This window comes from Sutcliffiella halmapala, from assembly GCF_002019665.1.
GTDB classification, from domain to species: Bacteria; Bacillota; Bacilli; order Bacillales; family Bacillaceae_I; genus Sutcliffiella_A; species Sutcliffiella_A halmapala.
Map to the genome: position 1 here is coordinate 4,512,501 of NZ_KV917375.1, position 115,343 is coordinate 4,627,843.

Here is a 115,343-nt window from a genome sequence, read left to right on the forward strand (position 1 = left end):
GAAGGCTTTTTATTTTTTCTAAAAGGTCCCTCCTCTCTGGGTACTAGTCACATAAAAATAGAGGAGGCTTTTTATATGTACAAAACAGAAACAAAGCTTGCGCAAATTGGAAATCGAAGTGAAACCACTACAGGAACGGTAAATCCACCCGTTTATTTCTCTACCGCATACAGACACGAAGGTATTGGTCAATCCACTGGCTATGATTACACGCGAACAGGGAACCCAACTCGCCATATTTTAGAGCGTGCGATTGCCGATTTAGAAAATGGCGAGCAAGGATTTGCCTGCAGTTCTGGCATGGCCGCAATTTTAACCGTTCTCTCCCTCTTTCAATCCGGTGACGAGTTAATCGTTTGCAAGGATCTATATGGTGGCACTTACCGTTTGTTTGAGGAAGGGTATAAAAAATGGGGTCTGTGTTGTAAATACGTGGATACAAGTGACCTTGCAAGCATTGAACGTGCCATCACTCCACAAACAAAAGCTATTTTTGTAGAAACCCCTACAAATCCTCTTATGGTAGAAACAGATCTATCGTCCGTATCAACCTTAGCAAAGAAACATGGGCTTTTACTGATCTGCGACAATACATTCTATACTCCTATACTCTTAAAACCTATCAAGCTAGGCGCTGATATTGTAGTGCATAGTGCCACCAAATACTTAGGTGGGCATAACGATGTTTTAGCTGGCCTTATTGTAGCAAATGGGAAAGAACTTTGTGAGTCTCTTGCCCTCTATCATAATGCAGCTGGGGCAGTTCTTAGTCCTTTTGATTCTTGGCTACTTATTCGCGGAATGAAAACTCTAGCACTTCGTATGGAAAGACACGAAAAAAACGCAAAAATCCTAGCAGACTATTTATCCAATCATAAGGCTGTCACTGATGTCCTATACCCTGGTAAAGGTGGTATGCTTTCCTTTCGCATTCAGGACGAGGCTTGGGTTAATCCCTTTCTCCAAAACCTTTCCCTTGTTACCTTTGCGGAAAGCTTAGGCGGCCTAGAAAGCTTTATTACGTATCCTGCAACGCAAACACATGCAGATATTCCGGAAGAAATTCGTTTACGTACTGGAGTTTGTAATCGACTATTGCGTTTTTCGGTCGGAATTGAAGATACTAATGACCTTATTCAAGATCTGGAGGCTGCATTTACCGCTGCCGCTACTTCCCACAATAAGGAGGTGCTAGCGTGAGTTATTCCTTTCAAACAAAGCTATTACACAACCGCCACAAAGTAGATTCACAAACAGGAGCGGTAAGTGTGCCTATCCAGCATGCTTCTACCTTCCATCAATTTGATGTTGATCAGTTCGGCAAATATGATTATGGACGTTCTGCCAATCCGACTCGTGAGGCTTTAGAGGACACAATTGCTCATCTAGAGGAAGGAACTAGAGGATTTGCATTCTCCTCTGGAATGGCTGCTATTTCAACTGCTTTTCTTCTTCTTTCTCAAGGTGATCATGTCTTAATTTCAGAGGATGTATATGGTGGTACTTATCGCATGGTTTCTGAGGTACTTTCCCGCTACGGCATTCAATATACATTTGTCGACATGACGAACCTAGACCTAGTAGAAAGTGAGATTCAACCAAATACGAAGGTTCTCTACGTAGAAACACCTTCTAACCCTTTGCTAAAGGTAACAGATATAGAAGCAGTAGCAAAACTAGCAAAAAGCATTGGTGCCTGGACCTTTGTTGACAATACATTCCTAACCCCTGCACTTCAAAAGCCTTTACTGTTAGGAGCAGACCTCGTGCTACATAGCGCGACTAAATTTCTTTCTGGGCATAGTGATGTGGTCGCAGGTCTTGCGGTAGCTAAAGATGAGGAAATCGCTAACAAGCTTGGCTTTTTACAAAATTCATTTGGAGCAGTACTCGGAGTTCAAGATGCTTGGCTTGTGCTCAGAGGACTCAAAACACTGCATGTTCGATTAGAACAGTCTGTAAAAACGGCAACAAAAATTGCCTCATTTTTAGAAAAGCACCCTCAAGTGAAAAAAGTATATTATCCAGGGTTAGTGTCACATGAAGGTTGCAATCTTCAACATCGTCAGGCGAAAAGTGCTGGTGCGGTGCTTTCTTTTGAGTTAGAAAATGAAGAAGCGCTACGATCCTTTGTTTCCAAGGTTCAAATCCCAGTTTTCGCCGTCAGCTTAGGTGCCGTAGAATCCATTCTTTCCTTCCCTGCGAAAATGTCACATGCAGCAATGCCTGAAAATGAACGGGCAAAACGCGGGATTTCGAATGCACTACTCCGTCTCTCTGTTGGTCTCGAGAATGAACAGGACTTAATCGATGATTTTGAAAGAGCATTAGATGATACAACTGTTATTTCCGCTAATGTAAACGGGAGGGTATACCATGGGAATCTTAGATGAATTACAACAGGATAAAATACTAATTGCAGATGGAGCTATGGGGACCCTTCTCTATTCTTATGGTTCTGATTGTTGCTTTGAGGAACTAAATCTTTCACAACCGCAACAAATCTTCAACATTCACCAAGCCTACTTAAATGCTGGTGCAAATGTCATTCAAACTAATACGTATGCAGCGAATTATCATAAGTTAGAACGCTATGGGTTACAGGATCAAGTAAAAGAAATCAATAGTGCTGCTGTCCGCTTAGCGAAAAAGGCTACTCGCAACCACGCTGCCTATGTAGTAGGGACTATTGGTGGAATTCGTGGTATTAAACCAAATGCTACTCCCATAGAAGAGATAAAACGGACATTCCGTGAGCAGCTTTACTGTCTTCTACTAGAACAAGTGGACGGTATTTTACTGGAAACCTTTTATGACTTGGAAGAACTTGAAACCGTCCTTGCTATCGCAAGAAAAGAAACGACTCTCCCTATCATTGCACAGGTCTCTTTGCAAGAGGTCGGATTTATGCAGAATCAAGTACCCATAACGGAAGCATTATCTAGACTTGAAGTTTTGGGTGCAGACATTGTTGGATTAAACTGTCGTCTCGGTCCCTTTCATATGCTATCCACGCTAGAAGAGGTATCGATTCCAAAGCAGGCTTTTCTTTCCGCCTATCCTAATGCAAGTTTGCCTTCTTATGTCGATGGAAAATTAAAGTACGAAAGTGATGCGGATTATTTTATCGAAGCCGCTCGATCCTTCCGTGATCAAGGAGTTCGATTACTCGGAGGCTGTTGCGGAACAACACCTTCCCACATCGAAGCTTTCTCCAAAGCATTAAAAAATGTTGCTCCTGTAAAAGAAAAATTAGTTAAAACTCGGGACAGAAAAGTCATTATCCCCTCGGTAGCTAAAAAGACTGCACCACCGCTCTATGAAAAGGCAAAAAAAGAACAGTCTATCATCGTAGAATTGGATCCACCAAGAAAGCTAAATACTGACCGTTTTATGAGTGGAGCCCAAGCCTTGAAGGATGCCGGAATCGATGCGATTACCTTAGCAGATAACTCTCTAGCATCTCCTCGGGTTTGTAACACCGCTTTAGGATCGATTGTTAAATCCGAAATCGGCTTGCGACCACTGATTCATATTACATGTCGGGACAGAAATCTTATCGGACTTCAATCTCATATAATGGGACTACACAAGTTAGGTATTCATGATGTCTTGGCAATAACCGGAGATCCAACAAAGGTCGGCGATTTCCCTGGGGCCTCTTCGGTATATGATGTTACCTCATTCGGTCTAATTAACATGATTAAACAATTTAATGAAGGCATTTCTCTCTCTGGGAAGGATCTTGGAGAACGCACAAGTTTCTCTGTCGGGGCTGCCTTTAATCCCAACGTACGGATCATAGATAAAGCGGTCCAACGCTTGGAGAAAAAAATTGAAAGTGGAGCAGATTATTTTATTAGTCAGCCAGTGTTTTCCGAAGAAAAGCTGCTTGAAATTTATCACGCAACCAAGCATTTAGATACACCTATTTATATTGGCATCATGCCATTAACAAGTAGTCAAAATGCCAATTTCCTCCACCATGAAGTGCCTGGAATTAAGCTAACAAAAGGCATTCTGGATACGATGGCAACATATAAAGACGATCCAAAACAGGCCAGCCAAGAAGGGTTAACCATAGCCAAGGGGTTGTTAGATGCTGCGCTTGAACTTTTCAATGGCATCTACCTTATTACCCCGTTTATGCGGTACGAGTTAACCGTCGAGCTTGCTAATCATGCCAAAAAATACGGTCCATTCCATTCATCTAGGAGGATACAAAATGTCTAAGCCAGTAACACTATTAGAGCAGCAAATGAAAAAGAAAATTCTCATCATGGACGGAGCCATGGGAACGATGCTTCAGCAAGAAAATCTTACGGCAGATGATTTTGGTGGTGAGGAATACGACGGATGTAATGAGTACTTAAATATTACAGCACCTCAAGTTATCGAATATATTCATCTAGAGTATTTAAAGGCCGGTGCCGACATTATCGAAACTAATACTTTTGGTGGTACGAATCTAGTTTTAGATGAATATGATCTTGGCGCAAAAGCCTATGAGATTAATAGATTGGGAGCAGAAATTGCCAAGAAAGCCACTGCACAGATTTCTACAGCAGATTGGCCTAGGTTTGTCGCCGGTTCCATTGGTCCGACTACTAAAACGTTAAGCGTAACAGGCGGTACTACTTTTGATGCACTCACAGAATCCTATGCAGAACAAGCGAGGGGCTTAATTGATGGTGGAGCTGACTGCCTATTAATCGAAACCAGTCAAGATATGCTGAATGTGAAATGTGGTTTTCTAGGAATACAACAAGCCTTTAAAGCAACTGGAAAAACACTGCCTATCATCATTTCAGGAACGATTGAACCAATGGGGACAACCCTTGCTGGGCAGGCCATTGATGCCTTTTACATCTCTGTTGAGCATATGAAGCCACTTGCTGTCGGCTTAAACTGCGCAACCGGTCCAGAGTTTATGCAAGATCATATTCGAACATTATCCAGTCTTGCCACTAGCGCCGTAAGTTGTTATCCAAATGCTGGCCTCCCTGATGAAGAAGGCCATTACCACGAAACTCCGCAGTCACTTGCTACGAAACTAGCTGGATTTGCTGAACAAGGCTGGCTTAATATCGTGGGCGGTTGTTGTGGAACGACACCTGATCATATTCGCGCCATCTCAGAAGCGATGAAGGAGTGGGAGCCACGTCATGTTTCTGTACCCGAGAATCATCGCGTAGCTGGGATTGAATCGTTTATCTATGATGATCCTTCCTTGCGTCCCATCATGGTTGGCGAAAGAACAAATGTTATCGGTTCACGAAAATTTAAACGTTTAATAGCCGAGAAGAAATTTGAAGAAGCGGCAGAAGTAGCAAGAGCACAAGTAAAAGGTGGAGCTCATGTCATCGATATTTGTCTTGCCGACCCAGACCGAGATGAGCTCGAGGACATGACGGCATTCGTGCAGGAGGTCGTCAAGAAAGTAAAAGTACCACTTGTCATCGATTCTACCGATGATGAAGTAATAGAAGCCGCACTGAAACATTCACAAGGAAAGGCCATTATTAACTCTATCAATCTAGAAGATGGTGAGGAGCGCTTTGAAAAAGTAATCCCGCTTGTTCATAAGTACGGAGCAGCGTTGGTGGTTGGTACTATTGATGAGATTGGCATGGGCGTAACCGCAGAAAGGAAGCTTGAGATTGCGAGACGTTCGTATGACCTTTTAATAAATAAATACAAGGTCTCCCCCACTGACCTTATTTTTGACCCACTCGTTTTCCCCGTAGGAACGGGAGATGAACAATATATTGGCTCGGCTAATGCAACAGTCGAAGGGATTCGCTTAATCAAAAAGCATTTCCCTCAATGCTTAACCGTTCTTGGAATCAGCAATGTTTCTTTTGGACTTCCACCAGTGGGTCGTGAAGTATTAAATGCGGTATTTCTTTATCACTGTACACAAGCAGGTTTGGACTATGCGCTTGTGAATACCGAGAAGCTCGAACGATTTGCTTCTATCCCAAAAGAAGAAGTCACCATGGCCGAAAAGCTTTTGTTCGAAACAACAGATGAGACATTAGCAGAGTTTACGGCCTTTTACAGAGGAAAAAAGAAAGAAATCAAATCAAATATACCAAATATGCCGCTTGAGGAACGTCTTGCTTATTATGTTGTGGAAGGAACAAAGGAGGGGCTACTCCCTGATCTTGAACTAGCTTTAGCAGCCTACCCTGCCCCACTTGATATTATTAATGGGCCGCTTATGGATGGCATGAAGGAAGTGGGACGTCTGTTCAATGACAACCAGCTTATTGTCGCCGAAGTACTTCAAAGCGCAGAAGTCATGAAAGCCTCCGTCGCTTTTTTAGAGCCGCATATGGAGATAAATGATTCATCCTCTTCCAAAGGTAAAATTCTGTTGGCCACCGTTAAAGGAGATGTCCATGATATAGGGAAAAACTTAGTCGATATTATATTAAGCAACAACGGCTTTGATGTCGTGGATTTAGGGATTAAGGTGACCCCTAGTAGTTTAATTCAGGCAATTCAAAAAGAAAAACCTGATATTATTGGTCTTTCTGGATTGCTCGTTAAATCGGCACAACAAATGGTGATAACAGCGAACGATATGAAGCAAGCAGGCATTTCTACTCCTATTATGGTTGGGGGCGCTGCCCTTTCACGAAAATTTACAGATCATAAAATAGCAAAGGAATATGAAGGACTAGTTTTGTATGCCAAGGATGCGATGAACGGTCTTTCCCTCGCCAATCAGTTGCGCTCTCCTGAGGAGCTAGAGCTTTTAGTAGCTCAGCAACAGGAAAAGAAAAGTAAACTAGTAGAAAGGGGCTCCTCAGTAGGAGAGGTCAGCACTACAGCGGTAGCCGTAAAGGTTCGCTCCGCAGTCTCTCGAGATACGAAGGTGTTTGTCCCAAATGATACGAAGAGGCATTTATTACGAAATTACTCTGTCTCTCACGTTGAGCCTTATATTAATATGCAAATGCTAATTGGACATCATCTCGGAGTAAAAGGCAAGATCGCCAACCTCATTGCGGAGAAGGATGAACGTACCCTTCAAGTAAAAGGCGTTGTCGACCAATTGCTATCAGAAGCGAAGCAAAAAAAACTCATTACACCAGCTGCTGTGTATCAATTTTTCCCTGCTCAGTCTGAAGATAATACACTATTGATCTATCATCCTGAGGACCATTCCACTGTGATTGAACAATTTGAGTTTCCAAGACAAACAAAGGAGCCTTACTTATGCTTGTCTGATTATGTAAGGGCAAAGGATAGTGGCGAAATGGACTATGTCGGGCTATTTGCCGTCACAGCTGGCAGAGGAATCCGTGAACTTGCTGCCGCATATAAAAAGGAAGGTCGCTTTCTAGAAAGCCATGCCTTACAAGCCCTCGCACTGGAAACTGCGGAAGGACTTGCAGAGCTTGTTCACCAGCAAATGCGCGATCGCTTTGGTTTTCCTGATCCCGTCAGTTTTACGATGAAAGAACGGTTCGCAGCTAAATACCAAGGACAACGCTTTTCCTTTGGCTATCCAGCCTGTCCGAATTTAGAGGATCAAGAAAAGCTATTTAAACTGTTACAACCTGAGGATATTGGAATTGAATTAACAGATGGCTGTATGATGGAACCCGAAGCCTCCGTATCTGCTATCGTATTCGCCCATCCCGAGGCACGGTATTTTAATGTATTGTAAAGCAAAAAGAAGCATATTGAGGTTAATCTAACAGTTTTACTTGCGAGGTGCAAAACTGTATATCTTAAGACCAAATTAAAATGGCAAATCACATAAACTTTACAGCATGATTCACATTATATTTCACAGTCAAAAAGGCTTAAAGATGCATATATCTCTAAGCCTTTTTTATTTTCCTTTTTCGTGAAACCAACTGTAAGTTGTACCAGTTCATTAGATGCTAAAGCGAGTTTGATAAATAAGCGGAGAAATTTCTCTTATTTAGGAAATAGCACTAAAAATTGCTTAAATAAACGGAAGGATTCCGACTATTGACTCGAAAAACGTGAAAATGGGTAATTTTGCTTGGCTTAGACGGAAAATCTCCCCTTATTTACCCCGAATCCAGCTCTATTCTGCAGTTTAGTCGGAAAATCTCCGCTAATTTTAAAATCACTAAAGAGTTGATCAATCATAAAAAACGCACTGTGAATTATATGACGAATTCAAGTGCGTTTTGCTATGTGTTTTATAATGTTTGCACCTTTAAACTTTAAAGTAAACCCATTAGAGGTTAATCAGTATGCTTCTTTTCTAATGTGAAGGATACATTATCCAACCCGTTATTTTAGAGTTCTACCTCAACAGCTAACTCTTCAAAAAAGTGTGTAACCTTCGAATAGTGAATCTTTAAGTCTTCTGTAATTGAAACATTCGGAAAATGAACTTCTAAAACTGCTCCCCTTTGAACATAGGAGCTTGGGCGATACCAATTATCATCTTTATCGAAGACCCTTAGCTCATTGATTGGCCAGTTGACAGTTTGACTTGGTGTCTCCATTCTCACTACTAAGTCCCCTCTTTGATTTTTAACTTCTGTTACCTTCAATATCGTCGAATTATTAGGGTGAAGAGTGGTTCCTGGCTTTAATGACTGAACTTTACTATTTCCTATACTGTATAGATATGGAATTATCGTATAGGTTTCTATAGTGTCATTAGGTACGAGTATTGTCTCCATCGTGTAAGGGATAAATCGCATAATTGTATCTGTTAAATGGTGAGGAGACATGGACGATATAGGATCCTGTATTTGATGTACACCATTTTTATTTTTTGTCGTGATTAAAAACTCTTGAAATGTATCCTTAGAAAGCTTCATTCTTTCTTCTTCTGGTATCTTAAGTTGTGTCTCAACTGAAAGCTTGGATGGTGATTTTTTAATTCTTTTCACTCCGAATGAATGATCAGAAAGTGCTTTTGCATAAATATTGACATTTTTTTCATCGTAAGCCTCTTCTTTCTTTAAATCAAAGGCAAAGCTCCAGCTGGCTTCTTCGGGATCTTTTAATTTTAATTCTAAATCTTTTAATTTTAATTCTAAATCTATTTTTGCATCAGCGGGAAAATACTTAGATCCAGTAAACTCTATTGTTCCATCCTCAATTGGTCCATCAAAGCCCATTACCCCGTGGCTTTGAGTAGTAGGATCATCGTTTATCATTAATTTGTATTCCAAGTTACTATTTATTGTTCTATCTGCTAAGACTTCATATCCAATTACTAACTGTGAATGATCAAAGTATGCCTCTTTCAAGTTAAGGGTAATCCCATTATCTTCTGCTGAAAGGGATAACTTCTCCACTCTCCCTTCCTCTACTACCTTCTTTATACCTGCGTCTCCATACTTATAGAGAGGGCTATCCTCGTAGGCTTGTCCTTGCGTATTTTCTGAGTTTAGTAAGGTTGCCTGGAGTAATACTGTGAGGATCCCAAGCACTAAAATAGAGGCAATATTCACCTTCCATTTCTGCATCCTGCTGCTTCTTTTTCGCTCCTGCTGCTGCCCTACCTCCAGCGCCTTTCTCACCGTTGCATCTAGTCTCTCTTTCGGAATAGGTATTTGGTCGATTTCTGATTTGATTTCTTGACTAAACCTCTCCATACAGCTCTCCTCCTTTATCTAAATTGCTCTTTACTTGGGATAGGGTGCGGTGCAATTGCGACTTAATAGTTCCTTCAGGCTTATCAAGTAATTGCGCAATTTCTTTCAGTGAGTAACCGTAATAAAATCGCATGATTAAGAGCGTCTTTTGTTCGGGCTTTAGCATGTCCAATACTTCTTCCAGGTCCATTCTATGTATCGATTGGTCACTGTTCTTCATACTTGGTTCATGCTTATCCAACTCTAACAAGGTTACTTTGTTCTTTTTTCTAATCGCATTAATAGCTGTATTGATAAGGATTCGCGTCATCCAGGTTGAGAAATATTCTGGCTGCTCTAGCTTGTGAAACGCTTTATAACCATTAATAATGGCATCCTGAACGACATCTAAAGCATCCTGTTCATTTCTCATATAGGTGTAGGCCACTCGATATAGCTTGTCTTGCTCACTTTTTATTAGCTCTTCAAAGGTTGGAAGATTGGTTCGTTTAAACAACGCCTTTAATTTTTTCACTTTGTGACCTCCTTTCATACATTAGACACGTCACTTCGGTAATCCGTTCCAAAAACATTTTAATTTTCCATATAAAAATACCCTAACCATGTCTGAATGGCTAGGGTATTCTTCTTTTATAACTTAAATCTCTTAATCAATTCATTTAAATCTTCACTTAATGTTAGGAGTTCTTCTGATGAGTAGGCGATGCTATTAATCGCTTTTACTTGTTCATCGGTGGAAGCAGCAATTTCTTCTGTACCAGCTGCAGATTGTTCTGCAATAGCGGAGATGCTTTGGACAGATGCTAATACTTCTTCTTTTGAATCATTCATAACATTCATATTTTGCATGATTTGATCGATGAACTGAGTGATTGAACGAATATTCGTTGCGATGTATTCAAAAGATTCTCCAGTGTCTTTTACCGCATCACTTTGTTCAACCGAAATTTTATTTGTTTTTTCCATTTCAGCTAATATTACCTTGGACTCCTCTTGGATGCTGGAAATAGTATGCTTAATATGGTTCGTGGATTCAGCTGATTGTTCTGCAAGCTTCCTAACTTCTGTTGCCACTACAGCAAATCCTCTGCCATGCTCTCCCGCTCTTGCAGCTTCGATACTTGCATTTAAAGCTAAAAGGTTCGTCTGGTTGGAAATTTCATTAATCGTATGGGTTATTTCTTCAATATTATTTATTTTGTCCGTAAATTGGGACATGAGCGTATTTAAACTACGAACAATTTCTGTTGATTCATTCGTATGACTTGTTAACACTTCTAATTTCTTCATGCCATGATCATTAGCTTGAACAATTTGGCTTGATAGCTCTCTTAAGTCATCTTGTTTCGATAGCACATCTTCAATATTGTCCGCAAGATTTTGCGTAATATTATTCGTACTTTCCAGATCTGTCGCTTGTTGGACAGCACCCTTTGAAAGCTCCTCAATGGCACGATTCATTTCCTCACTTGTAGCAGCAACCTCTTCTGCAACTGCACTCATATCCTCCACAGAGGCTTTTACTTTCTGAGAAGATGTGCCTACTGTCCCAATCATTTGCCTCATATTCACAAGCATTGTTTGGAAGGATGCCGACAATACGCCAATCTCATCCTTAGACGTAGTACGTATATCTCCTGATAAATCACCCTGTGCTACTTTAGAAACAGCAGCATTTAGTTCAAGGATTGGCTTAGTCATATATTTAGCTAATAGGAAGGTAACGATACTAGCCATAGCTAACGAAATCAAGCCAATAATCATAATGTTGCGTAATAAATCATGGGCTAGAGAAAGCATATCCTTTTCAAGATATACGCCTCCTATTTTCCAGCCTGTCTCGCCTATCGTTTCATAAACTAATACTCGGTTTTCCCCATTATACGTGTAATATTGAGTTCCAGTATTCCCTGTATAAATCTCTTCGATAAAAGGAAGCTCCATTAAGTTCTCCCCTAACATTGTAGGGTGAACAAGTGCCGTTCCTTTATTATCTAGTAAAATACTGTATCCTTCATACCCTATTTGTCGTTCTTGTACTATTTCACCAAGTGAATGTAGGTTTAAATCAGCGCCCATTACTCCTGCTATCTGTCCATTTACTATGATTGCTTTAGCTAAAGTAATCACTGGTTCACCTGTATCTCCATCAATATAAACATCAGTATGAATGATGTCATCTGGACTTTGAATAGCCATTTGATACCATTCTCTATCCGTTGGGTCAAATCCAGCTGGTAGATTAATTGTTGGTGTTGTATGGAGCTCTTTCGTTGGTGTAGCAAAATAGATTAACTGAATATCAGGGAATTCAGTTACTATTTTTGTAAAATCTTCATTAATGGTAGAAAGGACTTGATTATTCTTGGTTGATAAATATTCACCGATATAGTTACTCTCAGATTGATAACTCACTATACTAGTAAAATTATTTAAATATATATTGATAAAATTACTAAGATCCTTCATAGATCCTTCTGCATCAGAAACAGCATTGCTCTCTATTTTTGATTTCGCTTGTAAATATGTACCCGCTCCCACAGCCGCAATAATAAGGAAGATAACGACAGTAAAAGCTAAGATCAGTTTGCTTTTTAATGACTGAAACATAACTAAACCCCTTTAAAATAAACATTTAGTTATTATATCGGTTTAATAAGAAAAATGTTTATAATATAGGATTATTAACGCTTCATAATATAATCTAGATGTTACAAACTCAGGTAGTTTTAAATCACTTATCCCAAAACCTTGCTTATCTTTTTCAGCGCTGGTTCACTGCTAATCTCGGAAAAGTGTCTAATTAATTCCTTTCTCGCTTCTTCTTTATCTATATCAAGCTCTTCTATTTTATTTTTTGTCATCCACGTTTTCATCGTTTCATAGGAGGTGCTGCTCCAGCCGTTTTTCTCGCCATTTACGTCTTGCTTCTCCTTCGTTCCTGATACGACAATATCCATGCTCCCTTGTAGTTCAAGTAGCGCTTGATCAAACGACTTTTTCTGCTCTTTGTCCCGCATATCAGCCTTTGCTCGAAGAACTCTCGTATCAATGCCTTCCTCTTCGCTAATAATCGTAAAGAGCTTGAGCGCTTCTCGTGACATATATCCTTTATTGTAGCGATTTTGAACCGAATCCTGGCTACCTAGAACAATTTTCACGTAAGGCAACAATCCCCGAGAAATGAACACCGCTTTTTTCTTCATAAATTTCCCGTAAGCTGCTACTCCCTCTGCTGCAAATTGAGTACGCCACTTCCATGGATCCAACTCTGAGTTTGTATGCCAGTTCTCCTCAAGCGTGATTCGATTCAATGCAGGGTATTCGTCAAAAAGTGGTGCAAGTGGCAATAATCCAAGCTCATTAATCACTTGAACCGCTTCTTCATATGTATGGATGATCGGTTGATTCATATAAACCCTCTCCTTCAAACAGCTTTTTATAAAGCTATTTCTACAAACTCTGCTGATTGTCCTTTTTTAATACTGATTTGATTTTTTCAAACCGAATACTTTATAAAAGAATTTTATTTCTTATCTTGCATTGCAAGGTACCGACACATATAATTAATAGTATCATGTATTACAAGTTACCGATGCGCATAGCTATATTGTATAACAAAGTACCAGTGGGGTGAGAACATGGCGGCTAGAAGTCAACTTTTAAAGGGAATACTCGACGCCTGCGTGATGGCGATTGTAGAAGAACAGGCCGTTTATGGCTATGAATTATCACAAAAGCTGCAAAAGGTTGGGCTTCCTGACATTAGTGAAGGGACGATTTATCCCGTCTTACTAAGACTGCAAAAAAACGGCTTTATTCGTGGAGAAATGAGACCCTCTACAACAGGTCCTAATCGGAAGTATTATTTCTTAACTGATGACGGAAAAACAGAGCTAGATCGAATTGCGAACGAGTGGCTCCTGATCGCAGGTCCAGTTAGCAAGTTACTACAAAGGGGGAAGTAAAAGATGGGGAACGTAACATTATCAAAAGAAAGTCAGAAGTTCATTGAAAATTTACGAGTTTATTTATTTTCTAGCGGCAAAAAAACGAGTGAGATTGACGAAATCACACAAGAGCTAGAAGTTCATTTATTTGAGGCAGAAAAACAAAATAAAGGAGTAGAGCACATAATTGGTAACTCTCCAAAAGAGTACATGGAGCAGCTTTCGCAAGAGATGTCCTTTGATATAAAAGGCTGGTTCAAATATGTTCCTTTAATTATTTTTGGTGCCTTCTCTGGTCTTGCTTTAAGAGATGCAGTGTTCGGCACAATTGATTATTCTATGTTAGAGCTCATTGGTTATCCACTCATCTGTATCATTTTGTTACTAGTTTATATGTTTAGCTTCAAATATTTAGCAAGCCATAAACTATCTAAAACGAAAGAATTCCTTATTTTAGGGGGAGTAGGAGGGCTTTCCATCGGGATGTTTCTGGGTTTAATTTTATTAAATGGGCAAGTGTCCACTCCAGCTATTATCCTTGGCACCTTCGGAAACTTAGTCGTAGCAACGATAACCATCATTTTTTTAGTCGGAATCTCCATTTGGAGCAAAACACTCATTTCGATTATTTTTCCTTTTCTTTACATCGCTCCTGAATATTTCATCGGGTTAACTTCATTTTCAGAAGCAACGAAGCTGATCTTAAGCAGCTTGCTGATGTTTGGTGGAATTGGCATTTATCTTTTCATAGCAACTAGAAACTTGAAAAAGACTTCCTCGGTACATTAAAAAAGCTACAGTCTAACCTGTAGCTTTTTTGCGAATAAGGCACTCACATTTTCAATGCTTCCTTCTCCACTAAATCCAAGTATTCCTGTACCACCTTATTATTGCTCTTTTCACTGCCAAGCTTTAGCATTGCTCGTCCGACAAAATTAACGCCCTTATTTTGCCCCTCATAAGTAAATTTCGTATGTGTCTCATCTATCTTTTCTAATAGGAAAGTAAGGTTTATTTCAAAGGCTTTGCCAAGTACAAAGCGTATTTGCTTTCGTTTTTTTGCTTCTGTATTTTCATAAGCTAATGTTTCCACAATATACGTTTCCACGCGTTTACCCTCTCGATACTTCTGCTGATGCTTTGCTCCGACTTCGCCTTCCAGCTTTTCTATTAACGTATGTTCTTCTACTTTCGGCATCGTTTTCGTGATGTTTTTATCTAAAAACAGCTCCCATACCTTTTCTATAGGAACGGGAATTATCCTTTCTTCCTTCCATTGAATCATTCGCCTTCCTCCTTCCCAGATGCAAGAAACGCATTAATCTCTTCCTCTTTATGTTGCCAATCTTTTATTTGCAACTGGATGTTCTTTCTTTTTTGAATTAATAACTCTTCTAAATGTGCAAAGGATTCGTCCTCCATCACAGAAATCATTTCTTGTATCGTAAAGCCGAAACTTCGCAACTTCACTAAAAGGATAGCGAGAAAATAACTGCCGTCATCGTAGTATCTGTAATGATTCTTCGGATCAATATAAGCAGGCTCGATTAATTTCACCTCGGCATAATACCGTAACGTTTCCTTGCTAAGCCCAGTCATCTGTGAAAATTCACTTATCTTGTACATAAACCCTCCTCCCCTTCCATCATAAACTGTGGGGTGCACCACAGAGTCAATGCCCTATATTATAAAAGCTCCAAATCCCATCGTTCTTCGGTTAAAGCTTCACCAGTCCATTCATCATTTTGCTTTTCTTCTGTCAGTGTAAAACCGTACTTTTGATAAAGATGACGGGCTGCCCCTAAGATGCTCACCGTCCATAAAAATACATGCTGATAGTTTTGATTGCGACAAAACTCAATTGCCGTCTCCATCAGTCGCTTGCCAATTCCAAGCCCTTGATAATGCTCATCCAAAACAAACCATCTAAGCTGGGCTGTGTTATCGTTAAATTTTGTAATGGCAATAGAACCGACAATTTCACCGTTCACTTCTGCCACCCAAAGCTCCCCACCAGCTGTATCTAGCATAAATTCAGTTAAACCCTTCATCACGTAATACTCAAACATCTTTCCGAAATGATAGGTTTTATCGTAGAGTTTCCCGTGAAGATGGGCAACATACCCGAGATCTCCAGACTGAAACGGTCGAATCGCTACCTCGGATTGAGGAGAAATTTTCTGTGAAAGAATAGTTTCAATCGTTTCCATAGCAGTGAGCAACTTAGGGAGATCTTGCTCAGGTAATGTTCGAATCATTTTGCCTACTTCTCGGTTCGCATCTTCAACAAGATTGTTATAAATCTTTCGGCCATTATCTGTTAGATAAAGTTGATATTGACGTTTATCATCTGTTGAACGTTCTTTATAAATAATGCTGTCCTCTTCAAACTTTTGAACAATCCTACTCATATACCCACGGTCAATTCCGAGAGTTTCTCTTATTTCCGTAGCAGTGCAGCCATTTCTATGATTAATTTCCGTTATTACCCGCGCTTCTGTTAGAGGAAATGGCTGGTTATAAATTTCTTGGTCAATTTTCCCGAGAACATTTGCATAATACCTATTAAATTGGCGGACTTTTTCTACAGAGTGAATAGTTTTCATTCAAACTCCTCCTAATATTCAGATAATTATATTATATTTAAATTTAGTTGACTAAGTCAATTAAAATCTCCTCAAAAAAATATCACAGCTTTAACAACTGTGATATACTCCGAATATTTGATTAGAAACCTGATTAGCATAAGGTTAAAATTAAAAAAGTGCGCCATCTAGTGGTCTTCAGTAGATGGGAGTTCATCTTTAACGATTTGCAATACCTTAACCTGGTAGCCATCCATTTCGATAATTTCAAAGCTTAAGTTTTCGTAGCGAATTATATCCCCTTCTGCAGCGTCTATCTTCTCCGTTAGAACCCAGCCACCAATTGTATCGATATCTCTGTCGTCGATATCTAAGCCGAATAAGTCATTTATTTCATCAATAAGCACTTTCCCATCCACTATCACCTTATTATCACTAATTTTATTAATTTCTAGAACTTCATCTGCATCGAATTCGTCACGGATTTCCCCAACAATCTCTTCTAGAATATCCTCCACTGTCACTAACCCAGCTGTCCCCCCATATTCATCCACTAAGATTGCCATGTGAATTTGATCTTTTTGCATTTGTACTAATAGATCGTGAATCGCAATCGTTTCAATTACTTGGATGACGGGTCGAAAAAATTTCTCCATTCTTATTTCGTCATCTTCCCCATAAATAAAGTCCGTAAAGACTTCTTTCATATTGACAATACCTACAATATTATCCTTATCCCCATCCATGATAGGGTATCTTGTGAAATTCTCTTTCCTAAAAATTTCAAGGCATTCATGTAAGGTGTTTTCTTTATCGAAAGCCACTATTTCTGTACGAGGAACCATAATTTCTTTTGCAAGTCGATTATCAAATTGGAAAATATTGTTGACATAATCATATTCAGATTGATTGATTTCTCCACTCTCGTAGCTTTCCGAAAGAATATACCGCAATTCTTCTTCTGAATGAGCAATTTCATGTTCAGAAGCCTGCTTTATTCCAAACATACCAACAAGTAACCGAGCTGAACCATTTAGTAACCAGATAAATGGATACATTATTTTATAAAACACGATGATTGGTTTGGCAAATAGCAGCGACACCGCTTCCGCCTTTTGGATTGCTACGGTTTTTGGGGCTAATTCTCCAACCACTACATGTAAAAAAGTTACGATTGCAAAGGCAACAGCAAAAGATATAATTCCTGCAACACGGTCATTGATTTGGAAACTTTCAAAAAGTGGGTGAAGAATGCGTTCAAATGTTGGTTCTCCTAACCAACCTAGTCCTAACGCAGTAACTGTGATCCCTAACTGACAGGCAGACAAATACTCATCAAGATGGCTAACCACCCTTTTAGCAGCTGTTGATCCATTCCTTCCCTCTGTAATTAATTGATCAATTCTCGAACTTCGCACTTTAACAATTGCAAATTCTGTTGCAACAAAAAATCCAGTTAGTCCAATCAGAACAACAATCAAAAACAAATTCACTATTTGCAACGGCTCTACACCTCCTCGAACTAATAATGGCCAGTTATATAAATTAAATGGATTCTCATTTTCTTGTTCAGTATTTGCATGGAAGGTGCGGTTTATAAATAAAAATCATTCCTAAATAAAGGAAAGAGAAGATGACTAGTACTGTAATGTTTAAAATCCACTCTAGGCCGCCTGATTTCAAAAATACAGCTAAATGATCTTGATGTGATTGTTTGGAGGAAATAGTATTTTTTAAACAAACGTTTGATTAACAAGCAAGTACTTTCTAGGTCTCCCAAGGGTTAAAGAGGTCAGACCTTTAATTAACTTTTTGAAATATTATATTGGTAATTGCAACTTTACTTAAATAAAAAAAGCAGATGATATTGACGCATCATCTGCTTCTAACAAAATTAGTCTTTCTTCATCCCAGTATAAATAAAAACTGCATCCCTCAAAAATGCTGCTGTTCCTGGAGTCTTTTTATCATAGTATGCAGTAAATCTCTCATCATCGACATACATTTGCGCGAGTCCAGCATGTGCTTCCTTCGAGTAGCTGTCCCAGTAAAAGCCAAGCCATTGTCGGTGCAGATCGGCTGTCTTCTGTGCTAATTCACCAGCTGGATCTCCCGTTAAGAATGCTTCATGTAAAGTATCTAGAACTTCCTGAGCCAATCTTTCTCCTTCTGCGAACTTCTCTTGACTCATTCCTTTTACCTTTGCATTCGACTTATTGATTTTGTCGTCACCGTATTTTTCTCGAACTTCTTCTCCATATTTCTTTTCATTTTCATCTATTATATTTTGCTTAAATGCCTCGAATTTCTCTTTGTCACTCATCGTTGTTCTCCCTTCTTTCACCGCTAAGGTTTTGTCTACATTAGCGATTAGTGAATTCAATTGCTCACGCTTTGTCAGAAGCTTTTCACGATGTTCCTTTAATGCGTGCACTTCATCAAAGGATGGGGAGTTAACGATCTTTTTAATGTTTTCCAAATCTACATCAAGCTCTCGGTAAAAGAGAATTTGTTGTAGGCGATCTACTTCTGCTTGCCCGTAGATTCGATATCCTGATGAATTGATTCTTGCCGGCTTAAGAATCCCAATTTCATCATAATATCGTAGCGTTCTACTCGTTATCCCCGCCATTTTCGCTAACCTTTGCACCGTATATTCCATGTGCTCACCTCCTGACAACTTCACTATACACCTTGACGTAGCGTAAAGGTAAATAGATAAATTAAAAAAGTTCCGTTCATTTTTTCATTCGAATATTTGCTTTCGTTAAGCGTTTCAATTTTTAACCTCATGCAACTTTATTTTCCATCTCCTACATATATAAAAGCATACAAAAAGATTGCTCTAGACCCACCCATATTCTAATTGGTATTATAGTCAAGTACTTTATGGGAGGGCAGGATCTATGGAAAATGAAAAGTATCAAAACCTAAAGCTAGGTGAACGTGGGGCAATTATCAGTATCATTGCTTACCTCTGTCTTTCTGCCATTAAATTAGTCGTTGGATATACGAGTGATTCCGCTGCTTTGAAAGCAGATGGCCTAAATAATGCAACTGATATCATCGCCTCTATTGCTGTTCTTATTGGACTGAAACTTTCACAAAAACCACCTGATAAGGATCATCGTTATGGCCATTGGAAAAGTGAAACCATTGCCTCCATGATTGCGTCCTTTATTATGTTAGCAGTTGGTATTCAAGTCTTAATTAGTGCGCTAACTTCCATGTTTCAAGGGAGAAATGAATCCCCTGATATAATGGCTGGTTATGTTGGGATCTTTTCAGCAATTGCGATGTACTTTGTCTATCGTTACAATAAGAAATTAGCGACAAAAATAAATAGTAAAGCAGTGATGGCTGCATCCAAGGATAATTTATCCGATGCCTGGGTGAGTATCGGTGCTGCAATAGGAATATTCGGCTCTCAATTAAACATGCCTTGGCTTGATACGGTAACAGCGATTATCGTCGGAGTTTTAATATGTAAAACAGCATGGGATATCTTCATACTGGCCTCACATGAATTATCTGATGGCTTCGATGAAAATAAAATTGACAAGTATCAGAACGTTATAATGAATGTCGATGGTGTAAAAGGAATTAAAGAAATAAGGGGTCGAAACTACGGAAACAACGAAGTACTAGATGTTGTGATTCTCGTTAACTGCACGCTTGATATAAAAGAAGCGCATGACATCGCAACACATGTAGAAAAGATTTTGATGCAGGATTATGGGGTTTATAGTGTACATGTACATGTGGAGCCTCAATAATCATTCCTTCTAATGGGGGATACTATATTACATCATGACATACATATTCCCCCTATTATCAAAAACACACCTACTCTCAACAAGAGTAAGGTGTGTTTTTATTTATATATTAGGATCTGCGTCGCCATTTTCTTTATCCTTTTTTGTTAAACCTAATTCAAACAGTCCCGCTTCTTTTATCGCGAGGATTCCAATATAAACAAATGGACCAAAGATCAATCCCATTACGCCGAAGAAAACGAATCCAAAATACATCGATAAAACAGTTGGAAGCGCTGCAAGCCCAATAGAATCTCCAAGTACCTTTGGTTCGATTATTCTTCTAAGTACAGTGATCCCTACTGCCAAGATAAATAACTGAATACCCATGTTTACATCCCCTAAAATCATGGCGATGATTCCCCATGGTACAAGAATCAGTGCTGGACCAACGTATAACGGAATAATATCAACTAGCCAAATAATAAAAGACATGATAAAGGCTTCATCTGGTGAAATAAAGAAAAGAGAAATGTAGGTAATAAGGAATACCCCAATACTAAGAATAAACTGAGCTTTCCAGTACCCAACGAAAACATTACTCATCCGATGTAACACGAATCGCAGCTTGTTAGATGTTTCTGGATTGAAAAAGTTTAAAAATAGATTATACAGTCGTGGTAAATCTAAGCTAAATAAGAACAATGTTATTAAATAGATAAGTGTAACAAATAATAGGTTAGGGATAACTTGTAACCATGAGCCAAGCATCGCAACAAATTGCGAGGTAATCTGAATAGCTTTATCACTTAAACCTTCCGACTGCCTATGTAACTCTCTCACAATCAGATAGCCCTGAGGAATCTCTTCCACTAACTGATTAAATTTGATAATAAAAGCATCTATTGACCTTTGGATTTCAAGCGCATGCTGAGGAACATTTAGCACCCATTCGTAAATAGACTTGATAATTTTAGTGAAGGTAAAATAAACGGTAATCACACTAATGACTAAAAATAACGAAAAGACAATACTAACAGGGATAATTCTTTTCTCCATCTTTAAATGCCTTTGAATCATTTTAACGAATGGCTCAAACACCATTGCTGTCAACAGCGCTAATAGGATTGGTAAGAATACCGAAAAATATATGTAGACAAAAATACTAACAGCCGTAACGATACAAATGGTTAGTATTTTTTTTGTTAATGCGTGATTCAACAAATACATATCCTCCTCTAAATTGATTCTAATATTTATCTAAGTTCCCCACTTGATAGCATCCGCATCATTGTTCATGGTCATTGAAACTCGTAATTAAGTCCTATTTTCAAACGATATAAAATAATAGACATTTATACAAGCTGGAATTATTATACTACCTTTGCATATAAATATATCATCTTATTTTATAGAAAAGAAACATTTAATAAGTTAGGGGGGCAATAATGTTTATAGGAATTGTCGTAATACTTCTTCTTGTCTTAATACTACCATTATCCATTAAGATAATAGAGAGAAATCTAGAATTATTTTTGCTTGTGATGGGACTATTAGCTGTCTGGTTTAGCGATGTATTTAATGGCTCTTTGTTTCTAAAAGCAGCAACCGATCCTATTAAAATTACAATAGCGGTATTTATTGCCGGACTATTATTCAAATGGTTACAGAATCCTTTAGAAAAAACTATTATACAGATCAGTAACCGGATGCATTTTCATTTATTTATCGCTCTTACCGTTATATTTTTAGGATTAATTTCAAGTATTATTACAGCCATTATCGCAGCACTTGTCTTAGTGTTGATTGTTACGGCACTGAGGCTTGACCGCAAATCAGAAGTGCGACTTGTTGTATTGGCGTGTTTTTCGATTGGATTAGGTGCAGCATTAACCCCTGTAGGCGAACCACTTTCTACCATTGCTATTAGCAAATTAAATGCGGACTTTTTCTTTCTTCTAAATTTAATTGGTTCCAAGGTAATGATCGCTTTACTCGTATTTGGAGTTTTGGCAGCAATGCTTGTAAATAGCCCTCCACCTAGAGAAGCTTCTTCCTCTATGCCCTCTCCTAATAATGAAGGCTACGAAGAAATTCTCCTCCGCTCCTTAAAGATTTATTTCTTCGTAATGGGTCTCACCTTTTTAGGTGCAGGATTTGAACCTTGGATAAACAAGTATTTACTTGGTCTTGAGCCATGGCTCCTCTATTGGATTAATATGATATCCGCCATATTGGACAATGCGACTCTTGCAGCGGCGGAAATTAGTCCAAGCATGGATCACTTCACCATCAGCCAGGTCTTATTAGGTTTACTTATTAGTGGTGGTATGCTAATTCCGGGGAATATCCCAAATATTATTGCTGCTGGAAAGCTGAAAATCACTAGTAAGGAGTGGGCAAAATTCGGTGTCCCTCTTGGTTTATTCTTAATGTTTCTTTACTTTATATATGGGATTTTATTTTTTTAGAAGGTCTGTTAAATGCTGCTGTTGATATCACTGTGTTTGAAAAATAAACGGAAAATTTCCGGTTAAATTGGGAAATACCCTTATTCCACTTAAAATAAAGGAAGTTTTTCCGTTTATATTACCAAAATCATTGAATTTCACCTTAATTAGAGCAGTTAATCGGAATATCTCCGCTTATATCTGCTTCTTAAGCCCCAACTATATACATTAGCCGGAAAATCTCCGCCTAAGAATTCTCTTATACTCGAAAATTAACTATGATTACTAACAGTCTTGATTTTAAGGACATTATTTATATAGCTTAAACACTAAAAATGATTGGTTTTAAGAAAGATAAAAATCTTGGCGAATTCCATTATGAATTACCATGATTTTTCGTAAATTATTTCACCTGTTTTTTCACTTTTTGCCCTTCAAAAGAGAACCCGTTAATTATTTTCAAGGTAGTCTTTTTTTTATCTATTGGTAAATGTTACAATATGTAGGTAAGCCATTTATGACTTATAACTTACTACATAGGAGTGAACCAAATGTCCGTAGATGTTTATCTTAATTTTAATGGGAACTGTCGCCAAGCTGTAGAATTTTATGCTGAGGTTTTTGGAACAGAAGCACCACAAATTATGACCTTTGGAGAAGCACCACCCAACCCAGAATATCCACTACCTGAAGAAGCTAAAAATTTAGTCATGCATGCTAGACTTCAAATTAGCGGAAGCAATGTAATGTTTTCCGATGTTTTTCCTGGTATGCCTTTTGTGGAAGGAAACAATATTAGCCTTGCCGTAGTAAGTAAGAACGAAGAAGAGGTGAGGTCGGTCTTTCACAAGCTGCAAGAAGGTGGCAAAGTCGGCATGGAGCTTCAAGAAACATTCTGGAGCAAGCTATATGGTCATGTAACTGATAAATTCGGCATCCAATGGCAAGTAAATTATGACAACGGTGAATCCGTAATGTAAATCAAATAGATAGATTCTAGGGTATGGCATTTTCTTAAATAGAAAAGATTCCATATCCTTTTTTATTTATATAAAAGTCACGCTGTCTCCCCTTTTTACTAGTAAGATTTAAGTAAATCCCTCATGGTATGATAGAATCAAGCTAAATAAATATCGAGGAGACCTTTTTTTATGTGCCCACTAAACGAAGATCAATTAGAACAAATACGCATAGAACGCAAAAACCAAATCATGGCTGCTGCCCTTAAAGTTTTTGCGGAAAATGGCATAAAACTTACTAAAATAAGCATGATTGCGAAAGAAGCTGGTATTAGCCATGGCTTACTTTATCATTACTTTAAATCAAAAGAAGAGGTTTTACATTCTAGCCTTGAATGGGCAATGACTAATGGCACCGCTGAGCTTTTTCAAAATATGAATTCCATGAACGCATCCCCTTTAGAAAAGATAAAATATTTATCTAAAGTAGCGGTAACAGAAGGCGATAGTAATATATTTCGTGTCGTCCAACATTTGACACATTCCGGTCTCGATATTCCAGAAGAGACACAAAAACTAGTAGAAAGTTCAGGGAACGAATATGTCCAAAATCTGCTTCCTTTAATTATTCAAGGGCAAGAAAATGGAGAGATAATTCCTTCTCCCCCACAGGAATTACTAGAGCTGTACTTGACTGTTATATCTGGCATCATGATGGAAGGTGATTTAAAATGGTGGCAGGAAAACATGGATAAAAAAATTGATCTGTTGCTAAGGATGATTACAGTACGGTAAAAACATCTAACCAAGCTCCCACTAAAACCTTTAAGAAACCCACCTTATATTCTCAATTATTTTGTTGACAAAAGGTGGGTATCGTTTTATTCTTAGATTGACTGAACTGTTCAATCAAAAATAATCCAATATTATTTATAGTAATAAATATGCATGAATTGTTCTTTTATACAAACAGAAAGGGATGGTCAAATGAAAGATGTTCTTATCTCTGTGAACGACTTAAAAAAATCATATGGAAATAATGCGGTGTTAAGTGGGCTGACCTTTGAAGTAGAGAGAGGATCTATTTTTGCTTTATTAGGAGAGAATGGCGCCGGAAAAACAACAACTGTCCGCATTTTATCCACGCTTATAAAAGCGGATGCTGGAAAGGCCACAATTGCTGGCTTTGATAGTACAAAGGATGCTGGTGCAATTCGAAAGCTTATCAGTCTGACAGGGCAATACGCTGCTGTCGATGAGCTCCTAACCGGAGAAGAGAACTTACAAATGATGGCACGTTTACATCATTTTGATCGCAAAACGGTTAAGCAACGAACAGAGGAATTACTGACCCAATTCGATTTAGTAGATGCGGCAAAAAGACAGGCAAAAACGTACTCAGGCGGAATGCGACGTCGACTTGATATCGCCATTAGCCTTATCGGTTCTCCTAAAATCATCTTCTTAGATGAGCCAACTACTGGACTAGATCCTCGAAGTCGGATGAATATGTGGGAGCTCATTAAAGAGCTTGCAAGAAGTGGCGTTACTATCTTTCTAACCACACAATATTTAGATGAAGCAGATCAGCTCGCTGATAAAATTGCCGTTATAAATGCTGGAAAAATCGTCGCGGAAGGTACCGCCGAGGAGTTAAAGGGGCTTGTTGGAGAAGAAAAGATCGAACTTAGCTTTCAAAATCAAGCGGACCTTGAACTAGCACAAGTCTACTTAGATGGGCACGTTGATGAGAAGCAACTTAAAATTGCCATTACGGCAGATGGATCTACGGCAAGCTTACGTCACCTTCTCAATGACTTATATACACATGGAATTGAACCTACCGCTATCCATTACCGGAAGCCAACGTTGGACGATGTCTTCTTGGAAATGACGAGTAAACAAAAGAAAGGGGTTGTTCTCCTATGAAGGAATTATCTATCACTTGGGCGCTTCATGACGGGTGGGTCATGTTCCGCCGCAATTTAAAGCATATTTTTCGAAATCCAGAATCACTAATGGTCAGTATTTTTTTACCCGTTATGATGATGTTGCTCTTTGTCTTTGTATTCGGTGGAGCCATTCAAACAGGAACAGAATACGTTAACTACATTGTACCTGGCATTATCATTACTTGTGTGGGTTATGGAAGCTCGATGACAGCAATGAGCGTCACCCAGGATATGGTCGGAGGATTGTTTGATCGTTTCCGAAGTATGCCGATCCACCCCTCCTCCCTTCTAGTTGGGCATGTTGCTGGAAGCTTTGTCCGAAATATGATTAGTACGACACTTGTTATTCTAGTTGCAGTGTTAGTTGGGTTTCGACCAAATGCGAGCTTCATAGAATGGCTAGGTGCTTTGGGCTTGCTGAGTCTCTTTTTATTATCCATTAGCTGGTTATCCGTTATCTTTGGATTACTCGCCAAAAATATCGAAACGGCTAGCGCATTCTCCTTTATTATTATGTTTGCTCCATATATTAGCAGCGCTTTTGTTCCGACTGAAACGATGCCCTCTTGGCTTCACGCTTTTGCTGAAAATCAACCAATGACCCCATTAATTGACACATTGCGTGGCCTCTTAATTGGGACACCAATTGGCAATCATGCATGGTTGGCCATCGTTTGGTTTGGCGGAATATTACTCGTGTCTTTTGTAGTTGCAATGGTTATATTTAAGCGACGCAATCGGGAATAACACTTCGTATAGAAACATACAATGTTGACAGCCACTCTGTTTAAGGTGGCTGATTTTTTTATGTAGAAACACTTTTCAATGCTAACGTGAGGGGATTTTTTCTTTTTCTTATAAAAGAGGGAATCTGCCTATTGTGAAGAAAACTAAATGTAGCCTGAATTATCTCGATTTTAGGATTGGGGCATAATCGGAGCTTGATTGTTCCCTAATTTCTCATTATAAATAGATTTAGAGTATGAGCGGCACTCACCACAATCTCACACTATACTTTCGTTATTAAAACTAAAAGGAGGTCCATTTCTTTGCCTATAACTTTCCTATCCATACTCATCTTCCTTTCTGCCATTTCCTATTTATTAGCTATTAAAACGAAAAATCAAACGTTGCTATACATACTTAAACCAGGTACGATGCTATTGATCATCATCTTCGCACTCACTAGCCTGCCATCCTCAACGCCTGGATTTGCTACATGGATCCTAGTAGGATTAGTACTATCGCTATTCGGAGACATTTTTTTAATGTTGCCTAAAGATAGGTTTCTACCCGGATTGATCGCCTTCCTTCTGGCACATATTTGCTATATAATTGCCTTTTTACAATTACCAGTTCAACAAGAGGTAAATGTGTTTTTTACTATTGGATTAATGGTTGTGGCACTCTTTTTCTTCGCTATTTTGCAGAAACAAATTCAAAAGAATTCAGGCCTCCAATTAGTAATTGCCGTCTTCTTTTATATCGTGTTAATTACGGCTATGGTATGGTGTGCTGTCGCTACAGCTAACTTATTAATAATAGTAGGAGCTGTACTGTTTTATTTTTCTGATGCTACACTAGCTTGGGATCGTTTTGTGAAACCGCTGAAGCTTCGAAGCTATCTTGTTATGAGTACTTATTTTTCTGCTCAATATTTATTTGCGTTAGCACTTTTCATATGAATGAACGAACAATTAGAGCCGTTGGAGCATCAATTCCCCCAACGACTCGCTTAGCTAACTTACTATTCCTTGTTCACCAGCTGGCTCTCCCTGACTTTTGCAGCTGCTTCCACCATTACCTTTAAGGCACCGACCGTTTCCTCTAATCCTCGAGTTTTCAAGCCGCAATCCGGGTTAATCCAGAAAAGCTTTAAGTCAAGTACTTGAAGAGCGCGCTCAATGTTTTTCGTTAGCTCTTCTAGTTTTGGGATACGAGGGCTATGGATATCATACACCCCTAGTCCGATTCCTTTGTCATACGTATTTTCTTCAAAGGCATAGATCAATTCCCCATGGCTTCTCGATGTTTCAATCGAAATGACATCCGCATCAAGTGCTTTGATTGCATCAATAATATCTTCAAAATCGGAATAACACATATGCGTATGAATTTGCGTTTCGTTTTGCACAGGTGTTGTCGCAAGCTTAAATGCATAAACCGCAGCGTTAAGATAGCTATCCCAATAATCACGTTTCAAAGGCAAGCCTTCGCGAAGTGCTGGTTCATCTACTTGAATCATTCGAATCCCATTTTTCTCTAATCCCACTACCTCTTGTCGAAGTGCGAGCGCAATTTGATTAGCCACATCATAGCGCGAAATGTCATCACGTACAAACGACCAATTTAAAATAGTGATAGGCCCAGTAAGCATTCCCTTAACAGGCTTATCTGTTAACGATTGAGCATAGACTGTTTCTTTTACAGTCAATGGTTCATCATAGGACACATCCCCATAAATAAGTGGTGGTTTTACACATCTAGACCCGTATGACTGGACCCAACCGAATTTTGTGAATTGAAAGCCTGCTAATTTCTCTCCGAAGAACTCCACCATATCAGTCCGTTCAAATTCCCCGTGGACAAACACGTCAAGACCAATTTCCTCTTGAAGCCCAATCCATTTTTTTATCTCCGCATTAATGAATGTTTCATACTCCGCACCCGTTATCTCTCCTTTCCGCCATTTTAAACGCTGACTTCTCACCTCAGTCGTTTGCGGGAAGCTCCCAATAGTCGTCGTTGGAAGAAGTGGCAATTGGAAGGTATCCGCTTGAATAGCCTGACGAACGCCAAACTCCGCTTCCCGTTCCGTCTGATAAGTATCCAAACTTTGAATCGCATCTTGAACATCTATGTTATTTCGAACCGACGATTCATTTAACGCCTGAATCGCTTTGGTCGCAACTTTAATCTCATTTTGAATGGATTCTACTCCCTCATGTAACCCTTTTGCAAGCACAACTGCTTCATATAACTTCTCATCAGCAAACGAAAGAGCCCCTTTTAAAACCTCATCCAGCTTCTCTTCGTTTTTCACCGTTACCGGTACATGTAATAAACTGGATGAAGGCTGGACAATTATACGGTCTTTGGAAACAATCTTTGAGATTTCATGGAGAGCGGATAAAGTATCTGCAAGATTTGTTCTCCATATATTACGTCCATCAATGATTCCAGCGGCAAGCACCTTGTCTTGAGGAAACCCATGTTTTTTTAGTGCTGCAAGATTTTGACCATGATCATATACCAAGTCTAGTCCAATTCCTTGAACAGGTAAGGTTAGGACGTCTTCGAAATGCTCCACACTTTCAAAATAAGTTTGCAAAAGTATGTTTACCTTGGTTGCTCCTTCGTTCAGCTTTTGATAGACTTCCTTCACTAATTCAATCTCTTCTTTTGAAATGCTAGTAGAAAGAATAGGCTCATCTATTTGTACCCACTCTACTCCTTCTTCTTGCAATTCACGTAAAATAGTCGTATAAAGTGGGACAAATTGTTCCACGACTGCTTTGAAATCCTTTTTTGAATAACCCTTTGATAGCTTTACGAATGTTACCGGTCCTAAAATAACTGGCTTACCTTTAATATTAAGCTTTTCCTTTGCTTCTTTATAAAATTGTAATGGACGATTTTCAACAAGAGTTGGAACGGCATTGTCCAATTCTGGAACAATATAATGATAGTTAGTATTAAACCATTTGGTCATTTCTGCAGCAACGGCACCTTTCGTCCCTCTTGCTATATCAAAATACGTTTCTACTGGAACTTTCCCTCCACTATATTCGAAGCGCTTTGGCACAAGGCCAAACATAACAGCTGTATCTAAGACATGATCATACAAGCTAAAGTCCCCAACTGGAATCAAATCAATACCTATGTCCACTTGCTTTTGTAGGTGGTTTAGCCTAAATTCTTCTACTTGCTTTAAGAATTCATCCTTTGTTATCTTCCCTGCCCAAAACTGTTCCAGCGCTTTTTTCCATTCGCGTTTTTCACCAATTCTCGGATATCCTAAGTTCGAACTTATCACTTTACTCATTGTGTTTTCCGCACCCCATTCATGTTTTGTCTTCAACTAAAATAAAAAATCCCTCTTTTCATTTAGAAAGAGAGATTTATACGCATAGTTAACTAGAGTTGAGACTTTCTATTTTCTCTGGCAACACGTATTCCTCACTCCTCTCTATATCCCGTAGAGCATAAGCGAATAGATCAGGCAGGTCTCCTGACTTAGGTTCAACGCAACTTATCCCTTCCCATTCCAAAATGAAACAGTGGTTTCTTGACAAATTGCTCCCCATTACAGTGGCGGGACCGTCCCGGAATTTCACCGGCTTCCCTTTTAACTGAGCAAAGTTACTCAGCACCTGATGTATTTTTTATGAAATTGTAATTTGCTCTTGATGATTCTTTTGCTTCAAATAGACAAAAAACCTCCCTATATAGTAATAGAGAGGTTAGTGGCAATTTTTATGGAAATCCCTCTCTTATTTTCCAAAGCATAAAGCTTTGCTGGAATTAGCACCTTTCCAACGATAATCGTTGAATGGTTGCCGGGCTTCATAGGGCCAGTCCCTCCGCCTCTCTCAATAAGAGTGTAACTTTTATAATATTTAGAATTTAATAGATATGGTAACACGTTAAGTTTCGACTGTCAAAGATATTTTAATAAAATATTCGTTTAATTTTAAAAATCAGTCTTTTACAAGGAAAAAATTATCGACCATTTCTTCTGTAACATCTGATAAATATCGATACACATACTGAGGCTGTTTATCCTTATCTATCAGAACAGAGCGTACCCCCTCAAAAAAGTCTGGATGCCTCATGAAATTTTTTGCTAGTACAAGATCCGTAGCAAAGCAATCCCCTATGGATTTTTCTGCTCCCTCCACCATTTGCTTTAATGTTACTTTTAAGGATACCGGTGAATGAGATAAAAGAACTTCCTTTGTTTTTGTTGTAAAATCACTTGGGTCCTTTTCTAATGAGTCGATGATTGCTTCTACTGTTTCGAATGAAAAATGCTCATCGATTTCCTTTTGCAAGAAAGCTAACTTGCCATTACTAGTAGGCGATTCAGCGTACTCATTTATTAGCTGATTTAAAGTCGTATGTACGTTTCCTTCCTGCCAATCTACTTTTTCTACATCATGAAGAAACGCTTGTAGTTTTTCACTAGACATATATCTATCGGCAGCATTTATATACAAAACATCCTGTGCCCCAATCACTGAAGCCGTTAACGCAAGATAGCGTCCTACATGTCCAGGCGCCTTATTTAGAAAATAAGCTGCTCCCACATCTGGAAAAAGCCCTATATTCATTTCTGGCATCGACCATTTTGTCTTATCTGTTACTATTCGGTGACTTGCCCCATAGGATAATCCAACTCCACCGCCCATCACAATCCCGTCTAGACAAGCAATGATTGGTTTTGGAAAACGATAGATGGATTGATCCACCTCATACTCTAATTCAAAAAAGTGCTCTGCTTTTTGCATCGCCTCTTCATTCGACCGAGCTGCATAGAGAGTTTTAACATCCCCACCAGCGCATAATCCCTTCGTACCTGAACCTTTCAATACGATGAGAAGTACCTCTGCATCCTCTTCCCATTCCTTCAATTTTTCGCCTATCGGCTTCAACATGTCATAAGATAGAGAATTTATTGCTTTTGGACGGTTTAATGTGATGGAGGCTACCCCGTTTTCCTCCACTGAAAATAGAACTTCATCAGTCATCGTAAAATCCCCCTTATCTGTGAGTAAAATTAGGTTTACGTTTCTCTATAAATGCTTGAATTCCTTCTTTCGCGTCCTCCGTTAAAAATAATTCAGCAAACTTTCTCCGCTCTCTTTCCAAGCCCTCATTCATATTTTCATTAAATCCTTGCATAATACATTCCACTGCACTGGTTACACTTGTCATGCTTTTCCCTTCAACAAGTGCTAGTGCAATCGCCCTTGCGTTTTGTAATAGTTCTTCTTGAGGAACTACTAATTGAATGAGACCAATTTGAACTGCTTCCTGTGCATTTAATTGCTTGCTTGAAAGAATTAAGTGCAGGGCTGTTGCGGTATTTGTGATTTTACTAAGCCTTTGGGTACCACCGAACGTAGGAATGAGTCCAAGCTGTAATTCTGGCAAGCCAAGAATTGCTCCTTCCGATGCGATTCTAAAATGACAGCCCATTGCTAATTCTAATCCTCCACCAAGAGCAGGTCCATTGATAGCAGCAATAACTGGTTTATTTAATGCTTCTATCTCATTACAAAGTGCCTGACCCGCTTCTGCCATAGCCAATCCTTTCTCTTCATCACCTAATGCAGAGACAAATTCCTTTATATCCGCACCAGCCACAAAGAACCTTCCCGCACCTGTAAGGATAATGACCCTTGTTTCTTCATCACTGGCTAGCTCTTTAAATAAGGTACGCAATTCAGCAATACAAGCAGAAGATAAGGCATTTGCTGGCGCATTATTCACCTCAATAGTAGTGATGAAGCTTTCTTTATTAACCTTTGCAAACTTATAATCCATCTATAATCCTCCTACATGTCCATTTATTTTAGTAGAAAAATGACTTATGACCTCGAGGGGGCTAGGCGCTGGAGCTGGACGTCACCACCCTTGCTTAAACGCCTCCCCCTGGAGCGTTTTTTCTTACTAAATGAAATAACGACCACGATCTGTTATTACTTTTGCAATTTCTCGTTTTTTTATAAATAGATTTCCATAAAGCGGTATAGGTAACTGACGGATTTCTTCTAACAATACTCTTCTGGCATTCTCATTTGTTTCAGCTCCAGAAATAATAGAGATTGTAGCTTCTTCTACCTGTCGATAGATCTCTTCACATAGAATATCTGTAACTAAAGACTTTATTTGCTCTTTTCCATCACCATTCTTGCCTACAGCCTTTTCTGTACGTAAAACGGCTGATTCCATTACATAGATATCTTTAATGATATTGGCTAATAAGCGTAAATACTCCTGCTCTTGTTCCATTTTTAGCCCAGATAGTGAAATCGCTTTCAAAGATTTGTTAAGTAACTGTTTCGATAGTTGGACATATTGATAGTTTCTTCCTGATGACCCTTCTCGCGCTTCGGAAAATAGCACTTCTCCTTGATTAGCTTTCTTTAATAAGATTTTTGCAATGGTCAGTCGGTTTATTTCATTCGTTCCTTCAAAAATCCGGCTAATTCTAGCATCTCGATATAAACGTTCCACTTCGTATTCTTGCATATAACCATATCCACCATGAATTTGTACCGCTTCATCTACAATTCCATCCAGCACTTCTGAACCATTGACTTTATTAATAGCGCATTCCATCGCGTATTTTGATAGTATTTTCATCATGTTTTCATCTTTTTCTGCTGAATAGATTGCATCATCTAGCATGCCCGCTGTTCGATAAGCCGCACTTTCTGCTCCAAATATTGATACTGCCATATTTGCTAACTTTTCTTGGATCATCGTAAAATCAACCAACGATTTTTTAAACTGCTTACGTACCTTCCCGTAGTTAACAGCTAATTGGAGGGCTTGTTTCGCTGTTCCAACATTCGAAAAAGCAAGTTTTAAACGCGCCATATTAAGTATATTTAAAGCTACAAGATGGCCCTTTCCAACTTCACCGAGAACATTTTCATTTGGAATAGTAACATCTTCTAATATTAGGGTAGCGGTAGAGGATCCTTTAATGCCCATCTTATGTTCTTCTGGTCCAACAGAAACTCCCTTATACGTTCTTTCTACAATAAAGGCCGTCATTCCTTCCTGAGTTTTCGCAAAAACGACAAAAACATCGGCAAGTTTCGCATTCGTAATCCATTGCTTTTCTCCATTAAGCAACCACGACGTTCCATCTTCACTCAGCATTGCATTTGTTTTTGATTGCAGCGCATCAGACCCTGCATCAGGCTCTGTTAATGCATAAGCACCAATCCACTCTCCAGTAGAAAGAAGCGGTAAATATTTTTGCTTTTGCTCTTCATTTCCAAAATAGACATACGGCAATGTTCCTACCCCTGCATGTATATTAAAGGAAATACTAAAAGAACCACCAAACCCCATCTTCTCTGCAACAAGACCAGATACTTTCTTATTTAAAGAAAGGCCATCATATTCTTCTGGGACCTCAATACTAAGTAAGCCAAGCTCTCCTGCTTTTTGGAACAACTGGCGTACTGCATCAAAATTATGTTGTTCAATAGAGGATAATTGTGGGGCTACAGCCTGCTTGACAAACTGTTCCGTTGTTTTCGCTATCATAACCTCTTCGTCTGTAAAATCCTCTGGAGTAAAGATATCGACCACCGATTTATCATGTGCTACTAAACAATCCTTCCGTTTTACCTCTATATTATCCATTTTCATCCCCCTCGTTTTCTCAATCACCTTACTAACTCAACCAATAAAAAGGCGTTAAAAGGACAAAAAAGGCGATGAAACATCCAACCTTAAGCATGAAATTGTGCTAAAGATGCGTATCATCGCCTTCCTCTTTATAAGGAAATATCCTATTGAACTATGATTCTATTGTTTTTCCGTTAAAACTGTTTTTGCAATCTCATTATCTAGCTCTTCAAACTTATAATAAGAAATGGTGTCATACAGTTCACTTCTTGATTGCATATCTGACAGTCCGTCTTTTTGAGAGTCCTGTTCTTGTATCAGCTGAAAAATCCGCTCATACGCTTTAGCCGCTACCCGAAGAGATGTCACTGGATAAATCACCATACGATAACCCATATTCGCAAACTCCTCAGCCGTATAATATGGGGTTTTTCCGAATTCCGTCATGTTGGCTAGCAAAGGTATTTCTACTTTTTTGGAGAATAATTGAAATTCTTCTTCCGACTGTAACGCTTCTGGGAAAATAGCGTCTGCACCAGCTGCTATATAAGCGTTTGATCGCTCAATTGCTGATTCTAATCCTTCCACCCCACGAGCATCTGTCCGTGCTACGATATATAGAGAAGGCGCTACTTCTTTAATAGTTTTTATTTTTTGTACCATTTCTTCCGTTGATACCAGCTTTTTTCCGTTCAAATGTCCACATTTTTTCGGAAGCTGTTGATCTTCTATTTGAATAGCCGCGACGTTCGCCTCTACCATTTCTCTAGCAGTTCGAGCTACATTTAGAACACCACCAAAACCTGTATCAATGTCTACTAATAGAGGCAAATTGGTTGCGCGAACTAAATCTCTTGCCCGCTCAGCCACTTCTGTCGATGTTACAATTCCCAAATCAGGCAATCCACGACTCGCCGTATAGGCTGCACCCGATAAATAGAGTGCCGAAAACCCTGTATTCTTGGCAATCAAAGCTGCCATTGCATCATGAGCACCGGGAATTTTTAAAATGCTGGATTCAGTAATAAGGGATCGAAACTGATTTGCAAGCTCTTGTTGACTAATCTGTGGTCCTACAATCCAAGCCATATCGTTGCCTCCTTATTAAATAAAAAATAAGTCCATAAATTCATTTACATTCATCGTTTCTAACGCTTCTTGGTCATAACACACTTCTTCAATTTTCTGCAGTTGCTTTTTAGGGAAGTGCGTCTTAATATTGTTTGAAAACTTCTCTTTGATTTTTGGAATTGCCTCATCCCTACGGAAGCGATGCCCCAACGGATATTCACATTCTTCTAAAGTTGTGGACGTACCGTCAGTAAAATGCACTTGAACGGAATTGGCGATTGAGCGCTTGCTCGGATTGAGGTAATCGTAAGTGTATTGTTTGTTCTCAATCACTTCCATTTTTTCTCGTAAACTATCTATTGTTGGATCCATTGCGGTTTCATTTTCATAATGATCTGCTACAATATCCCCTTTGATTAATCCAATAGCGGTAATATATTGTAAACAATGATCACGATCTGCTGGATTATGAAGTGGTCCTACCTTATCAATAATACGAATGGCGGATTCATGAGTGGTAATCGTAATTTTGGCAACTTCATCAAGGCGGTCCTTCACTTGGTTATGCAGCTTAATTGCACATTCTGCAGCTGTTTGAGCATGGAATTCTGCTGGGAATGAAACTTTAAATAATATATTTTCCATTACATACGATTCAAGAGGACGAGCAAGCTTTAATTCCTTTTTATTGAACAAGACATCTTGGAATCCCCAACCTGGTGCCGAAAGTGCTGTTGGATATCCCATTTCTCCTTTGAGGGCCATTAATGATAAGTGTACCCCACGACTTGTCGCATCCCCTGCCGCCCATGATTTACGAGATCCTGTATTAGGAGCATGCCTGTATGTACGCAGGCTTGAATTATCGAGCCAAGCATTTGATAAAGCATTAATGATTTCCTCGCGAGTTCCACCAAGCATCTTCGTAACAACTGCCGTTGTCGCGATTTTCACAAATAAAACGTGATCTAGACCTACGCGATTTAAACTATTTTCTAACGCTAATACTCCTTGAATTTCATGTGCCTTCACGATCATTTCTAGTAATTCTTTACCTGTTAGTGGCTCTTTTCCTTCCGAAATGCGCATTCGGCTTAAGTAATCTGCTACTGCTAAAATACCGCCGATATTATCAGATGGGTGTCCCCATTCAGCTGCTAACCATGTGTCATTGTAATCAAGCCAGCGAATCATACAACCAATATTGAACGCGCCTCTAACTGGATCAAGCACAAACGAAGTTCCTGGTACTCTACTACCATTTGGTACCGTTGTACCCGGCACAATTGGTCCAAGTAACTTCGTACATTCTGGATATTTTAATGCTAGAATTCCGCATCCAAGTGTATCAAGTAACACATAACGTGCCGTACGATAAGCTTCTGTACTTTCAATGTCTTTATTTAAAACATAATCTGCAATTTCCTCTAGTAAATGGTCGGTTTTTGTACGTTCATTCATTTTTAGCAAGCAAATCTTCCTTTCCAGATGAAATTTGTTTATGATAATAAAGGGTGTCGGCCAAAACACCCATGGCGAGCGGACAGTGACAATTTCCCAAATTGTTTATTTACTTAAAATGTGTCGCTCGCCTATATAATTTACACGAGGACGATAAAGTCTATTGTGGTTATGCTGTTCGATGACATGCGCACATAATCCAATTGTTCGAGAGCTAAAAAAGATCGGAGTATATAATGGGATAGGAATACCTAACATCCAATAAACTGGCGCTGCATAGTAATCTAAATTCGGATAAAGCCCCTTTTCTCTCTCCATGACTCTTTCTCCAGCCTCACACATTTGATAAAGGAGATCATCACCTTTCATGTCACACAATTGCTTCAAGGCTTCCTTCATCATAAGGGCTCTTGGATCCATCTTCTTCATGTACACACGATGACCAAATCCCATTATTTTCTCTTTGTTATATAATTTCTTTTGAAGTAATTCTTCAAAGTTAACTACTGTTTTTGCTTCCAATAACATGTACATAACCGCTTCATTTGCGCCACCGTGTAAATGTCCTTTTAAAGAAGCAACTGCTCCAGTTAAAGCACCATACAAATCAGATAAAGTAGAAGCTATTACTCTCGCAGTAAAAGTCGAGTTAGGAAGCTCGTGCTCACTATACAAGACTAATGATTTATCAAAAATCTGTTCTTCTAATGGAGAAGGCTTTCTACCGGTAATCATATAAAAGAAGTTGGCACTATAAGATAATTCCTGAAGTGGCTGAATAGGCTCTTCTTTATTAATCAGTCGATAACTGTTAGCGACGATATTAGGTACCTTACTTAATAGTTTGTACGCTCTGCCTTTATTCAAGGATTCGGAATTATCCTCTAGTTGATCATCATAACCAGCAAGAGCGGATATCCCTGTTCGTAACCCATCCATTGGATGTGTTTGCTTAGGCAATTGATTTAAGATGTTTATTACTTCTTGTGGTACTTCATATTCAACCTTTAATCGTTCTTCTACTGCCGCTTTTTCCACTGCACTTGGTAGAGAGTTTTCTAGTAAAAGATGGACGATATCCAGATACTCTTTAGTTTTGGATAACTCGATAAGATCATAGCCTTTAATGACTATCTCGCCTAACTTTGTATCAAGAAAGGAAATACTTGTTTCTGCTGCAATAACACCATCAAGCCCAGGATAATACTTCTCTTCAGTCCCCATTTATTTCTTCCTCCCATTCCAATATATCTTTAGTCACATGAATGTAAGCACTTTCAAGATTCTGCAAAAATCGATCTTTTTCTCGTTCATTCTCTTGTCTATTCATAATTTCTGCCTTTAACAGTGAATAGTTAGTTCTCAAGCTACTCGGGCTCTCTAAGAAAAGATTGTTCATAATGCATGTTTTGAAATAATTAGTAAAGTAATCGACAGATCCAAACAAAGAAGCCCTCCTTACTCACGACTAAAACTCTTTTTGGGCAATAAAAAAACAACTTCCAAAAGAAGTTGTTAAGTTGCGAATGAATACTTAAATAAGCATGTTAAATAGATAATACCTAAACACGCTTTTTCAAACTCGCACTTAACACCCCCTATCCTCGTAGGTATTGATGTCTGCTAAAACAGGCAGGTCTCCTGACTTATGATCATCGCTATTCGAACCTTCCCATTTTCGTTTTACCGAAAACAGTGGTTTATTCGAATCGCTCCCAATTACAGTTGCGGGACAGCGTCGGAATTTAACCGAACTTCCCTTTTAAGCAGATAAAGATGGCTTTATCTACACCCGTTTCTACACCTATTCAATTTTTCATAATAAACATACCAAATATTTTCAAGAAATACAATTATATTTATTTTCTAAATATTGATCTTGTTCCATTAATCTCCAACTTTAGCCTTACAATAATAGTAAAATTCCGACATCTATTGTGAAATTAATCACACCATTGATGGTTAAACTAAATCTTCAAATTAAAAATATTTTAAAATAGTTATTTGCCGATTTCTTGTATCATCAACCGAATAAAAGCCAATAATACCCCTACAATCTTTATAGGAGGTTTTTATGGGATTTGTAGTTTACTTTGCTCTTACTTGGCTGTTTGTTTCCATTTTCGTAGCAATAGAAAAAAAAGGATCGCTTGTTGAAAATACATTCGTTTTTCTAATCATACTTATTGTAAATATTAACTTCACCTGGGTTATTGCAGAAGAAATGAACTTCATCGTTTTAACAAAGGAAGGCATAAATTATACAGGTTACATTTTGAATAGAAGCATGTTGATCCCGATTCTATTGGTAATACAGTTGAATCTTATTCAAGGTACTAAGTCAATGATTCAAAAAATATCGATTATCCTCATTTCTGTTTGTTTTCTTCTAGTGTTAAGTATCCTTTCTATTCAATTAGACATGACAGAATACACTAACTGGAATCACTTAAATGATGCCATATACTATTTCACACTTCATCTAGTGGCTATTTTTACCTATAGATTATTTAAGAAAATCTCTCCAAGTGAAGTGAATGTTTTATGATATTATGGGAAAATTTCGACAAAAATGAAATCTATTTATTAGTCATGCTAGTTGTAGCATATTCTGCTTTTTTCCTATTCCCCAAAAGATTATCAACTGACATTACGCTTCTCTTTTTAGTGTGGGGATTCGCTACATCTACACTTTTTGATTTTACTATTGGGGGAGGCTTGCTAGATTTTTATAAGGTGAATGATTCAAATCAATACGAATTATTTGATTTCCTAGGATACTTTTTATTTGCTCCATTCAGCTATTTTTACATTTATTTTTATCAAAAATTCAATATAACTAGAAAAAGATTTATCTTCTATGTACTTGTATGGTGTGTAATCGCCCTTGGAATGGAATGGCTTTCTACCTGGATGGATGTCATTCATTATCAAAATGGATACAAGCTTCACTATTCATTAGTAGTTTTTTTAACCACTCAAACCGTCACTACGCTATATTACGAATTGGTAAAAAAATCTCAGCCATCCCTAACACGTTAGGAGGAAGTCTCGAAAACAGCACCAATGCAACCTTTAGGCTATAGTGGTCTCCTGCTAAAGGTTGCATTTTTAAGAAAACTTTTAACAATTTCTATTTCCCAAAGAAATTTCTCGCATTCCTCCACTCCCCCTCCTTCAACAAAAGAGGAAGCCCATCACAAATATGCGAGGAGCTTCCTAATTTAAGCAAGTATTTCCACGGTAAATCCGCCTGGTGCCTCTACATAAAACGTCCAGCCGTGGGATCTTTGGGGGGCATCAACCGAAAAGCCATCAGCCTTTAATCGTTCATAAATTTCATTTACCTTTTCTTCATTCTCCTGAATAAATCCAATATGAAAGGTGGAAGGATAGCTGACTTTGGCTCCTTTCATCAACGTGAGGACCAATCCATCGTCATCAAACAGCGCCGCGAAGGCATTGCCGCGAGTCGCCTCACTTTTCAAGCCGAAATATTTCTCCAAAAATTCTTTAGCTGCACTTACATCCGTCACCGTTAAATTCAAATGATTGAGTTTCACAAGCTACACGCTCCTCTTTATTTTGCCTATAGTTCTATTTTAGCAAATTAATGCAAGTGAGAAGCTTTGTCTATTTATCAGCTTATGTCCAAACAAGTTTTGTTAAACACAACTATTGATTATATAAGCAGTATTCTACAAATTTTGTACCAATCAAAAGCTTCGGATAGTTAAATAAACCCGTCACATTACTTTAAATAATAACTTTAAACTAGATCACTATAATGCACCAATCAAACAAGCTCGTTCGTATATAAAACACCAACATCCGCACCCAGATCTACTTATATTTCTTAAAATAACACACTTCTAAAATATAGCAATCTAGGAATAGTTATCGACCTTTTCTTTCCAGTATACTCTGTTCAGAAAGGCGGTTTTAGTATGATTAAACGAAAAGAACCTACACATATTTATTATTCACAATCGTTTCTATCCCAACTTTTAATGATGATGGCTTTCACGGTAAGCATCCTTTATCAGGTGCAGGTGGTTGGTATGAGTGCTTTGGAGCTTGTCATTGTTGGGACGGTGTTGGAATTGACGATATTTTTATTTGAAATTCCAACTGGTTTAATTGCTGATTATAAAGGGCGGAAATACTCCATTATACTTGGATACATGCTGATTGGGGTTGGATTTTTAATAGCTGGCCTGTTTCCATATTTCGCTTTTATTTTATTGTCACAAGTGTGTTGGGGAATTGGTTACACCTGTATTAGTGGCGCACATCAAGCATGGATAACAGATGAAATTGGAGTCGAGCGAGTAGATAAAGCGTTTTTAAGAAGTGCAAAATTCGGCAATTTCGGTAGTTTACTTGGTATTCCGATTGCCATTGTGATTGGATTCCAAGCGCTTCATTATTCTATTATTCTAAGTGGCATTGGCTTTCTCCTATTAGCTATCCTGTCGTATCGATATATGCCTGAGAAGCCTTTCAAAATACAGAGAAAAGAAGCGTCGATTTCGGTAACTAATGAAATGAAATCCATGCTATCTAGTGTCTGGGCAGCCTTTAAAAAGAATAAAGTACTGCGCTATATTTTAATCATCGCCTGTATCATTGGCGTTTACAGCGAAGGCTTTGATCGCCTTTGGATTCCCCACTTAACGTTCTCTATTGATGAGAAGTTTTTAACAAATGAATACTTGATTCTTATTGTTGGGGGACTACAATTTATTACAGCGCTATTAACGGTCGTACTTTTGCAGACATTAGATACATTCGTCGATCAATTACATTTAAAACGTTTGTATCAACATCTATTAGTTTATACTTCTATCTTAATGGTGACGCTACTTAGTTTTGGGGTGGCCACGAATATTTATTTACTAGCTATCCTGTTTGTCTTGATTCAAGTCATTCGTCAAGTTATCGCTACCTTTGAAAATATTTGGTTTAATAAACTTATTACCGATTCCTCTAGGCGAGCGACTTTCTTCTCTTTCAAAGGGCAAATTGATGCCATCGGTCAAATTGGCGGAGGTCCAATAATTGGCGTAATTGGTCAACAATTTTCTATCAAATTAGCTTTAGTTGTAAGTGCTGTCTTACTATCTCCCGTTTTTTTCATCTATCGTAAACTATTAAAAACGAAAGACTAGTGAGGAAAACAACAGCGACGTTTAACAAAAAAAAATTAGAGTGTAACTTTTAAAACCTTCATCCGTTGTTAAGATGCAGAAAACAGATAAATAGGTAGAGCGGAGTGAGGTATTGGACCACCATTCAATGAAAGCACAAATTAATGATTGGTATTACGAATACAGTAATGATGTATATAGATACGTCTTCTTCATGATTGGTGACCATGATCAAGCAAAAGACATAGTACAAGATACATTTTTACGAGCATACAACAATTACGACTCTTTTCTAGGTGGAAATGAAAAGAGCTGGTTATTTCGTATCGCGCGCAACTTAACGATTGATTATATTAGGAAGAAAAAACCGATAGCTTATTATTTCGATTCGGTCCCTTCGATCAAAGCAGTGGACAAAACTCCCGAACAGCTTATGTTATTAAATGAAACGGAGCAGCAGCTTTATATTGCTTTGAGCCGGATGAAACGTTCCTATCGCGATGTCATCGTTTTAAGAAAAATCAAGGAATTTTCTATCGGTGAAACAGCTCATATTCTTGGATGGACGGAAAACAAAGTGAAGGTAAATTTATTCCGAGCGCTGAAAACGTTGCGAAAAGAATTGATAAAGGAGGGGTATTGTCATGAAACCATTTAATGAGAAGAGTGTATACGATCATGATTTTAAATCAATGAAGAATAAAATTAAGATGACAGAAACAGAACATGAAACGATTTTATTTCAAATAAATTCGAAAATGGATCGCAAGCAAGCTTCTCCAAAACGACCATTTACTCAATGGAAATACTATCTCGCATTGACAGCTGCCTCCTTTATCCTCATCATGCTAGCCTTGCCTCTCATTCATCCTAGTCAAGGAGAGGTAGATAAGCATACAGAACAGGGAGTCACTACTGAATTCACATTAACCGAAGCAGAAAACTTCGCCTACAATAAATTAAAGGAAGACTTAACTAAGCTTCATATTAAAGAGTTATCGCCAATTAGCATCGCAAAAATCTATGTGCAGGCTAAATTAGACCTTGAGCTGGAAGTTGTATATACGTTATACACAGAAAGAAATGATGTACTCACTATTCCGAAAGAAGAAATACTCGATGAAAAAGCCCATCCAACAAAAGAACAAACACTCGAAATCTTCGATGGGATACAAAACGGTACATTTATGGATCAAGGTGATACGGGCTATATCATGTATGAACGCCGATCAGGAGAAATGGGCTATTTCTCGATGATTAAAGATGAGGATGGAGGTTGGAGCGTTTCCTTTTTGCCAATTCAGTAAAGTAGAAAAGTCCAATTCACCTTCGAATTGGACTTTTCATGTGAATTTCCCATCGATTCTATGGTTCCAATAAACACTCTTATTTCACCGTTTTATCCATTCTACCTAGATACCTTCACTTTCCCTTTTTATCGGAATGAAAATTTCCATCATAACCAGTTCATGATCCCAATGGTGACAGCGTTCATCATAGAACTCAAAATCGTAACTTTTTTCGTCTATGACGTAAGAGGAATGGGGAAACCAATGCTGCAATATATATTGCCACGTTCCCTTTACGGAATCGGCGAAATGCTCGACCTTTACTAACGGCGTACTAAAAACGGCATAAGTCGTAGCGGGAATCGTGATACATTGAAAGGTTTCAGGTATTGGTCTCTCTAGCTGTTCATTCAAAACTCCAAAAAAATAGGTAAACTTCTCCCAATTATTTTCAGAAGGGATATTGAGACAGAATTCTCCATGAAAGGTAGGGGTAAAGGTTTTGTACAAGGTTGTCTCAATCTCTCCATCTGTTAAGCCTTGATGCTGCCAATAGGCTGGCGCATCCTTCGTCGAGCTTATATTCAGCATTTGCCCTTCATATGAGCGTCCTACTATCGTAAAAGACTCTTTATGAACAATTTTCGGTTGCACAATGATGCCACCAGTTTTCAACGATTGTAACTCCTGCAATTGAATTCGAGGCGGATTCGCATTAGGACAATGCATGCGATATAAAGCTGGTGACACGCCAAATATTTTCTTAAATGCCTTCGAAAAGCCTACATAGGAGCCATAGCCATACCGAAATGCGATCTCATCCATCTTTAGTTCGGTACTCATATCCTTGAGGGCAAACTGTAGCTTTCTTTTTGCCACGAATTCCATTGGTGTTTCTCCAACTACCTCTTTAAAAATTCGTGAAAAATGATACGGGGAATAACCGATACATTTCGCAAGATCACCGACAGACCATTCATCATGAATATTTTCATCTATTAAATCAATAACCTTCTGTAACGAATCTGCGTATTTCATATTTCCTCCTTACTTTAATAGCCGCTCGGCTTCTTTTCCCTTAGTCGATTACGTGCAGATTTAGTAGCAGGAGTAACAGGAATATTGCCGAATACCTTACCTAAACCGAACTTCGGCATGTTACCATAAATTGATTCGTACTTCCCTTCCGAAATTAAGTATGTCTCATGAAAAATTCCAACCGCCTCGTTATTTCCGACTTTCTTATTAAAATCATTCCAAGCCTTCAAGTGTTTTTGACCTCTTGCATAGGCCATTAAATCCTCCTCTGAACGCCAATACTGAACAAGCATAATCGTTCGCAGATTAACAAAGCTTTCCATCGATAAAAATCCTAGCTCTTTATTCGTATAAAGCTCCTTGATCATGGACGGCATTGCTAAAAAAACTGGTAACCATTTATGGATCGCCCACCATTTGTTCACGCGCATCCCAATCATAAATACCACTAAGTCTTCGTTATTTTCTACCGTATACCGACCTGAAAATATTTGTCGACTCATCCCACTTCCTCCTATTCGTTTGCTATTTTTTCTTTCGTATCGTTACACCAGTCCATCGCAGCTTTTGTGGTATAAAGACCGTAATCTAATGTCATGATCCAAAATCGCGCATCCGCATGCTTAATCTTATGTGAATGAATGTGTTCTTTAATTACTGTATACGTTTCAAAGCGCTCTGTTAGTTTTTCTAAATAAGTATCCAGCAGTTCGACTGTTTGAGTGTGGTCTTGATGACGACAAAAAAATAACTTAAGGAGCAATTCATTCTTTTCTATCGGCAGCTCTTCAATCGTATTTTGTAGCCAACCTTTTAACGCCTGCTCTCCTTCAAGTGTTATCATGTATTCTTTCTTTGCTGGCTTCCCCTCTTGTACCGTTTCCTTAACTGTCGCATAGCCTTTGTCTACAAGGTGCTTAAGTGTCGGATAAATTTGCCCATAGCTGATCTTCCAAAAATGATTTAAACTCCCGTCGATCATTTGTTTAATCGAATATCCAGTCACACATCCCGTCGTAAGCAAACCTAAAATTGCATAAACCGTATTATTTTCTTTAGACATTGTAAGCACCAACTTATATCTTTTTGATATATATCATTATGATATATATTATCAGAATTTATTACTTATGTAAATTTTTATAGCGAATTTTCAAAATATAGATAATCCTTAGGCTATAAGTCCATTGATATCTCAGCAAAAAATGATAACTTTCACTAAAAAATAGAAAGAGCATGTTTTAGTCAAAACATGCTCCATCCTTATGATACGTAATCACTCTTTGAAGAGACCGGAAACAATATGGTCACAATTGTCCCCTTCTCCTTTCTACTCTTCACCCACATTTGTCCGCCATTTTCTTTAACTAGCTTAAAACAAATCGTTAACCCGATACCTGTTCCCTTCTCCTTGCTGGAATAATACGGTTCTCCTATTCGCGTTAGTCTTTTTGGTGAAATACCTACCCCATTGTCCAGCACTCGAATTCGGACAAAACTATTTTGTTTATCTAAAATAACTTTTACATGGCCATCCTTATTAATGACTTCAAAGCTGTTTTTTAAAATATTAATTAAAACTTGCTTTAAATGATCCTTATCCAGCGCAACAAAAATGGCTTCTTGGAGACGATTAACTAGCTCCAAATTTTTTTCTTGTTCCTTAGCTAAGGCATGGAACAAGAGATTAATATTATTCACTTCCGAAAAGATATCGATAGGAACATCTGATTTCTCTTTTTTCTCCTTTGCCTCTGGCTTCGCTAGTATTAGCAATTCCTTTAACACATCATCTATTCGGTCGATCTCTTCAATAACTATATTTTCATATTGAGGATTAGTGCTTCTCTCTTTATATAATTGGATAAACCCTCTAATCGAGGTTAATGGATTGCGTATTTCATGTGCAACACTGGCTGCCATGTCTCCAATTACCTTTAGTTTTTCTGAAGAGAGTAAAAGCTGTTCGTTCTTTTTCTGCTCTGTCACATCGATCCCAAAGCATAAAGTATGGGTGCCGATTACATTTTGGTGTAAGTCCTTAGAGCCCCACTTAATATAATGGACCTTTCCTTTATCATCTACAAATCGATGTAACTCATTGCTACCAACTTTCATCATTTGAGGGTAAATTGCTAGCTCTGAAAAATCTCTACCTATCACATTTTCTCTTCTCATATCAAAAAGCTGGCAAAATGAATCATTTACTTCACTAATCCGATTATGCCGATTCTTTACTAGCAAATAGTTCGGATTAATATTCATAATAGATTCCAACCATTCACTTTGCCTTTCAAGCTTGCGGTTTACTCCATTTAACCTAAGAGACTGCATTTGAAAGAATCCGATAAACAAGATTACTGCTGCGAATATAGAATTGAAGCTAGAGAAGTAAAGAGGAATTTTAATAAACCCACTCATTACCCCATTAACAAATATTAACATCGCGGCACATACGAGCTTAATATAAAAGCTTTTGTAATAATAGTCGCTTAATTTTAACGTTAATAGCAATAGAAGTAGTGAAATCACAAAGACCATTAAAATATTAATGATAAAAAAGAAATTAAACGTTCCATATATCGGAACTAAATGTGATGGGGACAACGGTGTTTCAACGTTTAAGCGATAAGACTCTACTCCAAGTGGTGTAAAATTTATCAAATAAACAAAGACGCTTAGTCCGATCACTAAATAAAATCCTGTCTTATTAAAAAGAAGACGCCATCTCTGTAAAGCCTCATTTTGCTTCACTATATTATAAGAAAAATAATACATAATCGGCATAATGAAAATGGAACCCATTCTAAATACACGAAATAAAGGATCAATTAGCTCCATCTTGAGCAGATTATTCGCATAAAGAAGAGCAATGTCTATTTGCCAAAACGATAGCATCAAAAGAAATAAGGATAGCGCTTTCGTAAGAGACGTATTTGAAAAGAAAAGGATAGAAAATGAAATTAGCATCGGGATAGTCGAAATTGCGAGTATTAAAATAAATTCCATTTATTCATCTTGCTCCTAAATAGTAGTTTTTCATTCTATTTTACTACTAAAATTATGATTTATGGGAAATATTTGTTCGTAATTACCTACTTCCCAAAAACCTCAAAGAACAACCATCAATACCCCATACAACCCCACCGAACCACAAAACATTCAATGTAACAAATTGGTCACTTTTTCCTTTTATAAGTGTGACATTTCTCACATTTTTCCTAATCTAACCTTCTTACAATTAAGGTGAATTAATAATAAAACTAAAAATTATGGGAAAAAGGAGTGGAAGAAAGATGTTTTCTTCAAAAAAGGTTGTCACATGGAGTTTTGTATTCGTTTTACTTTTAGCAGTTGTAACTGGTTGTAGTTCGAATAAAAGTACAGTGGAGGATGCAGAGGCAGAAGTAACCATTAAAAGCTCTAACTGGGAGTTTGACCAACAAACCTACAAAGTTCCTGCAGGCAAGGATGTAGCGATTCACCATGTTAATGATGAAGGACATCACGGCATTACCATTAAAGGAACGAATGTAAAAATCCAAGGGGATGGAAGCGTTGTCGCGAACTTAAAGCCTGGAGAATATGAAATTATTTGTGACATTATGTGCGGTACAGGTCATGACGAAATGATCGCTACTCTCGTTGTGGAATAAAGATTGTCATTATTAGAAAGGAGTGAACAGAATGTCCAATATCCAATATGAACGTTCCGTAGACCATCCAAAAAAACCGCTCCCCATTAAAGAAAAGGAAGCTTCCTTAAAAGGCACGTTAATCTCTGTATTTTCAATCGGGGCATTTATCGTAATCTGTTGGGTGAGTGTGTTCGCCCTATTTCTATTACGAAATTAATTTATCCAAGAGAAAGGGGGATGTAACATGCATTTACACCGCTACGAAAAATATTGGCTTATCTTTGGAGTAGGTACATTAGTTGTCTTTCTATCGGTTATAGGCTTTAGCGCATTTGCAATGGGGCATCATCCACCGAGTCATATGGCTACCGTGAACCCTGAAAATCTGAGTGAATCTCCTCCTTTTGATGAACCAGGGTTGAAGCAAATTGATGAAAATACCTATGAAGCGACCATTATCGCCATGACATTCGGCTATGAGCCAAATACAATCACCGTGCCTGCTGGCTCCACTGTCAAATTTCAGGTCACGAGTCAGGATGTTGTACACAGTTTCACGATTCCCACTACAAACGTCAACATGATGATTACACCTGGTCATATCAACCAATCGGAATACACGTTTGACAAGACGGGTTCCTATTTGGTGCTCTGTAATGAATATTGCGGAATTGGGCATCAAAACATGCAAATGACAATTGAGGTGATCGAATGAAACAGCTAGCGGAAGTTTATAACCAGCAATCCATCCGTCCTGAAGTAGATCCACGTGATGCCAAGCTAAGTATGGCCTACATCTATATTGCGTTTGGGGCATTATTTTTAGGGACAATGGCAGGTGTGGTACAAGGGCTCGTGCGTGGAGGTTTAATCGAGCTCCCTTACAGCATCAGCTATTATCAACTATTAACTGCTCATGGAGTATTACTTGCCTTAGTCTTAACGACCTTCTTCATTTTCGGCTTCTTACACGCAGGAATGAGTCGAACCATGGGGGCAATGAGTTCGCTAGAGCGTAGATTAGGCTGGGGCGGCTATGCTGTATTAACAGTTGGTACTTTACTAAGCTTTACAATGATTTTATTAAATGATGCATCGGTCTTATATACATTTTATGCACCATTACAAGCATCTCCCTTCTATTATATAGGACTTACACTATTCGTAGTCGGTACTTGGTTAGGAGGAGCAAGTCTCTTAACTCATTATTTTCGCTGGAAAAAACAAAACCGTGGTAAACTAACGCCTTTATTCGGTTTTATGACAGTTGGCACGATTTTACTGTGGTTTGTAGCATCCATTGGAGTCGCTGCCACAGTATTGCTTCAGTTCCTACCTTGGTCTCTGGGGCTTGTCGACAATATTAATATACTATTAAGCCGGACATTATTTTGGTATTTTGGCCATCCATTAGTATACTTCTGGTTACTTCCAGCTTATATTGCATGGTATGTCTGTATTCCTCAAATTATTGGAGGAAAGCTTTTCAGTGATTCTTTAGCTCGCTTAGCTTTTATCTTGTTCTTACTGTTCTCTATTCCTGTAGGCTTCCACCATCAATTAATGGAAGCTGGCATCTCGGAATTTTGGAAGTACTTACAAGTAGTCTTGACCTTTGCCGTCATTGTTCCATCTTTGCTAACGGCGTTCTCTATTTTTGCAACCTTCGAATTAACAGGCCGTGCCAAAGGGGCAACAGGGGCATTTGGTTGGGTGAAAAAGCTCCCTTGGAAGGATGCCCGCTTCTTCGCACCATTTATGGGAATGCTATTTTTCATCCCAGCGGGCACAGGCGGTATCATTAATGCTAGTAACCAATTAAATGCGGTCGTCCACAACACGTTATGGGTAGTAGGACATTTCCACATTACAGTAGGTTCTACCGTTATTCTTACCTTTTTCGGGATTGCCTATTGGTTAATTCCCGTCTTAAGAGGAAGACAATACACGGCACGCATGAACAAACTCGCCATGCTCCAAACAATTCTATGGACAGTTGGTATGTTCTTCATGTCTGGAGCAATGCATTTATTAGGACTACTAGGAGCGCCACGTAGAACAGCATATACTACCTATCAAGACCACCCGACTGCGATCGCCTGGTTTGAAGGAATATTCGCTAGCCAAATAACAATGGCACTCGGCGGCGTCATCCTATTTGTTGCATCGATGCTCATGATCTACATTGTCATCAATCTTGCTTTCTTTGCACCAAAGGCTCACACAGCGTTCCCAATCGGAGAAATTGCCGATGACGCGCGCGCAACACCACGTATTTTTGAAAACTGGAAACTATGGATTGGAATCGCAATTGCCTTAATCCTTTTCGCCTATACGATTCCACTAATAGACATGATACAACACGCCCCACCAGGCTCACCACCATTTAGACCATGGTAATACGAAAAGTGCAAGCGGCTCGTTCAGGCCCGACAAGCATAAGACAGATTTTTGGAGGAGGTTGATCTTTACCTCCGCAGAAAAGATGACTTATGACTCGAGGGCCTAGCCGCTGGAGCTAGACAATACGAAAAGCGGAGCCGGCTCGCTCAGCTCCGACAAGCATAAGACAGATTTCCGCAAGAGGTTGATCTTTACCTCCGCAGAAAAGATGACTTGTTGGAGATCTTCTTACAAACAAAGCACCTACCTCTTCTTATTGAAGAGGTAGGTGCTTTGTAATTTCAACTAAACATCATATTAACTCATTAAAAAAATGAAGGACAGGTAGTAGTACCTTAAATAACTCCCACCACATTCAAAAACACAACCAAAATCACACCTGGCACCACATATCGCATCAACAAATACCACACCGTAAATAAACCATTTAATCCTTTTGACTCTTGAACAATTTCACTTCTAAGAATATCTTTCTTCATTTTAAAAGAAACGAAAATCGAAATGAGAAAAGCACCTAATGGCATTAAGATGTTGCTGACAAGAAAATCGGCGCTGTCAAAAATCGTTTTGCCAAAGAACGTAACATCTCCCAATACACTATAAGACAGGGCAGATGGAATGCCAACAAGAAAGATTCCAAGTCCAATCATCCATGACGCTTTACTGCGGGCGCTGCCTCCTTTACTCTTCGTCAAGGCTGCCACAACAATCTCCAGCATCGAAAATGCCGAGGTCAGTGTAGCGAAGAGGAACAATGCTAGGAAGATAAACAAAAATGCTTTCCCGAACATGATTTGGTCAAACACAGACGGTAGCACAATGAACAATAAGCCAGGTCCTTCTGCCGGCTCAAATCCTAACGAGAAAACAGCTGGGAAAATCGCCAAACCAGCAAGAATGGAAATGAATAAATTCATCCCAACAACGGAAACAGCTGACTGCACAAGACTTTCCTTTTTTGACAAATAAGAGCTATACGTAACCATTACAGATACCCCTACACTTAACGAGAAGAATGATTGCCCCATCGCAAAAAGGACGGTTTCAGACGTAATCTGTGAAAAATCAGGCTTTAAGAAGAACGCAACACCTTCCATGGCATTGTCTAGAGAAAGAGAACGAGCGATTAACACAATAAATAAAATAAACAACGCCGGCATCATAATTTTATTCATTTTCTCAATGCCGCTTTGCACACCCTTTGCCACCACAACAATGGTCAAGAGCAAGAATACACCTTGCGCAATAACTGCCGCTATTGGGTTGGACACCGCATCGGTGAACAGCTCGCTATAGCCCCCAGAAAACTGATCGATCATCCCAGTTACTCCATACACTAAATACTGAACAATCCATCCGCCAATCACACTGTAGAACGACAGCAGGATAAAGCAGGTAAAAACACCGAGATATCCGATCCAGTGCCACTTGGAGCCAGGTGCAATTTTCTTATAAGCAGAAATCGCTTCTTTACCTGTGCTCCTTCCCACAATAAACTCACCAAGCAATAGAGGCAAACCGATTAACACGGAAAATAATAAGAATAAAAGAATGAATGCCCCCCCGCCGCTTACTCCTGTTACATACGGCAGCTTCCAAATCGCTCCAAGGCCAATTGCAGACCCCGCAGACGCCAAAATAAATCCTAACTTCGATGACCATTGTTCCTCTTGCTGCATCTCTAGTTCCTCCCAAAATAGAAAAATATAGGCTCTTTTCGTAAAGATTGTTGCTTTAAGTTTGTAAAAAGTCGGCATTTGGACTTTTTACCGTCATTTTGCTAGTAAAATAGAAGAAAGGTCCTCCAATACATGATGGAAAAGAGCACGATTGCAACGATTATGACGGGTTGATTCTATTTACGAAAAGCAACAATGTATGCGTAAACAGCCAAAATTGAACACAAAAAAGCCGCACGTTTTCCGAAGGGACGTGATTGATTCACGCGGTACCACCCTTCTTGAAAGCATGCAACTTTCCACTCGAAATGTAACGGTTAAAACCGCTTCGCCATAATTTGCGTACGCTAGGCAAAGTAAAGCTCCAAGATTGAAATTCCTCTTATCTTTGTACCGAACTTTCACCAAACGTCGGCTCTCTACAACAGGGAAATAAGACTTAATAGATTCTCTTCATAGCTTCATTCTTATATGATGTTAAAAGTATAAGTGTGATTATAGTATGGCGGGATGTGAGAGTCAATGGAAATTACTGAAAAATATAAACAATTTTGTGTTTATTTCGACAAAAAAAACACTTCTGCTCAGTTGAATCACGTATCTCACTCTAGTTACTGCCAGAATATGATAAGATGAAAAAAGATTGTTATAGATATTTTTACCGAGGTGGTGTAAGAATGGAGCGCTTTATGTTGTTAACGAAATCGACAGCAGCTCATGCAAAGCCTTTTATTAGAGGGCGATACTTTGCATGAGGTGGTATTTAGTAATTAACATATAACATCGCCTATCTCTTCGCATATCATTTCTAATTAATTGGCTTTGCACCTTATTACTATTCTAAAAAAATAAGGGGCTGGCAGAAATGAAATATGTAAACGCAAGCGCAGTTTTACCTGAAGAATTGATTAAAGAGCTCCAAAAGTACATTCAAGGTGAAACCATTTATATTCCGAAAACAAAAAATAGTTATCAAAACTGGGGGACACGTTCTGGTGGGAGGAAGATCATTGACGAGCGAAATGCTACGATTAAGAACGCTTTTAATGACGGCAAATCGATTAATCAATTAGCAGAGGAGCATTACCTCTCCATTGAAACGATCAAAAAAATTGTCTATTCCAAAAAATAGATGTAAGCACGGATGACCGTTCATTTGAAGGGTTATCCGTGCTTTTTTATGCCGAATTTGATTCTTACTTATTTTCGCTATTTCTAGAGGATATTGAGTTGTATTAAAGTAAACCTATCAGCATGTTAAGGAGGAACCACAATGGCAAAGCACGTAATTAAATTTCTAGAGGGAGAGAGTGTATATTTAAGGCCCGTTGAAAGCGAAGATTTAGATTTATTTTATGCGAAAGGGCTTTGGGAAAAAGAAGGCAGAAGACTTACTGGAACGAAAGCAGTATTTAGCCGGATCGAACTGCAGAAATGGTTCGAAAATGCTTCAACAGATAAAAGTAGAATTGACCTGATTATCTGCTTACAGGAAAATGATCAACCTATCGGCGACATAGCCTTGTTAAATATTAACCATCAAAACCGAAATGCTGTTGTTCGTATTTCTATTTTTGAAAAGAAATATTGGGGTAATGGTTATGGGACAGAGGCGATGTCGTTACTTTTAGAATTCGGCTTTGGCATCGTAAATCTACATCGAATAGGATTAGATGTCTTTTCCTTTAATAAAAGAGCCATTAAATCGTATGAAAAATTAGGCTTTAAGCAAGAAGGCATCATCAGGGATGAGCTCTTCTATGATGGAGAATACCACGACTCTATCATTATGGGGATTCTTGAGGATGAGTTTAAAAAAAAAGAGGTAGTTTAGCGAGAAAAGGCACAACTAGTGGTCAAAAACTAGTTGTGCCTTCTATACTATTTTAGGTTTCTGTATCACCCTTCATCTGTTCCATACATCCAACAAACAGAATGATATTTTAAGATAATGATATTTTTTTCTTTAAATCGTCTCTTTCAATTTCTGAGTCGTGTCTAATGTAGTGGCAAACGTAAGACTTTCTCCATCTATTTTCGGACCGATTTCTTGTAGATGAATGAATTAGTAAATTATGAAAGAAAAGAATATCTCCCTTTTTCATTTTGACTGGAATCTCCCTCGATAAATCGACGCCTTCTGTTTCATCTGTGCCCGCTTCATGTTCATTTTTATTTTTCACTGCAACGTGTTTAAGTAATCCAAGCTTATGGGACCCTGGGATCACCCATAAGCAACCATTTTCTTCATCAATATCTTCCATTGCTATATAACCTGCAACCATCGTATTCGGATGATTTCTAATATAAAAATAGTCCTGATGTGCCGCTTGCCCTTTGGCACCTGGTTCCTTGTAAAAGTACATACTTTGTACACCAACTGCTTCATCACCCATTAATTGAGCAAGCGCACCACTGACTACAGGAAGTTTCATCATCTGTAATGCAAAACCATCGTGCAAATGTGGATTAAATACCCGAACTTTAAAACGATTTTCATCCTTAACAGCTGCCCAATCCGGCATTTCAGAAGCAGAACGGATCGAATGAATATGTGAATTAAAAGCATCAATCAAATCATGACTACACCCATTTTTAATTAACACAAATCCATTTTCATTATATTGTTCGACCTCTTTACTTGTAAATGGCTTTAACCTCTCTAATTGTTTTTCCACTTTCATCATCCTCTCTAGTATATTGATGGTTAACTTCATACGTATAGAAAATATGAATCTTAGACCAATACCTATGATAATGGTCTGGTAATCCATTTCCTCATGGTAAAGAAATTGAAAATACTTACGACATCAAAGTTATCTTAGAGGTTATCTTGAAATTGTGGTTTGAAGGATCGTTAATAAAGAGTTAAATTAGATTATTACATATTCATTATTCATTCTTGTCATTACTGAACAGTCATCATTTGTCTTTTCGCTTCTATTTTCTTGAATGTTCTTTGCGTGATGAAAGTAATCCATAAAACTGGTCCACTGATACTAAAAAACAGCATCAATCCTTGGAATTTCAGTAAAATGAATGTCATCATTATTACACCAATTAGACTGACAATTGTTGTAATTGGGTTGAGCAATGCAAGAAAAATTGTACTCTTAATATATTCATAAATAGTCAATTTGTAGTGAACAAATACTGGAAAAATATAGACAAGTACTATCACATAAACAAAAAATACAACGATGATTAAATACTTCAAAACGGTAAAAATTATCGAAGGTTGCGCATCAAGAATACCTACATACATGTACAATGCACTACCAATGACAAGTAAAAATAGACCTAGTACTTGCGACTTCCAAAATTCCTTTTTGTATGAATCGACAAATGTACGGAAAAGCGGCATATCACTTTCACCGTTAACCCATCTTCTTGCCACTGTAAAAGCAGCAGTTGTTGCAGGGAAAACGCCGAAAATAATTAGACCCGCTATTGAAAATAAAATCCATAACAAATTTAGATAAGCTAATCGTAATATCCATTCACATAACTGATAAATTCTAGAGGATGCCTTACCCATCCCGCGTTCCCCCCTATGTAGTTTACTATTTGCTGGTCGATGACAACCGGGAATTAATGATGTTTAATTGAAAGACGACATCCTCATTGCAAATAAACATTTTGATAATAACTTGATTGAGTAGAAAGCCTAACCAAATGATAGGATTAGGATTATTTAGAGCTAACCGAGTCTTTTTCTAGTTTTCGTAAGTTTAGTTTGTTCATTAATTCAGCTGTTTCTTGATAGGCTTCGGTTACCCATTCCACGATTCCGTCAGGATTAGGAGAGAATTCTAGTTCACAAGAAACGACTCCATCATAGCCAACCTCATGAAGGACTTTGAGATAGCCCTCTAAATCGGCATTCCCTTGACCTGTTGGCCAATCGTTATGCACGGTGCCATCGTTATCAGAGATATGGACATGGCCAATTCTGCCTGTTAATCTTTTAATTTCGTTGGCTGGAATGTTTTGGACATGCATATGGCCTAAGTCCACATTGGCCAAGCAATTTTTGCGATTGACATCATTTAAGAATCTTTCCATTGTATCGATATCGTTGACGACGGAGTATTTAAAAGGCTCTAATTCTACTACAATGTCCATTCCACATTTTTCAGCATAATCACTTAGCTCCTGTACGGCTTCTACTGCATATGCCCATTGCACCTCAGGATCGATGACATTTTTCTCCCAGATATATTCCCCAAAGCAAACGAGTAAATTTTTCGCATCAAGGAATACTCCCATATCTAAGATTTGCTTATAACAATCGATCGCAAAGCGTCTTACATGTGCTTCCATGGAGATTAATTCGGGATAGGCACTTGTCATGGAAATGATAGGTAAATTATTTTTCTCGCAAAGCTGCTTAATTTTTTTAATATCGTATGATTTAAAGTCCATTTTCGGAAAAATATCAATTGTATCAAATCCGATATCCTTGATTTTCTGAATACCTTCAAAATATTCGACCTTACTTCCAAACCACGCTGAGTTAATACATCCTAGTTTCATAAAAATACTTCCCTTCATTAATAAATTATTTTCGCAAATTAAATGGCGGTTTCTATTGCATCATCAATAATAACGTTTCGATTTAGTAGTCTACTTTCCAAAGCTTCTACATCAATGGCACGAAATACTACATTTTCTTCAATACAAATAGCTGCTGCTGTACCTGCTGCTTGGCCCATTGCCATACATTGGGCAGAGTTGCGGGCAGATGCGAGTGCACCGTGTGTGGCTGATAGGCAGCGACCGGCGACTATCAAGTTATCAATTACTTTCGGCACAAGCGCTCGGTAAGGGATGTGATAGATGCCGTCTCCTTGGACATATGCCCAGCGTGTTCCGCTTCCAGGCTGATGATCTTCTACTGGTGCTCCACAACATGCAATTCCATCATCAAACTTGGTAGCTTGCAGGACGTCCTCTTCTGTTAAGACGTATTCTCCGAGAATTCTCCTAGTCTCTCTAACTCCAATGTGCTGGCTTGTAGAAATTAAGAAAGATTGATTGAATCCACGAACTTTCTCTTTTAAAAAGCGGGTGTATTCCTGAACCTGTTTCCTGCCTTTGATTTCTGCTAATGTAACGGCGAATGGATCGGTGGCATCTACACCTGGTACACGTACCATATTGCATTGGACTACACCAGGATTAGGAGTGATATGCCAAGAGCCATCCTCTCGTGGTAGTTTGAAATGGCCTGAGTTGTTTGCCTGCTTCATGTGCATGACTAGCTCTTCATGTGTCACCTTCTTCGCTTCTTCCACATTTACATTGCCTAAAAAGAAGATGGTGGAGAGGGATTGCATTTCATCACGGCTTGATTTTTCAAAGGGAACTCCAGACCTTGCTGCAATATCGCCATCCCCGGATGTGTCGATATATCGCTTGGCTTTGATTTCTGTTAGGCCATTTTTATTGGCAACTACAATGCTAGATATTTGGTTATTCTCGGTATTCACTTGGCATGCATACGTATGATATAAAAGTGTTACGCCGGCTTCTAACGCCATTTCTTCATAGACAATTTTTAATTGCTCCACATCATAAGTGATTCCTGTTCCGGCACCATAAGTATTTGCCCGCTCCAAGCATGCATTTTTATCTTTAAGCCTTTCGACAATCTCCCATGGGATTCCTCCAACGATTCTCCTTTGGGATTCACCTGGTGTATAGAAGCCATAGAACGTATCGACTCCTGTTGCTGTTCTGGATCCTCCTAGGCATCCTTGCGATTCGATTAAAATAACCTTGAGCCCTTGGCGTGCCGCAGCAATCGCTGCATTCGTGCCTGCCGCGCCTCCACCGATTACTAGTACATCAATATTTATCATTTCCTTGTCCATTTTTTCACCTCGCAAAAGATTATTAATAGATAATCCAAAGTTGTTTTAACATGTTGTGCAACCTATTCACTTCTATTTTTGTCATTATGCTGATCCATCGCCCAAGCAGCAATTCCAATTGCTCCTGCAAAATGGTCAAACTCCGATCTAATTAATTGAACACTTCCAAGCGAAGAGGGAAATAGTATTTCTTCTTCATGAAGCTTCTTGGAAATTAAGTCAAAAAGCACTTCCGACTTGGAAACTCCACCGCCAAATACAATAGCCTCTGGGTTTAACAATGCCATTAAATTTCGAATGGTTGTCGTTAGATGCGCGGCGGTTCCTTCCATAATTTCTATTGCTGGCTTATCCCCGGCATAAGCCGCTTTCGTTACTAACTCTGGGGTTATTTTATTCAAATCATTGTTGACGTAATCTCTCATAATGGTCGGCATCCCTTGTCTAATGAATCGTAAAGCTGCTGAGGATATGGCAGAGCCGCTCGCTACTGTTTCCAGACATCCATGATTTCCACAGCCGCACAAAACACCTTTAGGTTCGATCACTTGGTGTCCGATTTCCCCTGCAACGCCTCTACTACCTAATAGTAGTTTGCCGTTTTGCATGATTCCGCCACCCACACCTGTTCCAATCACAATGTAAATGAAATCTTTGAAATTTTTTGCAGCGCCAAATTTCTTCTCTCCATAGGTTGCCGCTCTTGCATCATTCATTAAGTAAACAGGGGTGTTTAGCAGCTCTTCCATTTTTCTTTTCAACGGTATCCCTTTCCATTGGTCTGGAAAGTTAGGCATGAGTTCCACCACACTATACTCACTTCCTAACACACCAGGTACCGTTACTCCAACAGCTGTCACATCAGCCGCTAGTTTCTTTTTCATATCTATAATTAAGCTCGCCATACGTGAAATTACATGTTCACTGCCAAATTCTGCTTCTGTCTTAATATGTCTTTCAGCTAAAATAGAGCCGTTCTGATCTATTGCCAGTGCTTTCACATTTGTACCGCCCAAATCAATCCCAATATAGTAAGACATTATCTCTATCCTTCCCCTACAAATAACGGGTGGAAGCCCAATATTCCTCATATGATTCTTCAAATAATCGCTTGGATTCCTCGTCACCTACGAAGACAGAGCTTGTAATGACCTTTGGTGTTTTTCCGTTTTCTAACAATTTCTGAGCGACTTTACATTTAATTGCGTTTACGATAATTGTATTACCAATCGTAGAGCCTGGCCCCACAGGTGTTTCTAAATTATCGATTTTTACCATGGCATCTCCTGGAATCGCGCAGTTATCGATAACAACATCTGCTAATTCATACAGCTTTTTACCCGAACTATGCTTAGATGTTGCGATTTTACTGTGTGCTAATGAGGTTACTGCAATTAAAGGAATACCTCTTTCTTTCATTTCTAAGGCGATATCAATTCCGACATTTCCGGTACCACTATGAGAGAAAAGCATCATGCTATCATATTCTCCAAAATGATAGTTTGAAAGAATAACTCTCCCAAAGCCTTCTACATTTTCAAGGAAAATTGCTTGTCTTTGCCCATTGTTTCCTACGACGTTATGATGATTGGTCAAGGAAAGCTCCACTAAAGGGTGAAACCCAGGGAAACTACCATATCGCGGATACATTTCTTCTACTGCCATTCTGGAATGACCACTACCAAATAAATGCACTAAATTGTTATGAAGTATACTATTGGCACAAATTTCAGCTGCGCGCTCAATATTCTCCATCTGAGTCTCTTCAAGCTTCGTTATAATTTTCTTTACTCCTGTTAAATAGTCTGTCTCAAGTCCCATTAAACCTGCTTCTATTTGATGCTTCATACTCTCATCCCTCTTTCTATTTTTTTATTGAGCACTCCAGCCGCCATCAATTGGTAGTGCAATACCTGTAATAAACTTAGATTGATCTGATGCCAAGAATAGAATCGCTTGTGCGACATCATCTGGATAACCTACATGTGGAGCAAGTGGCTGATAAAAGGTTAACGCATCCTGAATGACAGAATCATTGATCGCCCTTTGCGACATTGGCGTGTCCAGTAAGCCAGGGCAAACAACATTCAATCGAATATTATCTTTTGCATAATATACAGCAGCAGAACGCGTCATTGATATAACAGCTCCCCTGCTTGCTGCATATCCATGGGTACAAAAATGATCTTGTGTCCCAAGTAGTCCAAGTACAGAGGACACATTGACAATCGATCCACTTTTCTGACTTTTCATCACATTAAGAGCCTGCTTATTTGTCAAAAATACACTCTTAACATTGGAGTTCATGACAACATCCCAGCCCTCTTCCTTACACTCATCTAATGGACCGTCCCCAAATCTTCTCCCACTGATACCTGCAACATGTACTAATACATCGAGCCTTCCAAAAGCCTCTAGGGTTTTTTCAAAGATTAGATTCACATCAGCGGAATCAGAGGCATCTCCGTGTACTGAAAGAATGTTTGCTGTGGGACTTGTTTGTGCATGTAATTGTTCTTTCGCAGCGGCAGTCTTCTCTTCTTGTCTTCCTACTATTACTACGGAAGCGCCCTCCTCGATAAAAGTTCGAGCTGTTTCAAAGCCAATCCCGCTAGTTCCCCCGATAACTAAGACTACCTTGTTTTTCATTGTCATCCTTCACACCACCTGCTACTAGTTTTGACTGTATCTTTTTTAACGAATAAGCATTTTGCGGATTTTGGGTAATGAAACGATTCACCGTTTCCGCTGGTATTCCCTGTTTTTTTAGCCTTGGGATAAAGGTTTCCAGCAGATACGCCATACCTGGTCCACCGCCATATGCCTTCCAATAGCTCCTTAGCGCAAAGTCCGTTCCTAACAAAATTTTGTCCTGAAACCCTGCTTCAATCATTCTTACAATTAAGGAGACCGATTCAGAGTCGGGATGGTATTTTACTCTCGTGGCGTTATCATATTCGATAAAACAACCTGTACCGCCCAGCTCCTTATGTACATAAATATCTGGATTACGGTCCATATGACAAATAATCACATTTTCTGGTTTCACTCCGAATTTAGCTAATAGTTCTATTTGTTCGAGCCCACATGTACCATGCTCTGTGTGCGTGGCAATAGGTACCCCTGTTTCGAGATGGGCCATCGCAACGGCTTCAAAGAGCTTTTTCGAGACGGATTTTATCACATTGTAATCAGATGCTCCCTTTAGGACCCCTGCTTTGGCAGAAAGCCTTTCTACTAAAGGCCCGTTATAGCTATGCTTGTCCATGCCTACTTCGCATTCCTGAATTAAGAGATCAACAATTTGGTCAAGAGAGTAGGAATAGATCCAATGTAAATCGTCATAATACATCGGCTTATGAAAGCCTGTTGTAGCAATAATATGCGTCTCTGTTCGCTTTGCAATTTCCACTAAAGCAGACGGGTTTCTACCTGAATCAAGCGGCATAAAGTCTACGAAGGTTTTGGCTGAATACTTTTTACAATCATTAATCTCTTCTACAGCTTTCTCAACACTATTTAGCCTTAGATCGCTATTTTTCATTACACCAAGCCCGCCCTGAATAATCAGGTGTTCATGAGCATACACAATTCCTAGCTCGTCATGAGGAATATCCCCTAGAACAGTGCGAACTACTGCATCACCACTCATACTGCTCTCCCCTTTATATATGAATTTTCAAAAAATAAAAAGTGTCATTCTCACCATCTATTTTCCAATATTTCTGAAATCTTTATTGCTTTTTTATGTTGATTAGATACGTAGCAAGCCTCTACCATTGCCATTGTTTCTAAATTATTTCTCCCACTTATAGAGGACTCTTTTCCGGTTTCCAACGTTTGGAATAGTTCGCCCATTGTATAGCGAAATGCTCCAGGGAACCAGCTGCCTTCTAAATTAGGAGAATACCAAACATCGTTTAATTGCTTCGAATAAAAAGAGATTTTACTTCCTTCTCCCGATGGCCAACCGAGGTCCATTTTGATGACGCCCTCTGTTCCTTCTATTTTATAAAATACACCAAAGCCCTCTTTATCCCAGGTAAATCCGTCATCCCAGGCGGTTGCCATCATTCCACTGTCATATTCTAAAATGTAGGTTCCTGAATACTCTCCTTTATACGTTCCATCCGGATGTGGAATGGCCTTAGCATAGATGCTTGCTGGTGTCCCGAACAAAAAGCGAAAATGATCCAAGTGATGGATGCTCATAAATAAAAACATTAAGCGATCGTATTCCATCTGATAAGGCTGCCAGTGCGGGGTAAAACGCAATTCAATCGTTGCCATCACCGGCTTGCCAATATAACCATTTTCGATAAGATTTTTGGCTGCTCGGATAGCAGGATCAAAGCGCCCATTTTGATTAACAACCAATGAGACACCGTACTCTTCACAAATCGCTACCGCTTCTACTGCTTGCTTATAATTCATCGCCAATGGCTTTTGTGCCAAAATATGCTTTCCGCTTTTCGCCACTTCCCTGATAATGTCTATTTGATTATGTGGAGGTACCGAAATATCCACTACATCTATGCGCGGATCTGATAGCATTTCCTCAAGGGAGCTATAGACATTTGGAATGTGAAATTGCTCTGCTACTTCCTGGGCCTTAGAGACCGTGCGATTATAAATGCCGACCACATTGTAGCCCGCTTCCCGATATGCTGGTAAGTGGCATTCCTTCACGATAAATCCCGCTCCAACAATTCCAATCCCGTAGTCCTTTTTATCGCCGAGCTTTGGAACATAGTCTAATTTAAAATTTATCTCCATCGTTTTATCCTCCAACTCGAACTAGATTATTCGTTATTTCTGCAGTTCAAAGGAAATTTCTGTTACATCCTTGCTGTTTGGTCCGACATAAGCGACAAATCTCCCAGCATCACTAGCAAACTCTAAATTCGAATGGTAGTATCTGAGCTGTTCTTCTTTTATCGTAAAAGTCACTTCTTTCGTTTCTCCTGGCTGAAGGCTTATTTTTTGAAAACCTTTGAGCTCCATTAATGGCCGAACAACATCCCCTGAAATATCCCGAACATAAAGCTGAACTACTTCCTCCCCAGCAACCTCTCCTGTATTTTTCACCTTCACAGAAACAGTGATTGGCTGGGAGGCTGTCATGAATTCGCTAGATAAAGAGAATTCACTATAGGAAAAAGTCGTATAACTTAAGCCAAATCCAAAAGGGAAAAGCGGATCATTCGGTATATCAATATATTTAGAGACAAAGTCCTGAGATTCGGAAGCATCCTTTGGTCGTCCCGTATTGAAGCAGTTGTAATAGACAGGTATTTGTCCTACCGAATAGGGAATGGACATCGCTAGCTTTCCAGAAGGATTTACATCCCCAAACAAGAGATCTGCAATAGCCACTCCCCCTTCTGTCCCTGGAAACCATGCTTCTAGCAGCGCATCTGCCTTGTCGATGACACCATGTAAATCTAGCGGACGACCATTAAATAGCACAACCACGATCGGCTTTTGCAAGATTTTTAGCTTTGCAATTAACTCAAGCTGGGCCTGTGGTAAGCGGATATCTGCGCGACTGCCTGCTTCTCCACTCATATGGGTATGCTCCCCAACTGCCAATAAAATGACATCTGCTTTCCGCGCCGCACCCACAGCCTCCTCTAACTGTTCCTCTGTTCCCATTTCAAAATCACAGCCTTGTGAGATAAAGAGATTCGCAGGGTCTATTTTTTGATTGAGAGCATGATGGAGATTAATTGTCTCCTCTTTAGAACCGAGCCAAGACCACGGTCCTAAAATATCACCATTTTGAGCAAACGGCCCGATTAAGGCAAGCTTCTGATTCGTTTTTAATGGTAGCACTGCTTCATTTTTTAGGAGGACACATGATTTTGCTGCGAGATCGCGCGCTACTTGACGATGTTCTTCAGAAAGAATGATCTCTTCCTCCTGCTGTTCATCCGCTCCACGATATGGGTTTTCAAATAATCCTAATTTATTTTTCAAGGTTAAAATCCGCAGTACCGCCTCATCAAGCAAAGCTTCCTCGACGATTTCCTGTTCGATTAATTGCTTTAAATGATGCACATAGCAGGTCGTCATCATTTCGATATCAAGACCCGCCAAAATCGCCTTTTGTGCAGCTTCCGCTTCATCGGCTGCCACCCCGTGAGGAATCAATTCCTTTACGGCTCCCCAATCAGAAATCACGACTCCATCAAAGCCCCACTCTTCCCGAAGGATGCTTCTCATTAAATCCTTATTACCAGTAGCTGGAACACCATCGACTGTATTAAAGGCGGTCATCACTACTTCGCAGCCTTCGTCAATCGCCGCTTTATATGCTGGTAAATAGGATTCTCGTAATTGCCTTTCGGACATATTCACGGTATTGTAATCACGGCCACCCTCTGGTGCACCGTATGCAGCAAAGTGTTTGACACATGCTGCCACCCGATTCTTCTCGTTTTGCAGATCTGTTCCTTGAAAGCCCCTAACAAATGCTCTGGCAAAAAGACTGTTTAAATACGGATCCTCTCCAGTTGATTCATTAACTCTTCCCCAACGTGGATCGCGCACTAGATCGACCATCGGCGCAAAGGTAACATGTATCCCAGAAACGGCCGCTTCCTTTGCGGCAATTTCCGCGCTTTTTTCCGCCAATTCCAAATCCCATGAGCAGCCGATTGCAAGTGGAACAGGAAAGATGGTTTTAAAGCCGTGAATAATGTCGGCCATCATCAATAAAGGTATCCCTAGTCGATTCTCTGCCAAATGTTCTTTTTGGATATTGATTATTTCCTTAGCGCCCGAAGCCCCTAACACAGACCCGCAATTTTGGACTGTTTCTTCTGTTAACGCCATTTCCTCCAACGGCCCTGTAATTTGTCCAGCTGCTCCTTTAAAAAACGGGGTAGCTAATTGAATTAATTGCGCAACTTTCTCTTCTATTGTCATTTGTTCTAGCAAATCTTTTATTTGTTGATCGTTCATTCTGCACCTCCATTTCTTTTGTTCAAAAAATATGTATTTACTATTTAGGCTCGCTCGGCTTGCTCAAATAGTTCACTAACAGTTCAGCATTCTTCCTAATTTCTTCTTCGCTTATATAAGCTGCTCCGTATAAAATGAACGGGGGCAAATAATCCAATTCGGTCAATGTTACCGTTGCTTTTAGTGGCAACAGTAGCTGCTCCATCGTATATAAGCTCGTTCCATCAGGTCGGTACGAATCCTCTGCCTTTCCTGCTGATATGGCTAACACGAATTCTTTGCCACGCAATTGATTTCCTGTCCCATAAGCAAACCCATACAGGTATACCTCATCCTGCCACTTTTTCAGCAAGGACGGTGTGCTGTACCAGTAAAAAGGAAACTGGTATACTATTCGATCATGCTGTAGCAATAGCTGTTGCTCCCGCTCTACGTCAATCACACCTGTTGGGTATGCTTCATATAAATCGTGGACGGTTATGTTTGGTTCTTGCTGTAATCGTTCCTTCCAAATGCGATTTACCTTTGATTCCTGTAAATTTGGATGTGCTACTAACACGAGTGTTTTCATGATGTTATGACCTCACTTATATGTGAATATTTTATAGGGTTTTTATAAGCCGCTGGTGATCTCCACAAAACGCTACCTCCCGCAGGAGTCTACGACTTTCGCTCCAATCACCAGCTAAGGATAGGTTAAGATGAACTTGGTTCTTAAACTACTACCCACGTATATTTTGGAAAGATTCCTAGCTAAACTAATGTTTGTATCATTACCACATGAAACCTTATTACCCCCCGTTCCCCCTGTTGATCGGAGTGGAAGGTGTGAGACTCCTGCGGGAATGCGTGTCGAAGGGAGACCCCGCAGGCCGTTAGGCCGAGGAGGCTCCCAAGAACCGCCCGCGGAAAGCGAACACCTGCAACGGAGATCAACAGGGTGTTTAACAGACACCTATCTATTTTCAAGATATTTTTATAAAACTTTACATTACTTAAACGAAGACAATGACGCTCCTGCTTGCAAGAAATATTTTTGTCCGACGAAGTAAACGATAATCGACGGGAGCGTAAATATCGTTGCTGCAGCCATTAATAATTCCCACTGTCCACCATGCTGAGACAAGAACCCTTGAAGCCCCAAAGTGATCGTCCATAAACTAGCATCATTAAGGTAAATGAGTGGCCCCATAAAATCATTCCATACTCCCGTGAAAGTAAAGATGGCAATGGTAGCCAAAGGAGGTAGCAATAAAGGATAGATTATTTGATAGAAAATACGGAATTCTGAAGCCCCGTCAATACGTGCCGCTTCTGATAATTCATTGGGAATACCCATAATAAATTGTCTCGTTAAAAATATATTAAACGCTGAACCGAAAAAGGCTCCGATTGTTAATGGCAAGTATGTGTTTACCCAACCTAACTGAGAAAAGATAATGTACATTGGAATCATCGTAACTTGTCCAGGTAAGATCATAGTAGCGATGACAATTCCAAAAACGTATTTAGAGCCCTTCCACTTTATCTTTGAAATCGAATAGGCTGTTAGAGGTGCTGAAATTAACTGTCCGATAATATTAACTGCACATAAAAACAAGGTGTTTAATGTGAAATGCCAAAACGGCATCGCAGTGAATGCTTGAACAAAGTTGTGCCATTGTGCTTTCTCTGGAAAAATAGATGGTGGAAATTGAAAAATCTCGATTGGTGTTTTTAAAGCTGATAGCAAGAGCCAGATAAAAGGGAACATAAAAAACAATCCAATTAAACAGAGGAAAAAGTGAGATACAATCGATTTCCTTCGTTTCTTTTCCATTTTTAAGCTTATATTGTTATTTGGTGCTTCCAATGGTTTAGTAGATACGTTCATTCTCACTCACCTCCATAATAAACCCATCGTAATGACGTTTTAAAAATAACAATCGTAATTAGTACAACGATGACAAATAATACCCATGCAAGTGCACTAGCATATCCCATATTTAATTTCACAAAAGCCTCATGATATAAAAATACCGCATAAAATAACATACTTTGATCTGGTCCGCCAAGCGCACCGCCTGTAAGAATGAAGGATTCTGTAAAGATTTGAAATGCCCCTATTAGCCCCATTATCAGGAGAAACAAAGTGATTGGTGATAGCGCAGGAAACACAATATAACGAAATTTATGCCACCAGCCAGCTCCGTCAATGGAAGCAGCCTCATAAAATTCCTTAGGCACCCCTTGCAATGCAGCCAGATAGATCAGTGCTCCACCACCAGTTCCGAACAAGCCCATAAGTATTAAAGATGGTTTGGTGAAGGACGGGTCTATTAACCAAGCTGGATCAGGTAGATTAAGTGATCGTAAAACTGTATTTAATATTCCTATATCCGGATTTAGCACCCATAGCCATAGAATAGACATTGCTATAGCTGGTACAACAGTTGGTAAGTAGTAGATGGTCCTGTATATCGCAATACCTTTCACCTTAAGATTTAACAGCAAAGCAATTAATAAACTAGCAATCAATGAGATAGGTACACCAATAAAAGCCATATAAAACGTATTACTTAAAGCTTTGTAAAAGCTCTCATCTTTAAAGATTTCTATATAATTTCCTAACCCTATCCACTTAGGAGCTGAAAAAATATCATAGTCAGTAAAACTGAAATAGAGGGATTGCAGAAACGGGATTACAGTTAAAAACAAGAAACCTACTATATAAGGTGACGCAAACGCTAGACCAAGCCAGAATTGCTTTTGGCTTTTATTTAAGGCTAAACTAGTTTGTTTCATACTTGATATCCTTCCTTTCTGATTAATGCCTACAAATGTTATGTAGTCCAGTAATCCCACCTATTATAAATTCTCTTAGAGAAATAATTTTCCATACCTATTTAATAGACATATATAATAGCTAAAGTGTTAGTTTATAAAATTCAACCTATATCGTTTCGTCATATATGACGAAACGATATAGGTTCTTCAAAAGTATAATTTTCTTTTTTTTCAGATATTTATCTTCGTTATTATCCTCTATTCACTTATCAAAGTTCACCGGTTGAATCTCTATTCATTCATTTTGTCCGCAATTGGCTGCATCTTCTCTTTTAATTTAGTTAATCCTTCTTCTACGGAAATCTTATCACGAAGAATATCTTCTTGAGTTTTAAAAATTTCCTGTATATATTCCTCTAAAAATGGTACCTGTGGAACAGAGTACATTTGTCCATTTGAAACATACTCCATAAATTCCGTGTATGCTGGAACATCGTCAAATATCGGATCATCCGCAGCACTGATACGCGGTGGAAGATTACCTAGTCCTGCAGCAAACCTCACCATATTTTCTTTTGCTGTTAACCATTTCAAAAATTCCCACGCTTCATCTGGTTGATCCGCACCTTCTGGAATATAAAATACTCCAACATTGATGAATCCGGAATTCTTCGTTTCAGGTTTATTGGCATCATACGGCATCGGTGCAATACCATAGTTTAAGTTTGGAGCGTACTGTTTAATAAATGTTGCCAACCATTCTCCATCAAATGACATGGCAAATTTCCCTGAGAAAAACGAATTTTGAGCCGAAGCATATTGGCCTTCAGAGCTTGCAAATCGATCAAGTCCATCACTTCCATATTCGTCCCACATTCTTTTGTTCATTTCAATTGTTGCTTTAAATCCAGGATCGAAAGGTGTTACCTCTTTTGTTTCATCATCCCACAATTTACCACCAGAAGCGTTCAACCACATATATGGATTTCGTGCTGGATGGATTCCCATTCGCTCAATTCTTCCATTCTCTACCTTACTAAGTATTTTGTTATACTCTTCTAATTCTTGAATCGTTTCAGGAGGGCCATCTAAGCCCGCTTCTGCAAAAATATCTTTATTGTAAAAAAGCATCCATGAATTCATCACAATTGGAAGTCCGTACGTTTTCTCCTTATATTGTACTGCCGTTCTTGCAGAAGGTAGAAAATCGTCAAAGTCAAAATTATCTCGTTCCATAAATTCGTCAAGCGGTTTCATCGCACCACGCTCTGCCCACGAAGCAAGTCTATTTTCATCATAATGTGTAGCAAGATCTGGTGGATTCCCACCTACAATGGCGGTCATCTGTTTCTGGATATCCCCTTGGGCTAAGCCTTTCACAAATATTTCATCTTGACTCTCGTTATATTCGTCAATTAGTTCCTGCAAAACCTCTGCTTCTTTCCCACCCCACGTATACCAAAAGTCAATTGTAACCTTGTTTTTATTACTAGAAGAAGAACTCGAACAACCTGCAAGAACTCCTAACACTAGAATCATACATAAAATAATCCCACCACTAGACCTTAATCTACTCATTTCATTGCCCCCCTAAGTAATTAAATATAGTTTACTTCTCGTATTGCTTGCTTCAGAAAATCAATCGATAGCTTCGTATCCTCTACCATCGTTCGGCGTGGATGGTTATCCTCTCTATGCCATAATTCAAATGTTAGCCAACCTTTATACTCTACCTCGTTTAATGCGCTAACAAGCTCTTTCATGTCGATTTCACCATCTAGCAAGTCTTCTGTTGGGATGAGGCCTTGTTGATTTCGCAAATGAAAGGCATGGGTTCGATCCGAATATTTTTTTAGCCACTCAATCGGATCAAATCCAGCGACATGCGCCCAGCCCGTATCAATGCAAAGTCCAACCTCTTGACTGGAGTATTCAATAACAGAACGCAAATCACCGTCTGCATTGTGGCGATCATCCGCATGGTTATGCATGCTCACCTTTAATCCTAGCCCGCTAACAGCAGCGGAAATCCTTGATAAATGCACCCCTTGACGCTTAAACTCCTCTTCTGTTTTCGGAAGCGCAACCCCCCAGCCCCCTTTCGGATCGGCATTGATCACTAGGTCCTGCCCACCAGCCTCTGCCAATCTTCTCGCTACCGGCAAGACGAGTGTTTCGATATCGATCTCCTCTTCGTGAAGTGGAAGACCAATATAAGCTCCTGATATAGATAACCCGTAAGATTTCGCTAGTTGCACAAGCTCTGGCGTAGGATCAATTTCTACGGCATCCAAGCCAGCTTCCGCGCAGTCGCGGAATAACTGATCCCACGACGGCGATTCTTTTTTATCGAGATAATACCTTTCATTCCAGCCGTACATTCCGGTTGAGTAACCTAAAATTTTCATAGACTTTTCTCCTTTTTCTTAGACCACTTGATTTGTTTTGGTAACGCCAGCTTCTATCCTTTGAACCGTTCCCGTTTCTACATAGTCATAAAGACTCTGGACGCAGGAGAAATTGAAGATTGTTTGTTCATTCGTCAATGCAGGAGAAGCTTCACCCTTAACTTTTTTGTAAAAATAATAAACTGGGTTGTCCATAAATCCAATATTCCCTTCATGAACGATCTCTTTCTCCTCTGTCACTACTTCCCCAGCTTTATCTCTTGTATAAATCACCTTGTCCGATTCAAAATAAGGCGACCATTGCAGCGCTCCACGTGTACCTTCAATCTCAACGTGGTGATACGCTTCACCATGTGTACAAGATGCGCGTTCATATTGCACCCAAATCGCTTTTCCATCCAGATGATATTTAAGCATGGCACCTACATGGCCTTCGATGTCGTATACGGTATCTACAGGGTCTACTTCTGTCTCTGGTTTACTAACCCACGCTGCAGAAACCTCCACTGCCGATGGTTTGAAAATATCATTTAAGACAGCAAAGTCATATGGACCCCAATCCATTACAATACCACCGCCACTTTTAGAGCGATCCAAAAACCATTTGCTTTCAGGCTGATACTCCACTCCAGGTCTTGACCGTTGTCCACGATAGACAAATGTCACTTTATATACCTCTCCGACCGCGTCCGATTGCAGTAGCCTCTTGATTTCTTCCGTTTTTTGCAGTCCTAAAAATCGGTCGCTGCAGCAGCCTAGCAGTAGATTCTTTCTATTTGCGATTTCTAGCAGAATTTCTCCCTCTTCACGCTTCATTACTAATGGCTTTTCACATAACACATGTCTTCCAGACTCAAGTGCTAGACGTGATAGCTCAAAATGGGTAAATGGTGGTGTACCAATAACGACAATGTCGTTTTGCTTCGCTTCTTCTGCTAGCATGACTTTTGCATCGGAAAACGGAGTTGCTTTAGGATGAAGCTTCACAAATTCGTTTAGGGCATGCGGATTGGGATCGGCTACTTTTACTTCTATGTCAGCACCGTTTGGCAGTTTAAGGATTGCATCGGCGTGTGATCTTGCAATTACGCCTGCTCCTATTAGGTAAAATTTCATTTGGGTTGCACCTCGCTTTGGAATTTTTCGTTATTTTTAATCAAATTCTACTTTTCTACTAGTATTCATTCCCATGGCATTTTTGCTGGTCTACCGATTTTTTCCATTCTATAGAGTTCTTGGGCTTTTTTTGGTAGTTTGTCGTAGGTTTCTTGTGGTATAGGGATGGTGGAGCCTGCTCCATACCAGCTTCTGTTGAAGATCATGGCTAGGTTGGTTCTGCGTGCATCGGAACGATTCGGTGTTCCACGATGCCACATTCGGATGTCACGGATTACGATGGAGCCTGCTGGCATCAGTACTTTCTCGGAGTACATGTGCTCTGCTGCACGTACAATGTGTAGATGTGGATTCACTGTGTTGTTTAAGGTATCATGATTAGCGCGATCAGGGTTTAGATGCGTTCCACCAGGCCATACTTCAAGCGGTCCATTCTCTTCCGTCACATCCACTAATGGGATATTGAGCACTAAACTGAAAGCCGGTAAAGGAACAGATAAGTCCGGAAATAGTGGCATAATATCACAATGAGCATTTTGATAATCTGATCCAGGCATTGGAGTATCTGAGGCAAAGTAATTACAATGATTCCAATCGCCTAAAAGCTCATCGATAACAGCAGTTGCGATTGGGTGACAAATAACGTCTTCATCAATGAATGGCTCTTGGAATGGCAGAAACATTTGTGCACGATTCGTACCAGTGTTGTACCCTTTTCTTTCAATAAAGTCATCAAACAAAGGATCAAATGCATTACGAATTTTCGTTATTTTTTCTTCTGAAATCACCTTATCAAACACAATGTAACCGTTTACTTTCACTTGCTCTACAGCGATTTCAAGTGTCTCCTTGCTTAATTGCTTCGTTGCTTTTTCTTGCTCCGTTAATTGAATAATCATCCTATTCCCTCCAATTTTTTTGATAATCTATATAAATAAGACTTATCATTCCTTGGTTATAGTAGAGCGCTTACATTTCATTTAGCTGAAATCTAATTTCCTTATATGTCTTGTATCAATTTGCTTAACTAATAGATAGGCAACCATTCGAAACGTTTCAATATTGGGCATAAGAAAAAATCAATATATTGATTTTTTCTAGTAGTACATATACATGTAAATAGGAAAACATAGAATAATCTAGTGGAAAGAATCATCCATCAATAGTAAGGAATTCGCTTTCTCGCTATGACCTCTTTTTGAATCTCCAAAACTCTTTCTATATCGCATAATTCTGTTAGCAAGGAAGCGATTTCTCCATGATCCTTGTTCACTATAATGGCACCTGCCATACTGTTGATGCCAGACTTATTCTCCTCATAGGACACTGGTCGAAAGGTTAACGTATCAATCAACATGGTCGGAACGAGTTGTGAACTATGCCAAACCGCAGCATCAATGAAACCATCAGCAATCAGGTAAGGACTATGCATATACATAACCTTTACTTTCTCATTTTTTTCGAACAAATTATTCGTGAACTCAATATGGTCCAAGGAAGTTTCATCTACTCCAATTCGCCATTCTTCCACCTTATTCGAAGCATCTTTTCGACATAACACAATCATATCTCCATAGTAGCTTTTGTCATCAAAGGTACCTAGAATTTTTAGGTTTTCATACTTTTCACACCCCCACACTGCTGCCTGCTGTGATAATAGAACAAAGTCGCATTGATTGTTAAGCAATTCATTAATTCTCAATTTTGCTCCATTTTTCACCGAAAAGCTGCAGTCTATATTTTTCTCTTTTAAGGATTCGGTCAATCCGGATGCTAGCCCTTGAAACTCAAGCGTATTCGGGAGCGGGAGCGATCCTCTAATCGGACCTGAATCCATAATCGACCACAATGCTGCAGAGTTCTTGTCTAATAAATAAGTCCCCATTTGCCCTTTTGGCTGTACTTTAATTGCCCTCATCTCTTTTAGTGCTGTCATTGCTTTTTCAATCGTTCCATACCCAACCGAAAATTTCTGTGCAAGCTCACTCGTTGTAGGGATTTTCTGCCCAACATGACATTTTAATAATTCTTTAGCTATCTGTTTCGTTAAGTCTGAAATTTTAGAGTTTAATGTTTTCATATTTTCAATATACAGAAAAGTGTAAATACAATCAAGTTATTTTTAGAATAAATTGAATATTTAGTTAAAAAATCGATTTAGGCATTTATATTAAAATTAGCATAGAATTTTAGAAGACTGCGATTTTTTAAAGGAGGTTTTCTCATGAATCATCCTACAAAAGTAACTTTATGCCCAAAATGCGGTGATAAAGAATTAGGTAAAGGTACGCACAATCGAAGGTTATGTAAAAAAGCTGGCTAAGTTTAAGAGGACACTCTATTAAGAATAGAGTGTCGAAATTAACAATTTTTTCATTTTTCATATACTTTGTAGATATCATATTTACTAAAATCTTTTCCTTCTACAATCTTTACCATGACTACTGTAACATTTGGACTCTGTTATTTACTTTTAAAAATTTTTTCGTCATTAACTATTATTTTTTCTAGCAATTTCCTTTTGGACAATAGGTGCTACCTTGTTAGCAAGTAAATCAATCGCTTTTTCAACTTGTCCCAATGGTAGGCCAGCTAAATCTATTTGCCCCATAAAGCGAGAATGTCCGAATAATTCATGCTGATACAATATCTTCTCTATAATATCATCTGGACTTCCGACTGCTAAAATTTCTCCTGCTGAACGCTGTTTTATTAATTGATCTTCTGTTGTAAAAAATTGTCGTCCCCGCTCCTGCATGAAGTAACCTAGGTACTGATTATAATATGGTAAGAACTCTCGGGTAGCTTTTTCTCCTGTCTCGGCTACGTATGCATGCCCCGTAACAGCTACTCTTAGCTTCGATAAATCATGCCCTGCTTCTTTTGCAGCTTGCCAGTATAGGTCTGTTATATGCTTCACAGATTCAGTTTGTCCACTTAACAAGGCAAGTGCCATATTCAAACCAAGCTTCCCTGCACGTCTGGCACTTGTAGGAGTACCACCAACACCAATCCAAATTGGCAATTTTTTTTGAATCGGTCTTGGTGCAATTTGAGCATTTCTAAGGGACGAGCGGAACTGACCATCCCAATTTATCACTTCCTGTTCTTGCAATTGCATAAATAACTTCAACTTTTCCTCAAATAACACATCATAATTATTTATATCCGCTCCAAATAGAGAAAAAGACTCTAAAAATGCACCACGACCTAATATGATTTCTGTACGACCATTTGATATAATATCTAGAGTTGCAAAATCTTCGTATACTCGAACAGGATCAGCAGTACTGATAACCGAAAGTGCACTTGTTAATTTTATATTTTCCGTCTCACGAGCAATCGCTGATAGTATCATTGCATAGGATGATGTAACAAAATCCAAACGATGATGCTCTCCAATTCCAAATATATCAAGTCCTGCTTGATCTGCCATTTTAGCAATTTGGATCATTTCTTCTATTCGCCTCTTAGCAGTAGTAGTATTACCATTTCCATTCGGAATACGATCTCCTAATGAATAAATACCAAATTCAAACTTACTCATTATATATACATCCTCCCTATATTAAAATAGTATTTTATTAATCCATGCACTCCGACCATTTGCATTGGAACAAGCTACTATCACTATCATTACAAACTAAATAACACAGTTTGTTTATGCAACATATGTTGCATTTAAAATATAACAAGTAAACACTAAACGACACAACCAACAATAAGAAGCATTTGTCTCCTAAACAACAGTCTGCAAAAATTGTAGGAAAACGCCTAAAAACACTCTATAAAACCTAGCATTAATATGCACATTAAAATCACCCATTTTGAGAAAGATTAATCAAAATGGGTGATTTATAATTTTTGATATTTTTGTAGAATACATTTATGATTATTATGTTATTTTTCTTTCTATTACCTATTCAAAGAATACTTAGTTTGAGGGTGGATCTATGTGGAATCTTGATCGGAATAATCAATTACCAATATATCAACAGATTGCCAACGTATTAGAAAAGAAAATTTCCTATGGAGAATTTCCTTCAAGGAGTAAGCTTCCCTCGGAACGAAAATTGGCTGAACAACTAAAAGTCAATCGTAGTACTGTCGTACTTGCATATTCAGAGCTTCGTTCTCGTGGCATAGTGGAAACAGCACGCGGGAAGGGAACAATAGTAAGTCAATATCAAAATGACGCGCCTAACATTCTTACTCCCAGTTGGAATCGATATATAGAAAGTGGAAACTTATTACCAAATTTACCTTTACTTCGAAGAGCAAGAGAGGCCGTAGCACAGAGTTCATCTATTATTGATTTTGCCAGTGGTAAGCTCTCAGAAGATTTGGTACCTAAAGAAGCAATAAATGAAATCATGAAAGACTATCATTACCTTCCAAACCAAGGTTATGATTATCCACAAGGTTACCTGCCACTAAGACAAGCACTGGTCGCCTTTTTAAAAGAATATAGAGGGATTCAAACGACTGAATCATCTATTTTAATTACTACGAGTTCTCAACAAGCTCTATCTTTAATTATGCTAAGTCTACTTTCACCAGGAGATGCTATAGGAGTAGAGGATCCTTCCTTTATACTCTCATTACCAATGTTTAAATCATCTGGGATAAGAATCTATCGAATTCCAACAGATAAATATGGTATTCTACCGGAAGAAATCCGTACCATGCATCGAAAATATCGATTAAAAATGCTCTTTCTAAACCCCAATTTTCAAAACCCTACAGGGACATTACTTAGTCCAGATAGAAAAAAATTGTTACTTAGTATTGTTAGTGAGCTTGGCCTCCCCATTGTAGAAGAAGATTCATTTAGTTTAGCATCATTTAATGAAAAGCCACCTCCACCATTAAAAGCAGCGGATTTAACATCTAGCACGCTTTTTATAGGCTCTTTTTCAAAAATAGCAGCTGCAGGCTTACGAATCGGTTGGATTGTAGCCCCCCAGAGCGTTATTCAAAGACTTGCAGACGTTAGAAGACAGATGGATCTAGGGTTCAATATAATACCACAACATATTGCTGCTCAATTCATCACATCTTCTTTTTTCGAACCTCATCTTGAAAATTTAAAATCAAGTTTGATTAACAAACGGGATGTAACGGTGAGTGCATTACAAAGAGAAATGAAAGAGCTAGTTGATTTTTCCATCCCATATGGTGGGTTACACATTTGGTGTAAAATAATTCCGGAAGTTCAAGATAGAAATTTACTGGATGAATCAATAAAGCGGGATGTAGTTTTTGTTCCTGGTAGCGTCTATGGATCTAATGCGGGATATATGAGATTAACTTATGCACGACCTAGTATCGATGAAATTGATTCAGGTATAACCAAACTTGCTGCCGCAATAAAGGCTTCTCTTTAATGAAGGTCTGACTATATACCAAAAGGGCAACCAATCGTATTTGGTCACCCTTTTGGTATTATTAGTGTTAATTATAGACCCATCTCAATCCCCTACTAAACTAAATATTCTTTTTCCTTACAAACAATATATACACGAAATACGGTGCACCGATTATTGCAGTTATAATTCCAGCAGGTATTTCAAGAGGTGGATAGATAACTCTTCCACCCAAATCAGCTATCATGACAAGTAATGCACCTAGTAATGCGGAAACCGGCAAGTAATATTTACTATTGGTCCCAACAAGCAACTTAGATAATGGTGGCACTACCAAACCGACAAATCCTATTGTTCCTGCAACAGCTACAGAACTTGCAGCTAATCCTACAGCGGTTACAAGCATGCACAGTCGAACAAGATTTACTCGCATCCCTAGCCCAATTAATGCTTCTTCATTTAGTTGAAAGAGATTCAAATATCTATGGCTGAAAATAATAATTATTAATCCACCTAGTGTCCATGGCCATAGTAATTCAATATGCTGCCAAGAACGTGCGTATAAACTTCCCTTTAGCCAAACCAAAGCCTGAGATGACGTAAGAGCATATTTTACAATTAAAAAGGTGATAGCTGCATTAAAACCAGCAGAAACCGCAACACCTGTTAACGCTAGTCTCATCGGCTTTATTCCATCTTTCTGATAAGAAAGAAGGTATACAATTCCTGCTGCGATAACAGCGCCTATAAATGCAAAAAAGGGAATGATGCCAGAAACTGTTGGAAAAATCAATAGCACGACAACCGCTACAAAACCACTTCCTGCTGAAATACCAATAATATCTGGAGCTGCAAGCGGATTTCTTGTGATACTCTGCAAAATTGCTCCAGACAGCGCCATATTTATGCCTACCAAAGCAGCTAGTATCACTCGTGGTAAACGATATTTAAGAACTAATCCATCTTTTTCGAATAGCTCAGAAAACGGTGTGGGAACCGCCCCAAATTTTAAACTTGCGATAGCTATCAAACAAATTAGTGCTAGTAAAATTAATATAAAATAAATAAAACGAAGCTTTCTCACCTAATCTTCCCTCCACTTCTACGTAAAAGGTAGATAAAAAAGGGAACACCTAAGAAGGCGGTAACAATGCCCACAGGGATTTCAGTAGGATAGAATGCCCATTGTGCAGCAAAATCAGCAGCAGCAAGTAGATTTGCTCCCATTAATGCGGCCAACGGAAGGACTATTCGGTGATTCGCCCCTACTATTCTTTTGGACATATGAGGTACCATTAACCCGATGAAACCGATAGGTCCTGCAACTGCTACTGCACTGCCTGTCATAATGATAATTAATAGTCCTAATAACTGTTGAGTTCTCACTACTTTAACACCTAAACCAAGAGCAATTTCTTCACCTTGTACAAGCGTATTCACAGAATTAGCCAACAGAAATGCAAACAAGATAGCAGGGATATTTACTGCCCAAGCTAATTGGTTATCAAGCCACTCTGCTCCAGAAAGCTTTCCAGCCATCCAGTAAAGCACCTCAGACAATTGTGTTTCATATAACAAAATAATACTTGTCGTAAATGCTCCCATAAAGGCACTTATCGCTACTCCTGCTAACAATAAGCGCGAAAAATCCTTCCCACTATAACGACTGATTAGAAAAATCAATACTGCTACTACACTTGCTCCAATTAAAGCTCCAATCATGATAACGGTAGAATTGCCGCGCCCTTCAAATAACATAATAGCAATAACTGCAAAACAAGACGCCCCTTGATTTATTCCTATGATTTCAGGATCTGAAAGTGAATTCCGTGTCATAGCCTGTAACAAGCATCCCGCTGTTGCCAATGATGCTCCAAGTATTACTGCAAGTAAAAGACGGGGCATACGTATACTCCAAACTGTATAACTCAAAACAGAGTCGTTTAGTTGGAACATATTTTTCCATGTAAGTCCATCAACCCGAAAGGTTACTGTAACAGCAGAAATGATTATTAGGACAAACGAGAATACAGAAAATATCATGATTAGTTTTATTAAATTCCCACTTAACCTTTGTTGTTTTTTCATTAATACCTCATTTCACTCTACCAGTTATGTAATCTATCTATTCCACCACTGATTAATTGGTAATAATGATTTTTCTGATAGATTGTTGCATATTAGATATTAAGTAATCCCTGATTCTTGTACCCTGTGTTCGTTTCCCAAGTGTACTGTGTCTATTAATTATTTGATTCCGATAGAATAGATAACGCTTCGTCTATAATTTTACTTGCAGCAATTGGTCCGCGACCTCTAGACCACAAATTTCTCTCTACTTCAAGGAATTGATTCCCTTTTACTGAATTTAAATCTTTATATAACGGATTCTCCTTTAACTTGTCATGATTATCACCGTAAATCATAATGAAATCAGGGTTAATCTCATATAGACGCTCCAGCGTCATTTTAACGCCTTCCCCCTTACCTTCTAAATTTGCCTTTTCCCCATTAAATGCATATTCAAATCCAATTTCACTTAATAATGACCCTATAAAGGAATCCTTCACCCACACAGTAAATTCATCATCAAAGTAGCCAACGACTAAAATAGAAGGAGAATGATTAATTTGTTTCTTTGTTTCTATTACTTTGTCTTGCAAATCAGAGATTACTTGATCTGCCTTTTCCTGTTTTCGCACTATCTCACCGATGGTTTTTACATTTTCTAATATTTGATTAAAGTTAAAATCATCTAAAGCAATAGTATCCGAAATGTCCTCTAACTCTGTACGAATCATACTATGTCGGTCTACACTTGCAATAATAATATCTGGATTTAAAGATTGTATTACTTCTAGATTAGGTGCTTTCCTTTCACCTACATCCGTTACTTCCCTCACTTGATCTTGAAGATATTCTGGTATTTTTGTTGTACCCACCCCAGCATTACCCGTTGGTGTGACTTCTAGGCTTGTCAACGTATCAAGAAAAGAAAAATCCAACGTGATAATTTTTTCAGCGCTATTCTCTGTTTCGTAAGTCCCCCATTCATGTGAAATACTTGTAGAAGTATTCTGATCCTGGTCATTGCTATTTTCTGACCCTTGAGTATTATTCGCGTTATTTATCTCCCCACACCCTGATAGTATAAGAATGAAAAACAGTGCTAGGCTTATAGAAAAAGTACTTTTAAACAATGATGCTCCTCCTCATTAATTGAAATTGATAATTATTATCAAAGAAGATAATAATTCAATTCCTCCGATTTTACACCATCCAATTTTAAAAATTGCTTTCCATCCAGTTTTAAAACTTCATTCTGCTTTTTTGCTATATTCTTGGTTGATTTTGGCCCTTTTCTTACCCCTTGTGGCTTTTACGTCAGAAAAAAACACGCATTTTGAACAAAGAATAATCCAAAATGCGTGTTTCTATTCAAATAAGCATGTAAGTTTTATAGAAGATCTCATTCTTTTCTACCTATAAACTTTTAGAAAAGAGCCTTGTTAATAAATTGCAAAGCATTCGATCCAACGAAAAAGTTCAAAATTTGGCAAAAATAAAGGAAACAGCAAAAGGCTGTTTCCTTTATTTTTCGTCTCTATCTTTTTGTTCAGCATAAAACTCATCAATGGCACGAAGCCAATTCTTCCGTGCTATTCTAGCAGCAGTTTCACTATCACTATTCTCAAACGCCTTCAATATAGCTTCATGCTCCTCAATAGAATCATCGGTAAGAATAATGGATTGATGAAAATAAAGACGCAGAACATGTGCCTGGAGATTTGAAATTGAGTTTGTGATATACGAATTCTGTGCATTCTCTACGATAATATTATGGAACTGTTCATCCTGCTTTAATGCGGAATAAAAATCACCTTTTTTAATCGACTGAGCAAATTCAGTATTAATCTCACGCAATGTATCAATCGTGTCCTGACTTATAAGGGGGGTTGCATGTTCAGCCGCTAAGGCTTGTAAGACACCTAATGGAGGCAATATTTTGCTTACATCCTCTTTATTAACAGAAGTGACTTGGGTGCCAACCCCTGGAAACATTTCAACAAACCCTTGAACATTAAGTAATTGCAGCGCTTCCCTAATGGGGGTTCTACTTACCCCTAAAGCTTGTGCAAGATCAGCATCATTCAGCTTTTCTTTCGGTTGAAGCGTGCCATCAATGATCCATTCTTGAATTTGAGAAAAAGCACGTCCTTTTGCAGACACACGAGTAGGCGATAAAAAATTAGTAGGTATAGGCATTTTTATAAACCACCTTTTGATTTTTCTCAAGTAAAATTGTAAAGCGAGAAATTTGTCCTCATTAAATTTTAGTTAGATATATAAAAATTGTATATTATTCTTCTGAAAAATACAATATATTGCATTTACCCACAAAAAATCGCCCGTAATATATTGCATAAACATTTCGCATATGTTATCTTTTGTTATGCAATATATTACATACTCACTTTAGAGGAGGAACAGCACAAACGATAGGATCTGAAAAATAGTGAATTTCAATAAAACTGAGAGTTAGGATAAAAACTAATTTCTTATTCTTGTTTTTAATTGTTAAGTAGAAAGAATCTACTTACTAAAATAATAAACACCAAGATAACTAGACTTCTAGGAGGATTTAATATGACGAATAAAGTTCCATTTTCATATCTACTAGCTATTGGGTTTATGCTTTTCGCTTTATTCTTTGGTGCAGGAAATTTAATTTTCCCAGCGATGCTCGGTCAATCGGCAGGAACAAATATTGGCTCTGCTATAACTGGATTTATCGTTACTGGAGTTGGGTTACCATTACTAGGTGTGCTAGCAATGGGGTTCTCAGGGAAAAGTGATTTACAATCATTAGCAAGTCGGGTACATCCTGCTTTCGGTGTTGTTTTCACAGTTGCTCTTTACTTAGCTATCGGGCCACTATTTGCAATCCCAAGGACAGGAACTGCTTCTTTTGAAATTGGTGTTAGACCGTTTATCTCTGAGGGGAACAGCACGATTGGTTTAGTAATCTTTTCGATGATATTTTTTGGAGTTACCGCCTTTTTTTCATTAAAATCTTCTAAAATTGTGGATATTGTCGGGAAGATCTTAACACCGTTATTATTGATTTTCATCGGAATTCTTATCGTAACAGCATTTATTAATCCTATTGGAATTATCCAAGCACCAACAGAAAACTTTTTAACAGACGCCTTCTTTAAAGGATTCCAAGAGGGATACCTTACAATGGATGCCCTTGCTGCCTTAGTTTTCGGAATCATTGTCATCAATGCTGTAAAAGATAAGGGCGCGACAACGAAGAAAGAAATTATGCTCGCCGTTACTAAAGCCGGATTGATTGCTTCCGCTCTTTTAGCTATCATTTACACTTCACTTTCCTATATTGGGGCTTCAAGTGTGGAAATGTTTGGTCTTTTAGAGAATGGAGGAGCTGTTCTATCTGGGGCATCAAATCACTTTTTCGGATCATACGGTGGGATCTTGCTTAGCTTAATTGTTTTTGGAGCTTGTTTAACAACGAGTATCGGACTTGTGATTGCTTGTTCTACTTACTTCCATAAACTATTACCAAGTATTTCTTACCAGTCATTTGTTATTATATTTTCCATAGCTAGTGCTACTTTTGCTAATGTGGGATTATCTCAATTAATCGCTATATCCGTACCAGTTTTAGTTGCTATTTATCCATTGGTAATCTGTTTAATGGTATTAACCTTCTTACATCCATTGTTTAAGGGAATGAAACAGGTATATCAAGGTAGTATGCTATTCACTTCCATTGTCGCTCTATTTGATGGCTTAAACGCTGCGGGAATTAAATTTGCTCCAATTAATGACCTATTTGCAACTATCCTTCCTTTATATGGAGTAGGCTTAGGCTGGATGTTACCGGCTGTTGTTGGTGGAATAGTAGGATTTGTATGGGGCATAGTTACAAACGACAACGCTCAAACTGAACGAGTGGAGAAAATCGCTAGTTAAATGAAAAGGATCTACTATAGAAAGAAACCTGGCTAATAGTCAGGTTTCTTTTTTTGTTTTTTAGGAATAACATATACCGTTTTTATTGACGAGGAATAATTTTCTACTATATGCAAATAATTCTTGTGAGGTGATTTAATGAATCTGAAGAATTTGAAAGAAAATGATGATTTTATTGAGAGAGAAGTAAAAAAAGAAAGTTTTAACATCACTCTTTATTATTTTAAATCACTTTGTGATGAAAATAGAATTTCTGAACATATCATCTCGATTTTTTATAATACCGACGGAATCCATGAGTTTTTAGAATATGTAAAGTCATTTGAAGAATGGTCTTTAATCGAAGAAGAAAAAACTGGGGTTGAAAAGCTTTTCAATGGATTTGTGCTAATTACACAGGACGATAAAATCTACACTGTTAAACTGGACAAATTTGAAGTTCGGTCTCTAAGTGAGTCAACCGAAGAAAGTGTTCTTCAAGGACCGAAAGATAGCTTAAGCGAGAAAATAGGTATCTCGTTAAATGTTATTCGTAATCGGTATCGCCAAGATACATTAATAGCGAAAAGCCACACAGTGGGACAAAGCTCCAAAACAAGTCTTATGATTCTATATGATAATAATCTATGTGATCATGATGCCCTTGTGCACCTTAATAATAAACTGGAAAACATTAAAGTTGATATATTGCAATCGGCAGGTCAATTACAAAAATTATTGATGGATAGTAAGTGGTGCCCCTTTCCTTTATTTTTGACAACGGAGCGACCTGACAGAGTAGTGACGAATCTGTCTCAAGGGAAAATTGTTTTTCTCATTGAAGGCTCTTCCTGGGCTTTACTAGGACCAGCTAGCTTCTTTGATTTTTTTAAATCGATGGATGATCCTGTAGAATTACCAACCGTAGGAAAGTTTTTTATTCTTCTACGATATATCGCACTTATCATTACTCTTTTCTTTCCAGCTTTATACGTAGCAGTGATTTCTTATTCTCCAGAAATTCTAAAAGTTCAATTTGCACTCTTAATTGCAGGGAACAGAATCTCCGTTCCCTTCCCTTCCTACGCTGAAATTATCTTTATGATGCTGATGGCTGAATTTTTAAGTGAAGCCAGTATTCGGTTACCAAGAACCATCAGCTCATCCGCAACTACTGTTGGTGGCTTAATTCTTGGTCAAGCAGCATCTCAAGCTGGCTTAGTGGGTAATGTGATGATTGTGGTGATTGCTGTTGTTGCACTTTCGATTTTCGTTATTCCTATCAATTCCATGCATCAAGCTATCAGAATTATAAGATACCCTTTAATTATTTTCGGAAGTTTATTTGGAACTGTAGGAGTACTAATAGGAGCATTTGCGCTTATCGCATATCTCTGTAATTTACGCAGCTTAGGTAGACCGTATATGCAACTATTTGCTAATCACTAATTGTAGGTGGATATTCATGCTAGGACAACGTTATTACATTTATTTATTTTATATCAATGCAGTAGTAAGCGTAACAGCCTTCATCCCTCAACTGGTATACAAAAATCGTTATAATGGAAGTTTAACGAGTCTTGCCTTATCCACCTTAGCTGGCACCATTCTACTATTGGTATTTCAAAGCCAAATAAGAAAATTCCCCAGACAAAATTTATCGGAGATTTTGAATCGAGTCTTGCCAAGTTTTTTCAAAAAATCGTTCCTTGCTCTTAATTTCACACTAAGTATTTTTTCAGGAATTTTGTTTCTTCACTCCATCATGCAAATTATAGGGGAATTTTTAACCTTAAACCCAAACTTAATCTTTTATTGCATTCTCTTATTAATCGTGCTTTCCATATTGAGTGAAACAAATTCCTTATTATTCATGTTGGAAATGACTGTTTTATTTGCTACACCACTCATCCTCCTAATATTACTAAGATTTTTTACAGACGACTTAGTATTATGGGATTCCATTAATGAATCGTTGACTTACGTCATGCACTCCCCAAAAATGAATTCGGTTGTAGCTGGATTATTTGTATTTACAGGATTCACTAACTTTTTAATCTACAGTGAACATATTCGCCCTTTTTCGAAGAGGTACTTATGGTTAGCTTGGACAATTATTTGTGTCATTTTTTCTTTTTCCTATTTCATCCCAATCGGGTACTTCGGACTCAATGGTGTAGGAATAGAAAACTATGTGTGGATAACGACAATCGATAGTATGCATGTTGACTACTTTTTTTTAGAAAGAGTCGTTATCGTTTTTATTCTCGCGCTAATTGGCATCACATTGATGTATCTAATATTAATCTATCACTCGTCAATTAAGTTTCTGCAGATGATGACAGCAGATTTTGGAGGGAAAACAAAGTGGAGCGGTATTGGTATCGTAGTTATTTCCGCCTTAATAACTCAATTTTATGTGGACGAAATAAATCTGATGAAACTTTTCCTTTATTTCTTCGTTTTCCGCATTATTTTAGATCTACTTTCCATCTTCCTGCTATTTTGCGCTTCAAAAAAGGGAAGTTAAAAATAATCCTTGTTTTTTTGTTTTTACTATTCGTTCCTTTTTTACTTAATGGATGCTCTTTTATGGATATTGATAAACGTGCTTTTGTTACAGCAATCGGCATTGACCATTCTGACAACATGGAAAAGAAATATAAAGTGACACTCAAAATTTCAATTTCAAAGGGCGATCCAGCGACAACTGGATCCGAGTTTACTTTACTATCTTTTGATGCCGATTCTATAACAGAAGCTTTAAAAAATATGAAATCCATGACAGATAAGGAACTATTCTACGGACACACAAAAACCATTCTCCTTGGAGAAAAAGTGGCTACAGATGATATTCGTCCTTTACTAGATTACTTCGTTAGAAAAGCCGATATCCAAAGAACCACCTATTTAGGAGTAGCAGTTCCTACTGCATTTGAAGTACTGGAATTTAAACCCAAAGTGGAACAAGTAGCAGGTAGTTATTTATTTTCCATGTTTGACCAAAGCAGTACGGACACACCTTATGCCCATACATTAACATTATTTGATGCCTATCGGAGAGAAACTGAAACGGGACTTAATATTGCGATGCCTATCATTAAATTTCAAAACGAAAAAATCCAAGTTGATACCATTGCCCTATTTGGCAAAAAGGGAATGGAAGCTAAGCTTACTCCAAAAGAAACCGAGCTATTTAATCTCTTGACTGTAGGGATTGAGAATGGAAGTACAATGATTCATACTGAGGATGGTGCTTACACCATTAATGTTTCAAAGGGAAATACCCGCTACAAAATTAAAGAAACGAAAAACGACATATTTTCCGTCCTTTTCCATATTAAATTGGATGCCACTATAGAAGAAAAATTGGACAATCATCTAAACCTTTCAAACGACCAAATTAAAAAAATACAGGATGAAGCGGAGAAGAAAACAAAAGGTGAGGTTGATTCTCTTCTAGAAAAAATACAGAAAACAAAACTCGATCCGATAGGGCTTGGCCTTAAATTCAACTCAAAGAATTTTCAACATAGGGATTTAAATAGTTTTTATTCTAACCTAGAGTTTAAAGTGAAAGTGGATTGTCGGATAAAAGAAGCAAGTATTGTGGGATGAAGGAAGCGGTGGGGACGGGGATTCTACTGCTTCAGGGCTTTACCCTATGGATAGTGGGAATTTACCAACGAATGGCGGGCTTTACCCATGGATAGCTGGCGGTTACCAACGAATAGTGGGCTTTACCCACGCATAGCGATCGGTTACCAACGAATAACGAGTTTTACCCACGCATAGCCGACGGTTACCAACGAATAACGAGTTTTACCCACGCATAGCCGACGGTTACCAACGAATAACGACTTTTACCCACGCATAGCGATCGGTTACCAACGAATAACGGGCTTTACCCACGCATAACGATCGGTTACCAACGAATAACGGGCTTTACCCACGCATAACGATCGGTTACCAACGAATAACGACTTTTACCCACGCATAGCGATCGGTTACCAACGAATAACGGGCTTTACCCACGCATAGCGATCGGTTACCAACGAATAACGACTTTTACCCACGCATAGCCGACGGTTACCAACGAATAACGACTTTTACCCACGCATAGCGATCGGTTACCAACGAATAACGGGCTTTACCCACGCATAACGATCGGTTACCAACGAATAACGGGCTTTACCCACGCATAACGATCGGTTACCAACGAATAACGACTTTTACCCACGCATAGCGATCGGTTACCAACGAATAACGGGCTTTACCCACGCATAACGATCGGTTACCAACGAATAACGACTTTTACCCACGCATAGCCGACAGTTACCAACGAATAACGACTTTTACCCACGCATAACGATCGGTTACCAACGAATAACGACTTTTACCCACGCATAGCCGACAGTTACCAACGAATAACGACTTTTACCCACGCATAGCCGACGGTTACCAACGAATAACGAGTTTTACCCACGCATAGCCGACGGTTACCAACGAATGACGCGTTCTAGAACACTACCTAAAAAAATTCTTTATCGCTTCAAGACGTATTTGATGACTACATTCTTCACAACAATATTTACTTTCCCTATTTTCCTTGAATTGCTTATATTTCAAGGTTCCTTCGTATACTCGAAATACTTTTTTACAACTAAAACAGAGTACCTCGTAGTAAAACATGGTACACCCCTCCTGAGACGATACATTAATTTCGAATTGACCTATATTAAGTATAGTATTTTGACATTTCCTTATACTAGTTTATAGGGAGGAAGCAGGATGTCTAACTTTGAAATACATAAATGCCTTAAAGAAAATATCATCCATATACAGAAAACTTTTCACGATACATCTGACCTTATCGTAAGAAATATAAAGGTAGGCTTCAAAGGTTCTGTTGAAATAGCTATTGTCTATCTGGACGGAATTATTGATTTAGATCTTATTCAGGAACATGTGGTGAAGCCTTTATTAGAACCATTCAAAACTGTAGGTTCTAAGGAATCACTAATCGATCAAATAATGGAGAGAGTTATTGAATCAGCAGATGTGAAAACCACTACCCAGTACAATGAATTAACCGATGCGATCGTAAAAGGAAGTACCGTTCTGCTGATTAACGAGTATCAAAAAGGAATCATTATCCCATCTCCTAAGTGGGCGGAAAGAAACATCGAAGCTTCAATAGGAGAACGTTCCGCAAGAGGTCCACAAATCGGATTAACAGAAAAAATGAAAACCAATATTAATTTGATAAGAAGTTCATTAAAAACTCCCGATTTTTGTGTAGAAACAGTAGAATTCGGTTCCATTTCACCGACATCTGTTTCTATATTACATATAGAAGGTATTGTTGATAAAGGAATATTAAAAGAAGTTAAAAAGAGGCTGAAAAGTCTTACCCTAAAGTATGTCCTTAGTGAAAGAGTATTAGAGGATGTGATTGAAGGAAAACCAAGGTCTTTTTTTCCTCGAGTAAGACATTCCGAACGAATTGATGGGATTGTATCTTCCCTATTTGAAGGAAGAGTCATAGTTCTTGTAGATGGGTACCCCTTCGCCATCATAACCCCTGCTTTATTTATTGATTTTATTCAAGCACCTGATGACTATCACATTTTAAGGGGCAAGTTTACTAACCGAGTATTGCGATTGTTCGCTTTTCTAGTAGGAGTATATTTACCTGCGATATATATTGCGGTAGCAAATTTTCATAAAGATGATTTGCCGAACAAAATTTCGGAAGCAATCATTTCTAAGGATGAGCTATTGCCAACCTTTTGGGAAGTTTTTATCCTTTTAATTTTGATAAAAATGTTAGTAGATGTTTCCTTTCTTCTTCCTAAAAGTGCGGTAATATTGGTCTCATTAATTGGAACAATCGTAATCGGCGAAACAGCCGTTACTGCAAAATTAATCCATCCAGTAAGTCTAATCGTTATAGGGATAACAGCTCTTTCCAGTTTCGTAGGAGCTAACAGAGGGCTAGTGGGAGCTGATGCCACTTTAAGAATACTTTTTTTTGTTTATCGCTAATTTTTGGGGATTTAACGGATTAATTATTTCTACAACCATTCTCATGATTTATTTGATAAGTCTAAAATCAGTAGGTGTTCCTTATCTTTCACCTTTAATCCCATTTAAAATACAGGAATTAAAAGATACATTTTATAGAGAAGATCTACAGAAGCTTACTAAAAGTAAACATTCTTATAATGAAGATAATTGAAGCAGTGGAGACGTTTCTCACTGCTTCCTAATACCCTTCTTCTGACGATCCTGTTAGAATTAAAACGAGACTAACAGGCTTTTTGAACCTGGAGATACTGTCCCTATGAATCTAAATAGCTACGAACAAATCATAAAAATGTTTCTCATCGCCAAGTAGAAAGCATTATTTTTCTTTTCTGTAAAAGGCCACTGTTGCTTCTGCCATTTCATGAATTTTTTCACTTAGTTCTTTTGGTTCCTTTACCCTTATTTGGTCGGCGAATCCTAGTATGTAACCCCATGCTTCCTCTTCTGTATCAAAAGAAAGCTTAACAGGAATCCAGCCATCCCTAGTCCTATTTTCCATTTCAATGATACGGACAAATCGGTTTGTAAAGGTTAACCTTGGTAAGATCGTCTCTGTTACTTCTACGCCTACTTCATAAGTCGGCAATTTTTCTAAAAAGGCTTTGGTCGAGGAGCTCCAGTATTGTGCAAGGTCAAAGTTATCTGGTCTTTCAAAGGTTTCATCTATAGGTGTAGCATCATGAATTCTTGAAGCCCGAAAACTTCGTATTTCTCCATTTTCTTTGGCTGCAATAAAATACCAGAGACTCCCTTTCGCCACCAGACCCAGAGGATCGACTATGCGTTCATCCGTTTTTCCGTCTGCCCGTTGATAGACCATTTTTAATTTATTGGCTTGCCATATTGCCTGCTTAAGAACTTCGAAGGTCACTATTTTTTCTTTTTGCTTTCTCCATGAACTTGTATCTATATAAATACGATTCCATACATCTTTTGCATGTTCTCGATAGATGGTCGGCAGAGAGGTAATCAGCTTACTTCTAGCTTCTTCCGATATACGGCTCATCCCTAAATCGTCCAGCAATTGATTGGAAGGCGACACAAACAACGCACGTATTTCCGCTTCCTTCAAACCTGTTAAGTCTGTCTGATAGCCTTCTAATAGTGACCACCCACCGTTTTTTCCACGCTCAGCATAAACCGGTATACCAGTTCCACTGAGTGCCTCCATATCTCTATAAATAGTCCGTTCGGATACTTCAAGCCTCTCCGACAATTCTTTTGCTGTCATTTGCCCTTGTGCCTGTAATAATAAAAGAATAGATAATAAACGATCCCCTCTCATCCCACTCACCCTTTTTCTAAATTTGCTCTTTTTATTTAATTAAATATGACATTAGTTGTCAAGAATTGACCTATATAATGAAATTATCATGCATAGGAAAGGGATGGAAGACATGAAACCACTAATAGGAAAGATTGCACTTGTAACAGGAGGAAGTAGAGGGGCTGGGCGCGGGATTGCCGTAGAATTAGGGAAAGCTGGTGCCACCGTTTATATCACTGGACGTAGCACGCAAGGGAGTTCTACTAATAATTGGCCAGGGACCATTGATGATACGGTTGCTCAAATTGAAGCTGCTGGTGGAAAAGCTATTGCGATTCGTTGTGATCATACGAACGACGCAGAAACAGAAGCGGTTATTGATCAAATTAGCACGGAACAGGGAAAATTAGATATTTTGATTAATAATGTGTGGGGAGCACATGACCTTGGTGTGGAAGGGAAGCCATTCTGGGAATTATCCTTGAAGAATTGGGATACGATGTTTACCGCCGGTGTTCGTGCTCAGTTGGCAACAAATCACTTCGCTATTCCGTTACTTCGAGAGAATAAACAGGCTATCATCATTCATACAACCTTTTGGGACGATAACAAGTATACCGGACAGTTTTATTACGATTTAGCAAAGAACGCTCTCGTTCGTATGGCTTATGGGCTATCCATTGAGTTAAAACAGGACAATATTGCGGTTCTCGCCGTATCTCCCGGATTTATGAGAACCGAGCTTGTATTAGAGCATTTTCAAGTAAAAGAAGCTAATTGGCAGGAGTCCGATGATTTAAAAAGAACAGAAACCCCATACTATATTGGGCGAGGGATACAGGCATTGGCAAGTGATCCAGACATTATGAAGAAAACTGGACAAGTGTTAAAGGTTGGTGATGTAGCAAAAGAATATCAATTTACCGATATTGACAACCGATATATTCCACCATTTTCGTTATAGTTTTTTGAAGTTGTAACAGATAGCATTTTTTCGGAAGTACAGGGACGGTTCTTGAAGAAGCAAAAGAACCGTCCCTACTGCTTTAATCTACACTTCTCTTGCCGGAGAAAGCTAAATCAAAGAAATTCATCCCCAAAGATAAACCTAAAGCAATAGAAAAAGTTCTATAGTAATCTATTTCTGCGGGTTTAAACAAAGTGTAAATAATGATACTTGTCCCACTAAGTAAAACAAAAGAAGTTATAAATCTGAACATTCGTTTTCTTAAATCAATCCATTTTATTTTTTTCATATTGATTATCGTTGCGATGATAAAGTAGAAAAGAGATAAAACTAGAAAAATAGCATAACCAATGACAAATATAAAAGAATAGGTATTCTCAATATCTCTATATACAATAAATAAAGTAATGATCGTGCTTACTACAAAAAAGGTATAATACGAAATAATAAATATAAAATTTGACTGGAATTTCCTCATTTAATCACCACTGTACGTTTTTTAGAGAGTTCATCTCTAAGTTCAATAACTACTTAATACTATGAAAAATAAAGGACTTGGCTTCAGGCGTAGCATCTTTAAATTGCCAATCTTCATAGGCTTTCACTTCTGAAAACCCGACTTCTTTTTGAGATTCTAGTAATTCCTCATAGCTGCGGAAATTAAGCTGAACTTTATCTACAAAGGTTTCTTTCGTTCTTTCATTTTTCACATACTCGTAAAATGTGAATATGGAGCCCTTTAATCCCTCATATTCATCCCAAAGAGACAATAAATCACCGCTATTTACATCATGGTGCTGATCGATCGTATCATCCTTTGCCCATTCTTCCCATGCTTTCGCATTCGGATTGCGTGTATCAAAAATTAACTGTCCACCTGGCTTCAGTGCACGATAAATATCACGTAATGTATGCATCCAACCCGAATCTGTCGTAAATACTTGTGCCACATTCGCCGTCATAATAACAACATCAAAACGAGCCGTTTCTAGCTGACTGCTATCACCAACCAGCCATCGAACATCATGCGCATGCTCTTTCTGTTTAGCAAGTTCAATTGCTTTGTCATTTGGATCAATCCCCGTTACTTCATAACCCAATTTTGCCATTTCAACTGTAACTCTACCTGTCCCACATCCTAAATCAGCAACTCTTTTTGCTTTTGTAGACTTTAGCAGCTCCATAAAAAAGTCATCGTCTTTTCCCCATGTATTTAGTTGGTCATATATAAATTCTATCATCTCTTTACTCCTTTATTACCAATTAGTTGAACGCACATTTCTAAATATTCTTATTATACTTGATAATAAAAAAGATAGCATGAAAACTTGAATTCATACTATCTTTTTAAACAACTATATTATTTTTTTTACGACTCTATTGTAATTTAATACCTTCAAGCCTTACACCTTGTACTCTTCTAGAATGCCTCTATTTTCGCCAAAAGGTAGTACAGTCTGCCTTATCCATAATATTGAACTCAATCATTTTCTCGAGTAAAGAGAAATCAACTGGACTATCCCACTTGAAACGTATTATCTCTTTTGTATGATCATGGCCAGCCTGCTCAATTTCAGCAGAAAAATAATTCATCCCTGCCTGTTCAGGTGAAACAGACATATGTTTTTTCGCTACACTAAAGCCTATAATAAATGTATCGTGATCGGTAAACATGGGCTGATTCCACGCAATTTTCGGCTTTAAATTTGGAAACTTCTGCGTTACCCAATTAAAAATTTCTTCCATTCTAGCCCGATGTTGTGGGTTTTCAATACCCTCTAAATATTCAGCAAAAACTTCCATTTTATTACCTCCTAAAATATAAATTTTGTTGTTCAGAGAGGTCCTAACCAAGGGGTCAGGCACCTTCCTTCTAAACTAATATCCTCTAAAGGTATCCTTTTTGATATTACCTTTTGATATATTATTATTTTTTAAATGAGTAGTAATGGAGTCGACCATTGACTTCGATCCTGCAATAAAGTATTTACCATTATTCTTAAAGGATGTGTGGAATTTATCTATTTCGTGATGTAAGTCATCTCTTGAATCAAGGTAAGTTACCCTTATGGACATGTTATTAGCAATTTCATCAAATTCATCTTTATATACGTATGATTTTTTGCTATCCATATATAGTAGCTGTATTTGTTTCTCGGCTCCATTCCCTTCTGCCTCTAATTGCTTTACCATCGCACGAAATGGTGTAATTCCAATTCCACCTGCAATTAGAAGTGTAGGACTGTTATCTTTTAGATAAAAGGAACCTACTGGCCCGCTCATACTAACCTTCATTCCCTTTTCTAATTCTAACATCGCTTTCTTGAATTCACTTGGGGCATCACTAATACGCATGGTGATTTTAAGATTATTCTCTGTGGGAGCAGATGCCACAGTAAATGGCCGGATAGAGTCTTTTATCTTCTTGTGCGTAATGGTAAATAAACCATGTTGCCCTGCTTTCCAGGTTAAATCTTTTGGTTTTTCAAATACAAAAGTATAAACCTCATCTGATTCTTTGTATCTTTCTAAAAATAGCAACTCACTCTTTTTGAATATGGATAATGCATCTTTAAGAAAACTCATTTCATTGACTCCTTTTTTATATTGGCTATTCTTTAAACGGCTCCGTTCTATACAGACCCTTCTACAAAAGCAGATTTAAAGGAACAGTCTTACACGTTTCCTACGACTTTTTGGAGTTGGTCGACCATACTTGTCCAACCGTATTTCGCACCCATGAATGCTTGTTGATTTTCTGTTTCGAAGCCTGATTGTTCAAGGTGTAGGTGGGTTGTTTCACCCTCCTGCTTTAATGTCCATGTGACGACCGTGTCGATTGGACCACCTACCCATGTATAAGATAGCTTATGAGGCTTGTCCACTACCAATACTTCACTATCTACAACTAAACCTATTTGCGTATTTCGAAACTGACATTTGTATCCTACAATCGGTTTGAAGTTGTTTTCCATTACCCATTGTGCAAGCGTATCCGAATGGGTTAAGGCATCCCATACCTTATTGATGGGACTTTTAAATTGAAAATCTAATAATAAATCAGTCATTATCTATTCCTCCAATAAATTCTTTAATAACATTGCTCTTTCGTTCCAAAACTGCTCATAAAAAGATAACCAGTCCTTCACTTCCTGTAAGGGCGCTGGATTTAGCCGATACCTTGTTTCTCTGCCTATTTTGCGATTAGTAACTAAATCAGCATCTTTAAGAATAGCCAAATGCTTAGAAACTGCAGTACGCCCCATTTGAAATTGGGAGGTTAATTCGTATAGTGGCAGCTCTTCAGCATCTGCCAACAGACGTATCAACTTTCTTCTCGTTGGATCAGCTATCGCTACATAAACATCGCGCTCTTGGATAGTATTGTTCAATGATCCTCCCCCCTTACAAATACGACACCTATTAGTGTCCTGATTATACGACACCATTTAGTGTCTAGTCAATTTATTTTCAACATGATGGTATTAGTATATCTACTGTTACTAAAAAATTCGTTTTTTATAGAAATATAATTCCAACAAAAAAAGTGCATGAACCCACATTGGGTCAATACACTAGTTAAAACTATAAGCAGCTTTTAATTTTTATTAGGAGAATCATCAGTTAGTCAAAGTAATATCAAATTTAAATGATCCATTTATTCGCACTCATAAGCATATAATTTTAGCTCTTTAAGATTATTAGGAGGTAGAATGTTTCCTTCCCATTTCATTCCGATCTTTTCAAGAAGCTTGGATGAATCATGATTGTCCATAGATGTTATCGCCACGATCCGTTTAAGACCTATCTGCTCGATTCCATACGTCATCGTCGCAGAGGCTGCCTCATAGGCATAACCTTTCGATTGGAAGGAGGAGCATAAAGCAAAGCCTAAATCGACATCTTCTAAAGAATCTCGTTTTATTAATCCGCACATTCCAATCGGAATCCCTTCATCCTTTAATTCTATCAAGTACAAACCAAAGCCCAATCGAGAGTACATGTCCATGGGTCCTGTTAAAATATAGTTTTTAGCATCTTCTAACGTTTTCACACCTTTATCACCTATGAATCGTAACCAAGAAGGTTCGTTCAACAGGTTGCGAATAAAAGGTGCATCATCAATGGATAGCCAACGAAGAATTAATCTATTCGTTTCTATTACTTTCATTTAAAAGTCCCCCCCTTTTGCATTTTAATAACGACTTCAACTGAATTATTAAAAAATGTAAAGTTAAAAAATAAGAACAAATGAAATTTAATTTAAATACTCATATAGTCTCTTTCAACTTTACAAATGCGTGTTTTATAGCCAGAATACCAATCATTTTTACCCTTTTCCTGAACTTTTTTATGTGAATTATTCTCTTTCCAGTTTTTTATAGCATCTAAAGAATCCCAATAAGAAACAGTAATACCTAATCCATCTTTATCTCTTGAGCTCTCTACGCCTAAAAAGCCAACTTGCTTAGAAGCCATTTCAACCATTAAATTCGCAGTCCTTCCATACCCTTCATCATCATCTTCTTTTCTTTGAGAAGTAAAAATAACCGCATAGTAAGGTGGTTCAGGTGTATTAGCAAACATTATCTTATCAGCTCCGGATACAGTTTGGTATTTTTTATATTCATTATATTATTTTTTGTTAAAAATTATAGGACCCTAGGCTATTGGTGGTTAGTACAAAGACTAAGACGTTTTTCTTTGTTTATTGAAGTAATAGATAAGACAAATAATAGGGTAAACCAATCCAAAGATAGAAAAATCCCTAAGAAGCTCATTTTTTACAAAGAACGAAAAAAAGATGATACAAATTACAAAAAACAATAGGATACTAAACATTGTGTAGTAAATTTTCCTGAAATTCACAATACCCTCCCTTGGAATTTCTATTAGGCGTGTAACTTTTCTATTTAAGTATAGCGAACCACCTACTATAAAATGCGTGTAATATTCCCGTCCGTTAACTTAAAATAAATATTAAACGATGAACCTCCTGAAATATGTTTTGGCACATCTGATAAATCTAGTAATTCCTTCAAATGAATTGACTTTTTGCGATTAGCTTCTATCGTAATACTAAATGGACCAGCCAAATTCATGAGAGACTGCATTCGTACTTCATCTTCCATGAAAAAGGAATCTAAAAACTCTAATTCAAATGTCACTGCTTCATTACTTCGATTATGTAAGACAAAGTCACATTCCCCATTCCTTGCCACGTTAGCGATCTATTACAATAATCCTCTTAAATTCTTCTGCTCTTTACCATAATAGGAGCTGTCATATCGACAACTCCTTGTTCCACTACATCCAATTTTAATTATTCCTTTTTTCCTCCCAAAGTCGTATACGTTCTTCATGACTCACTACTTTATGGATTTGATGAAGCATCCATACATAGCCAAAAGAGTCCATAAATATTGCATTGGACACTCCGTAATCAGGTAGCTCCGTAACCGGTTGTATCTCCGTACAGCCCAAGCTCATTGCCTTTGTATATGTTTCTTTGATATCAAGAACAGAGACATTAAACCAAATTGTTTTAGGGTCATCTTGGGTAGGTGCTATTAATTGAAATTCTGGATTTTCATCCAACATGTGAAAGCGTACGCCGTAAAGAGTAAAAACCGCTTCATTTGTACCTTTAGGTAAATCTGAAACCTCAACACGTTCGATTTCAAATATGTTTTCGTATAATTCCAATGCTTTTAAACTATCTGTCACAACTAAATCAATTTCTACTCCTACCATTATAAACACACTCCTTTTATTAGCTAAAAGATATCCCTTACTTCTTTTCCAGAATTCTTTTATGATTATTAGTTAATTTGATTAAAATAATGTCATGACTGTTTATTAGTTGGTTCCGGCGCCTCAAATACTTGACGCAATTCAATCTGACCTTCCCCATGTCCTTGCGGGTCCGGCATCCGCATTGCCCATTCGATGGCTTCTTCCTTCGACTTCACATCAATCAGAATGAAGCCAGCAATCAATTCTTTCGAGTCTGTAAATGGGCCATCAGTAACCACTGGCTTTTCCCCTGGCTTTGGATACGAAAGACGAATCCCACTTGAACTTGGATGAAGTCCTTTAGCCATAACCCTCACACCTGCCTTCACTAATTCCTCATTGTACTTCGTCATGGCTTCCATGAGCTCAGAGCTCGGGAGCGACCCTGCTTCCGAATTCTTCGAGGCTTTGACAATCAGCATAAACAGCATAAAAATATCCTCCTTCTTATTTAGAGGCACATGCTCTAATTGACCCATTTATCAATACAACGAATTGGGATTTTCAAAATCTATCCTTTTAAATATTCTATCAATCAAAGGATATTCCTTCTAATACCTTCTTCCATAAACCTGCCGGATTCAATAGCCGCAGATCCATTCATGTCTGAAGTTTTCTATGTACGATGACTAACTCTTAATTTATTTGATTCGCTCTGCCAACTCTAAAATAATTCCCTCTGGTCCACGACAGTAGCATAATTTATAAGCGTTTTCGTAATTTTGTATCTCACCAATAAGTTCTGCGCCATTCTTTTTCAATTTGGTAACAAGGGCTTCCATATCTTCAACAGCAAATGCGATATGCCGGATACCCAGAGTATTTGCAAGAGGACGCTGTATGCCATTTTCATCTGATGGCGTGTGAAATTTCACTAATTCTATGTTCGCTTCACCGTCTTGCGTTCGCAACATGACAACTTCCCCTTTAACCTCTTTAGGCCCTATTATCCGCTCCACCCATTCTCCTTCCACTTCTCCTTCTCCTATCATTTCAAGGCCAAATTCAAGAAAAAATGCTTTCGCGGCAGGAAGATCATGGACGACTATCCCCACATGATCTATTCTATGGATCTTCATATCTCATACCTCCTATATTCCTTAGTTCATCACATATGTCTCCTAAAGATTTCTTCGCGATGACTTCATTATTTTCCTCTTGTTTCAACAAACTGGCTTTCTTATGCTTTTCTAACCTTTTTACCTTTAGCCCCCATTTGTTATGGAACGGACAACAAGAGCAAAAAGACATCCTATTAATAAGGATGTCTGCATTCAGTAATTTCGTTTGAATTTAACCTTCTACTTTTAACATCAATAGCCCGAAACTCCAAACTATTTTTATTACTAAAAGTGATAGTAACTAAATCAAATGGGAAATCATGAGCACCTTCAAATGTTGTTAGCTGAACAGTTATATTAAAGTAGCGGTAGGTTTCGTGTTCTACCTTCTCTTTGATTTGGAGAATCTGTGGGCAATAAAACTGCTTCAATTTGCCGAAATGTTTTTCAAGCGCTCTGTCGATGGATGGAAAAAGCAAATTAAGGATAACATCATCACGCAGCTGTATATCATTTTTAGTTACGTTTTCGGCTTGGACAGGGGAACAAGAGAAAATAGTTAGGCAGGCAATCCATATTAAAAGGCTTTTTTTCATAAAGAACCTCGCTAATATACTTTTTCTTATCTTTCCCAATGTAAAAATGATTGATGTGAATTAAATACAAACATTCTCATAGATTCATTTTAATAAAAATAGACCAAATCCTAAAATGGGATTGGGTCTTACCTGATCATTTTTTTCATAAATGGCGATTAACAATTTAACTGGGACACTTTATTGACAAAGTCATAGATTTATTTATTTTTATTTTCTAATTCCTCAAATTTTCTTTCCATGTTCTTTATTTTTTTGATTGAGTGAAGGGCGAGCCCTAAAGCTACTCCAGCTAAAGTGAATGCTGGAAAAACAAGAAAAGTAGACCATTCTTATGTATCCTGTGAGGAAATCCATTATAAAACCCTAAAATCTTTCATACTTTTTCCGAGAATACAGTGGGAAAACCACATCAAATTCTGCTTCATGTAGGAGAGCAATAACGGAAAACTTAAATAAGTCAGAGATCTGGTCCAGTATTCAGAAATGGCGTTCAGATACGAAAAGAATTTAACACTTCATCAACTTCTCATAAACGATTTGAAAGGTCAGTATGGGTGTGAAATTGATTAAAATATCGGTTGTCTATTTTGCATTGGGATTATTACTAGCTTGGTTTTTACATGTCTGTGGCCAGCGATTATAGCTACACAGCAGGACATGCTCACACGAACCTGTTGGGGTGGACGTCTTTGACACTGGCAGGCGTTTTATACTTAATGTTTCCAAAGACTAGTCAAAGCTTGTCCGAAAAAATTCATTTCTAGCTGGCTACACAATATTGGGCTAGCCTTGATAATGATCGGGTTGTTCATGGCCATTAGCGGTTATACGCAGTTTTTTATCTTGGTTCAAATAGGCGGAAGGACAGTCGTACTGGCTGTACTTGTCTTTGCTTTTAATGTATTGAAAAATATCACGATCCTGATTTTAACAATACTCCACATGCTTAAAAGGGGTAGCCGAGAGTAAAAAAAGCTGTAAGGTAGGCCGAGAGGCGTTCATCAGTGCCTCCCAGCAAAGGGAACGTCTCTAATCGTCCAAATCTATATATCCAGACACTCATAATGCGATCCAATGCCATCGAGTAAATGATAATCAGGCTTCAACCGCTGATTAATCACACTCCTTCTTGCATTCTTTATACAGATGCGCTGCCATTAAAGTGATCCATGTAAAGCCTACAACAAGCATCATACGTTGAATTAAGCCAGCAAAATGATGGTCATTCTCCCAAAGCGTTCCAAAAAACATTAACAGAACCACCATCACCATACCAGTGAGCATGCTATACATAGTCCAGCCACGGCTTGCAGACTTGGAGAACCTACGGGCAAGTACAAAACATGCAATTGGAAGCGACGTGAACACAAATATGCCGAATACATCATGAGCATGGTGATGCCAACTGACTCCAACTGTATGGATCCCAGATGGAGCTCCTAGTGGGTACCCTTGCATAGGATCCATAACAAAGATACCTGAAAACACCAAGCTTACTCCAAATATACCAAGTAATAAAGGCCCCCACCTCGCACCATGCCCAGGATATAGTGAACGTCTTAGCCCCACAGCAAAAGCAACCATCAGAAGTCCAGCTATGATAAAGTTGGTAATTTGGACCCACCCTCTGTCACCAAGACTTAGCGCACTAACTGGATGGTATAAGGGGGCATAACCTATACGAGTTGCTCCATCGAGTAGAAAAACGAATACAAACATGGTAGAACCAACTATACCGCTACCCAATAAATATTTGGTCATCCTTTGTGAATGCCAATGTGATGCTACCCTTCCCCCATTTATCAATATCATCATTCCCCTTCTTATATTATATATCTAATTATAAGGATCAAAAGGTCGTGATCACAGTGACATATGTAATTGATATTCCTTGAGTATCATGAAAGACTTACATCTGAAAAGCAAACCGTTCATGGGCAATTTTTATAAACGATTTACATATGAAAGAAGACAAAAAAGGAATGGCATCTACGCGACATACCAATCCCCATTCTTACTTTTGATAAACCTTTATCATATTCTTTTTAATTACCTGAAACCATTTTAAAAAAAGGTTGATCAAAACGGCTTATTCCTTATAAGAATTTAGTTCAGTCTTTATAATAAAGTTTGATCTCTTTTGTTGTATGATCTTCAACTAAAACCTGTTACTTGAAGAAAGAGTATTATAATTTAAGTAATAAAACCTTCTTTTCATAGTTGTCTAAACACCATTGAAACTTCTTTAAAATATGATTGTTAATTTGTTCCCTATCATGGTCAAGTTCTTCAAACCCAAACTCCCCATAAAAACGCTTTAATTCTTCAAATGGTAGACAGTAAACTTCTTTTAAATTCCTTTTTTTAGCTTCATTTACCAAGTAATCAACTAATTCTCTTGCAAGCGATTGTCCTCTGAACTCATCTAATACATATATACCGCCAATTTCAGCTTCTTCTTCATTAAGATAAACAACTCTTCCTACGCCTGCAAATTTATTATTATATGTAACTATTGCAATTGTTTCATTTTCTAAATTACTCGGCACAAAGCCTATTTTTTGATATTGTTCATTTACCCATTGGAGTTCCTTTTTAGTTACTAATTTTATTCCCATGTCTTTTTCACCTTCCAAATTAGCTTATCCTGGTCACTAGTGTTAATAAAACAGGCATCTAGTTTTCTCTAATACGGATCCTTTTGTTAACTTACTCTATACTTTCTCGGATAATGATAAAAACAAAGGACTTCTTTATTAACAATCATTTTCCAATATTTAAATATTAGCAGCCATTTACTTTCCGTCATAAAGCTAACCTTTATAAACAGTTTAATTGCTTAGTTAGGAAATACTACAATATGAAAGGAGATTTTTATGAGAAAGACTAATCTAATGTTTGTAATTTTGTCCATTATGTTATTATATTCACCAGTTAATGTCTATGCAAAACCTACGGAAGACTCAGAGCAGCTTAGGTTACAGGATATGCTTATGAACATGCTCGCTCCTTATATTCAAAAGGATTTACAGAGCTATTATTATCCAAATATAATAAAGGATTTTGGACCTCACGTTACTCCATGGAAAATCGAAATTATCCAAACTAAGAGAGCACAACACTTCCGTGGTTTTATATTAGATATTACATTTGATATAGAGCCTACCGATGGTGGACATAATATTTCTATTGGCAAAGATCGAATGACCTACCGAGTTTCCTATGGACCTGAGGTTAAGTTGATAAACCATACTCACTTAGAGACATATAAATACCCTCCTGACTGACAAAAAACAAGACTGTTATTCTATTAACCTGACTCGTTAGACAAATTAGCATGAAAGGGACTCCGATTCGAAGTCCCTTTTCTTACTCCTTTTTTGTAAATTCTCCATTATGAACTTCCAAAAGGATATCCCAATCATTTATCCATTCTTTTTTATTGCCTGTTTTCTAAAATATTGTGGTTTTTTCAGCAAAAGGTAATTATTCGTGACAACGATAAGTATTAATATTCAGATTATATTGATAAAAATACCCCATTAGTGTAAAATTACACTATGCAGAAATTGGAAGGGGTGTGAATTTTAATGACGTTTTTATCTATGATTGGTGTGTTGATTTTAGGTATAGTAATCTTAGTAATAGGGTTTGCAACAAAAAAATTATGGTTGAAAATAATTTCTATTGTTCCTCTTGTTATATCTTCGGTTCAAATCATTTATGTATTGTTTATGGTTGGTTAACTAAAAACAGGTTCATTTCTTCTTAAAATTCGCAAATAGTTCATTCACTTAGTAATTTGTATCGGAATAGAAGCTAAAGAAAATCTTAATTACAGTTTCGTTTTCATATAACGAAACTGTTTTTATATGCAAAAATCATCTTGCTCACCATCTTGCAAATCAATTTAAGCAGCTCTTAGTTCCTCAATCGTTGCGTAATTGGATCCCCTGCAACACCCCAATAATAACGAATTAATCTGCTCCTCAAAAGGTAATTTTTTATTTAGTTGGAGAAAACGGAACCAATACAGGTAATTGTCTAACCATCGGGTCGAAACCCCTTGAAATCTATCCAGCCACCGCTTTAATTGGTTATGGTAGCTGTTTACGTGTTGAATATGGTAGATATGCTTTCGTACATAAATCCCTTTTCTTGCATTGATGGTTTCGTGCGGTAGTTTCTTCAACTTGGCGAATTTCTTGTAATTTGTCGCCGTATCGGTACACAAGATACTGGATGAATCGATAAAATCCCCCAACACACTCTCGATTTCAGAGGCAGTTGTTCTCCCATAGCCATTTTTACGACTGATGATATTGCCGTTTCTATCCATTGCCACCAGGATGCTTACCTGACTTTTACTGATCCCACGCTCAGGAGCCACTCCACCACGTTTACGAGACTTCCTGTGAGAGATATGCTTGCTTCCCTTCATACTTTCTAGGAGGTAAGTTTCATCGCTTTCAATGACACCTTGAAGAACACTGTCACCAATGGAACGGACAGCATTTAACACTTTATGCCTCCAGTAGAATGCCGTAGATATATGGATATTCAGACGCTTTACAATTTTGGGAAGGGTGTATCCTTCCACCATCAACTCGATGTACTGAAGCCACAGATGAGGTTTATGTGTGCCTCCTATGGGAGTATTGGTCATATCGTTGAAAGTCTTAAAGCAATCCTTACATTTATAGCGTTGGCGACCACGATATTTTCCGTGTCGAACTACCGCAGTTGATCCACAATGAACACACCCAAGTCCCTCGCTGAAACGAGTTTCGCGAATGTTGGAGATAAACTTGGCAATATCGGATTTGATGGAAGTTTTATCCCGTTCCAAAGCACGAATAAACTTATCCTTTTCTACGTCAGGCAAATGATTAAAAGTTTGATATACCTTTTTCCACATCGGAACTACCTCCCGTACATACGTTCTTTATAGTATTATATGAGAGTAGAATAATATCCACAATATTTACGAAAACAGGCTTTTTATTCTATTAAAAGCCCTTATAAACAAAAAAGCCCTATATTACTGTAAACAGAAGAAGCCATTGTGGGAAATAGATTGATCAGAATGGATTCTTTCTTTGTACTGTGTTTTTCAAATTTTATAAGAAAGTTTAATCATTTTCCACCTGCGTTATTCCACAATCGCGCTTCGTTTGAGAAAGATCGGGTATACTGAAAATTAGTGGTATTAGTTGAAGACCAATTAAACCACGACTAAAATAATAATGCTATCAAGTTACATTAAAAAATTTATCCGTTTCTTCAAGCACCTTTTCTATATTGTCTATCAGCAAAGCATGCCCGGCGTTTATTGGTGAATAACTGAATTTAATTCCAGCCTTCTTCAAATCCTCAATTAATTCAAGGGTCATTTCTTCAGAAGTTAATAGATCATTTTTTCCCCAAATCACTAGGATTGGCGCATGAATATTTTTTATTTCCCCAGTACCTTCAACAACACCATTAGACACTGTACTTATGTTGAAAATATTCGCTGCATGTGCAGCATCAAGCATATTCCGCTGCTGAGTTGCACTTATTAAATATTTTCGATACTGTTCATCATTTGGTTGGTTAATTGAATATAGTAATTGATCCATAGCTGCTTTGAAAAAGGTTTGGTTATTAGTTCTCTGTGCATCTAACATCATACTCAATCCAGGGGCAGTAGCTATTTGATCTTTTGAATGAATTCTTTCACCATTTGCATTAAAAGCTGGGTAGCCTCGTGTAGACATGGAGGAAAGCAAAACCATTTTATTTACATGTTCTGGGTAATCAGCAGCAAACTGCATGGCTACACCACCACCGTTTGACCACCCTATTAAATAAACTTTCTTCAAATCTAATTGATCAACAAATTGTTTAAGATCTTCCGAAAAATCTCTTATAGAATTTATAGACTTATGATAGGTTGAATTCCCATACCCACGTAAATCGACTGCATAAATTGTATAAATTGAATCCATTTTTTCAAATAACAAATCATATTGAACGGATGATGCCATATTTCCATGAATTAAAAGTACAACATGTTCTCCGCCTTGCCTTTTTATATAGGAAAGATTTTCGCCATTATTCAATCTAATATTCATAAAAGTCCTCCTTTTTTGAACACAAAAAGCTGCCAGAAAATACGTTTTCGAATTTCACGGAGAAGTAGTATTTTAACGCTTATGCTTTTGGACCGGCTACAACTCGCAATAAAATATCGGCTCCGGAATTTGGTAAACTTCGTCTACAGGCATATTGAACGTTATCAATATTGTTCTGGATCCGTCGTAGGGTAACGGCCGCCTATATTCCATATTGTCAGTTTTGCTCTATGATCCTCAATAAACGAAAGGACCGCTAGATGCGTTTTTTCAGGATTGTCTTCCTTGAGAAGGATAGTCTATTTCTGCTGGTAATGAGAAGATCTTCTATAGTGTAGGATGCTCTAGTGAGGTATATGGATCGTTAATGCCATGCTTCTACATTCATTGTACCGTGTTGTGTTTTCATTTCCCAGTGCTCTTTCTCTCGCGGATAGATTGACAATGGTTTAACTACGGGAAGTTTTCTAAGTCAAAGGAAACTCGCCTTTGTTGGTGATGGCATGTTGGTTTATAAAATAATGCATATGTGCGATGTTGTCAACAGAAACTTTTCTAAGACGTATTTCATCCCTGATTTCTCGCAAAATCTCTTTTAGTCTTTACTCCCTTTAAACTAGTTGAACGACCCATAACCAAGGATTATTATCTGTTCCAATACTGTACCTCGTTCTGCTTAATCCACTGTTCAATCTTAGATGTTCGATTTCTTTTCAACATAAAAACACCCCTTTAGATAATCATATCTAAAGGGGTATAGTTTCGCGACTTTCTTCAAAACATCGCATCTTTTTTATAAACATCGCGATTTTATTTCAGAGCTACAATTTGTGTTTTGAACAATAAATAAATTACTCCACCGTCACGCTCTTCGCAAGGTTTCTTGGCTTATCAACATCACAATCTCTGTGTAATGCTGCGTAGTAAGAGATCAGCTGTAGTGGGATAACAGAAACAAGTGGAGATAGTAATTCGTTTACCGCTGGGATAACGAAGCTGTCTTCTTCTGTTTCTAGGCCTTTCATGGAAATGATACAAGGGTTTGCACCGCGGGCTACTACCTCTTTGACGTTACCGCGGATGCTTAAGTCTACTTGTTCTTGTGTAGAAATAGCGATAACTGGTGTACCATTTTCGATTAGAGCGATTGTTCCGTGTTTTAGTTCTCCTCCAGCAAATCCTTCTGCTTGGATGTAGGAGATTTCTTTTAGCTTTAATGCACCTTCAAGACCTACATAGTAGTCCATTGTACGGCCGATGAAGAAGCAGTTTCTTGTTGTTGATAAGAATTTACGTGCAAGGTTTTCTAGCTCTTCTTTTTCGTCACATAGAATTTCCATCGCATTTGCCACGATTCCAAGGTCTTGCACGAGGTCGAATTCTACTGTGTGCCCTTTTGCTTCAGCAAGTACGGAAGCGAAAATTGCTAGTACTCCTAATTGTGCTGTGTAAGCTTTTGTAGAAGCAACGGCAATTTCTGGACCAGCGTGAAGAAGTAATGTGTAATCTGCTTCACGAGAAAGCGTCGAGCCTTGTACGTTTGTAATCGTTAATGCTGGGTGGCCTAAATCCTTTACTTGAACAAGCACAGCACGGCTATCCGCAGTTTCTCCGCTTTGAGAAATGAAGATGAATAGTGGCTTTTCAGAAAGAATTGGCATGTTGTAGTTAAACTCACTTGCTACGTGTACTTCTACTGGTACTTTTGCAAGCTTTTCGATCATTTGGCTACCAACTAGACCTGCATGGTAACTAGTTCCCGCCGCTACGATGTAGATGCGGTCTGCTTGTTGCGTTGCTTGGATGATGTCGGTATCAATCGTTAAGATACCAGTTTCATCTTGATATTTTTGGATGAGCTTACGAATTACTAATGGCTGCTCATCGATTTCTTTTAACATGTAATGTGGGTATGTGCCTTTTTCTATATCACTTGCATCAATTTCTGCTGTATATGGAGCGCGCTCCACGATCTCACCGTTTAGCTTTTTGAGTGTAACGGCTTCTTTTCTCACGATAACCATTTCTTTGTCCATTAACTCAACAAATTGGTCCGTAACTTGAATCATTGCCATTGCGTCACTAGCTACAACGTTAAAGTCATCTCCAACACCTACTAGTAATGGGCTTTTGTTTTTCCCAACATAGATCGTTTCTGGATCTTCGTTATCGACTAATGCAATCGCATAAGAACCTTTAAGAATTGCCAAAGTACGACGTAAAGCTTCTTCGATGTGTGATCCTTCTTGTGCAAATTTCTCGATGATTTGTACAACAACCTCTGTGTCTGTTTCACTCACAAGGTTTACATCTTGAAGATATTCACGCTTTAGGATTGCATAGTTCTCAATTACACCATTATGCACAAGTGTGAAACGTCCAGAAGTACTTTGATGTGGATGCGCATTTACTTTACTAGGTACACCGTGTGTTGCCCAACGTGTATGACCGATTCCAACAGAAGCTGTTACATCATTATCCACAATTGCACGAAGGTCTGCGATACGACCTTTCTCTTTGAATACGTGAACACCCATTTCGTTCATAACAGCAATACCAGCTGAGTCATAGCCACGGTATTCTAATTTTTCTAAGCCTTTTAAAAGAATTTCCTTTGTATCTTGTGTTCCAATATATCCTACGATTCCGCACATGTTAGTTTTCCTCCCAAAGTAGCAGGGACAAGAAAGCACACCATAATAAAGGGACAGTCCTGCCCCCACATTACCTATAAATTATTTTTTTAAATCATAGTACCAGTCTTTGTACATAAAGTTGCCTTTATGCTTTAAACTGATCTTTATCGGTTGTGATTGGCAACCGGGAGGCATCCGCCGAAATATCGATAAACCTCCACCTCGTCAACTAAGCTATCATTTCCGTACAATGCTTAGTTCAGGCGCTTTTGGTAAAACTCTCTAACATCTATGCTCCTTTCTATTCTTGAATAACAACAAATAATATCTTACATTCCTTTCCTCTTTTCGTCAATCTTTTTACTAATTCTCTTCCAGTAAATAGAAAGGAATTATAATAAAAGATATGCATACACTGCATGAAGGGTGCGGTGTATGCATATCTTTCTCTTTGTTATAGCTTATTATTCTGTTCCCATTTCCTCACGTACAACAGCAACAATTTTTTCAACATATTCATCGCAAAGCTCTTGAGTTGGTGCTTCTGCCATTACACGTACTAATGGCTCTGTTCCAGATGGACGCACAAGGATACGACCATTTCCACCCATTTCCGCTTCCACTGCCTCGATAACAGCTTTTACTTTTTCATTCTCTGTAACATGGTGCTTGTCCGTTACTCTCACGTTCACAAGTAGTTGCGGGAATTTCGTCATTTCGCTGGCTAGCTCTGATAAGCTTTTCTTCGTTAGCTTCATGATATTAACTAGCTGTAATCCAGTAAGCATGCCATCTCCTGTAGTGTTGTAATCAAGGAAAATGATGTGTCCAGACTGCTCTCCACCTAATAGGAAGTTGCCATTCTTCATTTCTTCCACTACATAACGGTCTCCAACAGCTGTTTGCTTTGTTTCCACATTATGTGCTTCTAACGCTTTGTAGAAGCCTAAATTACTCATGACAGTCGACACTACCGTGTTATGACGAAGACGACCGTGCTCACTTAAATACTTCGCACAAATGAACATGATTTCGTCACCATCGACGATTTGCCCTTTTTCATCAACTGCAATAATGCGGTCTCCATCTCCGTCAAACGCTAACCCAATGTCTGCGCCTTTTTCTAGCACTAATTTTGCAAGTGTTTCTGGATGTGTAGAGCCAACACCCTCATTTATGTTTAAGCCGTTAGGAGCTGATCCCATCGTTGAGATGTCTGCTTCTAAATCAGCAAAAAGATGCGTTGCGTGAGAAGAAGTTGCACCGTGTGCACAGTCTAAAGCAATATGTATGCCAGAGAAATCTTCATCTACAGTTTGTTTTAAGAATTGAAGGTACTTTTGCCCGCCTTCGAAATAATCATTTACTTGACCAAGGTCTGCTCCAACAGGACGTGGTAGCTGATCTTTCTCTTCATCTAGAAGCGCCTCAATTTCCGCTTCTTGGTCATCTGATAGCTTAAATCCGTCTGGCCCAAAGAATTTAATCCCATTATCTTGTACCGGGTTGTGTGATGCAGAAATCATAACACCTGCTTGAGCTCCCAATGCTTTTGTTAAGTAGGCAACACCTGGTGTTGAAATGACACCTAACCGCATTACTTCCGCTCCAATTGATAGTAAGCCTGCAACTAAAGCTCCCTCTAACATATGACCAGAAATACGTGTATCACGACCTATTAAAACTTTCGGACGAGTGTGATCTTTTGTTAATACATAACCTCCGAAACGTCCGAGTCTAAATGCAAGTTCTGGCGTAAGTTCCGAGTTTGCAACTCCACGCACTCCATCCGTACCAAAATATTTACCCATCAGTAAATCGCTCCTTTTTACTACTCTCTAATTTCTATTAATCTAAATTTCACATTTCGTTTCGGTAAATCCCACGACACATTTTGCGGGCCATTTATCTCAAGAGGCAACTCATGGGCTCCCTCACCAAGGTCCGTCACATTAATGTACATTTCCATATCAGTGCTGTTTAACCCCTCAAGCACACTTGGTGCGCCTAATACGGTTAAGTCCATCAATCCATTTTCTGGGTCTATCATTTCTAGCTCTAGGTTAGCAGATAACCCGATATATTTAATAGGTAAATTAGTGAAAGTCTTTTGTTCTTCCTTTTCTACCTCTACTTTTATATTAATCTTCTCTGGCACCACTCGTCTTACTCCATCAGGTACAGGAACATCGACCTCAATCGTTGTACTTTTTGTAATTTTAGTCAAATCAAGATCAATGTTATCCAGGTATTCGATTTTATCAATTACGCCCTTTGGTCCATAAATCGTTACTTCATTCGGGGTTGCCTCGACTTTTTTAATGCTCAAGTCTTCTTTTAAAGAGCCTTTTCGATTGATTCTCAGTGGAACTGCTTTATATGGACTAGTAATAGGTACGCTTACGTCTACTACCGCTGGCTCTACTTCGACATTTAAGGTATTACCCTCTCGGTCATATACGGTTACTCTCGATTGTTGCTCGATGGATTCATTGACTCCCTTTAAATCCACTCTCGCTTTCACTAATGCAATGCTATCAATAAGCTCTTTAGATCCTGTCACCTTTACGATATTCGGTTTTACAATCGGCTGCTCTGGTTGGTAGCCTTCTCCTATTTGTGCTCTGTTTATAAAATCAACCTCAACAGGAAAATCCTCGGTGATTTTTTCTTGAATAGTTACAGAAGCGACTCCTGGCTCAATCGTAACATCTAGTTTATTAGATATATTTCGCCATTGTAAAGGTACTTGATGAGTCCCTATTTCCAGGTTACTTAAATCTAAGTACACTTCGAAATCCTTTTGAAGCGCTGCTGGCTTCACTGTTCCAGTTGGTCCTTCTAAGGTAACTGCCACACTCTGTGGAAGACCGGATACTACTAAATTATCCCGATCATAATAGGCAGAAACCGGAACATCTGTAACAGTTTCCACATCAACGCTTCTACTAGGGAATGGGGAAGGAGTGCTACTGCCTCTTTGTTGGGTGGACGTCGTGTCAATATTAACGGACATGTAGAGCATAAATGCTAGTAGTAAGGCAATAATCTTCATGATCCATCGTTTATTTATAAACTTATCCATCCTTCTTCACCCTCCATTGCCAGCGTGTTGAGGAAGCTGTTTTCATACTAGTTTCCATTTCCTTCATTAATAACTCACTGAATAGCTCTGGTTCTAAATCTCGATGAAGCTCGCCATTCTTCGTTACAGAAATACTTCCTGTTTCCTCAGAAACAATAATCGTTACACTATCTGTTACTTCACTAATTCCTAATGCTGCACGATGTCTTGTCCCTAATTCTTTAGAAATAAATGGGCTCTCAGACAACGGTAAATAACAAGCAGCTGCAGCAACCTGATTCTTTTGTAAAATAACTGCTCCATCGTGAAGAGGCGTATTCGGGATAAAAATATTGATTAATAGCTCAGATGAAACTCTCGCTTGTAACGGAATTCCCGTTTCTATGTAATCTCCCATACCTGTTTCTCTTTCAATTGTTATAAGAGCCCCAATACGTCGCTTTGCCATGTATTGAACAGACTTCACGACAGCTTCTACCATTTTCGCATGTTCCTCTTCATCCGGAATGCCACTTCTAGAGAACAACTTCCCTCTACCTAATTGTTCCAGTGCCCGACGTAGCTCTGGTTGGAATATTATAATAACTGCTAAAAATCCCCAAGTTAACGCTTGGTCCATCAACCATTGTAAAGTGCTTAGTCCCAAAAAGCTACTGATAATTCTAACCACAACAATAACGGTAATTCCCTTTAATAGCTGAACAGCTTTAGTTCCACGTATTACCATGATGAGCTTGTATATGACAAACCACACCAATAATATATCTATCACATTTGCTAAATAATTTATATAGGGTATATCTCCAAAAGGTATCTCAAAAGGCATTCTCACACTTCCTTTGTCAGTACAAGATTTATGTATCAAGTACGAAAACCGTAACTATGTTATTATAACATAAATTTAATGCTAGTTAATAAAACCACGATGAACTGTATATTCAGGCTTGATAAGTAAAGTGGCCCTCTTTAAACATCCTGTTGATCTCCGTGCTAGGTGTTCGCTTTCCGCGGGCGGTCTCGGGAGCCTCCTCGGCGAAAAGTACGCCTGCGGGGTCTCCCTTGACACGCTCCTCCCGCAGGAGTCTCACACCTTGCACTCCGATCAACAGAGGAGACGGGCTAAACATAACGTTTAATGAGCCATAGTCTTGTATTAATCTCCCATGTTGAAAGTTAACACTATAGCAACTTTGTCATGGCCTCTTACGAACAGAAGTGTCTTTGTGGTTGAACAATATTCTATACTTATTTTATTTTTTCCTTAACACAGAAAAAGATGCTTGATTGTTCAAGCATCTTAGACGAACTATTCTTCAAATATACTTAGTGCTTTGGTAAATCCATCTTTGATTGAAAACCAGATCCAATCAAACAATTCGTTAATTTCTTTAATATCTCCGGTTACTTGTCCTGCTGATGCCAGATAGTTCTCCCCGTTGATTACAGTCACATTCCCTTTGACTTCGCCTTCTACACGAATGTTTCCGTTCTTCACCACGACGTCCCCTTCAACGACCTTACCATTAGGAACAACGACCGTACTATCCTCTAAAACTAAATTGGGTTGATTAGTGAAAGATAATTCATCTTTCTGCCAGTTCCCAAACATACTACCTGTCATTAAAATAAAGAAAATCGCTGCCGCAACGAATAACGGATGACTCCTCATCCATCTGTTCATTCCAATCGTTTTCTTTTCTTTCGGCAAACTGTTCATCACTCGTTGCGTGAAATCATTTGGTGCTGCTATATGAGATGTACTTTGTACAAGGGCCATCGCCTTCTCTAACTCATGAAATTGTTGATAACAATTCTGACATTCTTGAAGATGAGCCTTTAGCTCTTGTTCTTGGACTTTCTCTAAATCACCATCTAAATACTCATGCATTTGCTGGACGACATGTTCCGGACATTCTTTCATTTTTTCTTACACCTCCAGAATTAAACATGGCGCAATTGCTGCCTTAGTGCTTCTCGCCCTCTGTGTATTCTTGTTTTTACGGTACCTACTGGGATTTCGAGTATCTCGCTTATTTCAATTAATGAGAGCTCATCAATGTACTTTAAAACGATTACGGAGCGATATTTATCTGGAAGCTTTAAAATCTGCCTTTGAATTTCATTTTGAAGCTCCATACTTGCAACCTCTTCCTCAGGTAACGCAATATCTGCTGCGACTTGAGAATACATCGTTAACCCATCCGTTCCAGCAACTTCCGCATCCAAATAATAATCTGGTTTTTTCTTTCGTATTCGATCAATTGTTAGGTTTGTCGCAATACGGTAGAGCCATGTCGAGAATTTTCGGTTTGTATCATAGCTGTTTATATTAATATATGCTCGAATAAACGCTTCCTGTGCAACATCTTCTGCCTCATGTGCGTTTCCTACCATACGATAAACAAGCTGATAGATTTTATCCTTGAAAATCTCAACTATTTCTCCAAACGCATCTTGATCGCCCTTTTTTATCTGCTTAATTCTCTTTTTTATGAGTTCTTCCATTCCGTTCCCCCGTTGTCTGGCGGTCTTCTATACATACGGACCTAGCCTAAAAAGGTTTCATTTTTTTCTATAATTATATTTTAACAAAAAATAACTAAAAATGTTTAGAAAAGGATAAATCAGGGTACTTTTTACTAAAATTATTTTTTCTCATTCTATAAAAGAGGAGTGTTTTCCAGTGTCTACCCACGCTACCGTCTATTTAGAAAATGCAATTGAGAGAAAAAGGGAAGAAATGATTAGTCTGTCCTTTAACAATCATCTTCAATCAAAAGAAGTAATAGATGCAAGCACCTCACTTGACTCCTTAATCAATCAATATTTGCAACTTCAAAGAACAAAAGCGTAAGCGCCTCGTTCAGCCCCAACCAGCATAAGACAGTTTTCGGACGAGGTTGTTCTTTGGCCACCGCAGAAAACTGTCTTATGACCTCGAGGGGCTAGGCGCTGGAGCTGGACGTAACTACCCTAGCTTAAAAACCTTGTCCTAAAAGCGTATTTTATACTTTCTTACCAAATAAAAAAATTTGCCAGCAACGAATTAATCGTTGCTGGCAAATTTTTTTAAAGTAACTTTTCACCAAAAAGTGACCCCATCAACGCAACTGCAACAGTTGCCGTTTTATTTCGCTCATCAAGAATTGGGTTCACTTCCACAAACTCTGCTGAAGTTAAAATATTTGCTTCCTCCAGCATTTCCATCGCTAAATGACTTTCTCTGTATGAAATTCCACCTAAAACTGGTGTTCCTACTCCAGGTGCGTCATGCGGATCTAAGCCATCTAAATCTAAAGAAAGATGTACGCCATCTGTTCGTTCTTTTAGATACGCAATCGCTTCCTCCATCACCGCTGTCATACCCATTCTATCTATCTCATGCATCGTAAATACTTTAATGCCTTTTTCCTTTATAAGTACTTTCTCCCCTTCATCTAAAGAGCGCGCACCGATAATCACAATATTTTCCGGCTTTATCTTCGTTTCATAGCCACCGATACCAGTTAAGGTCGGATTTCCTAAGCCAAGGCTTACCGCAAGTGGCATCCCATGAATATTACCTGAAGGAGATGTCTCACCTGTATTTAAATCCCCATGCGCATCATACCAAATCACGCCCATATTAGGATAATGCTTCGCAAGTCCAGCAATCGTACCAATGGCAATACTGTGATCTCCACCTAATACTAAAGGAAACTTCCCTTGTGTGACCACTCCATCTACCTTTGCAGCAAGCGTCTCACTAGCCTCCGCAACCGCTTTCAAATTTTTTAAATTGCTTTCATTAGAAGTTGTTCTCTCCCTGGATCCAATCTCGATATCACCTAGATCCTCAATTGTATGCTGTAACTTCTCTAACCTATCAACTACTCCAGCATAGCGAATCGCACTAGGACCCATATCCACACCTCGGCGTGTTTGTCCTAAGTCCATTGGTACACCAATAATACTAATATCCTTTTTCATGAACAGTGTCCTCCCTTTTCCCTATTACTATCATTGTATAGTGAAAAGACCTATGACTCAACTCGACATATTATTGAATATATATGCAGTTCTAAATTATTAAACAGTTTTTAGCATTTCTGATTCTGAGCTTGTCGGCGCTACAGACACCTTTCTTTTCGAGAAATACAAAAAACCTCAGACTGATATAATAGTCTAAGGTTTATCTATGTAATATTCTCTTTTGAAATGCTCTTGATGAATCCTAGTGGAATCAAATAGTTATACTATTATCATTTTAAATAAATTATGTGCCATGAAGGATTCGAACCTTCGACCCTCTGATTAAAAGTCAGATGCTCTACCTACTGAGCTAATGGCACGTTGGCTGGGCTAGCTGGATTCGAACCAACGCATGTCGCAGTCAAAGTGCGATGCCTTACCGCTTGGCTATAGCCCATCGAAGTTACTTCGTGGATTACTCTCACGAAAATGCTACATAAAAAAATCAAACCTATTTAAGTTAATTACTAACTTCATTTAGTATCTCTACTATTCAGGTGTTTATACAGCTTTCCAAACAAAAACTCCGGAATTCACATTCAGAAGTTAAATGGTGGAGGGGGGCAGATTCGAACTGCCGAACCCGAAGGAGCGGATTTACAGTCCGCCGCGTTTAGCCACTTCGCTACCCCTCCAAAAGGGTATATGGTGGAGGATGACGGGATCGAACCGCCGACCCCCTGCTTGTAAGGCAGGTGCTCTCCCAGCTGAGCTAATCCTCCGTAAAATAAAAAAATGGTGACCCGTACGGGATTCGAACCCGTGTTACCGCCGTGAAAGGGCGGTGTCTTAACCGCTTGACCAACGGGCCTATATAATATTGTCTAAGCTTCCAACCGGATTCGAACCGGTGACCTCTTCCTTACCATGGAAGTGCTCTACCTGCTGAGCTATGGAAGCATGGCTCCACCAGTAGGATTCGAACCTACGACCCTTCGGTTAACAGCCGAATGCTCTACCGCTGAGCTATGGTGGAACAATACTAGCCTGGCAACGTCCTACTCTCACAGGGGGACAGCCCCCAACTACCATCGGCGCTGAAGAGCTTAACTTCCGTGTTCGGTATGGGAACGGGTGTGACCTCTTCGCTATCGCCACCAGACAAATAATATTATATGTTTTTCAGAAAGAAAACAAGAGAATATTCCTCTTTTTATATTCTTTCAAAACTAGATAACGTATTTTCATATCAAGATTCACTAAGTATCGTTCATTGTTTTTGGGTTAAGTCCTCGATCGATTAGTATTCGTCAGCTGCACATGTCGCCACGCTTCCACCTCGAACCTATCTACCTGATCATCTTTCAGGGATCTTACTAGCCGAAGCTAAAGGAAATCTCATCTTGAGGGGGGCTTCATGCTTAGATGCTTTCAGCACTTATCCCGTCCGCACGTAGCTACCCAGCTATGCCTTTGGCAAGACAACTGGTACACCAGAGGTGCGTCCATCCCGGTCCTCTCGTACTAAGGACAGCTCCTCTCAAATTTCCTGCGCCCACGACGGATAGGGACCGAACTGTCTCACGACGTTCTGAACCCAGCTCGCGTACCGCTTTAATGGGCGAACAGCCCAACCCTTGGGACCGACTACAGCCCCAGGATGCGATGAGCCGACATCGAGGTGCCAAACCTCCCCGTCGATGTGGACTCTTGGGGGAGATAAGCCTGTTATCCCCGGGGTAGCTTTTATCCGTTGAGCGATGGCCCTTCCATGCGGAACCACCGGATCACTAAGCCCGACTTTCGTCCCTGCTCGACTTGTAGGTCTCGCAGTCAAGCTCCCTTGTGCCTTTACACTCTACGAATGATTTCCAACCATTCTGAGGGAACCTTTGGGCGCCTCCGTTACTCTTTAGGAGGCGACCGCCCCAGTCAAACTG

General features: G+C 38.5%; 107 protein-coding genes, 7 tRNA genes, 2 rRNA genes, 3 riboswitches and 1 other annotated feature (1 of these 120 only partly in view). Of the genes, 35 read left to right on the forward strand and 81 right to left on the reverse strand.

Going from position 1 to position 115,343, the window contains the following annotated elements; translation table 11 throughout:
- Positions 1–75: 75 nt before the first annotated feature.
- Genes BK580_RS22195 through metH form a run of 4 tightly spaced genes read left to right on the forward strand, consistent with a single transcriptional unit; the run spans position 76 to position 7,681 of the window.
- A complete protein-coding gene (locus BK580_RS22195) occupies positions 76–1,200 on the forward strand; it encodes a methionine biosynthesis PLP-dependent protein (RefSeq protein ID WP_078382424.1) in 1,125 nt (374 codons plus the stop codon).
- Positions 1,197–2,393 (forward strand): cystathionine beta-lyase, encoded by a 1,197-nt coding sequence (gene metC, locus BK580_RS22200; RefSeq protein ID WP_078382425.1) that lies wholly within the window; start codon positions 1,197–1,199, stop codon positions 2,391–2,393. Before BK580_RS22195 ends, metC begins: the two co-directional genes overlap by 4 nt.
- Entirely contained in the window at positions 2,377–4,233 is a 1,857-nt protein-coding gene (locus BK580_RS22205) for a bifunctional homocysteine S-methyltransferase/methylenetetrahydrofolate reductase (protein ID WP_078382426.1), read from the forward strand. The genes metC and BK580_RS22205 overlap by 17 nt, the downstream gene beginning before the upstream one ends.
- The gene (gene metH, locus BK580_RS22210; protein WP_078382427.1) at positions 4,226–7,681 is read left to right on the forward strand and encodes a methionine synthase; all 3,456 of its coding nucleotides are present in this window, start codon (positions 4,226–4,228) and stop codon (positions 7,679–7,681) included. Before BK580_RS22205 ends, metH begins: the two co-directional genes overlap by 8 nt.
- A 607-nt stretch (positions 7,682–8,288) precedes the next feature.
- Here the strand turns inward: metH and BK580_RS22215 are convergent.
- From BK580_RS22215 to BK580_RS22230, 4 genes are all read right to left on the reverse strand, one after another.
- Positions 8,289–9,605, reverse strand: a complete 1,317-nt coding sequence (locus BK580_RS22215; RefSeq protein ID WP_078382428.1) for a DUF4179 domain-containing protein — start codon at positions 9,603–9,605, stop codon at positions 8,289–8,291.
- Entirely contained in the window at positions 9,592–10,119 is a 528-nt protein-coding gene (locus BK580_RS22220) for a sigma-70 family RNA polymerase sigma factor (RefSeq protein ID WP_078382429.1), read from the reverse strand. The genes BK580_RS22215 and BK580_RS22220 overlap by 14 nt, the downstream gene beginning before the upstream one ends.
- Before the next feature lie 116 nt (positions 10,120–10,235).
- On the reverse strand, positions 10,236–12,215 hold the full coding sequence (locus BK580_RS22225; RefSeq protein WP_078382430.1) for a methyl-accepting chemotaxis protein: 1,980 nt from the start codon (positions 12,213–12,215) through the stop codon (positions 10,236–10,238).
- 128 nt (positions 12,216–12,343) lie between these two features.
- Positions 12,344–13,018, reverse strand: coding sequence for an AlkZ-related protein (locus BK580_RS22230; RefSeq protein ID WP_078382431.1), 675 nt, complete (start codon positions 13,016–13,018; stop codon positions 12,344–12,346).
- Between the two features lie 228 nt (positions 13,019–13,246).
- Between BK580_RS22230 and BK580_RS22235 the strand changes: the two genes are divergently transcribed.
- Positions 13,247–13,573 (forward strand): PadR family transcriptional regulator, encoded by a 327-nt coding sequence (locus BK580_RS22235; protein ID WP_078382432.1) that lies wholly within the window; start codon positions 13,247–13,249, stop codon positions 13,571–13,573.
- A gap of 3 nt (positions 13,574–13,576) precedes the next feature.
- Positions 13,577–14,344: an HAAS domain-containing protein gene (locus BK580_RS22240; RefSeq protein ID WP_078382433.1), complete on the forward strand. Its 768-nt coding sequence runs from the start codon at positions 13,577–13,579 to the stop codon at positions 14,342–14,344.
- Between the two features lie 43 nt (positions 14,345–14,387).
- Here BK580_RS22240 and BK580_RS22245 read toward each other — a convergent pair whose 3' ends face one another.
- The 5 genes from BK580_RS22245 to BK580_RS22265 all read right to left on the reverse strand — a co-directional run bounded on the left by BK580_RS22245 (position 14,388) and on the right by BK580_RS22265 (position 18,802).
- On the reverse strand, positions 14,388–14,840 hold the full coding sequence (locus tag BK580_RS22245) for an SRPBCC family protein (protein WP_078382434.1): 453 nt from the start codon (positions 14,838–14,840) through the stop codon (positions 14,388–14,390).
- Positions 14,837–15,181 (reverse strand): MerR family transcriptional regulator, encoded by a 345-nt coding sequence (locus tag BK580_RS22250; RefSeq protein ID WP_078382435.1) that lies wholly within the window; start codon positions 15,179–15,181, stop codon positions 14,837–14,839. The genes BK580_RS22245 and BK580_RS22250 overlap by 4 nt, the downstream gene beginning before the upstream one ends.
- Before the next feature lie 59 nt (positions 15,182–15,240).
- On the reverse strand, positions 15,241–16,161 hold the full coding sequence (locus BK580_RS22255) for a bifunctional helix-turn-helix transcriptional regulator/GNAT family N-acetyltransferase (protein ID WP_078382436.1): 921 nt from the start codon (positions 16,159–16,161) through the stop codon (positions 15,241–15,243).
- A 167-nt stretch (positions 16,162–16,328) separates the two neighbouring features.
- Positions 16,329–17,642, reverse strand: a complete 1,314-nt coding sequence (locus BK580_RS22260; RefSeq protein WP_078382437.1) for a hemolysin family protein — start codon at positions 17,640–17,642, stop codon at positions 16,329–16,331.
- A gap of 392 nt (positions 17,643–18,034) precedes the next feature.
- The gene (locus BK580_RS22265) at positions 18,035–18,802 is read right to left on the reverse strand and encodes a MerR family transcriptional regulator (protein ID WP_078382438.1); all 768 of its coding nucleotides are present in this window, start codon (positions 18,800–18,802) and stop codon (positions 18,035–18,037) included.
- Positions 18,803–19,046: 244 nt separating this feature from the next.
- On the opposite strand from BK580_RS22265, the gene BK580_RS22270 reads away from it, so the two are divergent.
- The gene (locus BK580_RS22270) at positions 19,047–19,916 is read left to right on the forward strand and encodes a cation diffusion facilitator family transporter (RefSeq protein ID WP_078382439.1); all 870 of its coding nucleotides are present in this window, start codon (positions 19,047–19,049) and stop codon (positions 19,914–19,916) included.
- A 102-nt stretch (positions 19,917–20,018) separates the two neighbouring features.
- Here the strand turns inward: BK580_RS22270 and ytvI are convergent, their stop codons facing one another.
- The gene (ytvI, locus tag BK580_RS22275) at positions 20,019–21,119 is read right to left on the reverse strand and encodes a sporulation integral membrane protein YtvI (protein ID WP_235864093.1); all 1,101 of its coding nucleotides are present in this window, start codon (positions 21,117–21,119) and stop codon (positions 20,019–20,021) included.
- Between the two features lie 224 nt (positions 21,120–21,343).
- Here ytvI and BK580_RS22280 point away from each other — a divergent pair, with 224 nt between their 5' ends.
- The 6 genes from BK580_RS22280 (at position 21,344) to BK580_RS22305 (ending at position 26,941) form a co-directional block, all read left to right on the forward strand.
- A complete protein-coding gene (locus BK580_RS22280) occupies positions 21,344–22,366 on the forward strand; it encodes a DUF1646 family protein (RefSeq protein ID WP_078382441.1) in 1,023 nt (340 codons plus the stop codon).
- 530 nt (positions 22,367–22,896) lie between these two features.
- Complete coding sequence (locus tag BK580_RS22285) at positions 22,897–23,325, forward strand: VOC family protein (RefSeq protein WP_078382442.1); 429 nt, start codon at positions 22,897–22,899, stop codon at positions 23,323–23,325.
- A 171-nt stretch (positions 23,326–23,496) separates the two neighbouring features.
- The gene (locus tag BK580_RS22290) at positions 23,497–24,099 is read left to right on the forward strand and encodes a TetR/AcrR family transcriptional regulator (RefSeq protein WP_078382443.1); all 603 of its coding nucleotides are present in this window, start codon (positions 23,497–23,499) and stop codon (positions 24,097–24,099) included.
- 192 nt (positions 24,100–24,291) lie between these two features.
- On the forward strand, positions 24,292–25,233 hold the full coding sequence (locus BK580_RS22295; RefSeq protein ID WP_078382444.1) for an ATP-binding cassette domain-containing protein: 942 nt from the start codon (positions 24,292–24,294) through the stop codon (positions 25,231–25,233).
- Entirely contained in the window at positions 25,230–26,003 is a 774-nt protein-coding gene (locus BK580_RS22300) for an ABC transporter permease (protein ID WP_078382445.1), read from the forward strand. Before BK580_RS22295 ends, BK580_RS22300 begins: the two co-directional genes overlap by 4 nt.
- 302 nt (positions 26,004–26,305) lie before the next feature.
- A complete protein-coding gene (locus BK580_RS22305) occupies positions 26,306–26,941 on the forward strand; it encodes a lysoplasmalogenase (RefSeq protein WP_078382446.1) in 636 nt (211 codons plus the stop codon).
- Between the two features lie 62 nt (positions 26,942–27,003).
- On the opposite strand, the gene metE is transcribed toward BK580_RS22305, so the two are convergent.
- The 8 genes from metE to BK580_RS22345 form a co-directional block, all read right to left on the reverse strand.
- On the reverse strand, positions 27,004–29,301 hold the full coding sequence (gene metE / locus BK580_RS22310) for a 5-methyltetrahydropteroyltriglutamate--homocysteine S-methyltransferase (protein ID WP_078382876.1): 2,298 nt from the start codon (positions 29,299–29,301) through the stop codon (positions 27,004–27,006).
- Between the two features lie 159 nt (positions 29,302–29,460).
- Positions 29,461–29,648: riboswitch (cobalamin riboswitch) on the reverse strand.
- A gap of 98 nt (positions 29,649–29,746) precedes the next feature.
- Positions 29,747–29,858: riboswitch (SAM riboswitch) on the reverse strand.
- 98 nt (positions 29,859–29,956) lie between these two features.
- A complete protein-coding gene (locus BK580_RS22315) occupies positions 29,957–31,006 on the reverse strand; it encodes an enoyl-CoA hydratase/isomerase family protein (protein ID WP_078382447.1) in 1,050 nt (349 codons plus the stop codon).
- A gap of 13 nt (positions 31,007–31,019) precedes the next feature.
- Positions 31,020–31,805 carry an enoyl-CoA hydratase-related protein gene (locus BK580_RS22320; RefSeq protein ID WP_078382448.1) on the reverse strand — a complete coding sequence of 262 codons (786 nt, stop codon included), beginning with the start codon at positions 31,803–31,805 and terminating at the stop codon, positions 31,020–31,022.
- 126 nt (positions 31,806–31,931) lie between these two features.
- Positions 31,932–33,644: an acyl-CoA dehydrogenase family protein gene (locus BK580_RS22325; RefSeq protein WP_078382449.1), complete on the reverse strand. Its 1,713-nt coding sequence runs from the start codon at positions 33,642–33,644 to the stop codon at positions 31,932–31,934.
- 165 nt (positions 33,645–33,809) lie between these two features.
- Positions 33,810–34,718 carry a methylisocitrate lyase gene (gene prpB / locus BK580_RS22330; RefSeq protein ID WP_078382450.1) on the reverse strand — a complete coding sequence of 303 codons (909 nt, stop codon included), beginning with the start codon at positions 34,716–34,718 and terminating at the stop codon, positions 33,810–33,812.
- A gap of 15 nt (positions 34,719–34,733) precedes the next feature.
- The gene (gene prpD / locus BK580_RS22335; RefSeq protein ID WP_169865270.1) at positions 34,734–36,161 is read right to left on the reverse strand and encodes a 2-methylcitrate dehydratase; all 1,428 of its coding nucleotides are present in this window, start codon (positions 36,159–36,161) and stop codon (positions 34,734–34,736) included.
- A 105-nt stretch (positions 36,162–36,266) separates the two neighbouring features.
- A complete protein-coding gene (gene mmgD / locus BK580_RS22340) occupies positions 36,267–37,385 on the reverse strand; it encodes a citrate synthase (protein WP_078382452.1) in 1,119 nt (372 codons plus the stop codon).
- Complete coding sequence (locus BK580_RS22345; RefSeq protein ID WP_078382453.1) at positions 37,375–37,608, reverse strand: hypothetical protein; 234 nt, start codon at positions 37,606–37,608, stop codon at positions 37,375–37,377. The genes mmgD and BK580_RS22345 overlap by 11 nt, the downstream gene beginning before the upstream one ends.
- A gap of 167 nt (positions 37,609–37,775) precedes the next feature.
- A riboswitch (cobalamin riboswitch) is annotated at positions 37,776–37,972 on the reverse strand.
- Between the two features lie 263 nt (positions 37,973–38,235).
- Here BK580_RS22345 and BK580_RS22350 point away from each other — a divergent pair.
- Both BK580_RS22350 and BK580_RS22355 read left to right on the forward strand, forming a co-directional pair.
- Positions 38,236–38,709 carry a hypothetical protein gene (locus tag BK580_RS22350; RefSeq protein WP_078382454.1) on the forward strand — a complete coding sequence of 158 codons (474 nt, stop codon included), beginning with the start codon at positions 38,236–38,238 and terminating at the stop codon, positions 38,707–38,709.
- Positions 38,706–39,203: a hypothetical protein gene (locus BK580_RS22355; RefSeq protein WP_078382455.1), complete on the forward strand. Its 498-nt coding sequence runs from the start codon at positions 38,706–38,708 to the stop codon at positions 39,201–39,203. The genes BK580_RS22350 and BK580_RS22355 overlap by 4 nt, the downstream gene beginning before the upstream one ends.
- A gap of 182 nt (positions 39,204–39,385) precedes the next feature.
- Here the strand turns inward: BK580_RS22355 and BK580_RS22360 are convergent, their stop codons facing one another.
- On the reverse strand, positions 39,386–39,724 hold the full coding sequence (locus BK580_RS22360; RefSeq protein ID WP_078382456.1) for a VOC family protein: 339 nt from the start codon (positions 39,722–39,724) through the stop codon (positions 39,386–39,388).
- Positions 39,725–40,108: 384 nt separating this feature from the next.
- Here BK580_RS22360 and BK580_RS22365 point away from each other — a divergent pair, with 384 nt between their 5' ends.
- The 3 genes from BK580_RS22365 (at position 40,109) to BK580_RS22375 (ending at position 42,618) form a co-directional block, all read left to right on the forward strand.
- Positions 40,109–41,332: an MFS transporter gene (locus tag BK580_RS22365; RefSeq protein WP_078382457.1), complete on the forward strand. Its 1,224-nt coding sequence runs from the start codon at positions 40,109–40,111 to the stop codon at positions 41,330–41,332.
- A gap of 112 nt (positions 41,333–41,444) precedes the next feature.
- Positions 41,445–41,969: an RNA polymerase sigma factor gene (locus tag BK580_RS22370; protein WP_078382458.1), complete on the forward strand. Its 525-nt coding sequence runs from the start codon at positions 41,445–41,447 to the stop codon at positions 41,967–41,969.
- On the forward strand, positions 41,956–42,618 hold the full coding sequence (locus BK580_RS22375) for a hypothetical protein (protein WP_235864094.1): 663 nt from the start codon (positions 41,956–41,958) through the stop codon (positions 42,616–42,618). Before BK580_RS22370 ends, BK580_RS22375 begins: the two co-directional genes overlap by 14 nt.
- Positions 42,619–42,723: 105 nt before the next feature.
- On the opposite strand, the gene BK580_RS22380 is transcribed toward BK580_RS22375, so the two are convergent.
- From BK580_RS22380 to BK580_RS22395, 4 genes are all read right to left on the reverse strand, one after another.
- Positions 42,724–43,638 carry an AraC family transcriptional regulator gene (locus tag BK580_RS22380; RefSeq protein ID WP_078382459.1) on the reverse strand — a complete coding sequence of 305 codons (915 nt, stop codon included), beginning with the start codon at positions 43,636–43,638 and terminating at the stop codon, positions 42,724–42,726.
- 14 nt (positions 43,639–43,652) lie between these two features.
- Entirely contained in the window at positions 43,653–44,141 is a 489-nt protein-coding gene (locus BK580_RS22385; RefSeq protein WP_078382460.1) for a DUF4188 domain-containing protein, read from the reverse strand.
- 11 nt (positions 44,142–44,152) lie between these two features.
- Positions 44,153–44,701, reverse strand: coding sequence for a PadR family transcriptional regulator (locus tag BK580_RS22390; protein WP_078382461.1), 549 nt, complete (start codon positions 44,699–44,701; stop codon positions 44,153–44,155).
- Between the two features lie 200 nt (positions 44,702–44,901).
- Complete coding sequence (locus BK580_RS22395; protein WP_078382462.1) at positions 44,902–46,647, reverse strand: ATP-binding protein; 1,746 nt, start codon at positions 46,645–46,647, stop codon at positions 44,902–44,904.
- Between the two features lie 287 nt (positions 46,648–46,934).
- Between BK580_RS22395 and BK580_RS22400 the strand changes: the two genes are divergently transcribed.
- The 4 genes from BK580_RS22400 to BK580_RS22410 are packed head-to-tail and all read left to right on the forward strand — an operon-like array spanning position 46,935 to position 49,676.
- Positions 46,935–47,294, forward strand: a complete 360-nt coding sequence (locus BK580_RS22400; RefSeq protein ID WP_078382463.1) for a cupredoxin domain-containing protein — start codon at positions 46,935–46,937, stop codon at positions 47,292–47,294.
- Positions 47,295–47,325: 31 nt separating this feature from the next.
- A complete protein-coding gene (locus BK580_RS23445; protein ID WP_139364954.1) occupies positions 47,326–47,493 on the forward strand; it encodes a cytochrome c oxidase subunit 2A in 168 nt (55 codons plus the stop codon).
- A 27-nt stretch (positions 47,494–47,520) separates the two neighbouring features.
- A complete protein-coding gene (locus BK580_RS22405) occupies positions 47,521–47,991 on the forward strand; it encodes a cytochrome c oxidase subunit II (protein ID WP_078382464.1) in 471 nt (156 codons plus the stop codon).
- A complete protein-coding gene (locus BK580_RS22410) occupies positions 47,988–49,676 on the forward strand; it encodes a b(o/a)3-type cytochrome-c oxidase subunit 1 (protein ID WP_078382465.1) in 1,689 nt (562 codons plus the stop codon). The genes BK580_RS22405 and BK580_RS22410 overlap by 4 nt, the downstream gene beginning before the upstream one ends.
- Positions 49,677–50,014: 338 nt before the next feature.
- Here the strand turns inward: BK580_RS22410 and BK580_RS22415 are convergent, their stop codons facing one another.
- Positions 50,015–51,358: a sodium-dependent transporter gene (locus BK580_RS22415; RefSeq protein ID WP_078382466.1), complete on the reverse strand. Its 1,344-nt coding sequence runs from the start codon at positions 51,356–51,358 to the stop codon at positions 50,015–50,017.
- A gap of 244 nt (positions 51,359–51,602) precedes the next feature.
- Positions 51,603–51,824, reverse strand: a binding site (T-box leader).
- A 399-nt stretch (positions 51,825–52,223) separates the two neighbouring features.
- Between BK580_RS22415 and BK580_RS22420 the strand changes: the two genes are divergently transcribed.
- The gene (locus BK580_RS22420; protein ID WP_078382467.1) at positions 52,224–52,490 is read left to right on the forward strand and encodes a CD3324 family protein; all 267 of its coding nucleotides are present in this window, start codon (positions 52,224–52,226) and stop codon (positions 52,488–52,490) included.
- A gap of 141 nt (positions 52,491–52,631) precedes the next feature.
- Entirely contained in the window at positions 52,632–53,192 is a 561-nt protein-coding gene (locus tag BK580_RS22425; RefSeq protein WP_078382468.1) for a GNAT family N-acetyltransferase, read from the forward strand.
- Positions 53,193–53,301: 109 nt separating this feature from the next.
- Here BK580_RS22425 and BK580_RS22430 read toward each other — a convergent pair whose 3' ends face one another.
- The 19 genes from BK580_RS22430 to BK580_RS22520 all read right to left on the reverse strand — a co-directional run bounded on the left by BK580_RS22430 (position 53,302) and on the right by BK580_RS22520 (position 74,037).
- A complete protein-coding gene (locus BK580_RS22430; RefSeq protein ID WP_078382469.1) occupies positions 53,302–54,042 on the reverse strand; it encodes a phytanoyl-CoA dioxygenase family protein in 741 nt (246 codons plus the stop codon).
- A 224-nt stretch (positions 54,043–54,266) separates the two neighbouring features.
- A complete protein-coding gene (locus BK580_RS22435) occupies positions 54,267–54,896 on the reverse strand; it encodes a YesL family protein (protein ID WP_078382470.1) in 630 nt (209 codons plus the stop codon).
- Positions 54,897–55,048: 152 nt separating this feature from the next.
- A complete protein-coding gene (locus BK580_RS22440) occupies positions 55,049–55,894 on the reverse strand; it encodes a sugar phosphate isomerase/epimerase family protein (RefSeq protein WP_169865225.1) in 846 nt (281 codons plus the stop codon).
- Positions 55,895–55,932: 38 nt separating this feature from the next.
- Positions 55,933–57,234, reverse strand: a complete 1,302-nt coding sequence (locus BK580_RS22445; RefSeq protein ID WP_078382472.1) for an FAD-dependent oxidoreductase — start codon at positions 57,232–57,234, stop codon at positions 55,933–55,935.
- 62 nt (positions 57,235–57,296) lie between these two features.
- Positions 57,297–58,274, reverse strand: coding sequence for an ROK family protein (locus tag BK580_RS22450; protein WP_169865228.1), 978 nt, complete (start codon positions 58,272–58,274; stop codon positions 57,297–57,299).
- Between the two features lie 16 nt (positions 58,275–58,290).
- Positions 58,291–59,082: a sugar isomerase domain-containing protein gene (locus BK580_RS22455; RefSeq protein ID WP_211279061.1), complete on the reverse strand. Its 792-nt coding sequence runs from the start codon at positions 59,080–59,082 to the stop codon at positions 58,291–58,293.
- A gap of 24 nt (positions 59,083–59,106) precedes the next feature.
- On the reverse strand, positions 59,107–59,889 hold the full coding sequence (locus BK580_RS22460) for an SDR family NAD(P)-dependent oxidoreductase (protein WP_078382474.1): 783 nt from the start codon (positions 59,887–59,889) through the stop codon (positions 59,107–59,109).
- Positions 59,846–60,886: a phosphotriesterase family protein gene (locus BK580_RS22465; RefSeq protein ID WP_078382475.1), complete on the reverse strand. Its 1,041-nt coding sequence runs from the start codon at positions 60,884–60,886 to the stop codon at positions 59,846–59,848. Before BK580_RS22465 ends, BK580_RS22460 begins: the two co-directional genes overlap by 44 nt.
- Before the next feature lie 50 nt (positions 60,887–60,936).
- A complete protein-coding gene (locus tag BK580_RS22470; RefSeq protein WP_078382476.1) occupies positions 60,937–62,010 on the reverse strand; it encodes a Gfo/Idh/MocA family protein in 1,074 nt (357 codons plus the stop codon).
- Between the two features lie 33 nt (positions 62,011–62,043).
- On the reverse strand, positions 62,044–64,200 hold the full coding sequence (locus BK580_RS22475) for a glycoside hydrolase family 3 N-terminal domain-containing protein (protein WP_078382477.1): 2,157 nt from the start codon (positions 64,198–64,200) through the stop codon (positions 62,044–62,046).
- Positions 64,201–64,240: 40 nt separating this feature from the next.
- Positions 64,241–64,771 (reverse strand): NAD(P)H-dependent oxidoreductase, encoded by a 531-nt coding sequence (locus BK580_RS22480; RefSeq protein WP_078382478.1) that lies wholly within the window; start codon positions 64,769–64,771, stop codon positions 64,241–64,243.
- Positions 64,772–65,191: 420 nt separating this feature from the next.
- Positions 65,192–66,073, reverse strand: a complete 882-nt coding sequence (locus BK580_RS22485) for a carbohydrate ABC transporter permease (protein WP_235864095.1) — start codon at positions 66,071–66,073, stop codon at positions 65,192–65,194.
- 2 nt (positions 66,074–66,075) lie between these two features.
- Positions 66,076–66,984 (reverse strand): carbohydrate ABC transporter permease, encoded by a 909-nt coding sequence (locus BK580_RS22490; protein ID WP_078382479.1) that lies wholly within the window; start codon positions 66,982–66,984, stop codon positions 66,076–66,078.
- Positions 66,985–67,257: 273 nt separating this feature from the next.
- Positions 67,258–68,544 carry an ABC transporter substrate-binding protein gene (locus BK580_RS22495; RefSeq protein WP_078382480.1) on the reverse strand — a complete coding sequence of 429 codons (1,287 nt, stop codon included), beginning with the start codon at positions 68,542–68,544 and terminating at the stop codon, positions 67,258–67,260.
- Positions 68,545–68,564: 20 nt separating this feature from the next.
- Complete coding sequence (locus BK580_RS22500) at positions 68,565–69,374, reverse strand: sugar phosphate isomerase/epimerase family protein (RefSeq protein ID WP_078382481.1); 810 nt, start codon at positions 69,372–69,374, stop codon at positions 68,565–68,567.
- Between the two features lie 18 nt (positions 69,375–69,392).
- Positions 69,393–70,490 (reverse strand): Gfo/Idh/MocA family protein, encoded by a 1,098-nt coding sequence (locus tag BK580_RS22505; RefSeq protein WP_078382482.1) that lies wholly within the window; start codon positions 70,488–70,490, stop codon positions 69,393–69,395.
- A 65-nt stretch (positions 70,491–70,555) separates the two neighbouring features.
- Positions 70,556–71,389: a phytanoyl-CoA dioxygenase family protein gene (locus tag BK580_RS22510; protein WP_078382483.1), complete on the reverse strand. Its 834-nt coding sequence runs from the start codon at positions 71,387–71,389 to the stop codon at positions 70,556–70,558.
- A 260-nt stretch (positions 71,390–71,649) separates the two neighbouring features.
- The gene (locus BK580_RS22515) at positions 71,650–72,570 is read right to left on the reverse strand and encodes a YhfZ family protein (RefSeq protein ID WP_078382484.1); all 921 of its coding nucleotides are present in this window, start codon (positions 72,568–72,570) and stop codon (positions 71,650–71,652) included.
- Between the two features lie 411 nt (positions 72,571–72,981).
- The gene (locus BK580_RS22520) at positions 72,982–74,037 is read right to left on the reverse strand and encodes an LLM class flavin-dependent oxidoreductase (RefSeq protein WP_078382485.1); all 1,056 of its coding nucleotides are present in this window, start codon (positions 74,035–74,037) and stop codon (positions 72,982–72,984) included.
- Between the two features lie 406 nt (positions 74,038–74,443).
- On the opposite strand from BK580_RS22520, the gene BK580_RS22525 reads away from it, so the two are divergent.
- On the forward strand, positions 74,444–75,877 hold the full coding sequence (locus tag BK580_RS22525) for an aminotransferase-like domain-containing protein (protein WP_078382486.1): 1,434 nt from the start codon (positions 74,444–74,446) through the stop codon (positions 75,875–75,877).
- Between the two features lie 100 nt (positions 75,878–75,977).
- On the opposite strand, the gene BK580_RS22530 is transcribed toward BK580_RS22525, so the two are convergent.
- The 4 genes from BK580_RS22530 to BK580_RS22545 all read right to left on the reverse strand — a co-directional run bounded on the left by BK580_RS22530 (position 75,978) and on the right by BK580_RS22545 (position 80,122).
- The gene (locus BK580_RS22530) at positions 75,978–76,940 is read right to left on the reverse strand and encodes a FecCD family ABC transporter permease (protein ID WP_078382487.1); all 963 of its coding nucleotides are present in this window, start codon (positions 76,938–76,940) and stop codon (positions 75,978–75,980) included.
- Positions 76,937–77,944: a FecCD family ABC transporter permease gene (locus BK580_RS22535; protein ID WP_078382488.1), complete on the reverse strand. Its 1,008-nt coding sequence runs from the start codon at positions 77,942–77,944 to the stop codon at positions 76,937–76,939. The genes BK580_RS22530 and BK580_RS22535 overlap by 4 nt, the downstream gene beginning before the upstream one ends.
- A 155-nt stretch (positions 77,945–78,099) precedes the next feature.
- Positions 78,100–79,056 (reverse strand): ABC transporter substrate-binding protein, encoded by a 957-nt coding sequence (locus BK580_RS22540; RefSeq protein ID WP_078382489.1) that lies wholly within the window; start codon positions 79,054–79,056, stop codon positions 78,100–78,102.
- A gap of 391 nt (positions 79,057–79,447) precedes the next feature.
- Positions 79,448–80,122, reverse strand: a complete 675-nt coding sequence (locus BK580_RS22545) for a GntR family transcriptional regulator (RefSeq protein ID WP_078382490.1) — start codon at positions 80,120–80,122, stop codon at positions 79,448–79,450.
- 381 nt (positions 80,123–80,503) lie between these two features.
- Here BK580_RS22545 and brnQ point away from each other — a divergent pair, with 381 nt between their 5' ends.
- From brnQ to BK580_RS22560, 4 genes are all read left to right on the forward strand, one after another.
- Complete coding sequence (brnQ, locus tag BK580_RS22550; RefSeq protein WP_078382491.1) at positions 80,504–81,856, forward strand: branched-chain amino acid transport system II carrier protein; 1,353 nt, start codon at positions 80,504–80,506, stop codon at positions 81,854–81,856.
- 138 nt (positions 81,857–81,994) lie between these two features.
- Positions 81,995–83,284 carry a spore germination protein gene (locus BK580_RS22555; protein ID WP_078382492.1) on the forward strand — a complete coding sequence of 430 codons (1,290 nt, stop codon included), beginning with the start codon at positions 81,995–81,997 and terminating at the stop codon, positions 83,282–83,284.
- A gap of 16 nt (positions 83,285–83,300) precedes the next feature.
- Positions 83,301–84,365, forward strand: coding sequence for a hypothetical protein (locus BK580_RS23985; protein WP_235864096.1), 1,065 nt, complete (start codon positions 83,301–83,303; stop codon positions 84,363–84,365).
- 17 nt (positions 84,366–84,382) lie between these two features.
- Positions 84,383–85,453 carry a Ger(x)C family spore germination protein gene (locus tag BK580_RS22560; protein WP_268877459.1) on the forward strand — a complete coding sequence of 357 codons (1,071 nt, stop codon included), beginning with the start codon at positions 84,383–84,385 and terminating at the stop codon, positions 85,451–85,453.
- A 909-nt stretch (positions 85,454–86,362) separates the two neighbouring features.
- Here BK580_RS22560 and BK580_RS23990 read toward each other — a convergent pair.
- The gene (locus BK580_RS23990; RefSeq protein WP_235864098.1) at positions 86,363–86,527 is read right to left on the reverse strand and encodes a DUF2197 domain-containing protein; all 165 of its coding nucleotides are present in this window, start codon (positions 86,525–86,527) and stop codon (positions 86,363–86,365) included.
- Positions 86,528–86,626: 99 nt separating this feature from the next.
- Between BK580_RS23990 and BK580_RS22565 the strand changes: the two genes are divergently transcribed.
- Positions 86,627–87,883, forward strand: coding sequence for a spore germination protein (locus BK580_RS22565; RefSeq protein ID WP_268877443.1), 1,257 nt, complete (start codon positions 86,627–86,629; stop codon positions 87,881–87,883).
- Positions 87,870–88,076, forward strand: a complete 207-nt coding sequence (locus BK580_RS24180) for a spore germination protein (RefSeq protein WP_408055251.1) — start codon at positions 87,870–87,872, stop codon at positions 88,074–88,076. Before BK580_RS22565 ends, BK580_RS24180 begins: the two co-directional genes overlap by 14 nt.
- A gap of 165 nt (positions 88,077–88,241) precedes the next feature.
- Here BK580_RS24180 and BK580_RS22570 read toward each other — a convergent pair whose 3' ends face one another.
- Positions 88,242–89,210, reverse strand: a complete 969-nt coding sequence (locus tag BK580_RS22570; protein WP_078382494.1) for a helix-turn-helix transcriptional regulator — start codon at positions 89,208–89,210, stop codon at positions 88,242–88,244.
- A 112-nt stretch (positions 89,211–89,322) separates the two neighbouring features.
- Here BK580_RS22570 and BK580_RS22575 point away from each other — a divergent pair, with 112 nt between their 5' ends.
- The gene (locus BK580_RS22575) at positions 89,323–90,156 is read left to right on the forward strand and encodes an SDR family NAD(P)-dependent oxidoreductase (RefSeq protein WP_078382495.1); all 834 of its coding nucleotides are present in this window, start codon (positions 89,323–89,325) and stop codon (positions 90,154–90,156) included.
- A gap of 530 nt (positions 90,157–90,686) precedes the next feature.
- On the opposite strand, the gene BK580_RS22585 is transcribed toward BK580_RS22575, so the two are convergent.
- From BK580_RS22585 to BK580_RS22640, 12 genes are all read right to left on the reverse strand, one after another.
- Complete coding sequence (locus BK580_RS22585; protein ID WP_078382497.1) at positions 90,687–91,400, reverse strand: class I SAM-dependent methyltransferase; 714 nt, start codon at positions 91,398–91,400, stop codon at positions 90,687–90,689.
- Positions 91,401–91,590: 190 nt separating this feature from the next.
- Positions 91,591–91,962, reverse strand: coding sequence for an iron chaperone (locus tag BK580_RS22590; RefSeq protein WP_078382498.1), 372 nt, complete (start codon positions 91,960–91,962; stop codon positions 91,591–91,593).
- A gap of 75 nt (positions 91,963–92,037) precedes the next feature.
- Entirely contained in the window at positions 92,038–92,745 is a 708-nt protein-coding gene (locus BK580_RS22595) for an FAD-dependent oxidoreductase (protein ID WP_078382499.1), read from the reverse strand.
- Between the two features lie 89 nt (positions 92,746–92,834).
- Complete coding sequence (locus BK580_RS23835) at positions 92,835–93,227, reverse strand: SRPBCC family protein (protein ID WP_078382500.1); 393 nt, start codon at positions 93,225–93,227, stop codon at positions 92,835–92,837.
- A 3-nt stretch (positions 93,228–93,230) separates the two neighbouring features.
- Positions 93,231–93,551: an ArsR/SmtB family transcription factor gene (locus tag BK580_RS23840; protein WP_078382501.1), complete on the reverse strand. Its 321-nt coding sequence runs from the start codon at positions 93,549–93,551 to the stop codon at positions 93,231–93,233.
- Positions 93,552–93,817: 266 nt separating this feature from the next.
- Complete coding sequence (locus BK580_RS22610; protein WP_078382502.1) at positions 93,818–94,330, reverse strand: GNAT family N-acetyltransferase; 513 nt, start codon at positions 94,328–94,330, stop codon at positions 93,818–93,820.
- 92 nt (positions 94,331–94,422) lie between these two features.
- On the reverse strand, positions 94,423–94,746 hold the full coding sequence (locus tag BK580_RS22615; RefSeq protein ID WP_078382503.1) for an antibiotic biosynthesis monooxygenase family protein: 324 nt from the start codon (positions 94,744–94,746) through the stop codon (positions 94,423–94,425).
- A 347-nt stretch (positions 94,747–95,093) separates the two neighbouring features.
- Positions 95,094–95,381, reverse strand: a complete 288-nt coding sequence (locus tag BK580_RS22620) for a hypothetical protein (RefSeq protein ID WP_078382504.1) — start codon at positions 95,379–95,381, stop codon at positions 95,094–95,096.
- Positions 95,382–95,478: 97 nt separating this feature from the next.
- Entirely contained in the window at positions 95,479–95,913 is a 435-nt protein-coding gene (locus BK580_RS22625; protein ID WP_078382505.1) for a VOC family protein, read from the reverse strand.
- A gap of 92 nt (positions 95,914–96,005) precedes the next feature.
- Positions 96,006–96,386 carry a YciI family protein gene (locus BK580_RS22630; RefSeq protein ID WP_078382506.1) on the reverse strand — a complete coding sequence of 127 codons (381 nt, stop codon included), beginning with the start codon at positions 96,384–96,386 and terminating at the stop codon, positions 96,006–96,008.
- 210 nt (positions 96,387–96,596) lie between these two features.
- Entirely contained in the window at positions 96,597–97,034 is a 438-nt protein-coding gene (locus BK580_RS22635; protein WP_078382507.1) for a VOC family protein, read from the reverse strand.
- Positions 97,035–97,210: 176 nt separating this feature from the next.
- Positions 97,211–97,612, reverse strand: coding sequence for a DUF3888 domain-containing protein (locus BK580_RS22640; RefSeq protein ID WP_078382508.1), 402 nt, complete (start codon positions 97,610–97,612; stop codon positions 97,211–97,213).
- A 439-nt stretch (positions 97,613–98,051) separates the two neighbouring features.
- Between BK580_RS22640 and BK580_RS24185 the strand changes: the two genes are divergently transcribed.
- The gene (locus BK580_RS24185; protein ID WP_408055267.1) at positions 98,052–98,126 is read left to right on the forward strand and encodes a hypothetical protein; all 75 of its coding nucleotides are present in this window, start codon (positions 98,052–98,054) and stop codon (positions 98,124–98,126) included.
- A gap of 602 nt (positions 98,127–98,728) precedes the next feature.
- On the opposite strand, the gene BK580_RS22650 is transcribed toward BK580_RS24185, so the two are convergent.
- Both BK580_RS22650 and BK580_RS22655 read right to left on the reverse strand, forming a co-directional pair.
- Positions 98,729–99,361 carry a DUF998 domain-containing protein gene (locus BK580_RS22650; RefSeq protein WP_211279063.1) on the reverse strand — a complete coding sequence of 211 codons (633 nt, stop codon included), beginning with the start codon at positions 99,359–99,361 and terminating at the stop codon, positions 98,729–98,731.
- Between the two features lie 440 nt (positions 99,362–99,801).
- Positions 99,802–100,233, reverse strand: coding sequence for a GNAT family N-acetyltransferase (locus BK580_RS22655; RefSeq protein WP_078382509.1), 432 nt, complete (start codon positions 100,231–100,233; stop codon positions 99,802–99,804).
- Positions 100,234–100,509: 276 nt separating this feature from the next.
- On the opposite strand from BK580_RS22655, the gene BK580_RS22660 reads away from it, so the two are divergent.
- Positions 100,510–100,902: a DUF3888 domain-containing protein gene (locus BK580_RS22660; protein ID WP_408055268.1), complete on the forward strand. Its 393-nt coding sequence runs from the start codon at positions 100,510–100,512 to the stop codon at positions 100,900–100,902.
- Positions 100,903–101,525: 623 nt separating this feature from the next.
- Here BK580_RS22660 and BK580_RS22665 read toward each other — a convergent pair.
- The 8 genes from BK580_RS22665 to sigW form a co-directional block, all read right to left on the reverse strand.
- Complete coding sequence (locus BK580_RS22665) at positions 101,526–102,533, reverse strand: IS1595 family transposase (protein ID WP_078381946.1); 1,008 nt, start codon at positions 102,531–102,533, stop codon at positions 101,526–101,528.
- 334 nt (positions 102,534–102,867) lie between these two features.
- The gene (gene phaZ / locus BK580_RS22670) at positions 102,868–103,731 is read right to left on the reverse strand and encodes an intracellular short-chain-length polyhydroxyalkanoate depolymerase (protein ID WP_078382511.1); all 864 of its coding nucleotides are present in this window, start codon (positions 103,729–103,731) and stop codon (positions 102,868–102,870) included.
- A gap of 851 nt (positions 103,732–104,582) precedes the next feature.
- Positions 104,583–106,385 (reverse strand): glutamine--fructose-6-phosphate transaminase (isomerizing), encoded by a 1,803-nt coding sequence (gene glmS / locus BK580_RS22675; RefSeq protein WP_078382512.1) that lies wholly within the window; start codon positions 106,383–106,385, stop codon positions 104,583–104,585.
- Between the two features lie 446 nt (positions 106,386–106,831).
- On the reverse strand, positions 106,832–108,178 hold the full coding sequence (glmM, locus tag BK580_RS22680; protein WP_078382513.1) for a phosphoglucosamine mutase: 1,347 nt from the start codon (positions 108,176–108,178) through the stop codon (positions 106,832–106,834).
- A 20-nt stretch (positions 108,179–108,198) separates the two neighbouring features.
- Positions 108,199–109,452: a CdaR family protein gene (locus tag BK580_RS22685; protein WP_078382514.1), complete on the reverse strand. Its 1,254-nt coding sequence runs from the start codon at positions 109,450–109,452 to the stop codon at positions 108,199–108,201.
- Positions 109,445–110,266: a diadenylate cyclase CdaA gene (gene cdaA / locus BK580_RS22690; RefSeq protein ID WP_078382881.1), complete on the reverse strand. Its 822-nt coding sequence runs from the start codon at positions 110,264–110,266 to the stop codon at positions 109,445–109,447. Before cdaA ends, BK580_RS22685 begins: the two co-directional genes overlap by 8 nt.
- Positions 110,267–110,758: 492 nt before the next feature.
- Positions 110,759–111,373: an anti-sigma factor family protein gene (locus BK580_RS22700; protein ID WP_078382516.1), complete on the reverse strand. Its 615-nt coding sequence runs from the start codon at positions 111,371–111,373 to the stop codon at positions 110,759–110,761.
- A gap of 20 nt (positions 111,374–111,393) precedes the next feature.
- Positions 111,394–111,957 carry an RNA polymerase sigma factor SigW gene (gene sigW, locus BK580_RS22705; protein WP_078382517.1) on the reverse strand — a complete coding sequence of 188 codons (564 nt, stop codon included), beginning with the start codon at positions 111,955–111,957 and terminating at the stop codon, positions 111,394–111,396.
- 178 nt (positions 111,958–112,135) lie between these two features.
- Between sigW and BK580_RS22710 the strand changes: the two genes are divergently transcribed.
- The gene (locus tag BK580_RS22710; RefSeq protein WP_078382518.1) at positions 112,136–112,306 is read left to right on the forward strand and encodes an aspartyl-phosphate phosphatase Spo0E family protein; all 171 of its coding nucleotides are present in this window, start codon (positions 112,136–112,138) and stop codon (positions 112,304–112,306) included.
- 215 nt (positions 112,307–112,521) lie between these two features.
- Here the strand turns inward: BK580_RS22710 and rocF are convergent, their stop codons facing one another.
- The 10 genes from rocF to BK580_RS22760 form a co-directional block, all read right to left on the reverse strand.
- Positions 112,522–113,421 carry an arginase gene (rocF, locus tag BK580_RS22715; RefSeq protein WP_078382519.1) on the reverse strand — a complete coding sequence of 300 codons (900 nt, stop codon included), beginning with the start codon at positions 113,419–113,421 and terminating at the stop codon, positions 112,522–112,524.
- Between the two features lie 289 nt (positions 113,422–113,710).
- Positions 113,711–113,783: transfer RNA gene (locus BK580_RS22720), tRNA-Lys, on the reverse strand.
- A gap of 2 nt (positions 113,784–113,785) precedes the next feature.
- A tRNA-Gln gene (locus BK580_RS22725) sits at positions 113,786–113,860 on the reverse strand.
- A 154-nt stretch (positions 113,861–114,014) separates the two neighbouring features.
- Positions 114,015–114,098: transfer RNA gene (locus BK580_RS22730), tRNA-Tyr, on the reverse strand.
- Positions 114,099–114,109: 11 nt separating this feature from the next.
- Positions 114,110–114,185 (reverse strand) — tRNA-Val (locus BK580_RS22735).
- Between the two features lie 14 nt (positions 114,186–114,199).
- Positions 114,200–114,274, reverse strand: a tRNA-Glu gene (locus BK580_RS22740).
- 16 nt (positions 114,275–114,290) lie between these two features.
- Positions 114,291–114,363: transfer RNA gene (locus tag BK580_RS22745), tRNA-Thr, on the reverse strand.
- Between the two features lies 1 nt (position 114,364).
- Positions 114,365–114,439: transfer RNA gene (locus BK580_RS22750), tRNA-Asn, on the reverse strand.
- A 9-nt stretch (positions 114,440–114,448) separates the two neighbouring features.
- Positions 114,449–114,565 (reverse strand): 5S ribosomal RNA (gene rrf, locus BK580_RS22755).
- A gap of 118 nt (positions 114,566–114,683) precedes the next feature.
- Positions 114,684–115,343: ribosomal RNA gene (locus BK580_RS22760) — 23S ribosomal RNA — on the reverse strand (it continues 2,272 nt past the right edge of the window).

Excerpts from the sequence above, each read along its gene's own strand:
- BK580_RS22520 (WP_078382485.1), bottom strand. The coding sequence starts at position 74,037 with ATGAGTAAGTTTGAATTTGGTATTTATTCATTAGGAGATCGTATTCCG.
- BK580_RS22590 (WP_078382498.1), bottom strand. The coding sequence starts at position 91,962 with ATGGAAGTTTTTGCTGAATATTTAGAGGGTATTGAAAACCCACAACAT.
- BK580_RS22505 (WP_078382482.1), bottom strand. The coding sequence starts at position 70,490 with ATGAAATTTTACCTAATAGGAGCAGGCGTAATTGCAAGATCACACGCC.
- BK580_RS22565 (WP_268877443.1), top strand. The coding sequence starts at position 86,627 with ATGTCTAACTTTGAAATACATAAATGCCTTAAAGAAAATATCATCCAT.
- BK580_RS22430 (WP_078382469.1), bottom strand. The coding sequence starts at position 54,042 with ATGAAAGTGGAAAAACAATTAGAGAGGTTAAAGCCATTTACAAGTAAA.
- BK580_RS22325 (WP_078382449.1), bottom strand. The coding sequence starts at position 33,644 with ATGGATAATATAGAGGTAAAACGGAAGGATTGTTTAGTAGCACATGAT.
- brnQ (WP_078382491.1), top strand. The coding sequence starts at position 80,504 with ATGACGAATAAAGTTCCATTTTCATATCTACTAGCTATTGGGTTTATG.
- BK580_RS22570 (WP_078382494.1), bottom strand. The coding sequence starts at position 89,210 with ATGAGAGGGGATCGTTTATTATCTATTCTTTTATTATTACAGGCACAA.
- BK580_RS22630 (WP_078382506.1), bottom strand. The coding sequence starts at position 96,386 with ATGCTGTTTATGCTGATTGTCAAAGCCTCGAAGAATTCGGAAGCAGGG.
- BK580_RS22510 (WP_078382483.1), bottom strand. The coding sequence starts at position 71,389 with ATGATTATTCAATTAACGGAGCAAGAAAAAGCAACGAAGCAATTAAGC.
- BK580_RS22215 (WP_078382428.1), bottom strand. The coding sequence starts at position 9,605 with ATGGAGAGGTTTAGTCAAGAAATCAAATCAGAAATCGACCAAATACCT.
- mmgD (WP_078382452.1), bottom strand. The coding sequence starts at position 37,385 with ATGGGGACTGAAGAGAAGTATTATCCTGGGCTTGATGGTGTTATTGCA.
- BK580_RS22485 (WP_235864095.1), bottom strand. The coding sequence starts at position 66,073 with ATGAACGTATCTACTAAACCATTGGAAGCACCAAATAACAATATAAGC.
- BK580_RS22315 (WP_078382447.1), bottom strand. The coding sequence starts at position 31,006 with ATGACTGATGAAGTTCTATTTTCAGTGGAGGAAAACGGGGTAGCCTCC.
- BK580_RS22495 (WP_078382480.1), bottom strand. The coding sequence starts at position 68,544 with ATGAGTAGATTAAGGTCTAGTGGTGGGATTATTTTATGTATGATTCTA.
- BK580_RS23985 (WP_235864096.1), top strand. The coding sequence starts at position 83,301 with ATGCTAGGACAACGTTATTACATTTATTTATTTTATATCAATGCAGTA.
- BK580_RS22255 (WP_078382436.1), bottom strand. The coding sequence starts at position 16,161 with ATGAAAACTATTCACTCTGTAGAAAAAGTCCGCCAATTTAATAGGTAT.
- BK580_RS22435 (WP_078382470.1), bottom strand. The coding sequence starts at position 54,896 with ATGGGTAAGGCATCCTCTAGAATTTATCAGTTATGTGAATGGATATTA.
- prpB (WP_078382450.1), bottom strand. The coding sequence starts at position 34,718 with ATGGCTTGGATTGTAGGACCACAGATTAGTCAACAAGAGCTTGCAAAT.
- prpD (WP_169865270.1), bottom strand. The coding sequence starts at position 36,161 with ATGAATGAACGTACAAAAACCGACCATTTACTAGAGGAAATTGCAGAT.
- sigW (WP_078382517.1), bottom strand. The coding sequence starts at position 111,957 with ATGGAAGAACTCATAAAAAAGAGAATTAAGCAGATAAAAAAGGGCGAT.
- rocF (WP_078382519.1), bottom strand. The coding sequence starts at position 113,421 with ATGAAAAAGGATATTAGTATTATTGGTGTACCAATGGACTTAGGACAA.
- glmS (WP_078382512.1), bottom strand. The coding sequence starts at position 106,385 with ATGTGCGGAATCGTAGGATATATTGGAACACAAGATACAAAGGAAATT.
- BK580_RS22475 (WP_078382477.1), bottom strand. The coding sequence starts at position 64,200 with ATGAACGATCAACAAATAAAAGATTTGCTAGAACAAATGACAATAGAA.
- BK580_RS22500 (WP_078382481.1), bottom strand. The coding sequence starts at position 69,374 with ATGAAAATTTTAGGTTACTCAACCGGAATGTACGGCTGGAATGAAAGG.
- BK580_RS22380 (WP_078382459.1), bottom strand. The coding sequence starts at position 43,638 with ATGAAATACGCAGATTCGTTACAGAAGGTTATTGATTTAATAGATGAA.
- BK580_RS22440 (WP_169865225.1), bottom strand. The coding sequence starts at position 55,894 with ATGAAACTAGGATGTATTAACTCAGCGTGGTTTGGAAGTAAGGTCGAA.
- BK580_RS22660 (WP_408055268.1), top strand. The coding sequence starts at position 100,510 with ATGTTTGTAATTTTGTCCATTATGTTATTATATTCACCAGTTAATGTC.
- BK580_RS22450 (WP_169865228.1), bottom strand. The coding sequence starts at position 58,274 with ATGTCTTACTATATTGGGATTGATTTGGGCGGTACAAATGTGAAAGCA.
- BK580_RS22400 (WP_078382463.1), top strand. The coding sequence starts at position 46,935 with ATGTTTTCTTCAAAAAAGGTTGTCACATGGAGTTTTGTATTCGTTTTA.
- metH (WP_078382427.1), top strand. The coding sequence starts at position 4,226 with ATGTCTAAGCCAGTAACACTATTAGAGCAGCAAATGAAAAAGAAAATT.
- BK580_RS22385 (WP_078382460.1), bottom strand. The coding sequence starts at position 44,141 with ATGAGTCGACAAATATTTTCAGGTCGGTATACGGTAGAAAATAACGAA.
- BK580_RS22545 (WP_078382490.1), bottom strand. The coding sequence starts at position 80,122 with ATGCCTATACCTACTAATTTTTTATCGCCTACTCGTGTGTCTGCAAAA.
- BK580_RS22460 (WP_078382474.1), bottom strand. The coding sequence starts at position 59,889 with ATGACAATGAAAAACAAGGTAGTCTTAGTTATCGGGGGAACTAGCGGG.
- BK580_RS22280 (WP_078382441.1), top strand. The coding sequence starts at position 21,344 with ATGTTTATAGGAATTGTCGTAATACTTCTTCTTGTCTTAATACTACCA.
- BK580_RS22585 (WP_078382497.1), bottom strand. The coding sequence starts at position 91,400 with ATGATAGAATTTATATATGACCAACTAAATACATGGGGAAAAGACGAT.
- BK580_RS22465 (WP_078382475.1), bottom strand. The coding sequence starts at position 60,886 with ATGAGTGGTGATGCAGTAGTTCGCACTGTTCTAGGGGATATTCCTCAT.
- BK580_RS22245 (WP_078382434.1), bottom strand. The coding sequence starts at position 14,840 with ATGATTCAATGGAAGGAAGAAAGGATAATTCCCGTTCCTATAGAAAAG.
- BK580_RS22205 (WP_078382426.1), top strand. The coding sequence starts at position 2,377 with ATGGGAATCTTAGATGAATTACAACAGGATAAAATACTAATTGCAGAT.
- BK580_RS22515 (WP_078382484.1), bottom strand. The coding sequence starts at position 72,570 with ATGAAAACATTAAACTCTAAAATTTCAGACTTAACGAAACAGATAGCT.
- BK580_RS22555 (WP_078382492.1), top strand. The coding sequence starts at position 81,995 with ATGAATCTGAAGAATTTGAAAGAAAATGATGATTTTATTGAGAGAGAA.
- BK580_RS22640 (WP_078382508.1), bottom strand. The coding sequence starts at position 97,612 with ATGAAAAAAAGCCTTTTAATATGGATTGCCTGCCTAACTATTTTCTCT.
- BK580_RS22665 (WP_078381946.1), bottom strand. The coding sequence starts at position 102,533 with ATGTGGAAAAAGGTATATCAAACTTTTAATCATTTGCCTGACGTAGAA.
- BK580_RS22595 (WP_078382499.1), bottom strand. The coding sequence starts at position 92,745 with ATGAGTTTTCTTAAAGATGCATTATCCATATTCAAAAAGAGTGAGTTG.
- BK580_RS22225 (WP_078382430.1), bottom strand. The coding sequence starts at position 12,215 with ATGTTTCAGTCATTAAAAAGCAAACTGATCTTAGCTTTTACTGTCGTT.
- BK580_RS22470 (WP_078382476.1), bottom strand. The coding sequence starts at position 62,010 with ATGGAGATAAATTTTAAATTAGACTATGTTCCAAAGCTCGGCGATAAA.
- BK580_RS22685 (WP_078382514.1), bottom strand. The coding sequence starts at position 109,452 with ATGGATAAGTTTATAAATAAACGATGGATCATGAAGATTATTGCCTTA.
- BK580_RS22295 (WP_078382444.1), top strand. The coding sequence starts at position 24,292 with ATGAAAGATGTTCTTATCTCTGTGAACGACTTAAAAAAATCATATGGA.
- BK580_RS22625 (WP_078382505.1), bottom strand. The coding sequence starts at position 95,913 with ATGGTAGGAGTAGAAATTGATTTAGTTGTGACAGATAGTTTAAAAGCA.
- BK580_RS22420 (WP_078382467.1), top strand. The coding sequence starts at position 52,224 with ATGAAATATGTAAACGCAAGCGCAGTTTTACCTGAAGAATTGATTAAA.
- BK580_RS22240 (WP_078382433.1), top strand. The coding sequence starts at position 13,577 with ATGGGGAACGTAACATTATCAAAAGAAAGTCAGAAGTTCATTGAAAAT.
- BK580_RS22610 (WP_078382502.1), bottom strand. The coding sequence starts at position 94,330 with ATGAAAGTAATAGAAACGAATAGATTAATTCTTCGTTGGCTATCCATT.
- metE (WP_078382876.1), bottom strand. The coding sequence starts at position 29,301 with ATGAGTAAAGTGATAAGTTCGAACTTAGGATATCCGAGAATTGGTGAA.
- BK580_RS22395 (WP_078382462.1), bottom strand. The coding sequence starts at position 46,647 with ATGGAATTTATTTTAATACTCGCAATTTCGACTATCCCGATGCTAATT.
- BK580_RS23835 (WP_078382500.1), bottom strand. The coding sequence starts at position 93,227 with ATGACTGATTTATTATTAGATTTTCAATTTAAAAGTCCCATCAATAAG.
- BK580_RS22355 (WP_078382455.1), top strand. The coding sequence starts at position 38,706 with ATGATATTATGGGAAAATTTCGACAAAAATGAAATCTATTTATTAGTC.
- BK580_RS22320 (WP_078382448.1), bottom strand. The coding sequence starts at position 31,805 with ATGGATTATAAGTTTGCAAAGGTTAATAAAGAAAGCTTCATCACTACT.
- BK580_RS22700 (WP_078382516.1), bottom strand. The coding sequence starts at position 111,373 with ATGAAAGAATGTCCGGAACATGTCGTCCAGCAAATGCATGAGTATTTA.
- BK580_RS22265 (WP_078382438.1), bottom strand. The coding sequence starts at position 18,802 with ATGGAATATACGGTGCAAAGGTTAGCGAAAATGGCGGGGATAACGAGT.
- BK580_RS22535 (WP_078382488.1), bottom strand. The coding sequence starts at position 77,944 with ATGAAAAAACAACAAAGGTTAAGTGGGAATTTAATAAAACTAATCATG.
- BK580_RS22455 (WP_211279061.1), bottom strand. The coding sequence starts at position 59,082 with ATGAAGCATCAAATAGAAGCAGGTTTAATGGGACTTGAGACAGACTAT.
- BK580_RS22480 (WP_078382478.1), bottom strand. The coding sequence starts at position 64,771 with ATGAAAACACTCGTGTTAGTAGCACATCCAAATTTACAGGAATCAAAG.
- BK580_RS22425 (WP_078382468.1), top strand. The coding sequence starts at position 52,632 with ATGGCAAAGCACGTAATTAAATTTCTAGAGGGAGAGAGTGTATATTTA.
- BK580_RS23990 (WP_235864098.1), bottom strand. The coding sequence starts at position 86,527 with ATGTTTTACTACGAGGTACTCTGTTTTAGTTGTAAAAAAGTATTTCGA.
- BK580_RS22195 (WP_078382424.1), top strand. The coding sequence starts at position 76 with ATGTACAAAACAGAAACAAAGCTTGCGCAAATTGGAAATCGAAGTGAA.
- BK580_RS22405 (WP_078382464.1), top strand. The coding sequence starts at position 47,521 with ATGCATTTACACCGCTACGAAAAATATTGGCTTATCTTTGGAGTAGGT.
- BK580_RS22490 (WP_078382479.1), bottom strand. The coding sequence starts at position 66,984 with ATGAAACAAACTAGTTTAGCCTTAAATAAAAGCCAAAAGCAATTCTGG.
- BK580_RS22285 (WP_078382442.1), top strand. The coding sequence starts at position 22,897 with ATGTCCGTAGATGTTTATCTTAATTTTAATGGGAACTGTCGCCAAGCT.
- BK580_RS22415 (WP_078382466.1), bottom strand. The coding sequence starts at position 51,358 with ATGCAGCAAGAGGAACAATGGTCATCGAAGTTAGGATTTATTTTGGCG.
- BK580_RS22410 (WP_078382465.1), top strand. The coding sequence starts at position 47,988 with ATGAAACAGCTAGCGGAAGTTTATAACCAGCAATCCATCCGTCCTGAA.
- glmM (WP_078382513.1), bottom strand. The coding sequence starts at position 108,178 with ATGGGTAAATATTTTGGTACGGATGGAGTGCGTGGAGTTGCAAACTCG.
- BK580_RS23445 (WP_139364954.1), top strand. The coding sequence starts at position 47,326 with ATGTCCAATATCCAATATGAACGTTCCGTAGACCATCCAAAAAAACCG.
- BK580_RS22655 (WP_078382509.1), bottom strand. The coding sequence starts at position 100,233 with ATGGGAATAAAATTAGTAACTAAAAAGGAACTCCAATGGGTAAATGAA.
- BK580_RS22230 (WP_078382431.1), bottom strand. The coding sequence starts at position 13,018 with ATGAATCAACCGATCATCCATACATATGAAGAAGCGGTTCAAGTGATT.
- BK580_RS22635 (WP_078382507.1), bottom strand. The coding sequence starts at position 97,034 with ATGAAGATCCATAGAATAGATCATGTGGGGATAGTCGTCCATGATCTT.
- BK580_RS22445 (WP_078382472.1), bottom strand. The coding sequence starts at position 57,234 with ATGGACAAGGAAATGATAAATATTGATGTACTAGTAATCGGTGGAGGC.
- BK580_RS22365 (WP_078382457.1), top strand. The coding sequence starts at position 40,109 with ATGATTAAACGAAAAGAACCTACACATATTTATTATTCACAATCGTTT.
- BK580_RS22390 (WP_078382461.1), bottom strand. The coding sequence starts at position 44,701 with ATGTCTAAAGAAAATAATACGGTTTATGCAATTTTAGGTTTGCTTACG.
- BK580_RS22270 (WP_078382439.1), top strand. The coding sequence starts at position 19,047 with ATGGAAAATGAAAAGTATCAAAACCTAAAGCTAGGTGAACGTGGGGCA.
- BK580_RS22300 (WP_078382445.1), top strand. The coding sequence starts at position 25,230 with ATGAAGGAATTATCTATCACTTGGGCGCTTCATGACGGGTGGGTCATG.
- BK580_RS22525 (WP_078382486.1), top strand. The coding sequence starts at position 74,444 with ATGTGGAATCTTGATCGGAATAATCAATTACCAATATATCAACAGATT.
- BK580_RS22235 (WP_078382432.1), top strand. The coding sequence starts at position 13,247 with ATGGCGGCTAGAAGTCAACTTTTAAAGGGAATACTCGACGCCTGCGTG.
- BK580_RS22615 (WP_078382503.1), bottom strand. The coding sequence starts at position 94,746 with ATGTTTGCTAATACACCTGAACCACCTTACTATGCGGTTATTTTTACT.
- BK580_RS22250 (WP_078382435.1), bottom strand. The coding sequence starts at position 15,181 with ATGTACAAGATAAGTGAATTTTCACAGATGACTGGGCTTAGCAAGGAA.
- BK580_RS22375 (WP_235864094.1), top strand. The coding sequence starts at position 41,956 with ATGAAACCATTTAATGAGAAGAGTGTATACGATCATGATTTTAAATCA.
- BK580_RS22290 (WP_078382443.1), top strand. The coding sequence starts at position 23,497 with ATGTGCCCACTAAACGAAGATCAATTAGAACAAATACGCATAGAACGC.
- BK580_RS22575 (WP_078382495.1), top strand. The coding sequence starts at position 89,323 with ATGAAACCACTAATAGGAAAGATTGCACTTGTAACAGGAGGAAGTAGA.
- phaZ (WP_078382511.1), bottom strand. The coding sequence starts at position 103,731 with ATGAATATTAGATTGAATAATGGCGAAAATCTTTCCTATATAAAAAGG.
- BK580_RS22350 (WP_078382454.1), top strand. The coding sequence starts at position 38,236 with ATGGGATTTGTAGTTTACTTTGCTCTTACTTGGCTGTTTGTTTCCATT.